This is a genomic window from Rhodobacter viridis (genome assembly GCF_003217355.1).
GTDB lineage: Bacteria > Pseudomonadota > Alphaproteobacteria > Rhodobacterales > Rhodobacteraceae > Rhodobacter > Rhodobacter viridis.
Genome location: NZ_QJTK01000001.1, coordinates 334,355 through 444,867 on the forward strand (window position 1 = coordinate 334,355; position 110,513 = coordinate 444,867).

Below are 110,513 nucleotides of genomic sequence, written 5' to 3' on the forward strand. Positions count from 1 at the left end.
GAGTTTCACATCACGGCCGCCTGTCCCCAAGGGCTTTGCCCGGAAAGCGCTTCCTGCGCCGCCATCCCCGGATGGCGGCGTTTTTTACATCCGGTAGGCGAGGCGCAGCCCGCCCCAATGCCGCCCGGAAACGAAGATCGGCGCCGAGAGATCCTTCATCAGCACGAAATTGCCGCCGCCCATGTCGCGGCGGTAGATCTGCAACAGGAAGGGCGCGGTCGATTGCCCGGCGCGCAGCCCGACGCGATCATTGAAAATGCGTCGGTTGCGGCAGTTGGCGGCGTTCCAGACCGGATCGGCGCCCTGTGGTTGCGAGAATTTTCGGTTGTGGGTCGGCAGATAGCCGTTGCGGTCGACGGCGGCGCAGAAGACGATCTCGGGCGAGAGGGTCAGCACCCGTTCCTGCACCGTGGGCAGGACGGTGTCGGTGAACCCTGTGAAAGGCGCCATCATCTGCTGCGGATTGCTGCCCGCGATCGGCGTATAGCGTTGATCGAAGAGGCTGCTCGCCGCGATCCTGCCCGCGGCGATGCCCGCTTCGAACAATTGGCCGACCTCTTCGGCGGCGGATTTCACCGCCTCGATAAAGGCGGTGTCGGCGAGCGCCCCCCCCAGTTCGACCGCCTCTTGGACGATGGTTTCGCCCGCGATGATCAGGGTCCGGGTCTTTTGCGTCGCCTCGTGCACCTCGGTCGAGGTTTCCTGCATTCCTTCTGCCATGCGGCGGAACGCGGGCCCGAAAGAGGCATTGGCGCTGTTCACCTCGGAGGCGCGCGTGGCGATTTCGGTCACGGCGGCGCGGGTCTGTGTCAGCCCGCCGAGCATTCGCCCCAGCGCCGCATCCGTGCCCGAGGCCCCGGTCAGCACCGCATCGGCATCGGTCGAGATCGCGCCCGCCTCGTCATGCAGCGCGCGGATCGAGCCGGTCAGCCCACCCACCGCGTTGCCGATCCCCTCGGAGGCGGAGGCGGTCTTGCGCGACAATTCGTTGATCGCTTCGGCAACGACCGCAAAACCGCGCCCGGCATCACCCGCCCGGGCGGCCTCGATTTTCGCGTTGATCGCCAGAATGTTGACCTGCATCGCCACGGATTTGATCCCGGCGTTTTCGGCCTGCACCCTGGTCAGCGTCTCGTTCAACTCTTCCATCCGCGCGATCGCCGAGCGCACCCAATTGGCAATCGTCTGGGCATGAACGGAAGTTTCGCGCAGTTGCGCCGCGGTCTCTTCGACCATCCCGAGCGTCGCATCGGCGCTTTGGCCGACGCGCTGTGCGCCGTCGAGCACGCGGGCATTGGCATCTTGCACCGTCTCGGCGGCGCTTTGGGCGCTGCGCAGCAGCGCGATCTGGGAATCGGCGAGCTTTTCGAGCGCCTCGAGCGCACCGGCCACTTCGGCGACATCCCGGCCAAGGTCGATGGCGTCGGTCGCGATGCGGGTGATGCGGCCTTCGGAGGTATTCGGCAAGGAAGGAGTGGGAGCGGGGTGAGTCATGCGAGGTCCAGATCGGTTATGGACCACCATCGCATGCTCCCCTTGCGCAAGGGTTAAGGGGCGTTCTCAAACTGCCGTCAGAGCCAACAAAGTCGCCTCTGGCGCGAGCAAAATCGAGGCATGGCGGTTCGGATAGTCGCGCGCGGCCGTCAGCACCTCGTAGTCGCCGAAAGGCGCGTCGGGCACCGGGCCGCCCTTGAGCATGGCAGCCAGCGTCTCGCACAGACCCTGCACCTCTGCTTGCGTCCGGCCGATCACCTGCGCCCCGAAAATCGCGGCCGAGGCTTGCCCCAGCGCGCAGGCATGGACGGTTTGCGAGAAGGCCGCGATGCGGTCACCTTCGAGCCGCAGCGCCACCGAGACGGTCGAGCCGCAGAGCGGCGCGCGTTTCGTCGCGCGCAGCGCCGGGTCGGGCAGGGGATCGGTGTGCGGGATCGCGGCCGCCAGCGCCAGCACGCGATCGGCATAGAGTTTGAAGAGATCGGCGTCGCTCATGACTTTTCCCCGCAGGCTGCGCAGGTTAGATAGACCGGGACACGCAGGGAGGGAAGCATGGGTTTCGATCCGCAGAGCCTGAAATACGATGCGAACGGGCTGATTCCGGCGATTGCGCAGGAGGCGGGCACCGGCGAGGTGCTGATGATGGCGTGGATGAATGCCGAAAGCCTGACGCGGACGCTGGCGACGGGGCAGGTGACCTATTGGAGCCGCTCGCGGCAGGCGTTCTGGGCCAAGGGCGAAAGCTCGGGCCATGTGCAGAAGCTGATTGAGCTCCGCGTCGACTGCGACCGGGATTGTCTCTTGATGCTGGTCGAGCAGGCGGGCCCGGCCTGTCACACCAACCGTCGGTCGTGTTTTTACACCGCCGTGCGCGGGGGCGACGAGGTCGAGATCCTGACGCCGATGGTGGAGTGACGCGGCCGGGGCTCCGCCCCGGACCCCGGCGTATTTCGGCCAAGAAGAAATCAAAGCCCGATCAGGCGGCGGATGTCGGCGGGGGTGGCGCCCTCGGCGCGGTATTTCGAGAGCGCGCGGGCGTCGTCGCGTTTTGCCAGCCGTTTGCCCGCCGCGTCGCGGATCAGGTCGTGGTGGTGGTAGCTGGGCACGGGCAGGCCGAGGAGGTTTTGCAGCGTGACATGGATGCAGGTCGCCTCGAACAGATCCTCGCCCCGGGTGACATGGGTCACACCCTGATGCGCGTCGTCGAGCACGACGGCGAGGTGGTAGGAGGTGCCCATCTCGCGCCGCGCAAGGACGACGTCGCCGACCTCGCGGATCATCTGGTCGGGCGTGATTTCGTGCCCGCCGCGATGAGCGGGGCCGGTTTCCTCGAAGCGGGTGTCTGTCGCGGCAAGGTCCATGCGCAGGCGCAGGGCGGTGTTGGGCAGCGGCTGGCCGGGCCGCGGCGCGCCCTTGTCGCGGCAGGTGCCGGGATAGACGATACCATCGGGGCCAAGGGGCGCGCCCTCCTGTGGCGCGGAGGCAGCCTGTTCGATGTCGCGCCTCGTGCAGGTGCAGCTGTAGAGCAGCCCGTTTTGCCACAGCTTTTCAAGGGTTTCGCGATAGGCTGGCAGGCGCTCGGATTGCCGCAGCACTGGCCCGTCCCAACTGAGGCCGAGCCAGCGCAGGTCATCGAAGAGCTGCGCCTCCCACTGCGGTTTCGAGCGCTCGCGGTCGATGTCCTCGATGCGCAGAAAGAACCGCCCGCCCGCCGCCCGCGCCATGTCATGCGCGACAAGCGCCGCATAGGCATGACCCAGATGCAGCGGGCCGGTGGGCGAGGGCGCGAAGCGGGTGATCACGCCTGATCGGCCAGCCAGGCGGTGAAGCTTTCCTTGGCGCGGTCGGTGTAGCCCTTGTAGCGGTCCTTGCGGCCGCGCCGCCCGCCGCGCGCGTCATCGAGCGGCGGGAAAAGCCCGAAGTTCACGTTCATCGGCTGGAAGGTCTTCGCCTCGGCGCCGCCGGTGATGTGGTTCACGAGCGAGCCCATCGCGGTCTCGTAACTCGGGGGCGGCAGGACCTGTCCCTTGATCTCGGCCGCGGCCATTCGCCCGGCCAGAAGACCCATCGCGGCGCTTTCGACATAGCCCTCGACCCCGGTCACCTGCCCGGCAAAGCGCAGATTGGGCCGCAGTTTCAGCCGCATCTGGGTGTCAAGGAGCGTCGGCGAATTCAGGAATGTGTTGCGATGAATGCCGCCCAGACGCGCGAAGGAGGCATTTTGAAGGCCGGGAATCATCTTGAAAACAGAGGTTTGTGCGCCGTACTTCATCTTGGTCTGGAAGCCGACGATGTTGTAGAGCGTGCCAAGCGCATTGTCGCGGCGCAGCTGCACCACCGCGTAAGCCTTGGTTGCGGGGTCATGCGCATTCGTCAGACCGACGGGCTTCATCGGTCCGTGGCGCAGGGTTTCGCGGCCCCGTTCCGCCATCACTTCGATCGGCAGGCAGCCGTCGAAATAGGGGGTGGGCTTGGGGGAGGATTCAGCTTCGCCTGCGTGAAACTCGGTCTTTTCCGCCGCCAGAAGCGCGTCGATGAAGGCCTCGTAGTCTTCCTTCGTCATCGGGCAGTTGATGTAAGCCGTGCGTTCTTCCTCGGTCTCGCCCTTGTCGTAGCGGCTTTGCCGCCAGGCCACCGACATGTCGATCGTCTCGGCATGGACGATCGGCGCGATGGCATCGAAAAACGCGAGGCTTTCCGCCCCGGTCACTTTGCGGATGCTCTCGGCCAGCGCGCCCGAGGTGAGCGGCCCGGTGGCGATGATCCAATGCCCCTCGCTCGGCAACTCGGTGATCTCTTCTTCCGAGACGGAAATCAGCGGATGCCCCCGCAGCGCCGCGGTGACGGCGCCCGAAAACGCCTCGCGATCCACCGCCAGCGCCCCGCCCGCGGGCAGGGAATGGCGGTCGGCCATGGCCATGATCAAGCCGCCCGCCGCCCGCATTTCCCAATGCAGCAAGCCCACCGCGTTGCGCTCGTCGTCATCCGAGCGGAACGAGTTCGAGCAGACCATTTCGGCGAAATCCCCCGAGCGATGCGCGAAGGTGCCAACCTGAGGGCGCATTTCATGCAGCACCACGGGAACGCCCGCCTGTGCCGCCTGCCATGCCGCTTCCGAGCCGGCCAGACCGGCGCCGATGATGTGAAGTGTATCCATGCCGCCTGATACCGCCCCAAGGCGCAGCGTGCAACGGGATCAGATCAGCGCAACGCGCTCGCGGCGTTCGGGATCGGGGAAAGGCCGATACAGGCCGACCGAATAGGAGGCGATCATCGCATGCATCAACTCGTAATGCCGCATCTCGCCTTCGGTGAATTGCGCGACAGAGCGGAAAGCCTTTTCCAGCGCCGCCATGTTCTCGAACTCGACCTCGAGAATGAAGCCGGTATGCGGACCGGAGGCCAAACCCATCTTGCGCCGCATCAAACGCCAGCCGCCGATCAGACCTTCCTCTTTCAGCTCATGCATCCATTGTTCAACCGAGGCGGCAAAGGCGATGGCCTTGGCGTCGCTCTTCAATTCGATCATGCAGTGGTAGAGATCCATGCTTTTCTCCCTCGGGTAGAGGCAGAAAAGCATGGAAATCTTGAAATTGGCCTAACGGCTCAGTTGCCGATGATCGCCTGCGCAAGCCCGCGCTTGCCGAAGGTGACGCCATTGCCGCCCATCTGCATCTTCACGCCCAGTCCGATCGTCATTTCCCGATCCGACTGGTTGCCATCGACCACACCCAGCGAGCCGTCGATCTGCACGCCCGAGGGCATGGCATAGCCGATGGTGGCATCGAGCGCCGTCGTGTCCGCGCTGGCGCGGGAATAGGCGTTGACGTTCTGGACCCGCGCGCCGACCGACAGCGCGTCGTTCATCGCATAGCTGCCATCAAGACCGAGGATCGTGGCATCGTCGCCGTCGTTCTTCAAAAGGCTCGCCGCGCCCTCGATCGTCACCTGACCGAAGTCATGCGTGGCCTCGAGCCCGTAATGTTCCATGTGGTTGCCGCCGATCCATTCGTGACCGAGGAAGCCGCCCACGGCGAAGCCGTCATTCACATGGCCGATCCCGTGCAGCGTGAAGGTGGTGCCTTCGTCGTTGCTGTTGGTGAAATGGTGCTGCGCGACGTCAAGCTGCGCCGAAAAGCCCGGAGTGAAGCCGTAGTCCACCGCGCCTTCCAGCGCGAGGTTGTTCTTGTGCTTTTGCTGGCCTTCGACCAGCCCGGACCAGGCAAACCCAAGTTCTGCGCCGCGCACCGAACCTTCGGCCATGGCGGTGACAGGAAGCAGCGCCGCGATCAGCGCCATCGGGATAATCTTCTGCATCTTCAACCTCATGGAGTTCGTTCTTGATCTTGTTCTTACGCGTCCGCGCCGTCCTCGTCGCCCGGATCGGCGACACGGGCAACCGAGACAACTTCTTCGTCGGCACCGGTGTTGAACACCTTCACCCCGCCTGCCGAGCGCGAGCGGAAGGAAATTCCCGCGACCGGGCAGCGGATCGATTGGCCGGTCGAGGTCGCCAGCATCACCTGATCCGTCGGCTCGACCGGGAACGAGGCCACGAGCGCCCCGCCACGCATCGACTTTTCAAAGGCGGTGACGCCTTGGCCGCCGCGGCCGCGCACCGGGTAGCTGTGGCTCGAGGAAATCTTGCCCAGACCCTTCGCGGTGATCGTCAGGATCAGATCCTGCGCTGCCAGCATCTCGGCATACCGCGCATCCGACAGCACGCCTTCGGCGCCTTCAGTCTCGTCTTCGGCATCGACCTCGGTTTCGACGTCGTCCTCGGTCTCGCTGCCAAGCTCGGCGCGGAAGCGCTTGACGAAGGCTTCGCGCTCCCAGGGCTCGGCCTCGAAATGCCGGATCACCGACATCGAGACGACCTTGTCGCCCTCGGCCAGCCGCACGCCGCGCACGCCGGTGGAGGAGCGGCCCTTGAAGATCCGCACCTCGGGCACCGGGAAGCGGATGGCGCGGCCCGAGGCCGTCACCAGCATGATGTCGTCGTCTTCGTGGCACATGCGCGTGTCGACCAGCGTCACGCCCTCGGGCAATTCCATCGCGCGCTTGCCGTTCTTCATCACCTTGGCGAAATCCGACAGCGCGTTGCGGCGCACGTCGCCATCCGAGGTGGAGAAGAACACCTGGAAATCGTCCCAGGTTTCCTCGGGCTCGTCGACCGGCATCAGAGAGGCGATGGAGACGCCCTGCGGGATCGGCAGGATGTTGATGATCGCCTTGCCCTTCGAGGTCCGGCCCGCCAGCGGCAGGCGCCAGCATTTCAGGCTGTAGACCATGCCGTCGGTGGTGAAGAACAGAAGCTGGGTGTGGGTATTGGCGACGAAGAGCGTCGTCACCACGTCGTCTTCCTTGGTCGCCATCGAGGCGAGCCCCTTGCCGCCGCGGCGCTGCGCGCGGAATTCGGCCAGAGGCGTGCGCTTGATGTAGCCGCCCGAGGTGATGGTCACCACCATATCCTCGCGCTCGATCAGGTCTTCGTCGTCGAGATCACCGGCCCAGTCGACAATCTCGGTGCGGCGCGGCACGGCATGGGCGGCGCGAACCTCGCGCAACTCGTTCGAGATGATCTCCATGATCCGTTCGCGGCTTGCCAGAATGGCGAGATAATCGCGGATCTTGCCCGCCAGTTCGGCGAGCTCGTCGGTGACTTCCTGCACGCCCATCGCGGTCAGGCGTTGCAGGCGCAGGTCCAGAATCGCGCGGGCCTGAAGTTCCGACAGGTTGTAGGTGCCGTCGTCGTTCACCGGATGCAGCGGATCATCGATCAGCCGCAGATATTCGACAATCTCATGCGCGGGCCAGCGCCGCTCCATCAGCCGGTCACGGGCCTCGGCCGGGTCTTTCGAGGACCGGATCGTGGCGACGACCTCATCGACGTTCGAGACGGCGACGGCCAGACCGCAAAGGATATGGCTGCGCTCGCGCGCCTTGCGCAACTCGTAAGCCGTGCGCCGCGCCACGACTTCCTCGCGGAAGGCAATGAAATGGCTCAGGAAATCACGCAAAGTCAGCTGTTCGGGGCGGCCGCCGTTCAGGGCCAGCATGTTGCAGCCGAAAGACGTTTGCAGCGCGGTGAAGCGGTAAAGCTGGTTCAGCACCACATCGGCCGTCGCGTCGCGCTTCAGTTCGATCACCACCCGCACGCCGACGCGGTCGGATTCGTCGGCGATCGAGGCGATGCCCTCGAGTTTCTTTTCCCGGACAAGATCGGCCATCTTCTCGATCATCGCCGCCTTGTTCACCTGATAGGGAATCTCGTCGACGATGATGGCGAAGCGATCCTTGCGGATTTCCTCGATCCGGGTTTTCGCGCGGATAATGACCGAGCCGCGGCCTTCCAGATAGGCCTTGCGAGCGCCGCCGCGGCCCATGATCTGCGCGCCGGTCGGGAAATCGGGGCCGGGCACATAGTCCATCAGCCCTTCCGAGGTCAGATCGGGGTTTTCGATCAAAGCGAGCGTCGCGTCGATCACTTCCCCAAGGTTATGTGGCGGGATGTTCGTCGCCATGCCGACGGCGATGCCGCCCGCACCATTGACGAGCATGTTCGGGAACCGCGCCGGAAGCACCGTCGGTTCCTTGTCCTTGCCGTCGTAGTTGTCCTGAAAATCGACCGTGTCTTTCTCGATATCGGCCAGCAGGAAGGCGGCGGGCTTGTCCATCCGCACTTCGGTGTAGCGCATCGCGGCGGCGCTGTCGCCGTCCATCGAGCCGAAGTTGCCCTGCCCATCCAGAAGCGGCAGCGACATCGAGAAGTCTTGCGCCATCCGCACCAGCGCGTCATAGATCGCGGCGTCGCCATGCGGGTGATATTTCCCCATGACGTCGCCGACAGGACGCGCCGACTTGCGATAGGCCTTGTCATGCGTGTTGCCGGTCTCGTGCATCGCGTACAGGATGCGCCGATGCACGGGCTTGAGCCCATCGCGCAGATCGGGAATGGCGCGGCTCACGATCACGCTCATCGCGTAATCGAGGTAGGCGGTCTTCATCTCCTCGGCGATGGAAACGACGGGGCCAGCATGGGCCGCACGTTTCGGGGTTTCGCCGGAGGGGTCCGAGGTGTCGATGATATCGGTCACGCGGGGCTTCTTCTGCCAGATTTTGTTGTGCCGCTTTATATCGCAACCCATGGCTTGGGTGCAACGGCGAATGGCAGCGCCAAGGGCAAAGGTCTGACTTTGCGTATTTGGACCAAGAAGAACCCCATGCTTCTTCTTGGCTCAAATACGCCCTTGATGCTCAGCCGCGGGTGCGGCGCGCGGTCAGGAAGGCCGCGATCCAGAGGCCCGCGAAGCAAAGCGAGAAGACCGCGTTCAGGTTCGGCATGGTCACGCCGAAGAGATCCCAGGCGATCTCGTCGCAGCGGATCAGCGGTGCCGAGGAGATCTGCGCCATCAGATCCTGCGCCGAAAGGCTGGCGATCGGGTTCGAGGTGCAGGTGTCGGGACCGGCGAAGATGTGGCGCTCGACGCCCGAATGATAGATGCCGAAAGCGCCCGTTGTCAGCGCGGCCAAGGCGCCAAAAGGGGCAAAGGCCATCGGCAGCCGGAAGAGCAGCATCAGCCCGCCCAGCACGGCGGCGACGAGATGCGGCCAGCGCTGCAGGATGCACAGCTCGCAGGGCGGGAAGCCGAGCGCCTGAAAGATCAGGGCCGCGACCAGAACCGCGGCTGATCCGGCGGCGGCAAGGGCAACCAGACGGCGGGGCGTCAGCACGGGGTCCATGTCAGGCTCCTTTCAGCACAAACCAGAGGGCGGCCAGCACGAGCAGAAGCCCGCCCGCAACCCAGGCCAGACGGCGCTCGACGAAGCTTGCGATCTGCGCGCCGAATCGCGACAACAGCCAGCCGAGCCCGTAGAACCGGGCCGACCGGGCGACGATCGCCGAGAGGATGAACAGCACCGGATCGAAGCTGAGCACGCCCGCAAGGATCGTGACCACCTTCATCGGCGGCATATGCGCCAGCCCCGAGGTGACCAGCATCACCAGGATCGCCCAGGTTCCCGCGCCGTCGCGCAGCGACTCGAAGGTCGCGATCTTGCCCGTCGCCTCAAGGAAGGGCCGCGCGATCAGGTCGAAGGCATAATGGCCGATGCACCAGCCGAAGATGCCCCCCAGCACCGAGGTGACCGAGGCGATCAGCGCATAGCGCCAGATCTTTTCCGGCCGCGCGAGCCCCATCGGCACGAACAGAACGTCGGCCGGGATCGGAAAGAACGAGCTTTCGACAAAGGAGATGATGCCAAGCGCCCATTCGGCGCGGGGATGTCCGGCCAAACCTTTGGTCCAGCGGTAAAGTCGATCGAACATGGCTCCCCGCGGCTCGCTCCGGTCTGAGGTCGTGCATCGCAAGGCAGGGGGGCGGCGTCAAGGCGGGCCGCGACGTTTTCCCCCTGTCCGGGGCGGCTTTGCGGGGGTAATTTCGAAACCGTGATCGGGAGGGACGCGATGAGGTGGCAAGGCCGTCGCGGCAGCGACAATATCGAGGACCGCCGGGGCGAAGGCCGTCGGCGCCTGTCGCTGGGCGGGGCAGGCGGGCTTGGTCTGGTGGCCGTGGTTCTGATCGGTTGGTTTTTCGGCATCGATCTGACCCCGCTTCTGAACAGCGACGGGCTGCAGCCCGCGCGCGCGCCGCAGGTCGAGGACAGCGGCGCCTTGAGCGAGCGTGACCGGGCGATGGGCGATTTCGTCTCGGTGACGCTGGCCGATACCGAAGAGATCTGGACCGAGATCTTCCGCGAGGATCTGGGCAAGGTCTATCACCCGGCGATTCTGGTGCTGTTTTCGCAGGCCACGCCCTCGCCCTGCGGCACGGCCTCGGGGGCGACGGGGCCGTTCTATTGCCCGGTCGATGGCAAGGTCTATCTCGACACCGCGTTTTTCGAGACACTGTCGCAGGAGCTTGGCGCGGGGGGCGATTTCGCGGCGGCCTATGTGGTCGCGCATGAGATCGGCCACCGGGTGCAGGACGAGCTTGGCCTTCTCGACAAGGTCGATGCGGCGCGGGCGAAGGCTGGTCCGGCGGTGTCGAATGCGCTTTCGGTGCGGCTCGAGTTGCAGGCGGATTGCTTCGCCGGGGTCTGGGCGCAGCACGCGGCCGAGGATTTCGGCACGATCGAGCGGGGCGACGTGGCCGAGGCGATGACTGCCGCGGCGCAGATCGGCGATGACACGCTGGCCCGCAATGCCGGGCGCCGTCCGATGCCCGACAGCTTCACCCATGGCACCTCGGATCAGCGCCAGTTCTGGTTCGCACAGGGCTTCGAGAGCGGCGCAATCGGGGCGTGCGATACCTTCGCGCGGAAGACGCCCTGACCTTTGCTCTTGTCAGACGCGGCGCGTGGGGCTAGATGCAACGTGCTGGCCCGAGTGGCGGAATGGTAGACGCAGGGGATTCAAAATCCTCCGCCGCAAGGTGTGCGAGTTCGAGTCTCGCCTCGGGCACCAGCTTGATCCCGAAAGAAAGAAACAGGGCACCCGCGAAAAGTGGGAGCGTGGTTGCGCCGGTTCCCACGGGCAGTGCCTACATCTCTTATTCTTCACGGTCGTTCTTTGCGCCCGTTTCGGCGCGCAAAAGCGGCGATTGATTCGGTTTCTCCCTGTCGGACGGGCGGCGAAAGGCCCGAGGCGAAGACTGCGCCGGGCCAGTCTGATGGCCCTCAGCCGCGCGTCGCGCGCCAGGCTTTCCAGCCGCCAAATGCGGTGATCTCGGGCGCGCCTGCAACCGCATGGGCTTCGCAGAGGAAGCCGCTCACCGCCGCGCCGGTTGCCAGCACGACCTTGCCGACGCCGAGCGGCGCCGGGATGCGGGCGACGAAGGCGCCAAAGGCGGCGGGCGGCAGCGCCCAGACCTCGACCGCGATCCCCGGGCCCTCGAAACCCGGATCGCGGATCAGGCCCGGTTTCGGCGGCACGGTGCCCGGCAGGAGGTAAAGCCGGTAGTCGGGGGCGGTGCGGGTCTCCTCCAGACAGATCCCGCCGACCGAGGTCAGTTCCGGGTTGAGCGGCATGCCCGTCAGATGCGCGCCGACGACCGCGATCGTCAGCCAGCCCTCGGGGCAGGTCACCGGCAGCGCGGCGACCATTGCGCCCCGGTCGCGTCCGTAGCCACAGCCCGCCGCCCGGTGCAGCGCCGCCGCGAAGGGCTCGAGCGCCGCATCCGAAAAGCCCGGACCGACGAGCGTCACCCCCGCAGGCAGGCCCGAGGGGCCAAACCCCGCCGGAACCGCAATCGCGGCATAGCCCATCAGGTTCGCGAAATTCGTGTAAAGCCCGAATTCTGAATTGCGCTTGATCGGCTCGGCCAGCATCTCGGCCACCGTGCAGGTGGTCGGAGCGGTGGGCAGAAGCAGCATGTCCACCGCCTCCCAGACCGGGGCGACCTGCTGGCGCAGGGCATTCAGCCGGTAAAGGCCGCGGAAGGCCTCGACCGCCGTGCGCCCCTTTGCGCCCTCGATGATCTTGCGCACCGTGGGGTCGAAATCCTCTGCGTTCGTGGTCAGGAAATCCTCCACCGCCGCCAGCCGCTCGGCCACCCAGGGACCGTCGTAAAGCAGCGCCGCCGCCTCGCGGAAGGGGGCGTAGTCAAAGGGGACGAGCGTCGCCCCCAAAGCCTCGGCCCGGGCGCAGGCGGCATCATAAAGCGCCTCGACCTCGGCATTGCCGAAGAAATTCCGCTCTGCGCCGGTCAGGATGCCGATGCGCGGACGGACGGGCAGGGCGACGGGACCCGCCCGGCGCGAGAAGGGATCGGCGGCGTCATAGCCCTCGATCACCCGGCGCACCTCGGACGCCTCGGCCACGGTCGCGGCAAAGACCGTCACCACATCGACCGAGCGACAGGCGGGCACGACCCCGGTATTGGGCACAAGCCCCGGCGTCGGCTTCAGCCCGACAAGGTTGTTGAAGGCCGCAGGCACCCGGCCCGAGCCCGCCGTATCGGTGCCAAGCGCAAAGGCGCAAAGCCCCGAGGCCACCGCCACCGCCGAGCCCGAGGACGAGCCGCCCGAGACATGCGCCGCCGAGAAGACCGAGCGCGGGGCGCCATGCGGCGAGCGGGTGCCATTGAGCCCGGTGGCGAATTGATCAAGGTTGGTCTTGCCGATCACCAGCGCCCCCGCGGCGCGCAGCCGGGCCACCACCGTCGCATCCGCCGCGGGCGCATAGGCATAGGCCGGGCAGGCGGCAGTCGTGGGCAGGCCCGCGACATCGATATTGTCCTTGATCGCACAGGGAATGCCCCAGAGCGGCCGCCCTTCGGCGCTGCTGTCCATCAAGGCGCGGGCCTCGGCGCGCAGCACCTCGGCGGGCGTTTCGGTGATGAAAACCGCCCGGTCCGCCAGCGCGTCGCGCCGCGCGATCACCGCTTCGACCACATCAAGCGGGGTTGCGCCTCGCGCATAGGCGGCGCGGATCGCCTCCATCGTCATCATCTCGGGCAGCATCAAAGGTCCTCCAGAACGGCCAGCACATCGCCCGCCCGCACGGTCCGGCCGGGCGCGGTGCGCAGCTCGGCCAGCTTTCCGGCGGTGGGGCTGGTGACGGTGATTTCCATCTTCATCGATTCAATGATCGCCACGGCCTCGCCCGCAGCCACCCGGGCGCCGGGGGCGACCAGATATTTCCAAAGATTGCCGGGCACCGGGCTCTCGACGCCGGTGCAGCCCGCGGGCACGGCCGCCGGTTCCTCGCGCAGGCCCTCGTCGGTGATGAACTGATCCAGCCCCTCGGCCTTCCAGCGCGCCCGTTCCGCCTCGAAAGCCGATTGCTGGCGGGTCTTGAAGGCGGTCGTGGCGGCCGGGTCAAGCGCGCGCTGCTCGGCCGCCCAGTCGAAGGTCGTCTGCTCGATGCGGATGTCGTAGCGCCCATGCGGAAAGGCCTCGCGCGCCTCGGCCAGTTCCTGCGCGTCGACCGGGAAGAAGCGGATCTGGTCGAAGTGATCCAGAAGCCACGGCCGGTCGCGGAAAGCCGCCGTGCGCCGCCAGCTGTTCCAGACCTGCACCGTGCGGCCGAAAAGTTGATAGCCGCCCGGCCCCTCCATCCCGTAGATGCACATATAGGCGCCGCCGATGCCGACGGCGTTTTCGGGTGTCCAGGTCCGGGCGGGGTTGTATTTCGTCGTCACCAGCCGGTGGCGCGGATCGATGGGCGTGGCGACGGGGGCGCCCAGATAGACATCGCCCAGCCCCAGCACCAGATAGCGGGCGTCGAAGATCGTCTTCTTTACATCAGCTTCGTCTTGCAAGCCGTTGATGCGCCGAATGAACTCGATGTTCGAGGGGCACCATGGCGCGTTCGGGCGCACCAGCTCCTGATACTTGCGCATCGCCAGTTCCGCCTGCGGATCGTTCCACGAGAGCGGCAGATGCACGATGCGCGAGGGCAGCCTCAACTGGTCGGTCGGCGGCAGATCCGCCTCGATCGTCGCCAGTTCGCGGATCAGATCGGGGCGGGAGATCGCGGCCGGATCGGTATGGATCTGCAACGAGCGGATGCCGGGCGTCAGATCGATCACCGGCAGGCCCGCGGCCTTCACCGCCTGCATCAGCGCCTGCACCCGCAGCCGCAGCCCGATGTCAAGCGTCATCGCCCCGTATTCGACCAGCAGGTTCGCATCGCCCTGCCGCCGCACGGTCACGTCGCCCGCCTCGTTCAGCGCGACGATGGGCGAGCCCATGCGCCCGATCGCCGGTCCCGCGATGGGATCGGCGGGACGCTCGGCGGCGCGGAACCGCACCCGGTCTCCGGGGCGCAGCTGGCCGAGCTTCCAGAGGTCGGCGTCGCTGACGACAGCCGGGCAGACGAAGCCGCCAAGGCTCGGCCCGTCGGGGCCAAGGATGATCGGCATGTCTCCGGTGAAGTCGAGCGCGCCGATCGCATAGGCGTTGTCGTGCAGGTTCGAGGGGTGCAGCCCGGCCTCGCCCCCGTCCGCGCGCGCCCAGGCGGGCGCCGGGCCGATCAGCCGCACGCCGGTGCGGTCGGAGTTGAAATGCACCTCGTAAGCGGTCGAAAACAGCGTCTCGATGTCGGCGGGGGTGAAGAAATCCGGGGCGCCATGCGGGCCGTAGATGACCTCGAGCTCCCAGTCATGGGTGAGCACCGCCGGTTCCTGCGCAGTCGCCGCGACGGGCGCCACACGGCCGAGATGCAGCAGATCGCCCGTCTTCAGCGTGCCCGTCGCATGGCCGCCAAACCGGCCCAGCGCAAAGGTCGCGCGCGAGCCAAGGATTTCGGGCACCTTGAAACCACCCGCAACCGCCAGCGTCGCGCGTTGCCCCGGCCCCTCGATCTTGCCGATGGCGAGCACCGCGCCTGCGGGCACCTCGAGCACCGGACCGCTGACCGGCACCCCGTCGAGCGTCAGCCGCATCGCCGCCCCGGCCATCGCCACCCGTGCCGCGGCGTGAAAGCGCAACGTCGGCCCCGCGACGGTCATTTCAAGCGCGGTCGTGTCGGGCGGGTTGCCGACGAGCCGGTTCGCGTTGCGATGCGCGACCGGGTCCATCGGCCCCGAAGGCGGCACGCCGACGCCCCACATCCCGAGCCGCCCGGGCAACTCCTGCACCGAGCTTTGCGGCCCGGGCGCGAGCACTTCGATCGCCTCGGGCGCAAAGGCAAAGGCGCCAAGCGCCGTCGTCGCGACGCGGGCCGAGGTGAACAGATCCGAGCCTGCGATGGCGCGCAGATAGTCGAGGTTGGTTTCGATGCCCGCCACATGGGTCTCGGCCAAGGCCTTGGAAAGCTTGGCGATCGCCTCGGCCCGGGTTGGACCGTGGACGATGATCTTGGCCAGCATCGGGTCGTAGAAGGGCGTCACCTCGGTGCCGGTGGCGATCCAGCCATCGATGCGTGCAGAGGCCGGAAAGGCGACTTCGGTCAAGAGCCCGGCCGAGGGGCGAAAGCCCGCATGCGGGGCCTCGGCATAAAGCCGGGCCTCGATCGCGGCGCCTTGCGGGGCGGGCAACACCGCCGGGATCGGGTCTTCGCCCGCCGCTTGGGCAATCATCCAGGCGACCAGATCGATGCCCAGCACCGCCTCGGTCACCGGATGTTCGACCTGCAGGCGGGTGTTCACCTCAAGGAAGTGGAACTCAGCCCGCGCGGGGTCGTAGATGAATTCGACCGTGCCCGCCGAGGCATAATCGACCGAGGCGCACAGGTCCGCGGCCGCCTTGTGCAGCGCGGCGCGGGTGGCGTCGGACAGCCCCGGGGCCGGGGTTTCCTCGATCACCTTCTGATGGCGGCGCTGAAGCGAACAGTCCCGCTCGCCCAGGGCGACGACCCGGCCCGCGCCGTTGCCGAAGACCTGCACCTCGACATGGCGGGCGTCGGACACGAAGCGTTCCAGATAGACCCGGGCATCGCCGAAACTTGCCGCGGCGGTGCGGCCGACGGCGGCGAAGGCGGCGCGCAGGGCGGCTTCGTCGGGGCACAGGCTCATGCCGATGCCGCCACCGCCCGCGGTGGATTTCAGCATCACCGGATAGCCGATCCGGGTGGCCTCGGCGCAGGCTTCTTCGACGCTCGTCAAGAGCCCCGAGCCGGGCAAAAGCGGCACGCCCGCCTTTTGCGCCAGTTCGCGGGCCGTGTGTTTCAGGCCAAAGGCGCGGATATGCTCGGGGCGCGGCCCGATGAAAGCCACCCCGGCCGCGGCCAGAGCGGCGGCAAACTCGGTGTTTTCCGAGAGAAACCCGTAGCCCGGATGCACCGCCTCGGCCCCGGTCGCGGCACAGGCCGCGAGCACCGCCGCGACGTTGAGATAGCTTTCCGCCGCGGGCGCGGGGCCAAGCCGGACGGCTTCATCGGCCAGCGTCACATGGGGCGCAAACCGGTCGGCATCGGAATAAACGGCGACCGAGGCGATCCCCATCTCGCGCAAGGTGCGCAGGATGCGCACCGCGATCTCGCCGCGGTTCGCCACAAGAACTTTGCGGAACATGGCTTACCCCGTGATGATGACGCGAATGGGCGTGGGATCGAACCCGTTGCAGGGGTTGTTGATCTGCGGGCAGTTCGAAATGACGCAAAGCACATCCATCTCGGCGCGCATCTCGACGTGATCGCCGGGCGAGGAGATGCCATCGGCAATCGTCATCGCGCCCGAGGGGCTGATCGGCACGTTCATGAAGAAGTTGATGTTCGGAACGATGTCGCGTTTCGTCATGCCATGCCGCGCCAGTTCCAGAATGAAATTCTCGCGGCAGGCGTGCAGGTAGCGGGTGTCATGGCCAAAGCGCACGGTGTTGCTTTCGCAAGAACAGCAACCGGCGTTGGTGTCATGCCGCCCGGAGGTGTCGGCGGTCACCGTCAGCATCACCCGGCCTTCGGAGGAGATGAGCTTCGTGCCGGTGGTGATATAGGCCGCGTTTTGCGCCCGCATCGTGTCCTGGCTCGAGTAGCGTTCGGAAACGTCCTGCGCGTTGTAAAAGATCGTGTCGATGGCCTGCTGGCCGTAGCTGTCAATGATGCGGATGGTCTGGCCCGCTTTCACCAGCCCGGACCAGGGACGGTTGGCGGGGATGTCGTGGATCTGTTCCATGGGGCCCCTCAGATGCGGGAGTTGTTTTCAAAGGCGCGACGGGCTTCGGCCGTGGCGGTGCGGCAGGGGTCGTCTGCCGCGACAGGGAGGGCCGCAAGGCGCTGCACCTGCGTCGCCGGAACCTCGGGGACGGGGCAGGGGTCGAGCGGGTGGCGGGTGGCGGAGAGCGCCACAGCCATGTCCACCTCGGCACGCAACTCGACCCAGTCGCCCGGCTGAGTCCGCTCGGCGTTCCACGTCAGTACGCCTTCCGCATCAACCGTGATCGGCGCGAAGAAGGTGATCAGCGCGGGCAGGTCGCGCTTGTCGAGACCGAGTTTCGCCACCGCCAGCACCATGTTTTCCCGCGTCGAGCGAAACGCAGGCGTGAAGGGCGCCGCCGCCCCGCTGCCGCCCGTCAGCACGTCATGCGCGCCGCCGGTGCTGTCTTCGGTGATGGAAAAGAGCACCCGCCCCATGTCGGTCAGCACGACCCGGCCCTTGCGCAACTCGGTCGTCCATTGCACCTTCACCGTGTCGGGCAGGTTCATCCGCTCGGACGGGTCCGCGGCGACCCAAGCCGCAATGCTGACCGACACGCCCAAAGCCTCGGGCGCCAGCCGCAGCCGCTCGCCCGCCGTCAGATGCAACACATCATACCAGCCGCCGGGGATCGTCAGGTGGCCAAGCACCTCGGTCGGCTCGGGCGCGGGCCGCGGGCTTGGTGCGGGCAGCGCCGAGGGGGCGGCCGTCAGGCCCTTTCGCTGGTGCTCTTCGTAACGGGCGCGGTCGGCGGCAATCGCTTCGGCCGTGCGCGGAATATGGGTCAGCATCTCACGCTCCCTGTGGCCGGGTCGTCCCGGTGGTGGGGCCCCAGAGGATCGGGTCGTCCCGATCGGGCAGGTAATCAGAGGTCCAGATCGTCGGCCCGCCCGCGCTGCGCGGCGGCCAGACGGCGATGTCGGAGCCGACCGAGGCGCCGTAGCGGTCGCGTTCCTCGGGACGATCGCGGCGGCGCTCGAAGGCGATGATGCGGGTGGCGAGCGTAAACGCCTCTTTCAGGTCATGCGTGACCATCACCACCGTCATCGGCGTCTCGTTCCAGAGCCGCTGCATCAGCCGGTGAATGTCCGAGCGGATGCCGGGATCCAGCGCGCCGAAAGGTTCATCCAGCAAAAGCACGCGCGGTTTCATCATCAAGGCCTGCGCCAGCGCAAGGCGTTGCTGCATGCCGCCCGAAAGCTGCGCCGGGTATTTGTCCTCGGCGCCCGCAAGCCCGACCTCGGCCAGCATCGCGCGGGCCTCTTCGGCAATCGCCCGGCGGGCAGCGCCGAAGCGACGGCCAAGGAACCGGGCGGTTTTCATCTCGGGGCCCGCCATCACGTTGCCGAGCACCGTCATATGCGGAAAGACCGAATAGCGTTGATAGACGACGCCACGGTCGGGGCCGGGTTCGCGGGGCAGGGGCTGACCGTCCAGCAAGATCTCGCCGCGCGTTGGCACCTCCTGCCCCAGAAGCAGGCGCAGGAAGGTGGTCTTGCCGCAGCCCGAGGGGCCGACAAGCGCCACGAAGGCGCGCGGCGCGATCGTCAGCGAGATGTTTTCCAGCACGATCTGCTGACCGTATTCCTTCCACAGATTGCGGATTTCGAGACGGCTCATGCGCGCAACTCCGACCAGGGGAAAAGCCGCCGCCTGAGCCCGGTCAGCCCGATGTCGAGCAGCACCGCCAGCAGGGTGATCCAGGCGACATAGGGAAAGATCACGTCCATCGCGAGGTAGCGCCGGACGAGGAAGATCCGGTAGCCAAGCCCCGCATCGGCCGAAATCGCCTCGGCCGCGATCAGGAACAGGAAGGCCGGGCCAAGCTGCAACCGCAGGCTGTCGATCAGCCGCGGAAGGATCTGCGGCAGCACCACCCGGATCGCGATGAGCCAGGTCGAGGCCGACAGCGTCTCGGCCTTGACGATCTGCTCGCGCGGCAGAGCATGGGCCGCCAGCGCCAGATCTCGGGTCATCACCGGCATCACGCCGATGACGATCAGCGCGACCTTGGACACCTCGCCAAGGCCGAGCAGGATGAAGAGGATCGGCAGAAGGGCGAGGGGCGGCACCATCGAGACGAAGGCGACGAGCGGCGACAGCGCCGCGCGGGCGAGCGGCAGCACCGCCACCGCAAGCCCGATCGCCAGCGCGCCCCCTGTGGCGAGGCCCAGCCCCCAGCCGAGCCGGGCAAGGCTCGCCAGCGTATCGGCCCAAAGCAGGATGTCGCCGGTGCGCGGATCGGGCAGGAAGGCCAGCCGCTCGATGCTCGCCGCCAGCGTCGTCAGCGCGGGCAGCAGCTTGTCGGCCGGGTTCGCTGCCAGCCGCACCGCCGAGCCGATGAGATAGGCCAGCATCAGCGCGCCAAAGGGCGCCAGCCCCAGCACGAGCCGCGTGCCCCGGTCGGGGTGAAGGTTGATCAGCCGCATCGCCTGTTCCGCCCGCCGTCGCTTACAGCTTGCCGTCGGCGGCGGCCTGCATCCAGTCCGGCGCAAAGCGCAGCTTCACATTCGCGCCGTCGCCCAGCACCGTGCCGTCGCCAAGTGCGATCCCGACCGCGTCGGGCGAGCTGGCCGAGGGGCCCAGCAATCCCTTGTCGAAGAGGAATTTGCGCACGTGATCCATCTTCGCGCCCAGTTCGGCCGAGGTGACGAAGGCGACGGCGTCAGAGGGTTTCGCGTAAAGTTTCGTCGCGGCCAGCTGTTCCTCGAAGCCCGCCTGATCGGTGCCCGAGGCCGCGCCCATCGCCGCGCGCGCCGCCGCGCCCTCGGCCGTGTCGGCGGCCATCAGGGTCACGGTGTCATACCAGATCCCGGCCATCGCCTTGGCGAAATCCGGGTTGTCCTTGACCGTCTCGGTATTCGCCACGGCCAGATCGAGGATCTCGCCCGGGATCTGGCTGGAATCAAACACCTTCGTCGCGCCGGGCAGCTTGACGATCGCTGAAACCATCGGGTTCCAGGTCACCATCGCGGTGACCTCGGGGGTCTGGAAAGCGCCGATCATGTCGGGATCGGCGGTGTTGATCACCTGCACGTCCTGCTCCGACATCCCCACGCTGTCGAGCGCGCGGGCGAGCAGGTAATGCGAGACCGAGAATTCCACCAGATTGACCGGGCGGCCCTTGATGTCGGCCAGCGTCGCCCCATCCTTCAGGATCACCGCATCATTGCCGTTCGAGAAATCGCCAACGATCACCGCCGTCGTGTCGACACCGCCCGCCGCCGGGATCGACAGCGCGTCCATGTTCGTCACCGTCACCGCGTCATAGGCCCCGGCGGTGTATTGGTTGATCGATTCCACATAGTCGTTGAACTGCGTGACCTCGATGGTGATGCCGTATTTCTCGGCCCATTTCTTCACGATGCCATGATCGGCCGCATAGCCCCAGGGCATCCAGCCAGCATAGATCGACCACGCGATCTTGAAGTCCTTCTTTTCCTCGGCCATCGCGGGCGAGAAGGTCAGCGCGCCAAGCGCGGCAAGGGCAGCCAGAAGGCCGGTGCGGCGAGTCATCATGCGTCAATCCCTTCGGGTCATGGGGGTATGACGGAAACGGACCATCGTTCCGCCAATCCCTTGGCTGGACGAGGTCTCCCGGGCTTTTGTCCCGCCGTGTGCCCGCGGGGATGTCTCCCCCCGCCGGTGGCAGCTCTCGGACCAGACGCGTTTCCGCCGGAACCCTAGCCGCCAAACTCAAGGTCACGCTTGCGCGATTCGAGGCAGGGCTCAATCCTTGGTGCGGGTTTTGCCGGGGCGAACGGTCTGGTTGGCATGGTTCGCCTGAAATACGAGCGCGCGAGGGCGGGTTTCGCCGAATGTTTGGGCGTCTCGCGGTCGGTGAAGCGTCGGGTTGGGCTGGATTGACACAACGGCGCCGGGTCCGTGATCCCCCCGGCCATGCGGGTTATTCCGGGGCGGGGTTTGGATCGCGGTCCAGGTGCTGCATCGTCGATTTCGGCATCTGCTTGCGCTTCGCCCGCTTGTGATATTGCGCGATCGTCGCTGGGGGCCGGATGGTGATCGCCTGACTCTCGGCGTCTGAACTTCCGGCCTCGGCCAGACGCACGACCGCCAATTTGTGCCGACCGTGCAGGGAGGAGGGCCTTGCCGCTTCGCCGAGGGTTCGCCGCCGCGCTCATGCCGACCGGCGCCGATCAGGCCTTCGACATCTTTCTTGGCCATGATCGATCCGCTGGATCGATCGCTTCACGCTCGAAGTCCATGATCAGCTGCAAAACGGCCTCGGCGAGGCTGCGCAGGAAATCACCCTGATCGTGCTTGGCCTTAAGCTTGGACAGGTCCATGCCTCGCCATGGCACGCGAACCAGTGGCGTTCCCATGGCTCGATCTTGGTCATCGGGGGCTCGGTAAGGTCCGGGGTCGAAGGCGGTGACATGGCGCGCGACATAGGCCTGACCGGCCTCGGGGCGCAGCTGCGGCGGGCCGGGTGCCGCAATCGGTGACGCCCAGGCCCCGCCGCGCGCGGACGCGGCTTGACGAAAGTCGTGCCAGGCAGGCATCTGGGCTGGCGTCCCGGAGCCGGGCCGCAGATGTCATCGCGGGAGAAAACATCATGATCCAAAGGCGCATCCTGATCACCGGAACCGCCGGGTTCATCGGCTTTCATCTGGCGCAGGCGCTGCTGGCCGAGGGCTTTCGCGTGCAGGGCTATGACGGCATGACCGATTACTATGATGTCGCGCTGAAGCGGCGTCGCCATGCGCTCTTGCTGCAAAACCCGAATTTCAGCGCGATGGAGGGGATGCTCGAAGATCACGCCCGCTTCGATGCGCTCGCCGACGACTTCCGCCCGGAGGTGATCGTGCATCTGGCCGCGCAGGCGGGGGTGCGCTACAGCTTGGAAAACCCGCGCGCCTATCTCGACAGCAATGTCATCGGCACCTTCACCGTGATGGAGGCGGCGCGGCGGCTTGAGGTCAAGCATCTGCTGATGGCCTCGACCTCGTCGGTCTATGGCGCCAATACCGAGATGCCCTTCGCCGAGACGGACAAGGCCGACACCCAGTTGACGATCTATGCGGCGACGAAAAAGGCCAATGAAAGCATGGCCCATGCCTATGCGCATCTGTGGTCGCTGCCGACGACGATGTTTCGTTTCTTCACCGTCTACGGGCCCTGGGGGCGGCCGGATCTGGCGCTTTACAAATTCGTCGATGCGATCCTCGATGACCGGCCGATCGACATCTACAATCACGGCGAGATGTATCGCGACTTCACCTATGTCGATGACCTCGTGCGCGGCATCCGGCTGTTGATCGACACGGTTCCGGTGCGCCCCGAGGATGGGGTGGTGCCCGAGGGCGACAGCCTGTCGCCGGTGGCGCCCTGGCGCGTGGTGAACATCGGCAATTCCGACAAGGTGCGGCTGCTCGATTTCGTCGATGCGATCGAGGCGAGCCTCGGCAAGACCGCGATCCGCAATTACATGCCGATGCAGAAGGGGGATGTGCCCGCCACCTGGGCGGATGCGGAGCTGTTGCAGCGGCTGACCGGATACCGTCCGCAGACCGATTTCCGCGACGGCATCGCCCGGTTCGTCGCCTGGTATCGCGACTATTACGGCAAGTGATCGGCGCCAGTGGTCCCGGTGATTTCGATCGCCTGCTGCACCTCGTAGGGCGGATGGGCGTTCGCCGAGACCAGATCGCAAGCGCGCGTTTTTTCGAGTGTCAGCACGGTCAGATCGCCGGTAGCAAGATGCGCATTCGCCTCCACCTGCTTGAGGGAGAGCTGGTCCGTGGCAAAGGGATCGATACCCCGGTCCGAACCGCCCGGGGGCATAGGCGATATTCCGGCTCGCATGTGTCGCATCGCAGCTTTCCACATGCAAAATGCTCGACAAAGCATTGAAAAAGGGCCGGGAATTCCCGGCCCTTGCAGTTTGGCAAAGATGTCGCGGTTCAGCCCGCGAGCGCCTTGTTCAGATATTCGTCGACCTTTTCGAGGTAGCCCATGGTGGTGAGCCACTTCTGATCCGGCCCGACGAGCAGCGACAGATCCTTGGTCATGAAGCCGTCCTCGACCGTCTGCACGCAGACCTTTTCCAGCGTCTGCGCGAAGTTCATCAGCGCCGCGTTGTCGTCGAGTTTCGCGCGATGCTTCAGACCGCCGGTCCAGGCGAAGATCGAGGCGATCGAGTTCGTCGAGGTCTCCTTGCCCGCCTGATGCTGGCGGTAGTGACGGGTGACGGTGCCATGCGCGGCCTCTGCTTCGACGATCTTGCCATCGGGCGTCATCAGCACCGAGGTCATCAGGCCGAGCGAGCCGAAGCCCTGCGCCACGGTGTCCGACTGCACGTCGCCATCGTAGTTCTTGCAAGCCCAGACATAGCCGCCCGACCATTTCAGCGCCGAGGCCACCATGTCGTCGATCAGACGGTGTTCGTAATGAATGCCCGCCGCCTTGAACTTGTCGGCGAATTCCTCGTCATAGACTTTCTGGAACAGATCCTTGAAGCGGCCGTCATAGGCCTTGAGGATGGTGTTCTTGGTCGAGAGATACACCGGCCAGCCCTTGAGCAGGCCATAGTTCATCGACGACCGGGCGAAGTCGATGATCGATTCATCAAGGTTGTACATCCCCATCGCCACGCCGGCGCCGGGGGCGTCGAAGACGGTCTTTTCGATCACCGTGCCATCTTCACCGACGAATTTCATCGTCAGCTGGCCCTTGCCGGGGAAGTGGAAATCGGTGGCGCGGTATTGGTCGCCAAAGGCGTGACGGCCGATTACGATCGGCTGGGTCCAGCCCGGCACCAGACGCGGCACGTTGCGGCAGATGATCGGCTCGCGGAAGATCACGCCGCCAAGGATGTTGCGGATCGTCCCGTTCGGCGACTTCCACATCTGCTTGAGGTTGAATTCCTGAACGCGCGCTTCGTCGGGGGTGATCGTGGCGCATTTCACCGCCACGCCGACTTCTTTCGTCTTCAGCGCGGAATCGATGGTGATCTGGTCATTGGTGCGGTCACGCTCTTCGATGCCCAGATCGTAGTAGAGCAGGTCGACATCAAGATAAGGCAGGATCAGTTTCTTCTTGATGAAATCCCAGATGATCCGGGTCATCTCGTCGCCGTCCATCTCGACGATGGGATTCGCTACCTTGATCTTCGACATTGGGCCCTCATGCCTTGGTGACTCGTTGAGGGCGTTTTAGCCGCTTTTGCGGGCTTTGGCTAGTCTTGTATGCGATTGCATACCGATTTCCGGATCAGAGCCCGCGCGCCGCAAACCAGGGGCGGATCTTTGCCTGAACCCAGTCCCAGACGCCGGGCAGGCCACGGGCGACCTTGGTGCCGACGCGGGTCTGCAGCTGGTCCCAGGTGACATCATAGTCAAGCCAAGAGCCGCCGCCCGAGAGCTGGTTCAGCAGCACCGGCTGCACCCGGTCGAGCGATTTCGCATAGATCGCAGCGGGGGTTTCGGCGGCTTCGAATTCTTCCCAAAGCGTCAGAAGTTCGTCGCACAAATCTTTGGGAAGAAGTCCAAAAATGCGCTTGGCGGCTTGCGCTTCGGCATTCTGGATCGCGGCGGAGTCATGCGCGGTGCCGCCTTGCGAATGGATCGGCACGTCGCCCACGTCAATCTCGACCAGATCGTGGATCAAGAGCATCTTCACCGCGCGCAGCGGATCGACGCCGGGGGCGGCTTCCTCGGCCAGCACCAGCGCATAAAGCGCCAGCGTCCAGCTGTGCTCGGCCGAGTTCTCGCGCCGCGATCCGTCGTGAATCGGCGTAGCGCGGGTCACCGATTTCAGCTTTTCCGCCTCCAGCAGGAAGGCGAAAAGCTGATCGCGCCGGGAACTCATTCGCCCCGGAGCGCCTTCAGCCGCGTCTCGAAGAAGTCACGACCGCGATCCGCCGCCATATAGGCGCGGCAGGCGGTCATGAAGGCTTCCTGCATCGAGGGCGAGGAGGTGCCGATGTAGTTGCCGACCTCCATGAACAGCCGCTCGGCCTTTTCGCCCAGCTCGCGCTGCGCCGCGATCACGTCGCGGGCCAGCGCTTCCGCCAGATCCTCGGTCAGAGCCATCTCAGCGCGAGCCCTCGGTCAGGCGGCGGCGCACATAGGCCTGCACGGTGTCGATCATCGGCTTCATATGGGCTTCGTCGTCCTTGAAGAAGTGATCGGCGCCTTCGACTTCCTCGTGTGTGATCACAATGCCCTTCTGCTCGCGCAGCTTGCCGACGAGCGAATGCGTGTCCTTCGGCGGGGCGACGCGGTCGGCGGTGCCGTTGATGATCAGACCCGAGGACGGGCAGGGCGCAAGGAAGGAGAAGTCGTAGATATTGGCGGGCGGCGCGACCGAAACGAAACCGGTGATTTCCGGGCGGCGCATCAGAAGCTGCATGCCGATCCAGGCGCCGAACGAGAAGCCCGCGACCCAGCAATGCTTCGAATTCGGGTTCATCGCCTGCAAATAATCCAGCGCCGAGGCGGCATCGGAGAGTTCGCCGATCCCCTGATCGTATTCGCCCTGCGAGCGCCCGACCCCGCGGAAGTTGAAGCGCAGCACGGTAAAGCCGAGTTTGTGGAACGCATAATGCAGATTATAGACAACACGGTTGTTCATCGTGCCGCCGTATTGCGGATCGGGGTGCAGGATGATCGCGATCGGCGCATCAGGGGCGGGTTGCGGATGGTAGCGGCCTTCAAGACGGCCCTCGGGGCCGGGGAAAATGACTTCGGGCATGCTCTCTCGCCTGTCTGCAGCGTTCTCGGAGGGGCTGCGGCCGTGCGCAATCTTGACGCTTTTGCTTGCAGACCCTAGGACGAAAACGTTCCGGCTCTGCGCCGGGATTTCGGATGCAATCGAGTTAAGCGGCCAAGGGCGCGTCGTCAATGCTTCGCCGCAGTTTCGGCGGGGTTTCCGATGCGTCCCGGGGCTTTGGCCTTGGGGGGAAGCATGAAACTGTCGACGAAGGGGCGCTATGCGATGGTGGCGCTGGTCGATCTGGCGACCGTCGGTCCGGGGCAGATGACCTCGCTGGCCGAAATCTCGCGGCGTCAGGATATTTCGCTGCCCTATCTCGAGCAGCTGTTCGTGCGGCTGCGGCGCGCGGGGCTTGTCGCCTCGGTGCGCGGCCCGGGCGGTGGCTACAAGCTGGCCAAGACCCCGGCCGAGATCCGGATTTCGGAAGTTTTCGAGGCGGTCGACGAGACGGTCTCGGCGCTGCATGTGGGCGCGGGGGCCTCGGGCGGGATTTCCGGCTCGCGGGCGCAGTCGCTGTCGAACCGGCTTTGGGAAAGCCTGTCGGCGCAGGTCTTCGTGTTTCTGCATCAGACGACGCTGGAAGACGTGGTGAAGAATGGCCTGAAGCCTTGCCCTGCGGTGCCAAGCCTGTTTTCAGTGGTGGATGACTGACCGTCGGCCCGGAGGCGGGCCGGGGTGAAGGGCGTATTTGGCCCAAGGAAATGCGGTATCGGCTTTTTCTTGGCGAAAATACGCCTCCTCCCCCGAAGACGGGCGCAACCACGGGGATTGGATGACACGGCTTTATCTCGACTGGAACGCGACGACGCCGCTGCGGCCTGAGGCCAAGGCGGCGATGGGCGCGGCGATGGAGGTCGTGGGTAACCCGTCCTCGGTTCATGCCGAGGGGCGGGCTGCGAAAGCCTTGATGGAAAAGGCCCGCGCGCAGGTGGCTGCGGCGCTCGGGGCCGAGGGGGCGGATATCGTCTTCACCTCGGGCGCGACGGAGGCGGCGGCGCTGGCGCTTTCCGGCCGAGGCTGCGCCTGTGCGGCCATCGAACATGATGCGGTGGCCGCCTGGTGTGCCGATGCGCTGCCGGTTGATGGATTCGGCCGGGTCGCCGTGGCCGATCCGGGCCGCGCAACGCTGCAGTTCGCCAATTCCGAGACCGGCGTGATTCAGGATCTGCCCGAAGGGCTCTGGGCGGCCGACCTGACTCAGGCTTTCGGCAAGCTGCCCATGGCTTTCAACTGGTTGGGGGTGACCTGCGGTTTCATTTCCGCCCATAAACTGGGCGGGCCGAAGGGCATCGGCGCACTGGTGCTGCGGCGTGGCACGGAGCTTGCATCGTTGCTGAAAGGCGGCGGGCAGGAGATGGGGCGCCGCGCGGGCACGGAAAACCTAATCGGCATTGCCGGTTTTGGCGCCGCGGCCGAGGCGGCGGCGGCCGACTTGGCACGGGGCGTGTGGGCGGAAGTTGCCGAAGTTAGAGATATTCTAAAAGAGGCACTGGAATTCCCGACGAAAGAAGTCTATTTTCCGGGATGGGAGACGCCGGAGGGCGAAACGGTGGGGCGACCGCAGGTCTTGCCCAACACGCTTTCGGTGATCGCCCCGGGTTGGAAAGGCGAGACCCAGGTGATGCGCATGGACCTTGCCGGCCATGCGGTGTCGGCGGGATCGGCCTGTTCCTCGGGCAAGGTCCGCGCGAGCAAGGTGCTGCGCGCGATGGGCTGGTCCGACGAGCAGGCGGGTTCGGCGATCCGGGTGTCGCTCGGTCCGGGGATTGGACGGGACGAGATCTTGCGCTTTGCCGGGACTTGGCGGGCCGCATATGAAAAGCACCGCGCAAGACACTGACGCGGAAGGGGAAAGACGATGACGCAGGAACAAGACATCCGCGAAGGCGTGGACCGCGAGACGGTCGAGACGGTGCAGAACATGGGCTCCTACAAATACGGGTGGGAGACCGAGATCGAGATGGAATATGCGCCGAAAGGGATCTCGGAAGAGATTGTCCGGCTGATTTCGGCGAAGAACAACGAGCCCGAATGGATGCTCGAATGGCGGCTTGAGGCCTATCGGCGCTGGGTCGAGATGGAGATGCCGGACTGGGCGCTTCTGAAGCTGCCCGAGATCGATTATCAGGACCTGTATTACTACGCCCGGCCGAAGAGCATGGCGACGAAGCCGAAGTCGCTCGAGGAGGTCGATCCGAAACTGCTCGCCACTTATGAAAAACTTGGCATTCCGCTGAAGGAGCAGATGATCCTTGCGGGCGTCGAGGGGGCGGAAAACATCGATCTGTCGAACCGTCAGGTGGCGGTGGATGCGGTCTTCGACTCGGTTTCGGTCGGCACGACGTTCAAGGAAAAACTGGCCGAGGCCGGGGTGATCTTCTGTTCGATCTCGGAAGCGATCAAGGAACATCCCGAGCTGGTGAAGCAATACCTCGGCACGGTCGTGCCGCAGACCGACAACTTCTTTGCGACGCTGAACTGCGCGGTCTTCTCGGACGGGTCGTTCGTCTATGTGCCGCCGGGGACGCGCTGCCCGATGGAACTCTCGACCTATTTCCGCATCAACGCGGAAAACACCGGGCAATTCGAGCGCACGCTGATCATCTGCGACAAGGGCGCCTATGTGAGCTACCTTGAGGGCTGCACCGCGCCGAAACGCGACACCGCGCAGTTGCATGCCGCCGTGGTCGAGATCGTGATCATGGAAGATGCCGAGGTGAAATACTCGACGGTGCAGAACTGGTTCCCCGGCGACGAGGACGGCAAGGGCGGCATCTACAACTTCGTCACCAAACGGGCGGATTGCCGCGGCGCGCGGGCGAAGGTGATGTGGACCCAGGTCGAGACCGGCTCGGCGATCACCTGGAAATACCCGTCCTGCATCCTGCGCGGCGACGAGAGCCAGGGCGAGTTCTATTCGATCGCCATCGCCAACAACTTCCAGCAGGCCGATACCGGCACGAAGATGGTGCATCTGGGCAAGAACACCCGCTCGCGCATCGTCTCGAAGGGGATTTCGGCGGGGCAGGCGCAGAACACCTATCGCGGGCTGGTTTCCATGCATCCGCGGGCGAAGAACAGCCGCAATTACACCCAATGCGACAGCCTGCTGATTGGCGACAAATGCGGCGCGCATACCGTGCCCTATATCGAGGTCAAGAACAACTCGAGCCGGGTCGAGCACGAGGCCACCACCTCGAAGGTCGATGACGATCAGCTGTTCTATTGTCGCGCCCGCGGCGTCGGCGAGGAAGAGGCGGTGGCGCTCGTCGTCAACGGCTTCTGCCGCGAGGTGCTGCAGGCGCTGCCGATGGAATTCGCGATGGAGGCGCAAAGCCTCGTTGCGATCAGCCTCGAAGGCTCGGTGGGGTGAGCGTGTTAAGATTTCATCAATCTTCCCTAACGACGTCGCAATTCCGGCCAGATCCTTTGGCGATCTGGGCGCCGGATGGCGTCTCTCGGGGCAAGATAAACGATGCAGGTCAATGCGAACTTCAACGCGCGGCTGGACCGGATTGCGCAGAACAAGGCGGCCGCGACCGGGCGCATCCGGCTGCATGTGGGCGATCAGGAAGTCTTCGTGCGCTCGCTCGAGAGCTTGAAGCCGCGCGAGACCATCGCGGTCGGCCTGCTGCGCAACCTGGCGCATCTGATAAGCTTCGTTCTGGCCTTCGGGCTGGGGATGCTGGCCTATGCCCTCTCGACGGCGGCGCGGATGCAGCTGACCGACCCGACGGCAAAGGACCCGATTTTGGCGGGCTTCGAATCGAACGAACTGCTGGGCGGGCTTCTTGCACTGGCAATCTCGCTCGGTCTGGCACAGGTGTTTCGGCTGAGCTCCAGGACGCTCGGCGCGGCGCAGACCGCGGGCGTTTTCGCTGCGATCGTCTCGTTGCACAATCTCGCCTTCTGGACGCCGGAGTTGGCCTCGATGGTGTTCACACCGAATTGGGTGGAAACGAAGCACGCCAGCGCCGTGCCCAATTCGTTGATCTATCGCAGCCTGGTGGTGCCCCTGCACGCCTGAACCGGGTCGGGGGGCGCGCATGAGCCCCAAGATCGAGCGGCCGAAACTGACTCTGCCGGAGGCCGAGGCCGCCGCGCTGACCGAGGCCTATGCGAGTGCCGAGGTGATCCTCGAATACGGCTCGGGCGGCTCGACAGCGATGGGGGCAGAGATGCCCGGCAAGCGGATCTTCTCGGTCGAGAGCGATGCCGACTGGCTGGCGATGATGCGCGGCTGGTTCGATGCCCATCCGCCGAAAGCGCAGCTGGTGCTGCATCACGGCGATATCGGTCCGACCAAGGAATGGGGCGCGCCGAAGGACACTGCCGCCTTTCGGCAATGGCCCTCCTATCCGATCGGGGTCTGGGATCGGCCCGATTTCGTGCAGCCCGATCTGGTGCTGATCGACGGACGGTTCCGCGCCGCCTGTTTCCTGACCACGCTGTTTCGGATCACCAAGCCCGTCCGGCTGCTTTGGGACGATTATACGCTGCGTCCCGGCTATCACCTGATGGAAAGCTTCTGCCCGCCGGTGCGCACGATCGGGCGCATGGCCGAATTCCATCTGACCCCCACCGCCATTCCGGCCGAGAAACTTGGCCTGATCCTCACCACCTATCTGCGCCCCAACTGACCGGCGCCGCTGATCGCAAGGACGAAAAAATGCTTGAAATCAAAAACCTGCACGTCAAACTTGAAGAGGGGGAAAAGGTCATTCTGAAGGGGATGAACCTGACGGTCGAAACGGGCAAGGTGCATGCGATCATGGGGCCGAACGGCTCCGGCAAATCGACGATGAGCTATGTGCTTGCGGGCCGCCCCGGCTATACGGTCACCGACGGCTCGGCTAAGTTGCAGGGGCAGGAGCTGCTCGAGATGGACCCCGAAGCGCGGGCGGCGGCGGGTCTGTTCCTCGCCTTCCAATATCCGGTCGAGATCCCGGGCGTCGGCAACATGACCTTCCTGCGCACCGCGCTGAACGCGCAGCGCAAGGCCCGTGGCGAGGAAGAGCTGTCGGCGGGCGAGTTCCTGAAGCTGGTGCGCGACAAGGCGAAGTCGCTGAAGATCGACGCCGAGATGCTGAAGCGTCCGGTCAACGTCGGCTTCTCGGGGGGCGAAAAGAAGCGCAACGAGATCCTGCAGATGGCGATGCTGGAACCGAAGATGTGCATCCTGGACGAGACCGACTCGGGTCTGGACGTCGATGCGATGCGGCTGGTGTCCGAGGGGGTGAACGCGCTGCGCTCGGAAGGGCGCAGCTTTCTTGTGATCACACACTATCAGCGGCTGCTCGACCACATTCAGCCCGATGTCGTGCATATCATGGCCGATGGCCGCATCCTGCAAACCGGCGGTCCCGATCTGGCGCTGGAAGTCGAGAAGAACGGCTATGCCGACATCCTCGCGGCGCATGGGCTGACGGAGGCGAAGTGATGGCGGCGAAAGAGGAAGCAGTTGCGGCGCGGCTTGCGGGTCTGACCGCAGGTCCGGGTCTTGCCGGGCCGCGGGCCGAGGCGCGGGCGCGTCTCGAGGTGATGGGTCTGCCCGGACGGCGCGACGAATACTGGCGCTGGACCGATCCGGCGGCGCTGAATGGGGCCACACCGGCGGCGGCGAAAGCGGCCGAAGACGACGAGGCTCCGCTCTTCGATGCGCTCGACCGTCTGAAGATCGTCTTCGTCGATGGCGTCTTCGATGCTGCGGCCTCGGATGACCTGACGCTGGCCGGGGTGGAAATCGCCCGGCTTGCCGATAAGATTCCGGCCTGGGCCGAAGCCCTTTACGGCACGCTGGAGGCTGCGGGCCAAAATCCGGTGAAGCGACCGTTCGCTGCGCTCAACACGGCGCAGGCGACGGATGGCGTGCTGATCCGGGTGACGGCCAAGGCAGAAAAGCCGATCAACCTGATTTACGTCCACAAATCAGAGACTTCCGATCCGATCTTGCATCATCTTGTGCACCTTGAACCGGGGGCGGAGCTGACCCTTCTGGAAACCGGCCCGGCCGGGGCGCGGTTCAACAAGGTGATGGAGGTCGATGTCGGTTCGGGCGCAAGCTTCCACCACATCCGTGCGCAGGGCCCTGACAGCGAATGCCGGGCCGTCACCCACATCTTCGCTCGGGTCGCCGAAAAGGCGTTGTTCAAGAGTTTCACCCTCACGGTGAATGGCGCGCTGACCCGCAACGAGGCGGTGATCGAGATTATTGGCAATGATGCCGTGGCCCATGTCGCCGGTGCGGCGCTTGGCGACGGCGCGACCGGGCCGTTCCTGCACGATGACACTGTCTTTGTCACCCATCAGGGCCTGCGCTGCGAAAGCCGTCAGGTGTTCAAGAAGGTGCTCAAGCACGGCGCGATCGGCACCTTTCAGGGCAAGATCCTGGTGAAACCCGGGGCGCAGAAAACCGATGGCTACCAGATCAGCCAGTCGCTTCTGCTCGACGACGACAGCCAGTTCCTTGCCAAGCCCGAGCTCGAGATTTATGCCGATGACGTGAAATGCTCGCATGGGTCCACGACCGGCGCGATCGACGAGACGGCGCTCTTTTATCTGCGTTCGCGCGGGGTGCCGGAGGAAGAGGCCAAGGGGCTCCTTGTGCTGTCTTTCCTCGCCGATGCGATCGACGAGATCGAGGATGCGGGGCTGAAGGAAGACATCGTCGCCCGGCTGGAAACCTGGCTCGCGCGGCACAGGGACTGAGGAGACAAGAATGGCCGCGGTCGAAGATATCCTGCGCAGCTACCGACGCCCCCGCGTGGTGATCCGGGAGCATCTTCGCCGGATGAGATCGGAATCGCGGCTGTTCAGCTTTCTCTTCGCCGCACTTCTGGTGATCTTCGTCGCGCAATGGCCGCGGCTCGCCCGGCAGCATTACGAGGTTCCCGACATTCCGATGCCGGGGCTTCTTCTGGGCACTGCGCTGGCGCTGGCGGCGACGGTGCCGTTCTTCTATGCGATCGCGCTGATCGTGTCGTGGATCACCCGGATCGTCGGCGGTCGCGGCGACGGCTATGGCGCGCGGCTGGCGCTGTTCTGGGCGTTGTTCACGGTGTCGCCACTGATGCTGCTGCATGGGCTTACGCTCGGGATCGTCGGCTTCGGCATTCAGGCGGATTCGCTTTCGGTCGTGGTCTTTGCGGCCTTCCTGCTGATCTGGGGCGCCGGTCTGCGCGTCACCCAGTTCGAGGGCCGGGCATGAGTCTGGCGCTTTATCTTGCGCTGGTGCGTCTGAGCTTTTCCGACCCGGTGGCCGCGATGCTGCAGGTCACGCGGGCGCTTGACACTTCCAAGGCGCGCTGGCTGGCCTTTGGCGCCGTGATCGCTTTGGGCGCGGCGCTGGGACTTTTGGGCGAGATCCTGTTTTCGCTTGTCACTGGCGTAGATCTTGGCCCGGCCGCCTCGCCTTTCCTGATGGCGGCGGTGCAGGGGGCGCTGCTGCTTTACTCCGCCTTTGCGATGGCGTTCTTTGGCCGACAGTTCGGCGGGCAGGGCCGCTTTGGCGGAGCTTTCGCGCTGATGATCTGGATTCAGGCGATCATGGTCGGCGCGCAACTCATGCAGGTTGCGGTGATGCTGATGTTCCCGATCATCGGCGTGCTGATGACGCTGGTGCTATTCGGGGTGATGCTCTGGCTGATCACGCTGTTCACCGCGGCGCTGCACGGATTCGAAAATCTGATGCTGACCGGGATCGGGGTGGTGGTGGTGTTCTTCGGATCGGCGATGCTGATCGGCTCTGGGCTTCTGGCCACGGGGCTGAGCCCGGTCCTTCTGACGGAAAGCTGAAAGGGATAGAATGTACGACGTTGCACGGATCCGCGCCGATTTTCCGATCCTGTCCCGGCAGGTGAACGGCAAGCCGCTCGTCTATCTCGACAATGGCGCCTCCGCGCAGAAGCCTGCCTGTGTGATCGAGGCGATGACGCAGATGTATATGCAGGATTATGCCAACGTCCACAGGGGCTTGCACACCCTTTCAAATATCTCGACCGAGCGCTACGAGGCGGTTCGCGGCATCGTTGCCCGCTTCCTTGGCGCGCCCTCGGAAGAGGAAATCGTCTTCACCACCGGCTCGACCGAGGGGATCAATCTGGTCTCCTATGCCTGGGCCGCGCCGCGGCTGCAGCCGGGCGACGAGATCGTGCTCTCGATCATGGAGCATCACGCGAATATCGTGCCGTGGCACTTCCTGCGCGAGCGGCAGGGGGTGGTGCTGAAATGGGTCGAGATCGACCCTGATGGCAGCCTGCCCGCCGAGAAGGTGCTCGAGGCGATCGGGCCGCGCACGAAGCTGGTGGCGATCACCCAGATGTCGAACGTGCTGGGCACGGCGGTCGATGTGAAGGCGATCTGCGCGGGCGCCCATGCGAAGGGCGTGCCGGTGCTGGTCGATGGCTCGCAGGGTTCGGTTCACGCGCCGGTCAATGTCGCCGACATCGACTGCGATTTCTACGCCATCACCGGGCACAAGCTTTACGGGCCGAGCGGTTCGGGTGCGATCTACATCAAGCGCGCGCGGATGGAAGAAATGCGGCCCTTCCTCGGCGGGGGCGACATGATCGCGACGGTCACGCGCGATGCCGTCACTTACAACGCGCCGCCGATGAAATTCGAGGCAGGCACGCCCGGGATCGTGCAGCAGATCGGTCTGGGCGTCGCGCTCGACTATCTGATGAGTCTCGGCATGGAGAACGTCGCCGCGCATGAGGCGCAGCTGCGCGCCTATGCCGAGGCGAAGTTCAAGGGGCTGAACTGGTTGCATATTCAGGGCAACGCGCCGCAAAAGGGGGCGATCTTCTCGATGACCCTCGACGGTCCGGCGCATGCGCATGACATTTCGACGATTCTCGACAAGCGCGGCGTTGCGGTGCGGGCGGGCACGCATTGCGCGATGCCGCTGATGACCCACCTTGGCTTGACGGCCACTGCGCGGGCCTCGTTCGCGCTTTACAACACCACCGAAGAGGTCGACGCGCTGGTTTCGGCGCTTGAGCTGTGTCACGAGCTGCTGGCCTGAGAAAAACCGGTCAAACCCGGTTGCAGCGTCAGCGGCTTTCAGTTATGAACCGCGCACGCTGCACCCGTAGCTCAGCTGGATAGAGTACTGCCCTCCGAAGGCAGGGGTCACAGGTTCGAATCCTGTCGGGTGCGCCAATTCCCATTGTAAGTCTCTAAAAATAAAAGAAAAATCGGGAAGCCGTTTTTCTTGCTAGCCATTGCTCTAGCCAAACTCGCAGCCACGAAATGCAACGCCGCGTTACTGAATGTTGCGGCGGCTCCAGATCAGTACGGCGCATTTGACGGGGCAGGGGTGCCCGATCCTTTTCGGCCCGGCCGTCGCGGATCGGGGCGCGACAAGCGCCCCGCCCTCGGGCATCCTGCGCAGGACGCAGCGGAGGTGGATTGCGGCCTTGCGCGTGGCCGCTTTTTGGGCAATTATTGTATTCAAGGCGGAGTCGCAGGAGCTACCGATGAAAGCGAATACAATCGTTCTCCCCAACGATGATGAACGTGGCGACATCCTTCGCTCTGTTGGGTTGAGCAGTGAGGAGCCGCTGCTCTTGGCTGTGGAAGCGATGATAGCTCAAGCAAGAACCGAGCGACCGGCGCACCCGACGTGGCACCCTCTGAGTGCCCGAAATGCGGAAGGTATCGCAACCGCTCGTGAGGCATTGGAGGCTCACGGTGGCTGGGGGCGGCACAAGACGAAAAGTAAGCTTGAAGGCGTCTTGCATTTGGAGTCTGGCCGTTTTCTCGCAGTTCACAATACCTGCGAACGCACAGGCATGAATAAGGATCTGCCCCGCTTTGCTTCTCCCCGATCGCGAGTCGCGACCAAGAGTCTCCGAGACGATTTGCAAGGCGATTTTTGCGAACTTTTCGAAGATTTCGGCCCGGTTGATGCAGATGAGGGTGAGGGCGGCAATCTCACCCTTCATCTTTGTGTCTTCATCATGATGGAAACGCTTGATACGGGCGAGGAAGCACTTGTTGCGCGCGCTGAGCTGATCGTGGGCGCCGAATGCTCTGATCAAGGGATCAAGAGTTGTGAGTTCCGCTTGCCCCTTGATCTTAGCGGGCTGACGGGGACGGGCGCCGCAGTGAAGAGCGGCACTCCGAATGATGGAGAGGCGGTTGAGGCGGAAGTCTCGATCCGAAGGAAGGGATGACAAGGGCGTTTTTCCCAAGCTCTCTTGAAATCGCGCGCCTACGTAGGAAACTGACTTCTGCGGAACTCTCCAAGCGATCCGGGGTGTCTACACGCGAATTGCGACGTATTTTTGCTGGCGAGGTCGAGCCTTCGCCCGAAAGCGTCGAGGCAATCGCCAGAGCGTTGGATTATCCGGTTGGGTTCTTCTATTCTGGCGACTTGGCGATGCCAGCGGCGGCAACATTCAGGGCTCTCGGCAGCATGACCAAGATGGAGGCCGGAGCCGGAAAGGCATCCGCCGCCTTGGGGGCGCGCTTGTCCGATTGGCTTGAGCGTGAGTTTGACGTTCCCGAGCCTTCAGTTCCCGACTTAACTGGAACGGAGCCTGAGCAGGCTGCACAGATGCTCCGTGAAATGTGGGGCCTAGGAGAACGGCCTATTGGCAACCTAGTTCGGTTGCTGGAGGCAAAGGGCGTGCGCGTTTTCTCGCTATCAGAGGAGACGCTCAGACTTGACGCATTCGCAACTTGGCTAGGCGCGCGTCCCTTTGTCTTCCTAAACGGCGTGAAAAGTGCGGAACGAAGTCGTTTCGATGCAGCACATGAATTGGGTCATCTCTGCCTTCATCGGGACGATCAGCAAGGTAAGCAGGTCGAGGATGAAGCGAACCGTTTTGCTGCGGCTTTTCTCTTGCCTCAAGGAGATGTAATTGCGCGCCGCGTATTCCCGACGCTTCCAAACCTGATCGCATCCAAGTCGCGATGGGGTGTTGCTCTGTCAGCGCTGGTTCACCGCTATCAGGATCTTGGCCTGCTTAACGCCGATCGTGCAAAGTGGCTGTACATCGAAATGTCTCGGAAGGGCTATCTCAAGAATGAGCCGCGCCCCATGGCGCGAGAGACAAGCGCGATTTGGACACAGGTGCTTCAATCACTGTGGACAGAGCGTCGAAATGTGCGGGCTCTGTCAGATAGCCTTGCGTTGCCCGCCGATGAGGTCGAGTCGCTGATCTTTGTAAGCTGGGATGCTCGTCAGTCCGAGACTTCCATCCAGCGGATTTCCGGCCGCGCAAACCTTAAGGTAATTGGAGAGTGATTTTAGGAGTTTGGAGCATATCCAGTGCTTCCTCTCCAATTTGACCAACCTTGCAACACCCCGTCGCGGTCTAGCGCCGCCTCACAGACCTTCGTCCCGCGCTCGGCGTCTCGGCGGACAGACCGCTCGGCTTGTCCGGTCTTTTCGGCCTGATCCTCGGAGAAGGTCTTCTGCTCGTGGCCAAGTTGGCCGCGAGCAACATGCTGGTTCCCCTTGAATGCCGCCGCCTGCGTCTCCGGGTGCAGCGCCTCATACGCGGCCTTGCGGCGGGCGGTAAAGACCGCCCGCTCGGATGCCGACAGGTTCGGCGCGCAGAGGTTCTCGTCGCACTCGGTCACGCCGGAAACGGAAGGGGCGGCCATGAAGCCGCCCCATGCGATGCCTGCCGTGGTGGTGGCGTTTCGGGGTGCCGGGCGGCATCGCACAGGCAGGACTATGGACAGCCGGGCGAGAGGCCCACAAGGTCAAGGGCGGTGCTGCGGAGCCCCGTCCCGGTCCAGCCCTTGGGAAATGATCGACAGGGCCTTGTCGCGCATCTGGAGTGCGGCGCCCCGGCTGATCGTGCCCCGGGCCTTGATCGCCGCATCGAAGGGCTTCTTCGTCACCTTGCAGCGCAGCCACAGGGCCAGGATGCGGGCGCTGCCTTCGTGGTCCTTGAGATAAATGCGGGGCCAATCGAGCGCGGCTTCGTGTCGGGCGACCTGTTCGGGCGAGGGCATGACGCGCAGGCGCCGGGGATCGGGGTCTTCGTCACCGGCCACCTCGGGCAGGCCCCAGCCCTCGGCCAGATGCTCGTCAAGGCTGGCGATGAAGGGCAGCGCCACCGTCTTGATGCCGCCCGGCCCGGTCCTGCCTGCCGACCATTGCGCCCATCGCAGGGCCGCGGTCATCGCCTCGCCCACCGCCTTGGGCGTCCATGTCTCGACAGGGGCATAGCGCGCCGCCAGCGCCGCATTCTGCCGCGCGCAGAACCGTTCGGAATACTCGGCCAGCATTGCAGCGATGGCGGGGTTGCGCGCGGTCGCGTTCATCGGCGGTTGCCTCCTATGTCGTGTGTTCCGACAAGATAGCACCCGCCCGCTGGCACGAAAAGGCTGCCAGCGCACGCACGCTGGCGCGTGGTGCGCATCTTGGGGCTTCCGCTACCTGACAGCCGTCAGCGCAAGAGGTGCGTCAGCGGACCGGAAATCGGCCTCTCCGTCGATCCGCCCATCTTTCAGGCTTTCAGGCCGGACACCTCGCGCAACGCCTTGTTCTTGCGCATCGCCTCGGCCAGCGCCGGGAACACCTCTCCGAAGGGCCGGGCCTGTGCAAGCTGCGCATCCGTCGCCCCGGGTGCGTCGGGCGCGTCGGGATCTGAGGCGATCAGGCGCTGAACCCGCGCCTCGTCATCCGCCCCGGGGCCGGTCGCCTTGCCGGTCATGCCTGATCCGCCGCCGCCTTGGCGATGGCGTCCCGGATCGCCGCATTCACGAAGGCTGACTTGTTGCTCACGGCATTCAGGCGGTCCGCAAGATCGGCGTCGATCATGACGTTCACCCGCACCTTGCGTTCCTCGGGCAGCATCGCAGGCCGCCCCCGCTTCGCCCGTGCAAAGAAACCGGCGCCGAGTTCCGTCACCTCGCCATCGTCCCCGATCAGTCGATCATGTTCCATCATCATATGCCTTCCTTTCCCGCGCGTTCGCCTTGCGCAAACTGATGACCCGCAAGGCCTCGCCCCGCCTGCACCACGCCACGACGCACAGCCGCCCGCCGATGGGAACAAGGCTCACGAAGCGCGCCTCGCCATAGTCCCCGCGCTTATCCTCAACCGTCAGGGCATCATCCCATTGCGCCGCCGCCACAGACGCGAAATCGAGGCCCCGCTCGCGCATCGTGGTTTCACGCTTTGTCTCGTCCCATTCCAGCTTCATGGGAATAATATACACACAAAAAATAAGATCGCCATAACGGCGTGGAAAAATTCCAAGGCCGGAAACGAAACGGGGCGGCACGATGCCGCCCCTGTGCCATCGGTTCCGCGCAGGTCAATCGGCGGCGGCAAGATCCGCCGCGATGGCCTCCTGAACCTTGCGCAGCGCATCTTCGATGGCCCGCCTGTCGCGCATGTCGCGGGTGCAGCGGGCGGGAAGGCCGCCGATCTGGTCCGCGATCACGCCGCAGAGGAAATCGGTCGCGGTTTCGGCCTCGCTGTCTTGGATCAGGTCACGCCGGGCGATGGCAAGGGCAAGTTCGCTTGCCTCTGCCCTGGCATCGCGGGCGCGTGCCATCGCCGCGCTGGCCGATGCGTTCCGGCTCGTCTCGCGCAGATGGGCCAAATAGGATTGAACCGCCGAAATCATCGGCACCCGGTCGCCGTCCGGCCGGTCGATCTGCCCGGCGCCGATCAGCGCCTCGATCTCACCCGGCTCGGCGCCGGTCAAACGGCGCAAGCCGGAAATGGTGATCGTTGCAGTCGGGCGGGCAGTCGTCATGCTTTCACCTCTTTCGGACCGAGGCCTTTGACGGCCCGGGTGTTGCGCTTGGCAAGCGCAGCGGCCAGAGCCTCGAATGCACCGGCCTGCCGGGCAATCCGGCGAGCATCCGCTGGGCCATCCGCGGCTTGGGCCGCAGCGACGGCGGCAAGGCGGCTCAGGCGCCGGTCTATCAATTCCACCATCGGGGCGGCGGCTTTGACGGCTTGAGTGCGAAGACGGCGCAGACGAAGGGGCGTGCCGCGAAGACCCGGCGGCGGCCCGCGGCGGGCCGGGCGCAGGGCCGCTTCGAGCGCCTTGGGGTCGATCTTCGCCGTGTAGAAATTGACGGCGGCGGCAACGGCATCGCCGTAGGTGATCCTGCCATCAGCATCAGAGGCTTCGCGGATGATCGACGGAGCGAGGCGCAATTCGCGCGCCGCCGTTTCATAGGGAAGCGACTGCGCCCAGAGCCGGGCGACGATGCGAGGAGGGGGGGCTTCGTCATTCATCCCGACCCCCGCTAATTTCCGAGAAGTCGCCCGTGTTGAGCGCGGCCAGCGCTCGGTCACGCGCCCGCTCAATGGCCTTGATCGCACCGGAGATCTCGCTTGTCATCGTCTTCCGGGTCGATGCGGAGAGGGCGCGGTCGATAGGGGTCTTTCGCAGCCGGGCGATGGCGGTGGAGGCGATGCGGGTGACGACATGTTCAGCCTCGGTCAAGTCAACAAGCTCGGCCCGGCGCCGGGCGGTGCTGGCCTCGATCAAAGATGCTTTCGCGTTGTGCGATCTGCTGGCCGCGGTGCTGGCGGGGCTCTTTCTGGCCTCGTCGCGAAGGAAGCGCACATATCCCGAAACCGCCGCCGTCGCGGTCGTTGTGCCGCGCCCGACCCGGGTGACATATCCAGCCTTGACCAACTGGCGCAGGCGTTCTTCGCCAAGCCCGAGCAGCTTCGCAGCGGCGGCCATCGGCAGGGCGTCCGGGGGCAAATCGGGGGCCGGGGTCGTCATTGTCAGCCCTTTGCCAGATCCGCCAGCGCCCCACCGGCCAGCCCACCGGCGCCGCGCAGGGCCGTGGCCTCGTCCTCGGTCATCGAGGGGTTCAACGGCACAGGGCGAGCCTCGGGGGCCGCCGGGACCGCGCCGATGGATGCGTTGGCGTCGTTCACTGCCTTCGACCAGATCGCGTCCACGCGCTGCGAGCGGGTCATGTGATCAGCCCCGCCAGCCAAGGGGCCGAACGATCCGGCGGCCGCGCTGCGTTCAGCGAGGGTTGGATATTTCCGCGCTTCGGACTTGGGTGCGGACGTCAGCGCGGCAAGTGCCTGCCCGAGGTCGAGCGCGGTTTCGACCGCCAGAGCCGCAGCGACAGGGAACCGGCCCTCGGCCTCGGCGTGGCCAAGGATCGAAGCGATGCGCCGCCGTTCGGTCACCGCCGCCTGGGTGCCGAATGTGCCGATGGCGGTGGGGACCACGAGCGCCTCGGGCGAGGCGGCGGCATCGGTCGGCAGGGTCATCAGCACGGCCGCCGCGCCTTCCGCACTGATAGGCGTAGAGAGCGCCAAGCGCGCAGCCTGACGCGGACGCCCGTTGCTGGAACCCGCCCTGATCACGGTGGCAATCCGGGCACGCTCGGCGGCAGTCTCGGCTTCCACCGCCGCCGCGGCCTTGGCCTTTTCGGCGGCATCTGCTGCTGCCCGCAAGGTTGTTTCAATCTCGCCAGCGAGCACCCGCCGTTCGGTCGGGCTGAGGTCGGTCCGCGTGTTGGCGCGGCGGGTGGCTTCGGCTTTGAAGTCGGTCATGGTCATTTCGTTGTCTCGCTATAGGGTTCGGCGGGCCGGATCTGCGCGGCGGCGCGGCTCAGCAGATCCGCTAGGCCGGGGCGTGGTTGAGATTGCCGATCTTGCAGCGCCGCACGAAGCGCGCGGGGGTCGAGACATTCCCCAATGGCTTTGTTTTGTTGGGATTTTTCGCTCATTTTGTCCTCGTTTTAGGGGGTTGAAATCCAACCAAAATGCAAATTTCAGATGTTGGAAATCGCAGAAGACCCGGGCCACCGAAGCGCCGCTCTGGACGGGGGGCTCCAAACGGTCCCTTTGGGGGGGTGCCCCCGCAGCGCCCCGCAGCCGCCCGTGGGCAGCCTTCTTGCCCTTCCCGCTAGGTGGGTTGCCTTCGCGCGAGTTGCGCGCCCACGGCCCGCCTGCGCGGCATGGTGGGGGTGATGCCCCCCGCGCAGGGGCGCAGGGGGCCGCGCCGTCGCCGCTTGCCGAAGGCGGCGAGACGACTTCAGAGTGCGAGAGGTAAGGGGAAAGGAAACCGAAAGCCCCATACTCCCGCACCCCGCAACCTATTGAACCGGAAGGGCTTGATCGGCGGCCAGCGCGACAACCGGCGACAGGTCGGCACGGCGGCCGATCTGGACGCCCAAGCGTTCCAGCGCGCGCAGTGCGGCTTCCTCGGCCATCTCGGTGCGCAGGATCTCGCCATCCAGTTCAGCGAGACGGGCCAGCCGGTCTTCGTCGGAAAGGCCGGGTCTGCTCTGCTCCAAGTCCGAAAGTTGATTGGCGATCAGGTCGCGAACGGCGGCGCGGTTCGTTGCGACGACAAGGCCGAGAAGGTTCGCGACCGCGATTTCCGCGTGCCCGCTTTGCGAAAGCTTAAGACCGAAAGTCCCGCGCCGGTCCCGAAGGTGGTGAAGTGACAGGCCGTCGATGGCCTCGGTCGCAAGGTGGTCAAGATGATCGTCGAGGTCGTCCAGCACGTCGGCCAGAGGGCGGGGGGCGGCTTCGATCTGGGTACGATCAGCGCGCAGGGCGCCAATCTGGTCGCGGAACGTATCGATGGACGACAGCAAGTCGTTGACGCTGGCCGGGGTGTTCGCCGCTTTTTTCATCGTGGGCATCCTCATTTCGACACCTCCCCGGCAAGCAGCAGCGGAATGGTCGCGCCATGGTCGAGGGCGAATTTGAGCGCAGCCCGAAGGACCGACTGCGCGGCGCCCGCGGCTTCGCTGGCCTCGGCGGCTTCATCGCTCGCCGTCTGCATGGCGGCCCGCAGTTGCGCGACCTCGGCCTCGATCACCGCGGCTTGCGCTTCTGCTTCGGCTTCGAAGCCGGGCGCGGCACGCTGCGCGAGAAGACGGATGCGCGTCTCGCGCTCCGAAATCATCTCCCGAAGTTGGTGCCCCCGGTCGGTCGCCATCCGGGCGCGCGCCCGGTGCCGGTCGCGGGTCGAGGCCAGGGCGGAAAGGCGGCTGGCAGGTGCCAAGGTGATGCCCTCGACGGTCATCGCCGTGGTGGGCTGGGCCGGTTTCGGCACGGGCGGGGGCGGAAGAGGCACTGTCCGGCGGGGTGCCTTGCCGTGGACGAAAGCGCCGAGGTCGGCATATCTTTCACGAAAATCTGTCATCGGGGGGGCCTTTCGGTTTGTCGTTGCCCCCAGATTGCCACCCTCTCCGCCGACCGAGCACCCACCCCCTCAGTTAAGACGCCCGCCGGATCGGCGGGCGCTTCGGGTCATGCGAGAGACGATGATCAGAAGGAAAAGCTGGCCTGCGGCTCTTGCCCTTTACGGTCCTGCCGGATGCGCTCGGCCAGGGTATCCGCGCCGGGCATCGGGTGATGAAGGCCGAGTTTCATAACTAGCCACCACGTCTCGGCCTCCCCGCCGGGGCGCGTCTTCCGATCCTTTCTGTCCTCGGGCCAGCGCGTGCTTTCGTATCGCGCGCAAGCCGCCCGCAGCGCCTTGGCGGCGGCGCTGGCAGTCATTTCGCGATAGGGCGCCTCGCGCGACAACGAAAGCACCAGGGCGTTCCGCTCGGCGATTTTTGCCTCGAAGGCCAGCGGCCTGCGGCCATCCCGAGGCCGCAAGCCGAGGTGGAAATCGAGGAAATCGTGCTGCCCCAGATCCTCCGTGAGCCATTCGCTGATCAAGGCGGCGACCTCGCGCACCTCGCGATCAGCGCTCAGGCCCCCCCACTCGACCAGCCGAGCCAGCGCCGATCCGACGGCGACCGGACCGGCGGCAAGCAAGGCCTCCGGGTCGTCAAGGTGCCAGTCTGCCGAGGTCTGCCACGCGGGCAAAGCCGGGCGCTGGATCCACGCCTCGGTCATCGTCGGAGGCACGTCTTCGTGGTCGATTTCGAGACCGCGCCGGGCGGGGCCGGTTTGACCGGCCCCCGCATCATCGTCATGCATCGTCGCCTCCTTGCACCCAACACACCCCGGCACCTTTGAGGCCGGAGGTCGCCAGCCGGTCGCCGATCCGCCAGAACAGAAGAAACGACGCGGCACCGTCCGATTTCCGGGTGATCGGTTCCACCCGCTCCAACCGCGCCAGCCGCTTCCCGATCCGTAGCTCTGTCCCGATCTCCGGGGGCGCGTCGAAGCAGATCGGATATTTTCCCTTCCGCGCATCCGATGCGCGGGCGCGATTGCGCGCCCGCACCTGCTCGAAGTGTTCGGCGAGGATTGCCTGCACGGTTTCGTCAGAAAGGCCGCGTTCCATGAAGGCCGTGCCGACGATCTCGACGTGATCGCGCCAGAATTTCGCCCGATCCGGTTTCTTCATCCCCGCCATGATCGTTTCAACGAGATCGTGGTCGAGTTGCGGCAATGCGGGGTGCGGGGAAACCGATGCGGGTTTGTCCCGCATCGGGCCGGGTTTCCGACCGATGGATTTGCGGGCCAGCACGCGCAATTCAGCGGTCATGACAAACCTCCATTTCGGGCTTGGCAACTGGCAAGGCACGCACCCCCATTAAATGGGGGTGCTGCGTGACTTGCCCTGGATTGCGGGGTGGCAAGGGACGGTGGCAAGTGACGCAAAAACACGTCCCTTGCCGTCCCTTGCGTCGGTTGCCGAGGTGGCAAGTGACGGTGGCAAGTGACCCCCCCTTTTCCGACAAAGCGTGACTTGCCAGTTTCGCCCGTTCACACATCCGCATTTCCGCCCCCTTCGATGATCTGAAACAGGCCGCCTGCCTCCTTCGAGACGCGGCCGAGTTCGGCGAGCAGGAGGAGCATCTGGCGCGCACGCTCGCGCCCCGACCGCGCGTCCTTGCAATTTATGGCGCCAGCATCGGCCAAAATTTTCCCAGCATCTGAAGCAGAGAAAGGGCCGGACGGCAGCAGGGATAGGGCCGCGATTGCGCGGCCCTCGGCCTCGGCCCGTTTCGCGTCGTTCGCTGCCAGCGCGCCCTTGGCCTTCGGCGCCGGGGTGATCTGTTCGCAGACGGCAGAAGTGACAGGATCGCCATCTTCGTCTCTCCCAATCTCAACGGCGCGCAAGCTGAAGTGGATCGGCGCCCCAAAGGCAAGATCTCGCTGTTTTGTGGTCGTCGCCTTCACCTCACCGCCGCTGGCGGTCAGTTCGATTTCGCTGTCAAGGGCGGCGTGCAGGCTTGAATGCCCCCTCAACCCTCGCGAGGTATCTTTGCCAGTGTGATGCACAAGCATGACGTGGGCGCCGGTCGCGGCCTGAATTTTGCCGCAGGATGCGACAAGCGCCGCGATGTCCTTGCCCTCGTTCTCGTTCCCCGACCCGAGGGACCGGGCCAGAGTGTCAATCACGACGAGCGACGGCCGCACGTCCAGCGCGTCTTCGATCATGCGAACGATCAGATCGGCATCTGTTCCCCCGCACATGTCAACAGGTAGGGGAAGGATCGCCATTCCGGCCTTCGTCGCCTTCGCCACCACCTCTGGCTTCGCGGTTCGGAGCGCGGCAACTCGGTTGCCGAACACCGCCGCGCCTTCGGCACAGACGTAGACCGCAGGCCCGGCGGCGGCCACACGGTGGCCGAACCATTCCGCACCGGCCGAGACATGCACCGCCAGATCTAGGGCGAAGAACGATTTGCCCACGTTCGAGGGGCCGAAAAGGCACGAAAAGGCGCCACGGTCGAGCCAGTTCTTGACCAAATACCGACCCGCGGTGACCGGGCGCACGCGTTCAAGCGGCGCCAAGGCGTTGATAAGGAGGGCAAGGCGGGCCTCCCCGCCGCTGCCCGTCATCGGGCGAGGCGCGGCGTTCATTTGACACCGCCTTCCTGGACTTCCCGGGCGGGCATGGTCGCGAGGTAGATGTTCGCGGGTCGTCCCCGCCCTTCGTGTTTTGCGTGCCCGACCACGCAAAGCAGACCTGCTTCCCGGAGGCGCTTGATCGCGCCCCGGGCGCCTTGCGGATGGACCCCGCAGGCCGCCGCCCATTCCCCCGAACCCGCCTTTGCGGTCATCGTGTCGTGGTCAAGGCGACCCGCCAGCCAAACGGCGAGATACAGATCCACGGGCCGAAGGCCGCTCTGCGTCAAGCGGCTGGCACCGTGGACTGCGGCCACGGTTTGCAGCCATGCCAAGGGGCTTGCGGCTTGTGCGGGAACGGGTTTCGCCGTATCCTCGCGCTTGATCTTCGTTTGAATGGCCTCGGGGCGCTGGCGGGCGCCTTCGGGGCCTTTTCGTTTTAGTGAAGGCATGATGCCCCCTTCCGTGATACCCGGCAAAGTGCCGGGCGACTGGTGACGCCCTATGTCTCCAATCAATCAATCACGGGCCGGGTGGGCTTTCGGCTTGAAGATATAATAGCCCGATCCGACTGCCGCGCAAGGTTGGAGATTGTGGGGTGCTGCTATAGGGGATCAAGCGGCGTTCGATGCGGCGGCCTTGGCCGTTTCCCAGGCCTCAAGATCTGAAAGCCGCCAGCGGACGCAGCCGGGGGAAAGGGTGACAGGCGCCGGGAAGGTCGCGTCCGCCTTGCGCCAGCGCCAGACGGTCACGCGTGAAACGCCGTAGCGTTCAGCGGTTTGCCGGTCAGAAAGGAACGTCATGTTGCACCTCGTTTGATGTGGTGCAAACCAATTTCACCACATTTCGAAGGTTCGCAAAACCTTTCGACAACTCCCCCAAGGCACCGGGAAGTTACGAAAATCACAGGCGGCGCAGATCGGCAAAAAGTGCGTTCCGACCGGGGATCGGGCCGCCGATTGCGAAGTCATGAGCCGTGTCAAGAAAGGCCGCGAACGCCTTGTCTCTGTTTGCATTTCCGCCGAGTGGGATGCCTGCGCGGCGAAACAGCGGAACGAGCGCAGCGCCGAAAACGGCGACGGGCCGGGGGCGCGTGTTGGCGGTGTAACCACCCCGGCCGCCTGCCTTGCCTGGCGCGGCCAGAAGTGCCTCGGCGGCAGTTTCGGCGGCGGCCAGTTCTTCGCGGTCGAACAGGTCGATCAGCGAAAACGCCATCGCCCCTGCGGGGCCGTCCAGCGGCCCGCCCGCGGCGGCCCTTCGCAGCGCGCGGGCGTCATCTACTAGCGTCGCCAGTTCCTCGCGCAGCGCCAACACCCGCTCGGCCAGCGCCTCCACCTCGGGGCGGGACCATTCCCGAACAAACGGGTTCACCTCTGCTTCATCGCGCAATCGTAGAAGCAGGGCCTCAATCTGGCCGCGCGCCTCGGGGTCATCGCGCAACCGCGCGAGCCGGTCATCTGCGGCAACGACGCGCAGCCAGAAGGGAGCAACGGCCTCGGCCCGCTCGCGCTCTGCGCGTTTTCCGGCCTCGATCAGCGCTGCGATCAGGGCGGGATCTTGGGGGGGCAGGCCGGTCATGTGCGCACCGACAGAGGGGCAGGGAATGGCACGACTGTTTGCGCCGCCCGCCCATGGAGAAAGTCGGCCCATTGCACCATTACCTGCCGCCGCCGTTCGAGAAGGTCGGTTCGCCGATAGGCCCGCTCGGTCTGATCGCCGACATCGTGGGCAAGCGCCAGTTCGGCGAGAGTGTGGTCGATGCCGTGATCTGCCGCCCAATCGCGGAAGCTACTCCGCAGCCCGTGCGGGACCGCCGGGCGCCCAGTGCGTGGATCGCGCCAGCCCGCCTTATCCACCGGCAGCCCAGCCTTTTGCGCGGTGCGCTCGGCGTCTGCTTGCATGTCCCGCATCACTTTCGAAAGCGTCATGTCGGACAAGGGGCCGCCGCGCGGCGCCCAGAAAACAAGTTCACTATCGGCCCGGGGCAGGTCTCGGAGCAGGGCTAGCGCATCGGGCGACAACGCCACACGATGTTCGCGCTTCATCTTCATGCGCTCGGGCGGAACGATCCATAGCCCGGCCCCAAGGTCTATTTCATCCCATCGCGCGCCCCGCACTTCACCCGAGCGGCTGGCGCATAGGCACGCGAAGCGCAGGGCCGCAGCCCCCATGCCGCCGCGCCTCCCGAGGGCGGCCCACCATGCCGCAAGATCGGCCTGCGCGATGGCAGGTTGATTGGCGCCCTTGGCCACCGCGTCGGGGCGGGGCAGCAGTTCGGCCAAGTTGCCATTCCAACGGGCCGGGTTCGGGGCGTCGTGCGGGCGATGGCCCGCGACGGCAGCCCAGTTCAGGATTGCCTCAAAGCGCATCCGCAGCTTTCGCGCGGTCTCTGTCTTGTCGAGCCAGATCGGTTGCAGCACCCGGAGAATGTCGCGCGTCTCTATTTCCGAGACGGCGATCCTGCCGATTTCGGCTGCGGCATACGTCTGAAAAGTGCTGCGCAAGTATTTGATGGCCTTTTCGTTTCCGATTTGCGCTCCCTTGGCCTCGATCCACATTTCGAGCGCATCGGCCATGGTCAATGTGCGCCGCTGCGCCGCCGCCAGAGCGGCGCGGGTGGCCTTGCGTTCCTCGATTGGGTCGATGCCGTCGCGGACCTTGGCTTTCGCCTGCCGCGCCCGGTCTCGCGCTTCGGCCAACGAAACCTCGGGATATGCGCCCAACCCAACGGCCCGCCGTTTGCCGCCGATCAGCGTGCGCAACAACCAAGATTTCCCGTCGCTCGGGCTGACCTGCAACAATAGGCCTGCTACGCCGCCCACTGCATGCCATTCGGATCGGTCCCGCGTTCCTGAGTGGCTGACGCGCTTTACGTCGAGCGGCCCCCACTCTCGCACCCTCTTGGGCATCCCGTTCTCCAATCATTCAACCTATGCGGGCGGAGTGAAAATCGGGAGTAGAACTTTTTCGCCGATTTATGTCTCTCCATCCTGCTAGCCAAAAATATTGCAACAAGATGCAAGGCGATGCAATCGGCTGTTTCTTGGAATTTGCCTAAGTTCTTGATAAGGAAAGAAAGATATTACAGATTGAAACGACGTGAAAAGCGCCTGCGGCGTTTGTCGGGTGCGCCATTTCTCCAAGACGTTGAAATGAAAAGACGCCCGAGGGGCGCCTTTGCTTTCCCGAATGTGCCGGAAGCGCTCAAGCCGCTGATTGCGGCACGGGCGAGCTGTTCCATTTCTGCAGATATTTCAGCCGGTTCAGATGCCAGCTTTCGGTTCCGAACTGGCCCCGGCTCTCGTGCATCAGGGCGATATCCCAGACCCCAAGCGTCAGACCCGCCTGACGGGCGGCAAGGCAGAAATCGACGTCATAGAAGTGGAAATCGAACCGCTCGTCGAAACGAAGGTTTCTCTCGATCAGCGCGCTCATCCGGCAGGCCACGAAGACACCATCAATCAGATCGACCGGGATGCGCGAGGGGCCCAGCCGGTTCACGCGCTTCGGCGGCCAGCTTGTTCCATGCGCGATGGAGCCCGCCATCTTCTCCTTGTCGACGCGCGTGCCATGCTCGTCCTCAAAGCACCAGGCGACTTGACCGGGAACGGGGCGCACAGATCCCGCGACGCCGATGATGTCGAAAGCCTGCATCCCGTCGTGGCAATGCCCAAGCCAGTGATGATCGACGAAGAACACGTCATCGTGGCAGAAGATCAGGGTGTCATATTCGTCCTTCGATCGCTCGATGGCGTCGTTGTAGACACGCGAGAGCCCGGCGGTGTTGGACGGATAAAGCAGGATGTCGCACTGATCGGACAGGCTGCGTTCGAAAGTCTGACCAGTCGGTTTCGTGGCGTAAAATTCGTCAAGCCCAACGGGCGTGGCCACGACAAGTCTGCTTCTCATTCCAAACCTCGATCCGGTCATTCTGATCCGGCGTCGAGATTAGGCGAGGAAGGCTGACAAAGCGTTAACTGTCGACGGTCTCTGGCAAAGCGCCCCGCGATCGAGATCATCTTGTCTCGCAAATCGGGGTCGGCGACGCATCTTTTACGCAGAGTTTTCCAGATGTCGCACTGTCGTGCAACCTGTTGGAAAATATTGGAAAAGCACCGGTTCCGGGCGTGGTTTCCCGAAAGTTTTCCTCAGGGGGAAGGATTAGCCCTGCCAACTGCGGATATCACCGCAATCCATGTGCACGAAGCCCGAGTGATTGTAGCGGCCGACACCGCCAGCGCGGCAGGACAGCGCGGCCGAATAGATCTGACCGACCGAGCGCGATCTCATCCGCAGATCGGCAGCCATGCCCTTCATGTGCAGAGAATTGCGCGCAACCCCGTGCGAGCGCGAGCGCAGCATCGCATTGGTCGCCGGCGAACGGTAGCCCGAGAGCAGCATGTAGGGCTCGGAGCTGTCTAGCAGGCGGTGCGAGGCAGCGGCGATGTCGACGGTCCGCGGGTCGATCGTCTTCACATCATTGGTGCGCCAGTCGCGCATGAAGCGGGTGATTTCATTCAGCGCTTCGGGAACATACTCGCCTTCGATCCAGTAGATCGTGTCGAGGCTTTCACCGGTCCGACCGGAATACATGTGGATCCGGCGGATATCGCCAGCCCCACGCAGGAACCCGAACGCGTTGGAGGCTTTCGGAGCTGCCACCACAAGCGTGGCAGCAAAGGCCGCAAGAAGCCCGCGACGAGAAGTCGTGATCGTGCTCATTTTGGTTCGCCTGTCCCTCGGTCTATGCCGTCTGAAGTATTGCGGCTTGATCCGAACGTATCCGGATTCCGTGGCGAAGTTATGGCACGAAGAGAATCGTGTTTCAAATTGTCATTTTTTACGGGGTAGGGAAAACCCCACCATTCGGCGATTTCTTGCCGTTAACGAGTCCTAACAGATTCTGTGGCGCGTTTGCATCTGTCGCGCGGCTGACGCGGCAAAAGGCCGTGTCAACCGCCTGCGGGGATGGACTTGCGCAAGGTTTTCCCACAGGTTGCGAGCTACTCTTCTGTAGTGGGAACAGAATGACTGCATATTGTAGTGGGATGGGGCGTGCCGCCCTCGTTGCGATGATGATGGCCGGGGGGGCGATGGCGCCCTTTGTTGCGGCAGATCCGGCACGGGCGCAGACGATTTCGGGTTTTGCGCAGGCCGTGGCCGAAAGCACGGCCGTCAGTCCCGACCTGTCCGCTTTTTATGCGACCCACGGCTATGCGCCGCTCTGGACGACGGCCGAGTCCGCGACCCGGCGCGCGGCCTTTTTCGCCGCCCTCGATCAGGCGGATGCCAATGGCCTGCCGTCGGCGCGCTATGGCGCCGATGATCTGCGGGCGCGGTTCGCCAGCATCGAGACCGAGCGCGAGCGGGGGCAGCTCGAGGCGGCCGTATCGCTGGCCTATCTGGCTTGGGCGCGCGACATCAACTCGGGCGCGCTCGAGCCGAAGAAGATCGATCCCGGCATCGTGCGCGAGATCCGTCGCCCCGATCCGCAGGCGCTGCTGAGCGGTCTGGCGGCGAGTCCGGCTCCGGCGCGGTTCCTGCGCGATCTGACGCCGAAATCGCCGCGCTACGCGGCGCTGGTGAAAGCGCGGCTCGATCTGCAGACGCAGATCGCGACGGGCGGTTGGGGGCCTCAGGTTTCGGCGAAGCGGCTCGGTCCGGGCGACACTGGCCCGGCGGTGGTGACGCTGCGCGATCGGCTGATCCGCATGGGCTATCTTGATCGCTCGGTGGCGGCGAGCTACGACGCCGCGCTGCAGACCGCGGTGCAGACCTATCAGCTCGATCAGGGCATCAAGGCCGATGGCATCGCGGGCGAGGGCACGCTGGCCGAGATCAACCGCGCTCCCGAAGAGCGGATGAAGTCGATCCTTGTCGCGATGGAGCGGCTGCGCTGGATGAACGGCCTGGATCTGGGCAAGCGCCACATCTGGGTGAACCTGCCCGATTTCACCGCGCGGGTCATCGACGACGGCAAGATGAGCTTCGAGACGGTCACCGTGGTCGGCATGAACCAGGGCGACCGGCGCACTCCCGAATTCTCCGATCAGATGGAGATGATGGTGATCAACCCGAGCTGGTCCGTGCCGCGCTCGATCACCGTCAAGGAATACCTGCCGATGATGCAGCGCAATCCGGGCGCAGCGGGGCACATCCAGCTGATCGACAGCCGGGGCCGGGCCGTCTCGCGGGGGTCGGTCAACTTTGCCGCCTATAATGCGCGCAACTTCCCCTTTGCGATGCGGCAGGCGCCCTCGAACGGCAATGCGCTCGGGCTGGTGAAGTTCCTGTTCCCGAACCCCTACAACATCTACCTGCATGACACGCCCTCGAAGTCGCTGTTCCAGAAGGATGTCCGCGCCTTCAGCCACGGCTGCATCCGCGTCGGTCGGCCCTTCGATCTGGCCTATGCGCTTCTGGCGGCTCAGGAATCGGACCCCGAAGGCTATTTCAAATCGGTGCTGAACACGGGTGCCGAGACGACGGTGAAGCTGCGCGAACCGGTGCCGGTGCATCTGGTCTATTTCACCGCTCTGCCCAATGCCCGTGGTCGGATCGAGTATCGCGACGATGTCTACGGGCGGGATGCCGCCCTCTTTGCCGCGCTCGACAAGGCGGGGGTGGAATTGGCTCCGCTGACGAATTAAATCGGGGACGAGGCGCGGGACGGCGCCGCTCAACGAGGGGCTTGATCCATGGCGCAGACGGTCGAAACCATTGCACGGGCACTTGCGGCGCGTGCCGAAGGAGACATTTCCCTGCCGATCGAAGGTGCCTCCGAGCCGCAATCGGCAGGGCCGAAGCAGATCGCCCTCGCGATGAGCGAAAAATACATTCCGGGGCTCGCGCAGGGCAAGGCGCTGGCGGCGATCCTGCCCGAGGGCACCGATTGGCAGGGGCTGGGGCTGAAGGCGGCGATCTTCGTGGCGCGGCCGCGGCTGGCAATGGCGGGGCTGTCGAAAGCCTTCGACCCGGGCCCGGAGATCGCGCCCGGCATCCACCCCACCGCGGTGATCGACCCCACGGCCGAGATCGGCGCGGGCGCGGCGATCGGCCCCTTCGTCGTCATCGGCCGCGGGGTTCGTATTGGCGAGGGCGCGCGGATCGCGGCCCATGCCTGCATTTCCGAAGATGTGAAGATCGGCGAGCAAGCCCTTGTCCTGCAAGGCGTAAAGATCGGCGCGCGGGTGGTGATCGGGGATCGTTTCATCGCCCAGCCCGGCGCGGTGATCGGCTCGGACGGGTTTTCCTTCGTCACGCCCGAAAAATCCGGTGTCGAGGAAATCCGCGAGACGCTCGGCCAGCGCGACACGATCAAGGAGCAAAGCTGGACCCGCATCCACTCGCTTGGCACGGTCGTCATCGGCGATGATGTGGAACTGGGCGCGAATGTCTGCATCGATCGCGGCACAGTGCGGGCGACGATGATCGGCTCGGGCACCAAGCTCGACAACCTTGTTCACGTCGGCCACAACGTGCAGGTGGGCCGCGACTGTCTGCTCTGCGGTCAGGTCGGCATCGCGGGCTCGTCGCGGATCGGGGATCGGGTGGTGATGGGTGGCCAATGCGGGGTGAACGACAACATCTTCGTCGGCGATGACGTGATCGCGGGCGGCGCCACCAAGATCTTCACCAATGCGCCCGCGGGCCGCGTTCTGCTTGGGTATCCGGCGGTGAAGATGGAAACCCATGTCGAAGCCTGGAAGAACATCCGCCGTCTGCCGCGACTCTTTGCGCAAATGGCCGAACTTCGGGAAACTGTTACAAATCTCACGCAGAAGAAGGGCACGGAGTAACAGCCAGATGAGGCCCGATATGCAAGAGAAGATTCTTTCGATCATCGCCCGCGAGGCTGCGATGGAACCCACCGAAGTGCGCCCGGACATGACGCTTGACGAACTTGGGCTCGACAGCCTTGGCCTCGTCGAGATGATCTTCGCGATCGAGGAAACCTTCGGGGTTTCCGTTCCCTTCAACGCCAACGAACCGACGCAGAGCGAGTTCGACATTTCCTCGGTCGGCTCGATCGTGCGGGCGGTCGAGCGGCTGATCTCGGGTCCGCAGGCGGCGCTGGCGTGACCCAAAGACGTGTTGTGATCACAGGGGCCGGAACGGTCAATGCTTTGGCCCCTGACGTGAAAGGCACCTTTGCCGCGATGGCGGAGGGGCGCTGCGGGATCGGCGCGCTTGACTTTGCCGATGTCGAGCGGCTGACGATCCGGATCGGGGCGCAGGTGCGCGACTTCGCGCCCGAGGTGCATTTCGACAAGGGCAAGCTGTCGTTCTTCGACCGTTTCACGCAGTTCGCGCTGGTTGCCGCACGGCAGGCGATGGCGCAGGCGGGGCTTGCGCGCGAGCCGGGCGATCCGACCCGCTGGGGCGCGATCATCGGCACGGCGGGCGGTGGCAATGCCACGGTGAACGAGGCCTATCGCGCCGTTTATGCCGAGGGCAAGAACCGCGTGCATCCTTTCACCGTGCCGCGGCTGATGGGCAATGCGGCCGCCTCGCATGTGTCGATGGAATTCGGGCTGATGGGGCCGAGTTTTGCGGTCGCGACGGCCTGCGCCAGTTCGAACCATGCGCTCGGGCTGGCGTTCCAGATGATCCGCTCCGGCATGGCCGACGGGATGCTGGCGGGCGGCGCGGAATCGATGCTGAATTTCGGCGGGTTGAAGGCCTGGGAAGGCCTGCGGGTGATGTCGCCCGATGGCTGCCGCCCCTTTGCAGCCGGTCGCAACGGCATGGTGCAGGGCGAGGGCGCGGGGATTTTCGTTCTGGAAAGCTTCGAGTCCGCACAGGCACGGGGCGCCGAAATTCTGGCCGAGATCAAGGGCTTCGCCATGACCTCGGACGCAAGCGACATCGTCATGCCCTCGCGCGAGGGGGCGGCGCGCGCGATGCGCGGGGCGCTTGCAGATGCAGGGATCACGCCCGAGGCGATCGGCTACGTGAACGCTCATGGCACCGGCACGGCGGCGAATGACAAGACCGAGGCTGCGGCGCTCGCGGATATCTTCGGAGACCGCCTGTCGCAGGTTCCGGTCAGCTCGACGAAGGCGATGCACGGCCATTGCATCGGCGCGACCGGGGCGATCGAGCTTCTGGCCTGTCTGATGGCGCTGAACGAGGGTGTCATCGCCCCCACGCTTGGCTATGACGCGCCCGATCCCGACTGTCCGCTGGACGTCGTTCCGGGCATCGCGCGGGCCGCGCGTGTGGAGACCGTCATGACCAATGCCTTTGCCTTTGGCGGTCTGAACGCGGTACTGATCCTCTCCAAACAATGACGCCGCCCCGAAAGGCGGCGTCTTTCAATGTCTTCGCAGATGATCCTGAGTTGCGGATCACTTCTGGACAGTTGCATCCCAGCCGGCGCTGAAGCCCTTGAGCGAGATCGCCAGTTCGACTTTCTTGTCGGGCGCGGCCATCGGAACGATGGTCATGGTGATCTTGTTGCCCTTCTTGAACAGATCAAGATCCTTGTCTTTCAGCGCCACATTCGAGAAGCAGGCGTCTTTCGAGCAGAAGGCATAGGGCAGGGTGACCGCTTTTTGCGTGTCGATCTGCAGCGTGACCCCCGCGGTCAGGGCCGACTCGATCGGGGTTGCGATCGTGGCCCCCGCGACGGCTTCCTTGCCCTTCGGCAGCGGCAGGATCGAAATCGAGGCAACCTTGTTGCCCGCGGTGTCTGCCATCAGCTGGAACATCTCGCAGGCTTCGGTGCCGTCCTGCGCCTTGATGCACTGCACTTTCCAGTCGCCTTCGGTCGTCTTGACATATGGCTCGGCGGCCGGCGCGGCGGGGGCTGCGGCGGCGGGTGCAGCGGGCGCCGGCGCTGCGGCGTCCTCGGCCAGAGCCATCGGCGCGGCAAGGCTGGCAGCGAGTATCAGGGCAATCGAGGTGGTGTTCTTGATCATCAAATGTCCTCCGGTGGGGATGAATCCGCCTTAGCATGGGACCTGCAGCCTGTCAGGGCCAAAAGCGCCCGACGCTCGGAACTGGCGGGCTCAGGCGGTGAAACTTGCGTGATGGGAACGTGACCTTTCAAGGGGTTTCAATGAGAAGGGCTCCGTTTCCGGAGCCCCGTTTTCCCCCTGTCGGACTGGCCGACTATGTCATTGGTCGGGACGCTAGTGCGGAAAACATCGCAGGTCAACACGCAATGATGATCCGCCGTGATCGGCGCGTCAGGAGGCGATCCGGGGGAAATAAAAAACCGCGCCCGAAGGCGCGGTCAGTCTGACAGGGAGGAAGTGTCCCGCGGCCAATGGGCCCGAACCGGGACAACTCCAGACTGGCACAAAAGGGTTAAACAAGTATTGTTCCTGGCATCGGTGATCAACGCTTTGCGGGGGAGCAAGGGGGGGCGAGATGCGTGCAGTTCTCAGCGAAACGGGCATTTTCGTGGGCGGCGGCGGGGAGGGGTACGCCACGGCGCAGGACTTTCTGCTGAAGGCTGGCAACCGTCACGGCCTGATCGCGGGGGCTACCGGCACCGGCAAGACGGTGACGCTGCAGGTTCTGGCCGAGGGGTTCTCGGCGGCAGGAGTTCCGGTCTTCATGGCCGATGTGAAGGGCGATCTGGCCGGGATCGCGGCGGCGGGGTCCGAGACGGCAAAGCTGCACGAGCCCTTCGTCAAACGTGCGGCCACGATCGGGTACGATCTCTCCTATCGCGCCTATCCGGTCACCTTCTGGGACATGTTCGGCACGCAGGGCCATCCGGTGCGCACGACGGTTTCCGAGATGGGGCCGCTGCTGCTGGCGCGGCTGCTTGAACTGAGTGAGGCGCAGGAGGGGGCGCTCAACATCGCCTTCCATCTTGCCGACGCCGAGGGGCTGGCGCTGCTTGATCTGGCCGATCTGCGCGCGATGCTCGTGCATGTGGGCGAGCGGGCCGATGAGGTGAAGCTGCGCTACGGCAATATCTCGTCCGAGTCGGTGGGGGCGATCCAGCGCCAGCTGCTGATCCTTGAAAATCAGGGCGCGACGGCGTTTTTCGGCGAACCCGCGCTTGCGCTGTCCGACATGATGACGGTGGCGCCGGACGGGCGGGGCCGGATCAACATTCTTGCGGCCGACAAGCTGATGGCGAGCCCGCGGCTTTACGCGACCTTCCTGCTGTGGCTCTTGTCCGAACTCTTCGAGGAGCTGCCCGAGGTGGGCGATCCCGACCGTCCGAAGTTCGTCTTCTTCTTCGACGAGGCGCATCTGCTGTTTGACGACGCGCCCAAGGCGCTGGTCGACAAGGTCGAGCAGGTGGCGCGGTTGATCCGCTCGAAAGGCGTCGGGATTTACTTCATCACGCAGAATCCCGCGGACGTTCCCGAGGAAATACTGGGGCAGCTCGGCAACCGCGTGCAACATGCGCTGCGCGCCTTCACCGCGAAGGATCAGAAGGATCTCAAGCGCGCGGCCGAGAATTACCGTCCGAACCCGCGCTTCGACACCGAAACCGCGATCAAGGAAGTCGGCACGGGTGAGGCGCTGACCTCGTTTCTCGACGCGAAAGGCGTCCCCGGCGTGGTCGAGCGCACGCTGGTGCGCCCGCCGCAGTCGCGTCTGGGGCCGATCACCGCAGAAGAACGCCGCGCGGTGATGGCGAGCTCTCCCTTCGGGACGAAATATGACACGCCGGTCGATCGGCAGTCCGCTTTCGAGCTGCTGACGGCGAAAGCCGAAAAAGCCGCCTCCGAAGCCGCGGCTGCCGAGGCCGCCCCGGCCACCGCTGGTCCGGCGACGCTCGAATTCAACCGGGCCCGTCGCTACGAGCCCTACAAGCCCAGCGCCGCAGAGCCCGAACGCCCGAAGCCTGCTCGCGCGTCGTCGGCGGCCTCGCGCAGTGACAGCATCGCCGAGGTCTTCGGCAAGTCGCTGGCCCGACAGCTTGGCAGCAAGGCCGGGCAGCAGATCGTGCGCGGGGTACTCGGGTCGCTGTTCAAGGCGCGCTGAACCCGACGCGCCGATCAGGCCACCCGGACCGTCGGCGCCGCCTGCAGCCGGGGCAGCAGGCGCGCCTCGGCCATCATCGCGATCAGCACCTCGATGTGGCGCAGGAAACTGTATCCGGCCGCCCCGTCGCGCCGCGCGGTCTCAAGCGCGTCTTCCTCGGCCAGAAGAGCGCGCAGCGCCTCCTCGGGTCTTGGCAAGTCGCGCGCGGCAAGAAGCCGTTTCAGGTCGCGGCCACGCTCGTAGTCCTTTTGTCCAAAACGCGCCGCCCGGATCAGCAGCTTCGGGCGGCGCAACTGCGCCATCTGGTCGATTTCTTCGCACATCGTGATCCCCGCACTCAGCTTGAACAAGGAAAGCACAACCTTGACGGGTGTTGCGCGAAAGCCATGACAATCGTGCGCTGCAGTTGGTAATCTTTAGATTTTTTAAAGAATTTTGAGGATCACCCCATTTCTTAACGAAGGGGTAACCAAAGCAACCCACGGTTGCAAGTGCCGTTTTCGCTTGTCTTTTGAAGAGCGTAACGAACTGGGAGACGGAAATGAAGACCATGCACGCTTCGCAGCAGCTGCCTGCCTGGTTGCCCGACTACGCGCGGCTTTACCTGCGTCACGTCGAGGAGGGCGTGCCGATCCGGCAACTGGCGAAGGCCGAGGGCTGCCATGCCTCGACCATCCTGCGCCGCGTCCGCCGGATCGAGCAGCGCCGCGATGATCCGCTTGTCGACGAAGCTTTGACCCGGCTTGGCCGATCCTCTCCCGCTGCACCTGCTGCCTCGACCAAAGAGGATGACACCGCGATGATCGCCCAGATCCGTGCCCCTGAGCCCGACCCCACCCCCGATATCGAGACGCTTTCGCGTGAGGGGCGACGGGTGCTCAGACGCTTGTCCGAACTCGGCGCGCTGCTGATCATCGCGGCGGATATGGAAAAGGCGGTGGTGCTGCGGGGCACGGTGCGCACGGCAGTGGTGGAGCGCGAGGTTGCCCAAAGCTTCGCGCTGAACGGCTGGATCACGGTCAAGCACGCCGGGCGGGTGACGAGCTACGAGCTTTCCGCCGCGGGGCGCGGGGCGCTGAAACGGCTTCTTGAAGCCGAGGCCGCCGCCGAGGGGCGCGATCCCGAGACCGACCCGCCGAACCCGCACGCCGACAGCCATCGCGAGTGGGGCGAGCGCACGGTGAACGAGGGGCAGGGACGACTGACGCGGATGCGGATGAACCTGGCCGAGAGCCCGCTTGGCGTGCTGGCGCGACGGCGCGATGCCGATGGACGCCCGTTCCTGCCGCCCGAGCTGGTCGCCGCGGGCGAGCGGCTTCGGGAAGATTTCGAGCTTGCGCAGATGGGGCCGCGCGTCGCGCAGAACTGGGAAAGGTTCATGACGGGCGGCGCAAGGGGGCAATATCGCCCCGACCTTGGGCAGGGCGGTCCGGGCGGCTCCGAGCGCGCCCGCGAGCGCGTGGCGGCGGCGCTCTCCGACCTTGGTCCGGGGCTGGGTGACATGGTGCTGCGCTGCTGCTGCTTTCTCGAAGGGCTGGAGTCGGCCGAGCGGCGCATGGGCTGGTCGGCGCGCTCGGGCAAGATCGTGCTGCGCATCGCGCTGATGCGGCTCAAGCGTCATTACGACGAGACTTACGGCGGGGCCTCGCCACTGATCGGTTGACCGGCGGCTTCGGGCCGGTCTTGACACCGGACCGGCCCAACTGTGCCAATGCATGTCTTGACTGTTGACGCTGCGATTGCGACGCTTGGCCTATTCGCGAGGCCTGTCGAAAAATGTCGAATAAATTGTATTTTCGTTTCTCGACCCTACCGGTCGTATTGCCTGCCAATCCCCCGAAGATATCGAACTTGTCAGGATTGTGCTATGTCATTTGGGCAGGGTTCACCTTGTGGGATGTTCTGCCAGATATAGCCCGGGTTGGGCTCACAGCGGTGCCGCCGAGTGATTGGTTCTTGCTGGGCGTGGTGATCGTAATAACGCTTGGCTGGGGGGGATTGAGTGTCGCAAGCGCATGCGGTCTGCCGCGCCTCGAGATTGACGAGGGCCGCATCATCCGCAGAGACTTGTTTGGTCGTCCGACCACGATAGAGCTTGGTGATTATGCCCAAGTCTTTCTGGACGGCCCGAATTTCGCGTATCGAGACCTGGTGTTCCTGCCGATGCAGCCCGGGCAGAAACGGCGCGGTGTGAACCTGATGTCCTTCGTCACGGAACCGGGGGATGATGAGGCCATCCTCGGGCTGATCCGGCGGGCTGCGGGTGATCGACCGGCCCCGACCGCAGAGCAGATGAAGCTCCTTGCTGGCCGTCGTCGGATCGAGCCATTCGTCCCGATACTCTCGACGATCTTTGTCTTCGGGCTTATCGCCGCGTTGGGATGGGCGGGTTTATTCGAGCGGTGAGCCATTTGCATCGGCCGGGCTTTCGTCCTATCTGAGAGGACGTTCGCTGCGAAAGGAAGCCCGATGCCCGACACTCAGGACCCGGCCCCGAAGGCGCCCAGCCTGCGCCACCCGGAAAAGGCGCATCGTCCCGACAATGCCCAGCCGAAGAAACCGGGCTGGATCAAGGTCAAGGCGCCGACCTCGCAGGGCTACAAGGAAACGCGCGATCTGCTGAAGTCGAACAAGCTCGTCACCGTCTGCGAGGAAGCGGGCTGTCCGAACGTCGGCGAGTGTTGGAGCCATGGTCACGCGACGATGATGATCATGGGCGAGACCTGCACGCGGGGGTGCAGTTTTTGCAACGTTGCGACCGGCAAGCCCGATGCGCTGGATGCCTTTGAACCGGGTCGGGTGGCTCATGCGGTGGCGACGCTCGGGCTCAAGCATGTTGTCATCACCTCGGTCGATCGCGACGATCTCGAAGACGGCGGGGCGGAGCACTTTGCCCAAACGATCCGCGCTGTCCGGCATCGCTCGCCCGAGACGACAATCGAGGTGCTGACCCCGGACTTCCTCAAATGCGGGCCGCAAGCGCTGGAAAAGGTTGTTGAAGCACGGCCGGATGTGTTCAACCACAACTTGGAGACCGTGCCCGGTCTTTATCCGACGGTTCGTCCCGGGGCGCGCTATTTCCACTCGCTGCGGCTGTTGCAACGGGTCAAGGAACTCGATCCGGCGATGTTCACGAAATCGGGGATCATGGTCGGGCTTGGTGAAGATCGGCAGGGCGTCAGTCAGGTGATGGATGACATGCGGGCCGCCGATATCGATTTCCTGACCATCGGCCAATATCTGCAGCCGACGCCGAAACACCATGCCGTTGCGCGCTTCGTGACACCCGAGGAGTTCGCCGATTACGAAAAGGCCGCCTATGGCAAGGGGTTCCTGATGGTCTCGGCGACGCCGCTGACCCGGTCGAGCTATCACGCGGGAGAGGATTTCGCGAAATTGCGCGCCGCGCGGAATGCGAAGCTGGGTCGTGACTGAGCTCTGAGCGCGCCGAGGTCTGGCGGTTCTGATCTCTGACGGAGAGGGAGCTTGGACAGGTTCAGAGGAAGATCAGATCGGGGTTCGGCAAAGGTGATCCGATCGGCGCTTAGGGCCTTGATAACAGGCTCGCCTTCGGTGTGGTCTAGGCCATATCGGCGCATGTGACGCCGGAACCGGTGCCCGCGGAGATCTGAGCCCGGTCGCCCGCTTTCAAATACATGGAAGAAGCGCGCCTTGGCGCAGTTCAAAGTGTCTGCGTCGCGCTTTGACAGACATCACTCATGCTTAGCAGCAGCGTCCTGCGCTGAGCGCAAAGGGGAGAGCCCGTTTCGTGATGGGCCTCAGAACCACTGAATCTCCCCCTGCTCCTCCTCCTGAACTTCATGGCGCTGGAGTTCCGGATCGAGGTTTGTCGCCAGCTCATGAAGGCGGAGCCGCGACAGGATCGGAACTGCGTGCAGTTTCACGTCTTGCGGCATCTCCGTCGAGACGGCGGCCATCAGGCGCCCGAGATCCTCGAGCGCCTGAGTGATCCGATCGATGCCTTGCAGGCCGCGAATGGCGGCTGCATCGGTGTGATCGGCAAAATGGCACAGCGAAATGGCGCGCTGAACCTCCGAGGAAAGACGGGCAAGGGTGTCGAGCTCGTCGCCGATCCGCGCAGCAAGCGCGTCGAGCGGAAGATCTCGTCTTTCAATGGGTATCGCGGCGATGGTGGACAGATCAATCATAGCCGGCCCACCACGGCTTCGATGCAGCTGCGCAGTTCTTGCGGGGTGAACGGCTTCTTGAGGAAGTTGTTCATCCCCAGCCGCTTGCCCGTGTCGATGATTTCGCGATCCGCACGCCCCGTGATCAGGATGAAGCCGAGCCCCTTGGTCTTCGGGTTCGTGCGCAGTGCGTGCAGAAGTTGCAGCCCATCCATCCCGGGCATGTTGTAGTCCGAGATCACCAGATGGACCGGTGTCTTGTCCAAGATCTGCAACGCCCCCGGACCGTCGGTGGCATACCCGACCTGACGGATTCCCATTGCATCGAGGGCTTGTGTGATCAGGCCGCGGCTGGTGGACATGTCGTCAACGACCATGACCCTCAATTGATCTCTCAGTGCCATTTCGGGCCTCCGATCGAGGCTTCCGGATTGGGAAGCTTGTAAGTTGTGATACCGGCCGTGGACAGCTGGCTGGGCGGTTCGAGCGGGATACGTTCGGAGTGACCGACGAAAAGCCATCCGCCCGGATTGAGCACAGATTCAAAGCGGCGCCAGAGGCGAAGCTGATCTTCCGGGCTGAAATAGATCACGACGTTGCGGCAAAAGACGATGTCGAACCGTCCCCGCATCGGCCAGGAGGTGTCATGCAGGTTCAGTTCACGGAACGACACCAGATTGCGCAGCGCCGGAACGATATGTACTCCGTCCTTCTCGACGGTCACGAAGCGTTGCAGCGGCTTCGGAATGGTCGAGAGCGTATTCTCTTCGTAAACCGCCGCACGGCCGCGCGCGATCATCTGCGGATCGATATCCGTTGCAAGCAACCGGATATCCAGCCGAGCCAGATCCTGTGCCATATCGGCAAGCACCATCGCGATCGAAAACACCTCTTGCCCGGTTGAGCAACCTGCCGACCAGATCCGGACTTTCTTGCCCGCGCGTGCCTGTTCGAGCAAAGGGGGCAGGGTCGTGGAACGCAAGGTCTCGAAATGGTGGTTCTCGCGGAAGAACTGCGTGACGTTCGTCGTCAGGGCCGAAACCATGGACCGACGTTCCTCATGGCCTTCATCCGAGGTGATCAGACGGATGTAGCTGCCATAATCCTTCAGGCCGAGCGCGCGCAGGCGTTTGCCAAGTCGCGACTGCACCATCGAGGTTTTCCCCGGTGCAAGGACGATCCCCGCCTGCTCGTAGAGAACGCGGGCAATCGCAGTCAGCTCGCTTTCGCTTGGAGCGGGGGGAACCGCCAGATGGGGATGATGCTGGGTCATGCTGCCTCGGCGTTTTCGTCGGGCAACACGGCGCCGAGGTCGAGCACACGGATCATGCGACCATCGACGATGGTCAGCGCTTCGATGAAGCTGTGGGCACAATCCGCGGCCAGTTCCGGTGGCGGTTGCAGTTCCGTGCGCGGCAGCGCCAGAATGTCGGAGACCGCATTGACCAGAAGCCCCGCAGTCTGCGAGCCGACCTGCACGACGATGATGACGTTGCGGGCATCACCCACGACGGGTTCCATGCCGAGACGCACCGACAGATCAACCACCGGCAGCACGGTGCCGCGCAGGTTGATCACGCCGCGCACATGCATCGGTGCGTGCGGCAGGGGGGTCGCGCGGGTCCAGCCACGGATTTCGCGGACGGACATGATGTCGACGCTGTATTCCTCGTCGGCGAGCCGGAATGACAGGAGTTCGACTTCGGAGGAGTTTTGCGAGCTTTTTTCCAGGGTCATGGCGGTCATCCTGCAAGTGCGAAGGCTGGGCTCCGGGTGCGTCCGGAAGCGTTTTGAACAAGATCGGGCGGGTCGAGGATCAGGGCGATCTGACCATCGCCAAGGATGGTGGCGGCGGCGACGCCGGGGATATGGCCGTAGCTGCGTTGCAGCCCCTTGATCACCACCTGCCGCTGCTCAAGGATCGAGTCGACGACAAGGGCGGAGCGGGTGCCGTTTTCCTGCGCGGTCAGCAAGACGATGCCACCGGCGTAACTCGACTTCGGCGCCCGATAGCCCAGCTCTGCGCCGAGGTCATAGAGCGGCACGAAGGCTCCGCGGACATGGATCACGTTCGTGTTCGGACCAAGCGCGCGGATGTCCTCGTCGGTGAGGGTCGCGGTTTCGAGGATCGCCGAGAGCGGCACCACGAGGGTTTCGCCCGCGACATTCACCACCATGCCGTCGAGCACGGCGAGCGTCAGTGGCAGCGAAATCGAGAAGCGCGTGCCCTTGCCGGGTTCCGAATGGATGGTGATGCGACCGCCGAGCGACTGGATCGCCTGCCGGACAACGTCCATGCCGACGCCGCGACCGGAGAGGGCCGACACTTGATCCGCCGTCGAGAAGCCGGGCAGGAAGAGAAGGTTGTCGATCTCGCTGTCGCTGAGTTGCGCATCCGGAGCCACGAGGCCTTTGGAGATTGCAATCTCGCGGACCTTTGGACGGTTGATGCCCGCGCCATCGTCGACCACCTCGATCACCACACGCCCGGAGCGGTGCTGCGCAGAGAGCGTGATCACCCCTTCGGAGGTCTTGCCCGCCGCGCGGCGTTTTTCCGGCGTTTCCAGGCCATGGTCGACGGCATTGCGGATCATGTGGGTGAGCGGGTCGGCGAGCCGCTCGATCACGGTCTTGTCGACTTCGGTCGCTTCGCCCTCGGTGCGCAGACGCACTTCCTTGCCGACGGCACTCGACGCCTCGCGGACAATCCGGGCCATGCGCTGGAACAGCGGCTTCACCGGCTGGGCGCGAATCATCATCACGCTGTCCTGGATGTCGCGCGTCAGCATCATGAAGGCTTCAAGCCCGGTCATCACCGCCGAATTCGGCGGCAGCCCGGCTTCGGCCACGCTTTGGGCCAGCATCGCCTGGTTGATCACCAGCTCGCCGACCAGGTTCACGAGACGGTCGATGCGGTCGAGATCGACGCGCACCGTGGCCGAAGGCTCGGAGGCCGCCTCGCGTTGAGCCGGACCGTTGCCCGACGCCGCGGGCATCTCAACTGCCACGAAAGGGGGCGGCGGCGGGGCCTCGACCCGCGGTTCGGATTTGGCAATCGCAATGACCTCGGCCTGCGGCGCAGGAGCCGCGGCGACCGGGACCGGATCTTCAGGATCGGGCGTCAGAGGCGGCAGATCGAGCGCGGCAGCCCCGGGCATTCCGAAATCGGGCATCGCGAAATCTGCTGCGCCCGACGGCAAGGTCGCTGCTGCGCCGCTGGTGATCTCGATCTCGCAGACGTCTTCGACGAAATCGAAGACTTCGCGGATGTCGAAATCGGTGACGTCGCCGGTGATCTCGACCACCCATTCCAGCCAGAAGCTTTCGGGATCGAGGGACTCAAGCGGCGGCAGGCGCGACAGATCGCAGGTCGTGCTGCTCGCCCCGAGCTTTCCGAGCGCACGCAGCAGGTGCAAAGGCTCGTTGCCCGAGCTGAACAGCGCGGCCGAGGGACGGAACCGGACGGTCCAGACCGGGGTTGCGGGCGCTTCGTCGACGGGGCCGAAGTCGAAAGCCAGGCCCATCGGTTGGAAATCGGTCACTTCTTCCTCGACGACCGGACCGGCGCCGCCGCCGATCAGGGCTTCGAGCGACACGAGGCAGTCTTCCGAGCCCTCGGGCGGCGGCGCCGCATCGCGGGCGGCGCGGACGTGGTCCTGCAGGAAATCCGCTGCCTGAAAGAACAGTTTCATCGCGTCGGGCGTGATCGTCATCCGGCCGGAGCGCAGTTCGTCCAGAACGGTTTCATAGCGGTGGGCAAAGGCGACCAGCGCATCAAGGCCAAAGGCCCCCGCGCCGCCCTTGATGGAATGGACCGCGCGGAAAACGATGTTGATCGTCTCGTTGTCATGGCTGCCCTCGTCCATGTCGGACAGGGCATCCTGCAGGCTTTCGAGCAGCTCTTCACATTCGATGAAGAAACTGGCCCGGATTTCTGCCATCGGGTCCGTTGCCATCTCGCTCTCCTCAGCCGGTAACCATTTGCAGCGCCTTGACCAGCTTCGGCGGGTCGAAAGGCTTCACGATCCAGCCGGTGGCACCTGCCGCGCGGGCGCGGGCCTTCAGCTCGGGGGCGGATTCGGTGGTCAGCACGAGGATCGGTGTCGCCCGGTGCTTGTCCTGCGCCCGCACGGCTTCGATGAAGCCGAAGCCGTCGAGGCGGGGCATGTTGATGTCCGAAATGATCGCGTCGGGCGCGATGCCGTCGAGCACCTCGAGCCCGTGAACCCCGTCTTCGGCGAGGTGCAGCGTGATCCCCGCATCTGTCAGGGCAAGTTTCAGCATGTCGCGGATGGTGCGGCTGTCATCGACCGCAAGGACAGTCAGGCTCATGCGGCCTCTCCGGTTTGAATGTCCGCGGGCGAAAGGCCAAAGACGGCAAGAGCGTCGTCAAAGGCGTCCGATCGCGGTGTGATGATGAGTGAGGTTCCAGCCTGCCGCGCGCTTTTTGCGGCGGAGGCCAGGACTTGCAAAGCAAGCCCGCCCAGATGGGTAACGGCCGAAGCATCGAGGACAAGATCGGCACCGGCCGCACCGCGCAAGGCTGTGGCGAGCGGTGTGACCTGCGACAGGTCGAGCCGTGAAGCAAGGGCGATCGTGGTCATTCCGACCTCGCCAAAAGATGGGTTTGGAAAACGGACACGTGTTCCCCTTTCATTCCTGCATGAAAGAGGATTACCGGCTGCGGGTTAAATAAGGTTTGACGGCACAGGGTTTTTTACCCTGCCATCTTGTTGCCTTTTATGGGCTTCGGCTCAGATCCGGGGGGCACAGGCGTGCAGATGCGCCGCACAACCGACGAGCGCGGCGTAGTCGTCCTCGATCACCTGCACCGGGAACGCGGCGAGGAAATCCGAGAACCGGCCCTTGGCGCGCATCGCGGCCTCGAAACCGAATTCGGAGAGAAGCGGCGTGAAGGCGCGGGCGACGCCGCCGCACAGATGGATGCCGCCGAAGGGCAGGTGGATCAGCGCCAGATCGCCGACGACGGCGCCAAGGTGGCGCACGAAGATGCGCGCGGTCGCAAGGCCAAGTGGGCTGCGGGCGGTGATTTCGGCCATCACCTCGGCGGCGGTCAGGCTGTGCGGTTGCCCGGCCTCGGCGGCGGCAAAGGCGAAGACACGCTCAAGCCCGCGGCCGGACAGCACATCTTCGACGGCGGCAAAGCCATGTGCGGCCTCGACAAAACGCATCAGGCGGATGTCTTCGTCGGTGACGGTGGGCAAGGTGATGTGGCCGCATTCCGAGGCGGTGACGATGCGTCCACCCGGGGCTTCATGCACGGGCGCGGCGTTGAAGCCGGTGCCGACGCCGATGACGAGCTGCGCCGAGCCGGGCCGGGCGGGTTGGCCGGGCAGAACGGTCGCGACCGCCTCGGGGGCGAGATGGCCCAGTGCGTGGCCCTGCGCCTGCAGATCGTTCAGAACCGCGACCGTCTCGGCCCCGGTGACTTTGGCAATCGACGTGCTTTCGATCACCCAGGAGAGATTGGTCATATGGGCGACACCATCGCGCACCGGACCGGCCGCGGCCACGCAGGCGCCCGCGAGATCGGTCACACCCTCGGTCTGCATGTAGGCGCTCAGGATCGGTTCCAGCGCGGGCTGACCGGCATTGGCATAGCGGCGGATCGATTCGGGCAGGAGCCGCCCATGATCCGACAGCGCCACCCGCGTGTTGGTGCCGCCGATATCGGCCAGAAGCGCGTAACGGTTCGGGGTGGCGGTGATCATGTTAGCGCTCCAAAGCCTTGCTCAAGGCGTGATAGGACGCCTTGGGGGTGCGCTGCAAGCTTTCGAAATCAACATGGACAAGACCGAAGCGGCCCTCATAGCCCTCGGCCCATTCGTAATTGTCGAGCAGCGACCACGCATAATAGCCGGAAAGCGGCACCCCCGCTGCGATGGCGTCGCGGCAGGCGTGCAGATGCGCGGCAAGATAGGCGATGCGGTCCTCGTCGATGCACAGGCCGTGGACCAGAGGATCCTCGGCCGCCATGCCGTTTTCGGTGACGTAAAGCGGCGTCGCGCCTGTGTAATCGTGGTGCAGCCGGGTCAGGATATGGCTCAGCCCCTCGGGGCAGATTTCCCACCCCAAAGCGGTCTTCGGCAGCGGCCCGGGCCGTTCGGCGGTGCCGGGCCAGGGGCCCGCGGCGGGGGCGATGCGCTTGGCGGTGTAATAGTTGACGCCGAACCAGTCGAGCGGCGCGGTGATGGTCGCGAAATCCTCCTCCCAGCCCCGCGGCAGATGCGGGGCGAAGCCGTCGAGGACCTCTTCCGGGTAGCGGCCAAGGAACATCGCCTCGACAAAGAAGCGATTAAAGATCGCATCGTAACGCTTTGCCGCAGTTTCGCATTCCGGGCTTTGCGAAGCGGGCAGGGCGTGTTCGAAATTGCACACGGCGCCAAGGTTCGTCAGCCCCTCGGCGCGCAGCACACCGATCGCGGTTCCATGCGCGAGGCAGAGGTGATGCATCGCCCGCGCGGTGGCCCGGATGTCGCGCAGGCCCGGCGCATGAAGCCCAAGGAAATGCGAGAGCCAGCCGACGCACCACGGCTCGTTGATCGGGGCGGTCGACCAGATCCGGTCGCCGAGCCGTCGCGCGATGATCCGGGTGAAATCACCAAACCACTGCGCCACGTCACGGTTGCGCCAGCCGCCCAGATCCGCCAGCGCCGCGGGCAGTTCCCAGTGATAGAGCGTGAGCGCCGGTTTCAACCCGCGTTCCAGCATGCCATCGACAAGGCGGTCGTAGAAATCGAGCCCCTCGGCATTCACCGTGCCGCGCCCCTCGGGCAGAACCCGCGCCCAGGAGGTGGAAAAACGATAGGACTCAAAGCCTGCCGCCGCCACAAGGTCGAGATCCTCGGCCCAGCGGTGATAGTGATCGCAGGCGCGCGCGCCGGTCTCGGCGCCTTTCACATTGCCGGGCGTTGCGGCGAACGTGTCCCAATGCGTCGGACCGGCGCCGCCAAAACCGTGCCCTTCGATCTGATAGGAGGAGGTGGCGGCGCCGAAGAGGAACCCGGGCGGAAAGGCGGAGCGTGGGGGCAGGGCGGTCATGTGGCACCTCCGGGGGCGGGGCCAGTGGAGCCGCCGACCACCAGAACTGCTTCGAGCAGTTCCGAGGCGGGCTCGGGCGGCGGGGATTCGATCATGCGCAGCAACATCGTGGCACAGCGCCGCCCGGCCTCGCGGACGGAAGAGCGGGTGGCGGTGAAGATCGGCTCCTCGGCGCCGTTCCTCAGATAGCCGAGTTCGTCGTCATGGGTGACGATCGAGACATCGCGGCCCATCACCAGACCGTCCTCCCAAAGCGCGCGGCGCACGCCCATCGCGGACAGCAGCGACGAGGTCAGGAAAGCCGTCGGCGGCGCGCTCAGGCGCAGCATCGCGCGGGCGGCATCATGGCCCTGCGCCTCGGTCATTTCGCCCGCCACCATCAGCCGCGGATCGGGCGAGAGATCGGCTGCCGCCAGCGCACGCTCGAACCCGCGCCGCCGCCGCAGGGCGAAATCCATCGCCTCGATCCCGTTCACCAGCGCGATGCGGCGATGCCCGAGGTCGAGCAGGAACCGCGTCGCGCGCTCGAAAGCGCGGGAATTGTTCACATCCACAAAGGCATAGGGGCGGGTGATGCCCGAAGCGCGGCCATGTACGACGAAGGGCAGGCCAAGATCCTCAAGCAGGGCAATGCGCGGATCGCCCGCCCGTGGGCCATGCACGATGATGCCGTCGACATTGCCCTTGGAGCGGATCTCGCGATAGGCGCGCTCCTGCTCCGCATCGGGCACGATGGTCAGAAGCATGTCGTAGCCCGCCCGCGCATAGACCTCGCCCGCGCCGGCGATGAAATCGGCGAAGACCGGGTTGACGATCTCGTGCTGGGTGGAAATCGGGATCACATGGCCGATCGCCATCGCGCGCCCGGTGGCAAGGCGCTTGGCCTGCGTGTTCGGCCTGTAGTTGTATTCGCGCGCGGCCGCCTCGACCCGGACCCGGGTGGCCTCAGCCACTTCGGGAAAACCGTTCAGGGCGCGGCTGACCGTGGTCGGCGAAAGCCCCAGATGCTGCGCGAGATCCTTGAGGTTCATGGTGGGGTCCGGTTTCTCCGCAATTCAAAGCGGTTTGAATGCGCTGAGCCTACCCCCGCCAGCCGCGCCGCGTCAATCGTTCCCGCAAGTTCTGAAAATTGCTGCGCAAGCAGCATTTGGGTCCTTATTTTCTGCGCCTGCACCTGCCGTTTCGATTGACTTTGAAAGGGGATTAAGGGACGCTTTTGGCATCCAAAGCGCTTTGGTGGCGAGTCGGATCCGCCTCGGGCCGCAGCGGCAAAGGGCCTTCGGCCCGGTCTCGGGAGGACGCAATGACGAAACATCTTTTGCTGAGCGCAGCGGTGCTTGCGCTCGCCACCTCGGCTGCTTTTGCGCACCAGATGAAGTTTGTTCCGGGGGAAGATTCCCGGTTCCATTGGGATAGTTTCGACAGCTTCAAGGCGAGTCACGCTCTGGACGGGCAGAAGCTGGTGATCGATGGCCCCTGGGGCGGTGTCGACAAGGAGCTGTTCGAATCGGTGCTGGCGACCTTCGAGGCCGCGACGGGGGCGAGCGTCGAATATAACGGCGGCGACGGCTTCGAGCAGCGGATCATGGTCAACGTCGAGGCCGGATCGCCGCCCGATATCGCGGTGGTGCCGCAGCCCGGTCTGGCGGCCGATCTGGCGAAGCGTGGCAAGCTGACCCCCTTGGGCGAGGCGACGCAGAAATGGCTGGCCGAGAATTATGCCGCGGGGCAATCCTGGGTCGATCTGGGCACCTATGCCGGGCCGGATGGCAAGAAGGCGCTTTACGGCCTGTTCTACAAGGTCGATCTGAAATCGCTCGTCTGGTACAGCCCGGAGAATTTCGAGGATGCGGGCTATGAGGTCCCGCAGACGATGGAAGAGTTGAAAGCGCTGACCGAGAAGATCGTCGCCGACGGTGGTACGCCCTGGTGCATCGGGCTGGGCTCCGGTCCCGCGACGGGCTGGCCCGCGACCGACTGGGTCGAGGACATGATGCTGCGCGACAACACGCCGGCGGATTACGACGCCTGGACGACGAATGCGCTCAAGTTTACCGATCCCAAGGTCCTGACGGCGATCGACGATTTTGGCTGGTTCGCGAAGAATGACAAATTCGTCGCGGGTGGCGCGGGCGCCGTCGGCTCGACCGATTTCCGCGACAGCCCGAAGGGCCTCTTCGTAAGTCCGCCGCAGTGCTACATGCACCGGCAGGCCTCCTTCATCCCGAGCTTCTTCCCCGAGGGGACGAAGATCGGCGAGGATGCCGATTTCTTCTACTTCCCGGCCTATGCGGGCAAGGATCTGGGCAAGCCGGTGCTGGGGGCGGGCACGGTCTTCGTGATGACGCATGAGACCGCCGCGGCAAAGGCCTTCTTCGAGTTCCTGCAAACGCCGATCGCGCATGAGGTCTGGATGGCGCGGACCGGATTTCTGACGCCGCTGAAGACGGTGAACCCCGAAGTCTATGGCGATGCGACGCTGAAAAAGATGGGGGACATTCTGCTCAACGCCTCGACTTTCCGGTTTGACGGGTCTGACCTGATGCCGGGCGCGGTGGGCGCGGGCACGTTCTGGACCGGCATGGTCGATTATGTGGGTGGCAAGGAGTCTGCCACGGTCGCGGCCGAGATCCAGAAATCCTGGGACGCGATCAAGTGAGCTGAAAAATCGGGGCATGTTCGGGAACATGCCCCGGCGCGGCGAGGTCGTTCCGGGGAGGGCGGATGGATCAGTCTTTGATGACGCAAGCCGTCTCGGCGCTGTCGACGATCGTCATCGGCGTTTTCGGCTGTGTGGGGTGGTTCTGGCTCTCGAACCTTGCGCTCGACGCCGCGCTGCCGCCACGGGGCGAGAAAATCGGTCGCAATCTGGCCTTGGCCGCAGCGATCCGGCCGTGGCTTTTTCTGGGTCCGGCGCTGATCGCGCTTGGGGTCTATCTCGTCTATCCGATCTTCGTGTCGATCTGGCTGTCCTTTCATGACACCCGCGGCGATGCCTTTGTGGGGCTCGCCAACTACCGCTGGCTCCTTGCCGACAGCAAGTTCCATGAATCCTTGCGCAACAATGCCTTGTGGCTCGTTGTTGTGCCAAGCTTCTCGACCTTGTGCGGGCTGATCGCCGCCGCCTTGACCGATCGCATCCGCTGGGGGAACCTCGCGAAATCGCTGATCTTCATGCCGATGGCGGTGTCCTTTGTCGGCGCGGCGGTGGTGTGGAAATTCGTCTATGACTACCGCGGCGAGGGGCAACCCGAGATCGGCCTTCTGTCCGCTCTGGTCACGCATCTGGGCGGCACGGCGCAAGCTTGGTTGACGGTGCCCGGGTGGAACTCGATCCTGCTGATGGTCGTGCTGATCTGGATCCAGACCGGCTTCGCGATGGTGATCCTTTCGGCGGCGCTGCGCGGCATCCCCGAGGAAACGGTCGAGGCAGCGACGATCGACGGCGCGACGCCGCTGCAGATCTTCTTCCGGATCAAGGTGCCGCAGATCTGGGGTACGATCGCCGTCGTCTGGACCACGATCACCATCACCGTGCTGAAGGTCTTCGACATCGTGCTGACGATGACGAACGGACAATGGGGCACGCAGGTGATGGCGAACCTGATGTTCGACTGGATGTTTCGGGCGAATGACTCGGGCCGGGCCTCGACCGTGGCGCTGGTGATCATGCTTCTGGTGACGCCGATCATGATCTGGAACATTCGCAACGCGAACCGGGAGATGCGCTGATGAATGACCGGGTCGAAGACGGCGCGGCGGGGCGGTCGGCAGCGCTCGTCTGGGCGGTGAATATCGCGGCGGCGGCGCTGGTGCTGCTGTGGACAATCCCAACCGTGGGTTTGCTCGTCTCGTCTTTTCGGGACCGCGACCAGATCATCACCTCGGGCTGGTGGCGGGCGGCCTTTTCGTCCACAGCCAACGATTTCGTGCGGGCGGGAACGGCTGCGGACCAAGTACAGGAGGGCGATGTTTTCGTCATATCCGGCAATGTGTTGCCGTCGAAAGCTGAGCTGAAATCCTGGGGTGTTTCGTCAAAGGCGCCCGCCGCCTATCAGCCCGGAGACATCGCCGAGCTTAAGGATGGCCAACGCTTGACGGTTTCGGACAAGGGCGATTATCGGCTGACCTCGCCCACGGCCTTCCCCGAGGGTCGGGGCATGCGGATCTTCGTCACGACCGTGGCCCCGCCGCGTCTGACGACCGGGAATTATGCTCGTGTGATCACAGCCGAGGGGATCGGGCGGGCATTTCTGAACACGATGACGGTGACGATCCCGGCCACGGTGATCCCGATTCTGATCGCGGCCTTCGCCGCTTATGCGCTGGCCTGGATGCGGTTTCCGGGCCGCGCGCTTCTGGTCGCGACCATCGTCGGCCTGTTGGTCGTGCCTTTGCAGCTGGCGCTGATCCCGCTTTTGAAACTCCACAACCAGATCGGCCTGAACCAGAGTTACCTCGGCATCTGGCTCGCCCATACCGGCTTCGGCCTGCCGCTCGCCATTTACCTTTTGCGCAACTACATGGTCGGTCTGCCGCGCGAGATCATCGAATCCGCCCGCGTCGACGGCGCGACGGAGTTCCAGATCTTCCGCCGCATCGTCTTGCCGCTCTCGTTCCCGGCGCTGGCTTCCTTTGCGATCTTCCAGTTCCTCTGGGTCTGGAACGATCTGCTGGTAGCCACCGTCTTCCTTGGCAATGCGACCGATACACAGGTGATGACCGGAGCCCTGCGCGCGCTTCTGGGCTCGCGCGGGGGCGACTGGGAAATTCTCGCGGCCTCGGCCTTCGTTTCGATCGCCGTGCCGCTTATCGTTTTCTTTGCGTTGCAGAAATATCTCGTGCGCGGTCTTCTGGCCGGCTCGGTGAAAGGTGGCTGAATGACCTTCCTTGAAAAATCCCCCGACTGGTGGCGCGGCGCGGTGATCTATCAGATCTACCCGCGCAGCTTTCAGGACACGAATGGCGACGGGGTCGGCGATCTGCCCGGGATCACCCGGCGGCTCGATCATGTGGCCGGGCTTGGCGTCGATGCGATCTGGATTTCGCCCTTCTTCACCTCGCCGATGAAGGATTTCGGCTATGACGTCAGCGACTATTGCGACGTTGATCCGCTGTTCGGCACGCTGACCGATTTCGATGCGCTGATCGCGCGGGCACATGACCTGGGGCTGAAGGTGCTGATCGACCTGGTGCTGTCGCACAGCTCCGACGCGCATCCGTGGTTCAAATCAAGCCGCCAGAGCCGGGTGAACCCGAAATCCGACTGGTATGTCTGGGCCGAGCCGAAACCCGATGGTACCGCGCCGAACAACTGGCTCTCGATCTTTGGCGGTCCGGCGTGGCAGTGGGATGCCCGGCGCGAGCAGTACTATCTGCACAACTTCCTGACCTCGCAGCCCGACCTGAATTTCCATTGCCCCGAGGTGCAGGAGGCGCTTCTGGGCGTGGCGAAGTTCTGGCTTGATCGGGGCGTCGATGGCTTCCGGCTCGATACGATCAACTTCTACATGCATGATTCCGAGTTGCGCAATAATCCGCCGCTGCCACCGGAGGAACGCAACGATCAGACCGCGCCCAAGGTCAATCCCTACAACCACCAACGTCACATCTACGACAAGAACCACCCACAGAACATTGTTTTCCTGCGGAAATTGCGCAAGTTGATGGATGGCTACAATGCCGCCGCCGTGGGCGAGATCGGCGACAGCCAGCGGGGCCTCGAGATCCTGGGCGAATACACCTCGGGCCCCGATGCGATGCAGATGTCCTATGCCTTCGAGTTGCTCTCGGGCCATGCCGCGCTCGGTGCCGATGACATCGCCGAGGTCTTCCGCAAGGTCGCGGAGGTCGCTCCTGAAGGCTGGGCCTGCTGGGCCTATTCGAACCATGATGTCGTGCGCCACATCACGCGTTGGAGTCTCACCGACCCGGCGGCGCGCTGCTACACGACGTTACTGATGTGCTTGCGCGGCTCGGTCTGCCTCTATCAGGGCGAGGAACTCGGTCTGCCCGAGGCCGAGATCGCCTACGAGGACCTGCAGGACCCCTATGGCAAGGAATTCTGGCCCGAGTTCAAGGGGCGAGACGGGTGCCGGACGCCGATGGTCTGGCAAGGCAACGACCCGCAGGGCGGGTTTTCAAGCGTGAAGCCGTGGTTGCCCGTTTCGGCGGCGCATTGCGCCTTGGCTCCCGATGTCGTCCAAGGAGATTCCGGGGCGCTCATCCATCATTACCGCAAGGCCATCGCTCTGCGTCATGCCCATCCGGCGCTGCAAAAAGGCGCGATGACAGCGATCGAAACCAAGGCTGGTGTTCTCTCATTCATCCGCTCCGAGGGCGAAACGGAATTGCTTTGCATTTTCAACCTGACCGATAATCCGTCCTCTGTCAGCTGTCCGGGCGATTGGGAGGCGGTCGATGGCTCCGCGCCAGAAGGGGGGAAACTCGACCTTGGCGCTTGGGACTTGGCGATCCTGAGGCGGCGCGGAGAGCACCATGGCTGATCTCAAACTCACGCGCGTCGGCAAATCCTATGGCGAAGTGGACGTGCTGCGGGACATCAACCTCGATATCAAAGCCGGGGAGTTGATCGTTTTCGTCGGCCCCTCGGGCTGCGGAAAGTCGACGCTGCTGCGGATGATCGCGGGGCTCGAGCGGATCAGCGCGGGCGAATTGCGGATCGATGGCGTGCGGGTGAACGACATGCCGCCCGCGCAGCGCGGCATTGCGATGGTGTTCCAATCCTATGCGCTTTACCCGCATATGACTGTGCGCCAGAACATGGAATTTGCCTTGAAGATTGCGAAGAAGACCCGGCAAGATATTGACAAGGCTGTTGAAAACGCCGCGCGCATCCTGCAGTTGACGCCCTATCTCGACCGGCTGCCGAAGGCGCTTTCGGGCGGGCAGCGCCAGCGCGTGGCCATTGGCCGGGCGATCGTGCGCGATCCCAAGGTCTATCTGTTCGACGAACCGCTCTCAAACCTTGATGCCGCGCTGCGGGTGGCGACGCGGATCGAGATCGCGCAGCTGAAAGAGGCGATGCCCGAGCGGACGATGATCTATGTCACCCATGATCAGGTCGAGGCGATGACGCTGGCCAGCCGCATTGTCGTGCTGGCGAACAAGGGAATCGCGCAAGTCGGCACCCCGCTCGAGCTTTACGAAAAACCCGAAACCGAGTTCGTCGCGCAGTTTATTGGTTCCCCGCAGATGAATCTGCTGCCCGGGGTGATCCGTGAAACCGGGGCGGTGACGGTGGTGGCGCTGGACGATGGCGGCACCGCGCGCTCGACCGTACCCACGAGCCCGGCCGACCTTGGGCTGCGGGTGAATATTGGCGTTCGACCCGAGGATCTGACTGTGATCACAGAAGGCGGACTGTTTACTGGCGTTGTCGAGATCGTCGAGGCGCTCGGCGAGGTGACGCTGCTTTACTTCGCGGCCAAGCCCGGGGAACCGCATATGGTTGCGAAACTGCCCGGGATCCATGCCGGTTTGCGTCACAGCACGGTCGGCCTGACCGCTGCGCCGGAAAAGGTGCATCTGTTCCACGCCGGACGGTCGCTTCTTTATCGCTGATGTCGCAAAACGCGCATGGATGTCGGCAAGCGTCGGGTAAAACCGGGACAGACCCAAGCGGAGGTGCGCGATGAGCGAAGAGATCGAACAGGCGGCAGGCGGGCGGCGGGCGCGCGGCGGCGGCGGGGCGGCCCGGCGGGCCGAACGCACCGCGGTGCGGGTCGAATTCGCCAAATATATCGAGCGCAACATCCCGAACCTCGAGATCCTGAACGAGGAAGCGCTCCAGATCATCGAAGCCAATGCCGAGACGGTGCTGGAACAGATCGGCGTCAATTTCGTCGAGAACCCGGCCGCGCTCGACCGCTGGCGTGCCGTGGGCGCCGATGTGCAGGGCGAGCGCGTGCGCTTCCCGAAAGGCCTTGCGCGCGAATTGTGCAAGACCGCGCCGTCGAGCTTCGTGCAGCATGCCCGCAACCCCGACCGCAATGTTACCATTGGCGGGAAAAACCTTGTGCTTGCACCGGTTTACGGGCCGCCCTTCGTGCGCGATCTGGAAGGTGGCCGCCGCTATGCGACGATTGCCGATTTCCGCAATTTCGTCAAACTCGGCCAGATGTCGAAATATCTGCATCACTCGGGCGGCACGGTTTGCGAACCGACCGACGTGGCGGTGAACAAGCGCCACCTCGACATGCTGCACGCGCACATGACGCTGTCGGACAAGCCCTACATGGGCTCGGTCACCGAACGCTCGCGCTGTGTCGACTCGATCGAGATGTCGAAGATCCTCTTCGGCGAGAAATTCGTCGACGAGAACACGGTGATGACCTCGCTCGTCAACATCAACTCGCCGCTGACCTTCGATCCGATCATGATGGACGCGCTGGAAGTCTATGCGGCGGCGAACCAGGCCTGCATCGTTTCGCCCTTCATCGTCGGTGGCGCGATGGCGCCGGTGACGGTCGCGGGCACGCTGACGCAGGTGCTGGCCGAGGTGATGGTCGCCGTGGCCTACAGCCAGATCATCCGCAAGGGCGCGCCGGTGATTTTCGGGGCTTTCGTGACCTCCATCGACATGAACTCGGGCGCGCCGACCTTCGGCACGCCGGAAGCGGCGCAGATCACGCTGGGCGCCGGGCAGCTGGCACGGCGGATGAACCTGCCGTTCCGTTCGGCGGGCTCGTTCTGCGGCTCGAAACTGCCCGATGCGCAGGCGGCCTATGAAACCGCGAACACGCTGAACATCGGTCTGCTCGCGGGCGTGAACTTCATGCTGCATGCCTGCGGCTGGCTCGAAGGCGGTCTGGTCTCGTCCTACGAGAAATATGTGATGGATGCCGATCAGCTCGGCGTGCTGCATCGCTTGGCGGCGGGCGTCGACATGAGCGCGAACGGGCAGGCGATGGATGCTTTGCGCGAGGTCGGCCCGGGCGGTCACTTCCTTGGCTGTGGTCACACCCAGTCGAACTTCAAGGAGGCCTTCTGGAAGACCGACCTGTTCGACTACAAGCCCTTCGAGACCTGGGACGAGGAAGGCGCGCGCGACACCGCGACGCTGGCGAGCGTTCGGGTGAAGAAGATGCTCGGCGACTATCAGGCACCGGCGATCGATCCGGGCGTCAACGAGGCGCTGGCTGAATATGTGGCGAAGAAAAAGGCGTCGGTTCCTGACGCGTTCCTCTGAGCCGCGGGCGGGGGCGCTGTCCCCGCACCCCCGGGATATTTGAGGCAGATAAAAGGCGCTCCGGTCGGGGCGCCTTTTGATTTGCGGCCCTGAAGGAGCTATTGCCCCGCGTCAAGCGGGCGGATGCGCAGTTGGCTGATCCGGTTGTCCTTGCGGGCGGCGACTTCAAAGCGGAAGCCGTGGAACGAGAAGACCTGCCCGACCTCGGGGATGGTCTGCGCCTCGTGGATCACGAGGCCCGCGACCGTGTTCGCCTCGTCATCGGGCAGCGCCCAGTCGGTTTCGCGGTTCAGGTCGCGGATCGTCATCGCGCCATCGACGATGTAATCGCCCGTCTCGGTCGGTTTCAGTTGCCGTTCGCCCTTGGGGTCGAATTCATCGGTGATCTCGCCGACGATTTCTTCAAGGATGTCTTCGAGGGTCAACAGCCCCTTGAGGTCGCCATATTCATCAACAACGAGCGCGAAGTGCGTGCGCCGCTTGAGAAATTCCCGCATCTGTTCGTCGAGCGGAGTTGTCTCGGGGATGAAATAGGGCTTCATCGCGACCTTCATCACGTCAAGGTCGGAGACGGAGTCGAGCTTGCCATCCCCCGTGCGCAGGAAACGCTCGACCGCGCGCAGAAGGTCCTTGGCATGCAGGATGCCGACGACATTTTCCCGCTCGCCCTTGTAGAGCGGAAGCCGAGTGTGGGGCGAGGCAAGAACCTGCGCCAGAACCTCGTTCGGGTCGTCCTCGGCGTCGATCATCTCGATCTGGCTGCGGTGGCGCATGATCTCTTCGACGGTGCGATTGCCGAGATCGAGCGCCCCCAGCAGGCGGTCGCGGTCGGCCTTGTCCACCGTCCCCTCGGAGGTGCCAAGCGCCAGCGCCCCGGCGATCTCTTCATGGATCGAGAACATGTTCTGGTTCGCATCGGTGCGATGGCCAAAGATCCAAAGGATGCCGCGCACGATGCCGCGCACGACCGACACGATCGGGCTGAGCACCACGATCAGGATGCGCACCAGTCGCGCCACCCGGGCCGCCACGGTCTCGGGATTGGCGATGGCCCAGGTTTTCGGCAGCACCTCGGCGAAGATCAGCACGAGGGCGGTCATCACCAGCGTCGCCAGCGCCACGCCGGAATGGCCGAAAATGCGGGTCAGCAGTGCGGTCGCCAGCGAGGCCGAGAGGATGTTGACGACGTTGTTGCCCAGAAGCAGCGAGCCGATCAGCCGCTCGCTGTCCTCGGTCACCCGCAGCGCGGCGGCCGCGCCCTGTTCGCCTTTGTCGGCCCGGGCACGCAATTTCGCCCGCGAGGCTGCGGTAAGCGCGGTTTCGGACCCGGAGCAGAAGGCCGAGATCATCAGCAGAACCGCGATGGCCGCGGCGTTGATCCAGAAGGTCGTGTCGAGAAAGGCGATGAAAGTGCTCATGATGCAGTGATGATGCGGCCTTGCCGCGATGGGATCAAGTCTTGCCGGCCAGGGGGTGATGGCCCAGCACCAGCTCTTTCAGCCGTTCGTCGAGGACATGGGTGTAGATCTCCGTCGTCGAGAGATCGGCATGGCCGAGCAGCGTCTGGATCACCCGAAGATCGGCGCCGCCTTGCAGCAGATGCGTCGCAAAGGCATGGCGCAGCACGTGCGGTGTTACTCGCGCCGGATCGAGGCCCGCCGCAAGGGCGATATCTTTCAACAGCGCATGGAAGGCCTGCCGGGTCAGGTGCCCCTCTTTCCCCGTGGACGGGAAAAGATAGCGCGAGGGCGGGGTCTTGCGGGCGATCCGCGCCTCTTCCTCGGCAGCATCCCGAGTGACGAGCCAGGCCGCCAGCGCCTCGCGCGCGGGATGCGACAGCGGCACCATCCGCTCCTTGTCGCCCTTGCCGCGCACCATCAGCATCGCGGGATTGCCGCGCGCCGCCGAGACCGGCAGGCCGACGAGTTCGCTGACCCGCATGCCGGTCGCATAGAGCAGTTCCATCAGGCAGCGGTTGCGGATCTGTTCGGCGGCGGTGCGGCCCTGATCGCGCCCGGCGTCCAGAAGCGCCTCGACCTCCTCGACACTCAGCGTCTTCGGCAGGCGCTTTGCCTTGCCGGGACCGGAAATCTGCAGCGTCGGATTGTCCTCGCGCCAGCCTTCGTCATAGGCGAAGCGGTAGAATTGCTTCACCGCCGACAGCCGCCGCGCCCGCGTCGACTTTGCCAACCCCTCGGCTTCAAGCCGAATGAGCCAGGTTTCGACCGCGTCGCGGCCGAGCGTCATCAGATCAAAGCCTTTTGCCGCCGCAAAATCGATGAAATCGACCAGATCGCGGCCATAGGCGTCGATCGTGTTGCGCGCGGCCCCGGCTTCGGCGGATTGCGCCTCCAGAAAGACAGCGATCCGTTCGCGCGGGGTGAGGCGGATCATCCGCGCCGCTCCAGAATGATCAGTTGCAGCGCGGTGCGACGGGCCAGGGTTTCGAGCCCGACCTTGCGCAGAAGGATCAGCCCGGCCTCGAGCCGCCGCGGATCGCCCTTGGCGCCTTCCGAAATGTCATCGACGGCCGAGAGCAGCGCCTCGCCCAGACGGTCGGGAACGAGGGTCGCATAGGCCTCTGGAACCGCTTTCGGCGGTGCATCGAAGACCCGCTTCACCGTCAGCGCCAGCAGATCCTGTGCCGGGATCTGCGAGGTATCGCCGCGCGCCACCGCGATCAGCAGCGGTTCGGCACTGGCCGCCTCGGGCCAAGTTTGCGCGACCTTGTCGAAATCGCTGGTGAGCAGCGCCATGCGCAGCGCAAGGGTCTTCGCCGCACCGGTCAGCGGCAGATTTTGCAGCCGAGGGGCGAACATCTCGGCAAAGGCGGTTTCGAGTTCCTGATCCTGCATCACCGCCCAAGCTTGCGGCAAAACCGTGTCGACACGGTCCACATCACTTGCAGAAAGGGCGCTATCCAATTGCGAAATAAGCGTAACGCGATCCCATACCCCGCCCGACGCAGAAGCGCGATCCTGCGTGTAAAGCCCCAGAAGCTGGTTCGGATCAAGCACCCCCATGCGGGTCAGGCGTTCGGCAGCTTCGAGTTGCGTCTTCCAGCCGGCATTGGCGCGCAGGTCGGAATGCGCGAAAGCGACGGGCAGGGTCGTCGTCGCCATCGGCTGGCCGACCGCCTCCATCAGCCGGAAGCTGAGCGGATTGGGCCGCGCGGGCGGCGGCAGATCGGGGGCGCCATCGGCCCCGGCATCGTCCAGAAACCGCTGCAGCAGCGTCGCCGTCTCGCTGTCGATCTGACCCAGCGCCTGTCCGGTGCCCAGCGTCAGCATCGCCGCATCCCAATTGCTGCGCCGTGCCAGACAATAGATCCGCGCCGGATACGAGGGCGCAACCGCGGGCGATTTCTCCATGATTTCACAGGCATGGTCTTCCTGACCGAGCAGCAGCGCAACATCGAAGCGGCGCCGGAAGATTTCGGGGTCGGAAGGTTCGGCCTGCTCGAGCAGCGCCATCGCCTGATCCAGCGCGCCAAGATCCAGCAGACGATCGATCCGGGCCAGGAACAGCACGTTCTTGCCCTCGGGCGCCGGGGTGATCGGCGGATCGAGTTCGGCGAGCATCAGCTCCAAAAGGAACCCCTGCACGGCGGGAAGCGTATCAAGACGCTCCTTGCGCAGGGCGGCGGCCAGATCGACCTCGGGCGTCGCCCCCCAAAGCCCGCGCGGCAGACCGATGCGGCTGGCGGAAAGCAGGCCCAGGCTGTCGGCGCTAAGCGGCGAATCGAGCGAGGCGACCCCGATATTCTCAAGCGTGCCGACACCCGACACCGGGGCCTCACCCGCAACGGGGGGCAAGACGGCGGCCGACCCGTTGCCCGGCCGCGCCACACTGACGGAGGTCGAAAGCCAGTCGATCGCCGACATTGGTGGTTCGGCGACAGCCACACCGGAGGAGAGAAGACCGAGCGTCAGGCTCAGCAGCAGGCGGTGCTCAATCGTCAAGCCCCGCCCCCGCGGCTGCGGGCGCGGCACCCGATTGCGGGGCGCTCGCATCGGCGGGCGCAGCGGGCGCCATCGCGGTCTCGGGGACCACAGGCGCAACCGAACCCGGCGCCGGGGCAAGATCGGGCAGGGCGACGGGAGTACGGATTTCAACCGGCTCGGCGCTCATGTCACCGAAATAGGCATAGCCCAGCGTTCCGAGCACCGCCGCCACGAGAAGAACGAGGATGGCCTTGAATATGCGCCCCATGTGTCTGCTTTCTTGTCTTTATGGTCGTCTTCGATCGTTTTCGCCGGAAACGGGAGCTGCCGCATTCGGGCGTCGCACCTGCGGGGATGCCGCCGAAACGTCGCGCTGGCAAGATTATATATGGCATTTCGGCAAAGTTCACGCCATTGAGGGGCGCAAAGATCACGAATGCGCAAGCGCCCGTCAGAGGCGGGACCGGGGAGGAAGCGTGGCCGGGGAAGAGGGAGTTCACCCGCGTCTGCAAAAGACGATCGTGCTGGTGGGGATGATGGGCGCGGGCAAGACCGCGGTCGGCACGGCTTTGGCGCGCGCCTTGAAGGTGCCGTTTCACGACAGCGACGAAGAGATCGTGAAGGCGGCGCAGCGCTCGGTGGCCGAAATCTTCGAGCGCGACGGCGAGCCGTTCTTTCGCGCCCGCGAATCGGAAGTGATCGAGCGGCTTCTGACCGGCACGCCCGGTGTCGTCTCGACCGGTGGCGGGGCCTTCATGGCCGAGGCGAACCGCGAGATGATCGCCCGGCTTGGGATCTCGGTCTGGCTCAAGGCGGAACTCGAGCTGCTCTGGAACCGGGTGAAGAACAAGACGACGCGACCGCTTTTGCGCACGGCAGATCCCAAGGCGACGCTCGCGGGATTGATCGACAAGCGTTACCCCGTCTATGCGCTGGCACAGGTGGCGGTCGAGGCCGAGCCGGGGCTGTCGATCGAGCAGATGGCGCAGAAGGTGATCGAGGCTTTGACGGCGGAACCCGGGGTTTTCGCGGAGGATTGAATGACCGAAGTGGTGAAGGTGGAACTTGGCGCGCGCGCCTACGAGGTGCGGATCGGCGCCGGGCTGCTGGCGCAGGCGGGGGCAGAGATCGCGCCCTTGCTGCGCAAGCCCAAGGTGGCGGTGGTGGCCGACGAAACCGTGGCCCGGTTGCATCTTGAGGCGCTACGGGCGGGGCTTGGCGATGTCGAGATGGTCTCGATGACGCTGCCTTCGGGCGAAGGCACGAAAAGCTGGCCGCATTTCGAGCGGGTCTGCGAATGGCTTCTGGCGCAAAAGGTCGAGCGCAAGGATATCGTCGTTGCCTTTGGCGGCGGGGTGATTGGCGATCTGGTGGGCTTCGCATCGGCGGTGTTGCGCCGCGGTGTGCGCTTCGTGCAGATCCCGACGACGCTGCTGGCGCAGGTCGACAGCTCGGTCGGGGGCAAGACCGGGATCAACGTCGCCGCGGGCAAAAACCTGATCGGCGCGTTTCACCAACCCTCGCTGGTGCTGGCCGATATCGGGCTTCTCGACACGCTCACGCCGCGCGATTTTCTCGCCGGCTATGGCGAGGTGGTGAAATACGGGCTTCTGGGCGATGCCGCCTTCTTTGACTGGCTCGAAAAGAACGGCCCCGCGATGGCGGCGGGCGACAGCGCTTTGCGGCAATATGCGGTGAAGCGCTCGGTCGAGATGAAGGCCGACATTGTCGCGCGCGACGAGACCGAGGAAGGCGATCGGGCGCTGTTGAACCTTGGCCACACCTTCTGCCACGCGCTCGAGGCGGCGACGGGCTATTCGGACCGACTGCTGCATGGCGAGGGCGTGGCGATCGGCTGCGCGCTGGCGTTTGAGCTGTCGCAGCGGCTGGGCCTGTGTTCGCAAGAGGCGCCCTCGCGCGTGCGGGCGCATCTGCGCGACATGCAGATGAAGGTGGAACTGACTGATATCCCAGGGGAATTGCCGGATGCCGATGGGCTGATCGCATTGATGGGGCAAGACAAGAAAGTGCTCGACGGCAAGCTGCGCTTCATTCTCGCGCGGGGGATTGGCGAGGCTTTCGTGACCTCTGACGTGCCGCGCGAGGTCCTGAAGGATCTGCTGACCGAAGCGCTGGCGCGCCGGGATCTTCGTTAAGACGTCAATCGGCGCGGCGCGTTTCAGCGAAAGCTCAGTCGCAGATCCGGTTGGTTCGGATCACCGGGGCAATCCAGCGGATGGGGCAGTTGCAACGCTGCCCCGTCTTCGGGCGCATCTTGCATCGCGGCGCTCGAAAAGGTCAGTTCGATCAAATCAGGAACGCCATCGCGCGTGACATGCGCGCCGTTCTGCGGATGCAGATGCACAAGCCGAAGCGGAAACTGCGCAACAAAATCAACAAGTTCACCGCAGCGCGCCCCGATGTCGTGGAACTCGACCGCCAGTCCGGACAGTTGGTCGGCATGATCGATCAAGGCCTGAAGGCAGTCATATTCGGCGCCCTCGATATCCATCTTCACGAAAACCTTGCGGCCAAGGCTGCGCGCTTCCGAGAGGATCTGTTCGGGAGACAGGTAGAGATCGGAGGGACCATGGCCGACAAATTTTCGGATATGGACCCGGTCGCCGACGAAGAACTGCTTGTAGTCCTTCCATATGCGGAGCCGCTTTGAAAACCGGCTCGGACGATGCACATGCAGGAGCGAGCGCAGCATCTTGTTGCGGAAGTGCCGCTCGCCCATGGAAGCATCATAGGCGCGAAGTGGCGTCGGGCGGATGCGCAGGAAATCCGCCTCAAAGCTCCAGTCGCTGGCTATGCCCATGGCAAGCAGCGCGTCAGATTGCGCCAGATCGCGCGCATCGACAAGATACCCGCCGTCGAAATCGCGCCCCAGCCGACGCAGATGTGCCGTCGGCCAGGGCCGAAGGGCCTCCGGCAAATGAACGTCGATCGCGCTTATTCCCATTCGATCGTGCCCGGTGGCTTCGAGGTGATGTCATAGGTCACCCGGTTGATGCCCTTGACTTCATTGATGATCCGCGTCGCGGTCTCGCCAAGGAAATCATGGCTGAACGGGTAGTAATCCGCCGTCATGCCATCGACCGAGGTCACCGCGCGCAGCGCGCAGGCGTAATCATAGGTGCGCCCGTCGCCCATCACGCCCACGGTCTTCACCGGCAGAATCGCGACGAAGGCTTGCCAGATCTCGTCGTAAAGCCCGTGCTTGCGGATCTGGTCGATATAGACCGCATCGGCCTTGCGCAGGATGTCGAGTTTTTCGCGGGTGATTTCGCCGGGGCAGCGGATCGCAAGACCCGGACCGGGGAAGGGGTGGCGGCCGATGAACTTCTCCGGCAGACCGAGTTCGCGGCCAAGGGCGCGGACCTCGTCCTTGAAGAGTTCGCGCAGCGGCTCGACGAGCTTGAGGCCCATCTTTTCCGGCAGCCCACCGACGTTGTGGTGCGACTTGATCGTGACCGACGGGCCGCCACTGAACGAGACCGATTCGATCACGTCGGGGTAAAGCGTGCCCTGGGCGAGGAAGACCGCGCCCTCGATCTTGTTCGCTTCACGCTGGAAGACGTCGATGAAGAGCTTGCCGATCGTCTTGCGCTTGACCTCGGGGTCCGAGACGCCCTCGAGCGCGCCGATGAACAGGTCGGCCTCGTCGGCGTGGATCAGCGGGATGTTGTAGTTGTCGCGGAACATCGAGACGACTTCGTCGGCCTCGTTGAGCCGCATCAGCCCGTGATCGACGAAGACGCAGGTCAGCTGATCGCCGATGGCTTCGTGGATCAGCACAGCCGCAACCGAGCTGTCAACACCGCCCGACAGGCCGCAGATCACCCGCTTGTCGCCGACTTGCGCCCGGATCTTGGCGATGGCGTCGTCCTTGTAGGAGGCCATCGTCCAGTCGCCGGTGAAACCCGCGAGACGGACGAAGTTCTCGTAGAGTTTCGCGCCTTTCGGCGTGTGATGCACTTCGGGGTGGAACTGCACGGCATAGAAATGGCGCGCGACATCGGCGGTGATGGCGAAAGGCGCGCCGGGCGAGGTGCCGTAGACCTCGAAGCCCGGGGCGATGCGCGAGACGTGATCGCCGTGGCTCATCCAGACCTGTTCTTGACCGGCGTCGAACCAGCCCTCGAGGATCGAAAGGCTCTTGTCCGTCGGCGTCACGAAGGCGCGGCCGAATTCGGCGGTGCCGTGACCGCTTTCGACCAGACCGCCCAGCTCCTGCATCATCACCTGCTGGCCGTAGCAGATCCCGAGGATCGGCACGCCAAGCGTGAAGGCGGATTTGGGCGGGCGGGGCGAGCCTTCGCGGGTGACCGAATCCGGGCCGCCCGAGAAGATGATGGCCTTGGGGGCGAAGTCCTGCAGGAAGGCGTCGGTCACCTTCTGATAGGGGTGGATTTCGCAGTAGATGGAAAGCTCGCGCAGGCGCCGGGCGATGAGCTGGGTCACCTGCGAGCCGAAGTCGATGATGAGGAGGCGCTGATGCTGGGTCATGGATGCGGAATAGGTTGGGATGGGCTGGAAAGCAAGAGGCCGGGGGCGCTGCCCCCGGACCCCCGAGATATTTGTCGCAAGATAAAGGGCAAAGCCTGCCCCGTCATCTTTCGGGCAGCAGGCCCCTTGGGCTGAAGCGCAGCACCGCGAGCAGGATCACCCCCATGATGACAAGGCGCATGTGCGGGGCCGAGTCGACGAGATGCGATTTCAGCGTGCCATCGGCGAGATGGTCGGCGAGCATCCCCATCAGCGTCGGGCCCCATTCGCCCGCCTTGATCCAGACGAACCAGATCAGGAGGCCGCCCAGAACCGAGCCCCAGTTGTTGCCCGAGCCGCCGACGATCACCATCACCCAGATCAGGAAGGTGTAGCGCAGCGGGTTGTAGCCCGAGGGTGTCATCTGTCCGTCGAGCGAGATCAGCATGGCGCCCGCAAGCCCCAGCACGGCCGAGCCGATGATGAAGATCTGCAGGTGGCGCCCGGTGACGTTCTTGCCCATCGCCGCCGCGGCGACCTCGTTGTCGCGGATGGCGCGCATCATCCGGCCCCAGGGCGAATTCAGCGCAAGCTGCGCAGCCCAGATCAGCAGGCCGAGCACCGCGATGAAGAGCAGGCAATAGAGCAGTTTCACCAGCAGCGTCGAGCCGGTCATCGGGTCGAGGCCGAAGCTCGCAGCGCGTGCGAGGAAGCCCGGGTCCTGCTGCAGGTTCGTCTCGTAAGGCACGGGCCAAGGCCGCGGAATCCCGTTCACGTTGAGAACGCCACGATCCAGCCATTCCTCGTTGCGCAGGACGGCGACGATGATTTCCCCGATCCCGAGCGTGGCGATGGCAAGATAGTCCGAGCGCAGGCCGAGCGCGGTTTTGCCCACGACCCAGGCGGCGGCAGCGGCAAGCGCGGCCCCGATCGGCCAGGAGAGCAGCACCGGCAGGCCGATGCCGCCCAGATAGCCCTGCGCCGAGGGGTTGATCGCCTGCACGGCCTCGACAGCCGGGTCAAAGACGGCGCGATAGGCGAAGAAGCCAAGCACGAGCGTCGCGGCAACGGCCCAGCCGCGCAGGCGAACGGGCAGGCGGCCCCACAGGAAGACGGCGGCAACCAAGGTGGCCATTGCGACGCAGAGCGCGATCAGAATGCCCCAGCCGCCCGCGGCAAAGGCGCCCGGCGTCGCTGGCATCGAGACGAGCACCGGTGCAAGACCACCAAGGGCCAGAAATCCGACGACGCCGGTGTTGAAGAGACCTGCATAGCCCCATTGGATGTTCACGCCCAAAGCGAGGATGGCCGAAATCAGCCCGACGCGCAGGATGCCGAGCGCGTTGTCCCAGTGCCCCGAGAAGAAGGTGTTCGAGACCGTCCCCTCGAGGATGAAGAGGACCGCCAGAGCCCCGAACATCGCAGGGGCGCGCCATTTGCCGCCTTTCGCGGCTTTCGGTTGATGCGTGCTCATACCGATTTTCCTTTGAAAAGCCCGGTGGGCTTGAACAGCAGCACGATGATCAGGATCGCGAAGCTGACCGCGAATTTGTATTCGGTGGAGAGAAGTTGCAGCAGACCCTCGGGCTCGTAGCCGGGGATCAGATACATCGCCACTTTCTTCCAGGCATAGGTGACCGACACTTCAGAGAAGGCGATCACGAACCCCCCGGCGATGGCGCCAAGCGGGTTGCCAAGGCCACCAACGATCGCCGCGGCGAAGATCGGCAAGAGCAGCTGGAAGTAGTTGAAGGCCTTGAACGACTTGTCGAGGCCGTAGAGCGTGCCTGCAATGGTGGCGAGCGCCGCGGCGATCACCCAGGTGACGGCGACGACGCGGTTCGGGTCGATGCCGGAGAGCAGCGCCAGATCTTCGTTGTCGGCATAGGCGCGCATCGATTTGCCGGTGCGGGTCCTGGCGAGAAACCAGAACAGCGCCCAGACGACGAGCGCGGCTGTGATCACAGTGATCGCCGTCGTCGCGCGGATCGCCAGAGGCTCGGTCAGGCCGGTCATCGCCTTGAAGTCGGGCGCCGAGATCAGGAAACGGGCGCCATCGGCGAATTTGATCTCGTCAACGCCGATCAGCACGCGGGTCAGGCCGTTCATCACGAACATCACGCCGACAGAGACCATCGTGATGTAGATCGGTGCCGCGCGGACCTTCCGATAATAGCTGTAGACCACCTTGTCGGTCGCAAGGACGAGCGCCGCGGTGAGGGCGATGCCGATCGGCAGGGCGAGCAGCGCGGTCGGCAGCGGCCCGAAGGACAGGCCCGCCGATTGCATCGCCCAGGTGACGAGGATCGTCAGCCCGGTGCCAAAGGCCATGGTGTCGCCATGCGCAAAGTTCGAGAAGCGCAGGATGCCGTAAATCAGCGTCACGCCAAGCGCGCCAAGCGCGAGTTGCGCCCCGTAGGCGGTGGCGGGCACGATGATGTAGTTCAGGATTGCCACGAAGGCGTTGAGGATATCCATCACTGCACCTCCTCGCAGCGGCCGTCGAAGGCGATCACGATAGGCCGTCCCTCGGATTGGGTGTGGATGCTGAGAACGGCCCCGGCATTGCCGAAGTCCGTGACGAAATAGGAAGACCCATCAGAGGGTTCCGAGGTAAAGCTCATTTGTCCGCTCGCGGGGTCGTAGCCGCCGGTCATGTTCAGGGTCACCTGATGGTCGCGAAATCTGGCCTGCGCCCCTTCGACTTCGAGCGTCACCTTGTAGTCTTCTTCACCGCAGCCATCCGAGATGCAGGACCGACCGAAGTCGCAGTTGAGCACGAAAGCGCGGTCGGGGTGGATCTCCTCGGACAGCGCCGGAGAGGCCGCAAGACAGGCTGCGGCAAGCACGGAACGTCTCATCTCAACCCCCGAGGAAGGTGCGGCGGACCTCGGGATCGGCCATCAGCGCCGCCCCGGTGTCGGTATATTTGTTCGCACCCTGCACAAGCACATAGCCCTGATCGGCGATCTCGAGGGCCTGACGGGCGTTCTGCTCGACCATCAGGATGGAAATCCCGGTCCGGGCCACTTCGATGATGCGGTCGAAGAGTTCGTCCATGACGATCGGCGAGACGCCCGCGGTCGGTTCGTCGAGCATCAATAATTTGGGTTTTGTCATCAGCGCGCGCCCGACGGCGACCTGCTGGCGCTGCCCGCCCGAAAGCTCGCCCGCGTTCTGGTAACGCTTCTCGCGCAGGATCGGGAACAGCTCGTAGACCTGCTCGATCGTGTCGCGGAAATCGTCGGTGCGGATGAAGGCGCCCATTTCGAGGTTTTCCTCGACCGACATCGTCGGGAAGACGTTGTTCACCTGCGGCACGAAGCCCATGCCTTTCTTCACCCGCTCTTGCGGGGAAAGGCCGGTGATGTCTTCGCCATCAAGTTTCACATGCCCACCGCGCAGGCGCAGCATGCCGAAGACCGCTTTCATCGCGGTCGATTTGCCCGCGCCGTTCGGGCCGACGATCACCGCGATCTGGCCCTTTTCGACCTTCAGCGTGCAGCCGTGCAGGATGTCTGCGGCGCCGTACCCACCGATCATTTCGGAGGCGTCAAGAAAGCTCATGCCTGTGTCTCCGCCTTGATCTTGTTCTTCAAGCCGCGACCCAGATAGGCCTCGATCACCGCTTCGTTCTGCATGATGGTGGAGGGGTTGCCCTGAGCCAGAACCTTGCCCTCTGCCATGACGATCACCGGATCGCAGAGGCGGCCGATGAAATCCATGTCATGCTCGATCACGCAGAAGGTGTAGCCGCGCTCCTTGTTCAGCCGAACGATCGCATCGCCGATCGTGTTGAGAAGCGTGCGGTTCACCCCGGCGCCGACCTCGTCGAGGAAGACGATCTTGGCCTCGACCATCATCGTGCGGCCAAGCTCCAGAAGCTTTTTTTGTCCCCCGGAAAGGTTTCCGGCGCGCTCGTCCTTCAGGTGGGAAATCGTCAGGAAGTCAAGAACTTCATCGGCCTTCTTCAGAAGTGCCGCTTCCTCCTCGGCGATCCGGCCGCGACCGAACCAGGCATTCCAGAGCGTCTCGCCCGATTGGCCCGCGGGCACCATCATCAGGTTTTCGCGCACCGTCATCGTGGGGAATTCATGCGCGATCTGGAAGGTGCGCAGCAGGCCCTTGTGAAACAGCTCATGCGGCTTCAGGCCGGTGATGTCCTCGCCCGCCATCGTCACGCGCCCGGAGGTTGGCTCGTGCACCCCGGCTATGACGTTGAAAAGCGTCGACTTGCCCGCGCCGTTCGGACCGATCAACCCGGTGATCGACCCCTTGGCGATTTCGAGCGAAGCGCCATCGACGGCGTGAAAGCCGCCAAAGTGCTTGTGCAGGTTCTCGACCCGGATCATGCAGTCCCCTTGGTGGCCCCGAAGGGCCGGTATCTGTGCCGTTTTCGGCCTTGTTTTCAAAGCAAACAGCCCGGATTGCTCCGGGCTGCTTCGATCTCTTGCGAAACCTCAGCGGTATTTGACGGTTTCGATCTTGTCGTTCTTGATTTCGATCTCGCGGAAGGTACCCGCAGATTCGCCCGCACCGATCAGCTCGACCGAGGACGCGCCTTGATAGTCGATGTCCTTGCCTTCGGCGATCAGCTCGAGCGCCTTGCCGAGTTCGCCGGGGAGGATCTTTTCGCCCGGAGCGTTGGCAACATCCATGACCTTGGCCTTGTAGACGGCCGGATCGGTCGAGTTGGCAGCCGCCATCGCCAGCATGATCAGCGCAGCCGCGTCATAGGCTTCGCCCGAATAGACGCCGGTGCCATCGAAGCCGGCAGCCTTGGCGGCGGCAAGGAACTTGTCTTTGCCTTCGCCTTCCGACGACGGCATCTGGCCGAACGATCCGTTGATTTCCTTGCCGAAATCGGCTTCGAGCTTGCCGCCGACCATACCGTCGGGGAAGACGAAGGTCGAGAAGGCGCCGGTGTCGAGCGCGCCGCGCAGGATGCCCGAACCGCCTTGGTCGACATAGCCCGCGATCACGAGGGCTTCGCCACCGGCCGAGGCCAGCGCGGCGACTTCGGCCGAATAATCCGGCTTGCCGTCGTCATGCGCCGCGTTGATCGTGACCTTGCCGCCCTTGGCTTCGAAAGCCGCGGCGAAGCTGTCGGCGAGACCCTTGCCGTAGTCGTTGTTGGTGTAGGTCAGAGCGACCGACTTGATGCCGTGCTCCATGATCTCGTCGGTCATGACTTCGCCCTGACGGGCGTCCGACGGCGAGGTGCGGAAGAACAGGCCGTTGTCTTCGAGCGTCGACAGCGCCGGCGAGGTCGCCGAGGGCGAAATCATCACGACGCCCTTCGGCATGGCGACGTTTTGCAGCGAGGCGGTGGTTTCGCCCGAGCACATGCCGCCGACGATGCCTTTGACGCCGTCCGCAGTGATCAGTTTTTCAACGGTGGCGGCGGCGGCGGCCGAATCGACGCAGGTCGAGTCCCCGCGCACGCCCACGACGGTCGAGCCGCTCATGAACTTGCCCGAGTCCGAAACTTCCTTCATCGCCAGCTCGGCACCCTGCGCCATCGCGGGCGACATCGATTCAAGCGGACCGGTGAAGCCGAGCGAGATGCCCAGTTTCACTTCGTCGGCAAAAGCACCACCGGCGGTCAGCGCCAGCGAGGCGGTTGCCAGGAGAAGCTTCTTCATGTGTTCACTCCCATGTTGGAACAATGTCCTGGCCGCGCAGGTTAGAACCGGAAACTGGAAAAGAAAATAGGCCACTTGGTCAAGTTTTGGTCGGAAGCGGGCTCATTTGCGCAACATTCTGCCGCATCAGTCCAAAAGATCGTCGTCAAGATCGTCATCGGCGAGCGCGGCTTCGATCGCAGCCTCTTCTTCCTCGCTGCTGCCAGAGGTCCCGCGTTCGCGGTAAGGCGTGGTCTGATAATGCGCGCGGTAGCATTTCGAGAAATGCGACGGGCTCGCAAAACCGCAGGCAAGGGCGACGTTGATCACGCTCATTTCCGTTTGCATCAACAGGTTACGCGCCTTTTGCAGGCGGATCTCCATGTAGTAGCGCTTTGGTGACCGGTTCAGGTAGCGGCGGAACAGCCGTTCGAGCTGGCGGGTGGACATGCCCACTTCCTCGGCCAGCTTTGCCGGGCTGATCGGCTCTTCGATATTCGCCTCCATCCGGCCGATCACCTGCGCAAGCTTCGGATGTCGCACCCCGATCCGGGTCGGAATCGACAACCTTTGCGTGTCCTGATCGGTGCGGATCGAGTTGTAGATCAACTGATCGGCGACCGTATTGGCCAGCCCCTCGCCGTGATCACGCGCGATCTGTTTCAGCATCAGGTCGATCGAGGCGGTGCCGCCGGCCGAGGTCAGACGGTTCCCATCGATCACGAAGACCGATTTCGTCAGTTTTACCCCCTCGAAATCCTCGAGGAAGCTGTCCTGATTCTCCCAGTGGATCGTCGCCCGCTTGCCGTCGAGCAGACCGGCCTTGGCCACCGCCCAGGCGCCGGTGCAGACGCCCCCCACCGCCGCGCCGCGACGGGCCTCGCGCCGCAGCCAGTTCAGGATCGGTTTCGTCGTCGCCTCGGCCACATCGATGCCGCCGCAGACCAGAACCGTGTCGTCGCGCGAAATCTCGTCCAGCCCCATGTCGACGCGCAGCACCGTGCCGTTCGAACAGGTCACATCCTGCCCGTCGTCCGAGGCCAGCTTCCAGTCGTAGAGCTTCAACCCCGAGACCTGATTGGCCAATCGCAGCGGCTCGATCGCGCTGGCGAAGGCCATCATGGTGAAACGGTCAAGCAGCAGGAACACATAGCGCCTGGACCGCTCGGGCGCGGTCAGGCGAACCGTCCCTTGCGAGGGGGCGGGACGGGTATGGGTGCGGGGGGCGGTCGAGGGCAGACGCATTTTGCGACTTCTTTCATGTCGTTTCATGCACACAATCAGGCTTTGCGTCGCAGCGCAAGAGGGCCTTTGGGGCAGGGCAAGTTGGCGGCCATTCTGCACGCAAGGTGTGAAAAACGGGTTTGTTCTATTTTGCGCACCGCTTTATAAGGCCCAGCGACGAAAAGCCCCGAAGGGAGTGGAAAATGGCCAAGGCATGGATGAAATCGGACTGGCGCGCGAAGCCGCGGGTGCAGATGCCCGATTATCCCGACGCCGCGGCCCTTGCCGCGGTCGAGGCGCAGCTGGGCAAGATGCCGCCGCTGGTGTTTGCGGGCGAAGCGCGGCGGCTGAAGGCCGATCTGGCGAAGGCCGCCAAGGGCGAGGCCTTCCTGCTGCAAGGCGGTGACTGCGCCGAGAGCTTCACCGAATTTCATGCCGACAATCTGCGCGACACCTTCAAGGTGCTGCTGCAGATGGCGATCGTGCTGACCTGGGGTGCGAAAGTGCCGGTGATCAAGGTCGGTCGGATGGCTGGCCAATTCGCCAAGCCGCGCTCGGCGCCCACCGAAATGATCGGCGGTGTCGAATACCCGAGCTACCGCGGTGACATCGTGAATGGCTTCGAGGCGACGCAGGAAGCGCGGATCCCCGATCCGAAGCGCATGCTGCAGGCCTACACCCAGGCGGCTGCCTCGCTGAATCTGCTGCGGGCCTTCTCGACGGGCGGCTATGCCGACATCCATCGCGTGCAAAGCTGGATCGCCGGGTTCACCGACGAAGAGGATGCGGCGCGCTACCGGAAAGTGGCTGATCAGATCGCCGAGGCAATGGAGTTCATGGCGGCGGCCGGGGTGACCTCGGAAACCGCGCATGAGCTGGCAACGGTCGATTTCTACACTAGCCACGAAGCGCTGCTGCTGGAATATGAAGAGGCGCTGTGCCGGATCGACAGCACCACCGGCCTGCCGATCGCGGGCTCTGGGCATATGCTGTGGATCGGCGACCGCACCCGCCAGATCGACGGCGCGCATGTCGAATTCTGCCGCGGCGTGCAGAATCCGATCGGCTTGAAATGCGGCCCCTCGACCACCGAAGAAGACCTCAAGGTGTTGATGGCGACGCTCAATCCGGAGAACGAACCGGGGCGTCTGACGTTGATCGCGCGCTTTGGTGCGGGCAAGACCGGCGATCACCTGCCGCGGCTCATCCGCACCGTTCAGGCCGAGGGCGCGCAGGTGCTTTGGACCTGCGACCCGATGCACGGCAACACGATCAAATCGGCTTCCGGCTTCAAGACCCGGCCGTTTGAATCGGTGCTGCGTGAAGTGCGCGAGTTCTTCTCGATCCACAAGGCCGAGGGCACGATCCCGGGCGGCGTGCATTTCGAAATGACCGGCAAGGATGTGACGGAATGCACCGGCGGCGTGCGCGCGGTCTCGGACGAGGATCTGTCGAGCCGGTATCACACCGCCTGCGACCCGCGTCTGAATGCGAGCCAATCGCTGGAACTCGCCTTCCTCGTCGCCGAGGAACTGCAAAACCTGCGCGTGCAGAAAAAGAAGGCGGCGGGACTTTAAGAACGCCCTGCAAACCGTTGGTTCATAATAATAAGGCCCGGGGTGACCCGGGCCTTTCTTCATTCAATGGTTTCAAAAATGACGTGTTGCCCTGCGTTTTACTTCACGACGCGGAACATCGCGCGGCGTTCCTCCGGCGTCAGATCGCCAGCCTGCGGACGCGGGGCTTCCGGCGCCGGAGTGACGGTCGCGACCGGAGCTTTCGGCGCCGAGAAATTCGGCAGACGCTTGCCCAGACCGAACGCCTCGGGCGTGACGGGTTTCGGCAGCGACGCGGCAGCATGGCCACAGGGCGTGACAGGCTGCACATGCGCGGCATCGACGATGAAGCGGCGCGGCGTGCGGCCGATGCCCTGACCTTCGGCAACGAGGCAGCCGAGGATGCGGGTCACGTCGCCCATGTCCGATTTCATCGGCAGGAGCAGCAGGCGGGCGGTCATCGGCGGCTTGCCGATTCCGGCTTCGGCGGTCAGCACGAGCTCCGCGATCGCCGGACCCTGAAAGACGGCCTCGGTGGCATCGGCAACGCGCTTGCGGCCTTCGGGGGTGAACATGGCGGTCAGCGGCATGCCGCGGATTTCCATGCCCATCAGATCGTTCAGATGCATGCCTGCCAGACGGAAGCGGCCCATGCCGGGGGCGACGCGCTCAAGGATGAAGGCATATTCGAGCGCATTTTCCAGACCGCGCGGATCGATGTCGGAGCGGGCGGGAACATCGCGGCCAGCGCGGAGCCCTTCCCAATAGGCGCGCATCTGCGCCACGATACGCCGACCGACGCCAGCCTGTCCAAGCCGAGCCACTTTTTCAACGGTGTCGAATTCGCGGTCCATCGTCGTTTTTCCCGTGTTTGCGGCCTCGGCCGCGCTATCCCCAAGCAGCTCGCGCTGCCACTGTCCCCTGCACCCCCGGCCTTCGGCGTTTCGGGTCTTTCTGTTGACCCCGGGAGCGAAATCCTTACTGAAGTCTTAATACGCCTTTTTTCGGCCACAGGGGGAACTAAAGTCTTAAATGGTTAAGCCCGCCACACCTTCCCGCACGCTCCAGGGCCCGCTCTCGATGACGGGCTTCGCTTCGGTCTCCGGGTCCGGCCATGGTTATGACTGGCTCTGGGAGATCCGATCGGTCAATGGCAAGGGGCTCGATCTGCGGCTGCGCCTGCCCGAAATCGAGGGGCTGGAAGCGGCGGCAAGAGCGGCTTTGTCGCAGCGGGTTTCGCGCGGGAATATTCAACTTTCTCTGAAGCTTGCGCGGACGTCCGGGGTAGAGCGTCTGCGCCTTTCCGGGGCCGGTCTTGCGGCCGCCCTGAGTGCCCTGCGGGAGGTCGAGGAAGCGGCCCGCCTGCACGGTGTCAGCCTTGCGCCGTCGCGGGCAACGGACCTCTTGTCGCTGCGCGGAGTGCTCGACCAAGGGGGGGCAGAAGATGAGGAACAGGCGCCGTTGCGGGGGGCTTTGTTAACGGATTTGGACCGGTTGCTGGTTGACTTCGTCGCAATGCGTGCAGCGGAAGGCGAGCAACTTGGTGGCATAATTGTGGCGCAGATCGACAGAATCGCTGATCTGGCCGCGCGTGCCGCCGACGTGGCGGAGGCGCGGCGACCCGAAGTTGCCGCTGCGTTGCAGATTTCCCTGGCCCGCGTGCTGGAAAACGGCGTTGACGCGCAAAGGGTGGCGCAGGAACTTGCGCTGCTCGCGGTCAAGGCGGATGTGACCGAGGAAATCGATCGGCTGCGCGCCCATGTGGCGGCCGCGCGGGCGCTTTTGGCGGAAACCGGTCCGATCGGGCGCAAGTTCGACTTTCTGACGCAGGAATTCGTGCGCGAATCGAATACGCTGTGCTCCAAATCGGGCTCGACGGCATTAACGGCGATCGGGCTTGACCTGAAGCATGTCATCGACCAGATGCGCGAGCAGATTCAGAACGTGGAGTAAGTCATGCCCGAACTGCGCCGCCGGGGGCTGTTGATCATTCTGTCCTCGCCCTCTGGGGCGGGGAAGTCGACGCTTGCGCGCAGGCTGATGGCTTGGGACCCGACGCTGTCGTTTTCGGTTTCGGCCACGACGCGCAACCCGCGCCCGGGCGAGGAAGATGGGCGCGAATATTACTTCCGCACCCGCGCCGAGTTCGAGGCGATGGTCGCGGCGGGTGACATGCTCGAACATGCCGAAGTTTTCGGCAATTTCTATGGTACGCCCTCGGCCCCGGTCGAGGCGCGGCTGGCCGAAGGCCGGGATGTGATTCTCGACATCGACTGGCAGGGCGGGCAGCAGGTCCGTCGCTCGCGCCTCGCGCAGGATGTGGTCTCGATCTTCATCCTGCCGCCCTCGATCGCCGATCTGGAGCGGCGGCTGCGGATGCGGGCGCAAGACAGCGACGAGGTGATTGCCGGGCGGATGGCGAAGAGCCGCGACGAGATCAGCCATTGGGGCGAATACGATTACGTGGTGATCAACCGGGATGTGGCCGCGGCCGAGACGGAGCTGGTGACGATTCTGCAAGCCGAACGGGCGCGCGCCGAGCGTCAGCCGGGGCTGACCGAATTCGTGCGCGGCCTGAACAAGGAGTTCGAAGCGCGATGATCTATGAACTCGACGGTGTGGCGCCGGTGCTGGGGCAGGGTGCCTGGGTGGCCCCGGACGCCAATCTGATCGGCAAGGTGGTGCTGGAGGAGTGCGCCTCGGTCTGGTTTGGGTGCACTTTGCGCGGCGACAACGAGGAAATCCGGGTCGGCGCGGGCACGAATGTGCAGGAGGCGGTGATCTGCCATACCGACATGGGCTTTCCGCTGGTCATCGGCGCGAATTGCACCATCGGCCATCGGGCGATGCTGCATGGCTGCACCATCGGCGAGGGCTCGCTGATCGGGATGGGCGCGACCGTGCTGAATGGTGCGAAGATCGGGCGCGGCTGTCTGATCGGCGCGGGGGCGCTGATCACCGAAGGCAAGGAAATCCCGGACGGCGCGCTTGTGATGGGGGCGCCCGGCAAGGTGGTGCGAGAGCTTGATGCCGCGGCGCAAGCCCGGCTTCTGAAATCAGCCGCGCATTACCGCGCCAATGCGGCGCGGTTTGCCAAGGGCCTTCGGCCACTCTGATCAGTTCCAGGCTGGCGGCACCTCGAGAATGTCGAAGTCCCGCGGCCCCCAGATCTGGCGCACTTCGGCGCAGACGATCGAGGTGTTGGGCAGCGGCGGAGAATACGCGCGCAGCGGGCCTTTATATCCAAGCCGGTCGAGCAGACGGGCAAAGTCGAGGATGTCATGGCCCGGGCTGAAGAGCGGTGACAGCACCACATCTGGCGCAATGCGCGCCATCAATTCGGCGTCGATCATCGACAACCGCGCAATGGTCACGTTCGCCCCCTGCACACCACGCAAGGCGCGCGGCAGAGATTGCGACGGATCAACCACGAGAATACGGCGACCGGTCAGGGACAGCCCTGCGGTTTCAAGACGTTTACTGCCTTTGGGGGCATCGATCGGCGGGGGCATTGCTCCATCCATTTTTTCGATGGATTTCCATCGCTTATGACAATTTTTTCCGCGAAATTCGCAAAAGCTAGCCCCCTTCGCTTTTGCATGCGGCCTTGATATTGGGTATCGTTTCCCCGAAGCGTTCTCGGGTCAAGTATTCGAAGTCTCAAGGTGGCCGAAAAATGGCAGATTCGTCAACAATCTCATTGGCAGACTCGCTACCGTTTCCGCTACTTCTCGTGTCTCCCGCGCAACGTGTCCTTCATGCCAACCCCGGGGCCGAGGCCTTGCTGGGGCGCGGACTGGCGGGGCGCACGCTGGTGACCGTGCTGCGCCAACCCGGGCTGGTGGAGGCGGTGGAAGCTGTCCTTGCCGGACAGGGGCGGCAGCAGGTTCGGTTGCGGCTCGGCGGTCCGGGGCAGGAATCACAGGTTCTGGTCACGGTTGCGGCCTTGGCAGAGGGGACGTTGGCGTTGACCTTCGAGGATCTGACAGCGGTCGAGACGGCCGAGGCGATGCGGCGGGATTTCGTCGCAAACGTCAGTCATGAATTGCGGACGCCCTTGACCGCGCTGATGGGGTTCGTCGAGACGCTGCGCGGTGCGGCAAAAGACGATCCGGTGGCGCGGGACCGATTTCTGGCGATCATGGAGCGCGAGGCCGGGCGGATGAACCGGCTGGTGGGGGATCTGCTGTCGCTCAGCCGGGTCGAAGCCGAGGAGCGTCGTCGCCCGACGACCGGCACCGATCTGGGAGCGGTCTTGCGTGGGGCCATTCAGGCTTTGGCCCCCTTGGCGGAAGCGCGTCAGGTGCAACTGATCCGCGAAGGTCTGACCGAGGGGCTGAAGATCCCTGCCGATCCGGACCAGTTGACACAGGTCTTCACCAACCTGATCGAAAATGCGATCAAATATGGTGGCAGCGGCGGAGAGGTGCGGGTTTCCGTCGATAAGATCGAGTATGAGCCGGTTTTGAGGGGGGCAGCCTTGAGGGTTGTGGTGGCGGATCGGGGCGAAGGCATCGACCCGATCCATATCCCGCGGTTGACCGAGCGCTTCTATCGGATCGACACCCATCGATCCCGGGAGCAGGGAGGAACGGGCCTGGGTCTTGCGATCGTCAAGCACATCGTCTTGCGCCATCGCGGCCGGATGAAGATCGAAAGTGACAAGGGTCAGGGCAGTCGGTTCCTGATCATTCTGCCGGTGTCCTGATCAAGCTCGCGTTTCCGGGGCGCGGCCCCGGATCCCGAGATATTTGGTGCAAGATAAAAGGGATAGTGCTCGCCCTTTATCTTGCTTGTGCGTTTCAGCGGAGCCAGACGGCGCCATTTGGGCCAAGTTTGACCACACCGTTCTCGACCGTGGCCGCGATGGCGGGACCCGTTTGTTTGCCGATAATGCCGGTCAGGGTCACGGGCTCTGATCCCAGATTGAAGAGGCAGGTGAGCGTTTCCGATGCAGCTTCGCGGACGAAACCGAGCACCGGATCGGGCAGATCGAGGAAGCGACTCTGCCCTTCCTTCAGTGCCGCGGAGGCCCGGCGGAAGGCGAGCATGGCACGATAGTGATGCAGGACCGATTCGGGATCCGCGTCCTGCGCCGCAACATGGCGGGCAAGCTGGGGAGCCTTCACGGGCAACCAAGGTTTGACCACACTGAAACCACCCTGCGGCGATCCATCCCAAACCATCGGGGTCCGACAGCCATCGCGCCCCTTGTTCTCGGGCCAGAAGCGCAGGCCGGGCGGGTCGGTGAGCTCTTCATAGGCGAGCTCCGTTTCGGTCTGACCCAGTTCCTCGCCCTGATAGAGACCGATTGTACCCTCGAACGAGGCAAGCATCGAGATGGCGAGCTTCGCAATCGCATCCTGCGCCCCGTGGCGAGCCCAACGTGTCACATGGCGGTTCACGTCGTGGTTCGAGAATGACCATGATGGCCAGCCATCCGGCGCGCCGTTGAAGAAGCCTTCAAGGACCTTGCGGAAGTGCGCGGGCGTGAACTTCGGACCCAGCATGTCAAAGCTGTAGGCCATGTGCAGATGAGCATCGCCAGCCGTATATTCTTCCATCAGACGCAACGCGCGATGCGGAACTTCCCCAACTTCGCCGACCATGCAGCGATTGTCGTACTCGTTGAGGAGAGAGCGCATTCTTGAAATAAAAACAAGGTTTTCTGGCCTGTTCTTATCATAGGCGTGATCTTGCATGTCATAGGTGGAAAGCGGCGGCCAGCGTTCCGGATCGGGCGGCATCGGCGGGTTGTCGCGGAGCGCGCCATCGTGAATGTAGTAGTTCACCGTGTCGAGGCGAAAGCCGTCGACGCCACGATCCAGCCAGAACCGCAAGACGTCGAGCATCTCGTCCTGAACTTCAGGGTTGCGCAGGTTCAGGTCTGGCTGCGAGATCAGGAAATTGTGCAGATAATACTGACCGCGCTCTGGCGCCCATTCCCAGGACGAGCCGCCAAAGACCGATTGCCAGTTGTTCGGGGGCGCCCCATCGGGCTTCGGGTCAGCCCAGACGTACCAATCCGCCTTTGTGCCGCGCTTTTTCGAATCGGCAAACCAGGGATGGCGGTCGGACGAATGGCTGAGTACCTGATCTATGATCACTTTCAGGCCAAGCTCATGCGCGCGCGCCACAAGCGCATCAAAATCAGCCAAGGTGCCGAAAACGGGATCGATGTCGCGATAATCCGATACGTCATACCCCATGTCGTCCATGGGGGAGCGAAAAATCGGGCTCAACCAGATCGAATCGACGCCGAGACTTGCAACATGCGGCAACCGATCGGTGATGCCTTTGAGGTCTCCGATCCCGTCAGAGTTCGAATCCTGAAAGCTGCGCGGATAAATCTGGTATATGACCGCACCGCGCCACCAATCTCTGCCCATCGTCATCTCCGTGCCAATATATCGAGCAAGCATAGGCTCATTCCATGCCGCGGCAATGACATAGCGCGCAAAGGGGCGGGTTCGGCTTGACGGCGGCGGGGCGGCATCCCATCAAGGGGGCGGGAGAACGAAGAAGGGTTTGACAGTGAGAGATGTAAGCGCGCCCAGCGTCGAGGCTTTCCGGACGGAAATCCTGCGGCATCTGACCTACTCGATGGGCAAGGATGCAGGCCATGCCTCGCTTTACGACTGGCGCATGGCCCTGAGCCTTGCGCTGCGTGATCACATTGTCGAGCCATGGTTTGACGCCACCCGGCAAACCTACGAAGAGGGACGCAAGCGGGTTTATTATCTCTCCATGGAATTCCTGATCGGGCGCATGCTTGAGGATGCCGCGATCAACCTTGGCATGCGCGCGATTGCGCGCGAGGCGATTGAGGGGCTGGGGCAGGAATGGCACCGCGTCGTCGAAGACGAGCCGGACGCGGCGCTTGGCAATGGCGGTCTCGGGCGCTTGGCTGCTTGCTACATGGAGAGCATGGCGACGCTGGGTTGCGCCGGTTATGGGTACGGTATTCGCTACGAACATGGGCTTTTCCGGCAGTGGTTCGAAGGCGGGCGCCAGGTCGAGACTCCGGAAGACTGGCTGAAACAGCGCCATCCTTGGGAATTTGAACGCCCCGAGGTGTGTTATGAGATCGGCTTCAAGGGAACGGTCGAGACCATCAACGGCAAATCTGTCTGGGTTCCGGCGGAAACGGTGATCGCCGAAGCCTTTGACATGCCTGTTATTGGTTGGCACGGACGCTGGGCGAACACTTTGCGGCTTTGGGCAGCAAAACCGACGACCCTGTTTGATCTGGCGCGGTTCAATCACGGTGATTTCGCGGCGGCTGCGGAGCCGGAGGCGCTGGCGCGCACGCTCAGCAGGGTGCTTTATCCGGATGATACGACATTCCAAGGCAAGGAACTGCGGCTGAAACAGGAGTATTTCCTGACCTCTGCCGCGCTTCAGGACATTCTGCGCCGTCATCTTACGGCGGGTCTTTCGCTGACCGATCTGCCCGATCACGTCGCGATTCAGATGAACGATACCCATCCGGCGATCGCCGGGCCGGAGCTGATCCGGCTGCTCAGCGACGTGCATGGGATGAGTTTTGACGAGGCGCTCGAAATCGGCGTGAAGTGTCTGGGTTATACGAACCATACGCTTTTGCCCGAGGCACTCGAACGCTGGGCGACGTATCTGATGGGTTCTGTTCTGCCGCGGCACATGCAGATCATCGAAGCGATCGATGCCTGGCACCTGCGGTTGAATCCGACGCGGCCGCACTACGTCGGGATCGTGAAGCACCATGAGGTGCGGATGGGCGAGTTGGCCTTCATCACCTCGCACAAGGTGAACGGGGTGTCCGCCCTGCACACCGAACTGGTGAAGAAAAACCTTTTCCCCGAACTTGACAGGCTGCATCCCGGGCGGATCATCAACCAGACGAACGGGGTGACACCCCGACGCTGGCTGCGCATGGCCAATCCTGCGCTGTCCCGGCTGATCTCCGGGGCGATCGGGCACGGCTGGGAAGCTGACCTTGATCGGCTGCGCGAACTCGATAAATTGAGCGAAGACAGTGCGTTCCGAGACGACTTTTCTACAGCGAAGCGCGAGAACAAGGTTGCTTTGGTAAAGTGGATTGCAGAGTCGCAGGGGGTTGTGGTCAACCCCGATGCGCTTTTCGATATTCAGGTCAAGCGCATCCACGAATACAAGCGTCAGCTTCTGAACATCCTTCAGACCATCGCCGAATGGCATGCGATCCGTTCAAACCCGACGGCCGATGTCGTGCCGCGGGTGAAGATTTTCGGCGGCAAGGCCGCGCCCGGCTACCAGGCGGCGAAAGAGATCATCCGGCTCATCAATGACGTCGCGCGCGTTGTGAACAACGATCCCTATGTTGGCGATCGTCTGAAAATCATCTACCCGCCGAACTACAACGTTTCGATGGCCGAGCGTCTGATCCCGGCTGCGGATCTGTCCGAACAGATTTCGACCGCGGGCAAGGAAGCCTCGGGAACCGGGAACATGAAGTTCGCCCTGAACGGTGCATTGACGATTGGCACACTCGATGGGGCCAATGTGGAAATTCGTGAGCAAGTCGGGGCAGAGAATTTCTTCCTGTTTGGCCTGACTGCGGAAGACGTTATGGAGCGCCGCAGGGACCCCGAGCATGCACGTCATGCGATCTTGAAAAGCCAGCCGCTGCAGGATGTGCTGCAGATGATCGCGGAGGGGCGCTTCTCGCCCGATGAACCTAGTCGCTATCATGGGTTGGTGCATAACATGTGGCATAGCGATTATTTCCTGGTTGCGTCCGATTTCGAAGCTTATCGTGATGCACAAATGGAGGTTGACCAGACGTTTGCCGAGCCGGAGCGCTGGTGGAAAATGGCGATTTTGAACACGGCGCGGATGGGGTTTTTCTCCTCCGATCGCGCCATTCGTGGTTACATGACGGATATCTGGGGGACCGAATCCGCCCTGTGAGGTGAAGGAATGTCGATGATCTTGTCTGCCGAGGCACTGGCGCTGGCCGAGGGCCGGCATGACGATCCTTTTTCACTACTGGGGTGGCACCAGGCGGAGGGCGGTGGTCGCATCGTTGCTCTGGTTCCTGGGGCAGAGCAGCTATGGGCATTTTCCTCGGATACCGGGAATGAAGTTGAACTTCACTCGGTAACATCCGGGCTTTTCGAAGGAAAGTGGGAAGGCGGCAAATACCGCCTGCGGGCAAGAAATGCGTACTCGACTTGGGATTTCGAGGATGCCTATGCCTTCGGTCCCGTGCTGGGCGAGATTGACGAGTACCTGATCGGCGAGGGAACACACCGTCGACTTTGGCAAGTTCTGGGCGCCCACGTGATTTGGCACGAGGGCGTCCGGGGTGTTCATTTCGCTGTCTGGGCGCCTTCCGCACGGCGGGTTTCGGTCGTTGGCAATTTCAATATCTGGGACGGGCGCCGGCATCAGATGCGTCGGCGCGGCTCGACCGGGGTTTGGGAAATCTTCATCCCCGGCTTGATGGCGGGTGAGGTCTACAAATATGAAATCCTTTCGAATGATGGTGTCGTTCAACCTCTGAAGGCGGATCCGGTTGGCTTTGGGGCCGAACATCCGCCGCAGACAGCCTCTCAGGTACGAGAGTTGGGCTTGCATCTTTGGGGAGACGCAACTTGGGTTGACGGGCGGCAAAAGGTTCACGACATCCATGCACCGATCTCGATTTATGAAGTGCATCTGGGGTCGTGGCGTCGCGCATGGGATCAAGGCGGGCGCCCTCTTAGTTACCACGAACTGGCAGGTCAGTTGATCGATTATGTCGTCGATATGGGCTTCACGCATATCGAACTCTTGCCGATAACCGAATTTCCGTTCGATGGATCCTGGGGGTATCAGCCTGTCGGGCTTTACGCACCGACGATCCGTCACGGCCGCCCCGAGGAGTTTGCAGCTTTTGTTGACGCCGCCCACCGTCGCGGTGTCGGTGTCATCCTCGACTGGGTCCCGGGACACTTCCCGACAGATGAACACGGGCTGAGGTGTTTTGATGGAACCGCGCTTTATGAGCACGCTGACCCCAGAGAGGGCTTCCACCAAGATTGGAACACCCTGATCTACAATTACGGTCGGCGCGAAGTTAAGAATTTCCTGCTTGCGAACGCGCTCTTCTGGCTTGAGGAATACCACCTTGACGGGCTGCGCGTGGATGCCGTTGCTTCGATGTTGTATCGAGACTATTCACGCCGTGATGGTGAATGGGTTCCGAATATTCACGGTGGCCGCGAAAACCTTGAGGCGATCGATTTCCTGAAATCGGTCAATGCAGAGGCCTATGGGGGGGCTCCCGGAATCATGACCGTGGCTGAGGAGAGCACCGCTTTTCCTGGTGTTACTCGGCCGGTCCACATGGGCGGGCTGGGCTTCGGTTTCAAATGGAACATGGGCTGGATGAACGACAGTCTGCGCTACTTTGCGCGCGACCCGATTCATCGGCGCTGGCATCACAATGAGCTTACGTTTGCAAGTTCATACACTTATAGTGAAAACTTCATATTGCCGATCAGCCATGATGAGGTTGTGCATGGCAAGGGGTCGATGCTTGGCAAGATGCCCGGAGATGGCTTGCAGAAGTTTGCAAACCTGCGCGCGTTTTATGCGTTCCAATGGGCGCATCCGGGCAAGAAGCTCCTGTTCATGGGGCAGGAGTTCGCCCAAGGGCGGGAGTGGGCGCATCAGGGAGCGCTGGAATGGCAGCTTCTCGATGATCCGCTGCATCGGGGTATGCAGGCGCTCGTGCGGGATCTGAACAAGCTTTACCGTGAGACCCCAGCGCTGCATTGGGGGGACTGCGACCCCTCGGGCTTCGACTGGATCGAGGCGGATGATGCCGAGAATTCGGTTTATGTCTTCGAGCGCCGGGCACCAGACGCAGATCCCGTGATCGTCGCGGCAAACCTGACCCCGATCGACCGGACGTATCGCATCGGTTTGCCACACGCAGGAACCTGGTGCGAAATCTTCAATTCCGACAGCGGTTATTATGGGGGCGCAAACTGGGGCAATCTTGGCGCGATCGGAGCCGATGAAATAGCTACAGCACGCCGTCCGTTCAGTGCCGAGGTTTATCTGCCGCCACTCTCCGTGGTGATGTTCACGCCCGCCTGAGGCGTAAGGGAGGAAGAGAATGAAACCGCAACCGAACCAGAGGCTTTCGTCACAAGCCATGGCTTTCGTTCTGGCGGGCGGTCGGGGGAGTCGCCTGAAGGAACTGACCGATCGGCGTGCGAAACCTGCGGTCTATTTCGGCGGCAAGACTCGGATCATCGATTTTGCACTGTCGAATGCGCTCAACTCGGGCGTTCGGAAAATGGCGATCGCAACGCAATACAAGGCGCATAGTCTCATTCGCCACATGCAGCGCGGATGGAACTTCTTTCGGGCAGAACGCAATGAATATCTTGATATTCTTCCGGCAAGCCAGCGGATCGACGAAAGCAAATGGTATCTCGGCACCGCGGATGCGGTAGCTCAGAATATCGACATCATCGAAGATTATAACGTCAAGTATGTAATCGTCCTGGCGGGCGATCACATTTACAAGATGGATTATGAGGTGATGTTGCTGCAGCATGTGTTGAGCAAGGCCGATGTGACGATCGGGTGCCTCACCGTACCGCGCGCCGAGGCTTCGGCCTTTGGCTGTATGGCGGTGGATAAAACCGGGCGCATTACCGACTTCATCGAAAAACCTGCCAACCCACCGAGCCTTCCGGAAGATCCGACACATTCGCTGGTTTCGATGGGGATTTATGTTTTCGACTGGGTGTTTCTGCGGGAGTTGCTGATCCGCGACGCCGAAGATCCGCACTCGAGCCACGATTTCGGACACGATCTGATCCCGCAGATCGTCAAATACGGCAAGGCGATGGCGCATCGGTTCTCGGAAAGCTGCGTCACATCCGGTCTGGAGCACGAACCCTATTGGCGCGACGTCGGGACGATCGATGCGTTTTGGCAGGCCAACATCGACCTCACCGAATTCACGCCGAAGCTTGATCTTTACGACAACGCCTGGCCGATCTGGACCTACGCCGAGATCGTTCCTCCCGCGAAATTCATTCATGACGAGGATGGGCGCCGCGGCAGTGCTGTTTCATCGCTTGTTTCGGGGGATTGCATTGTCTCGGGTTCCGAGGTGCGTAACTCGCTGCTCTTCACCGGATGTCGCGCGCACAGTTGGTCGATGCTCCAACATGTCGTGGCTTTGCCCTATGTCGATATCGGAGAACGCGCGCAACTGACGAATTGCGTCCTTGACCGCGGCGTTAAGGTTCCGCCTGGTCTCGTCGTCGGCGAGGACCCGGAAGAAGACGCAAAGTGGTTCCGCCGTACCGAAGGCGGGATTGTCCTGATCACGCAAAGCATGATTGATGCCCGCGCCGCGATCCTGGATTGAGACTGCTCTAACGTAGCTTCGAGCTGAAATTGATAGGCTGTATGAAGGAGACGGGGATGAGGCGCGTTCTTTCCGTTGCTTCCGAAGCAGTTCCGCTGGTCAAAACGGGCGGACTGGCTGACGTTGTGGGGGCTTTGCCCGAAGCGCTGTCGGGGCAGGGCTGGGACATGAGGGTGATGATCCCCGCCTATCGCGGCGTGATTGATCGGTTGGGAAGGACGACCGTGGTCTGGAGTGATCCGGACATCTACGGTGCTTCGGCGGAACTCCATCTCGGCAAGATCGGCGCCATGCATGTGATGGCTCTCGATGCCCCGCATCTGTACGACCGTGCAGGCGGGCCTTATTCCGACATCCATGGCGATTTCGGGGACAATGCCGAGCGCTTCGCCGCGCTGTGCTGGGCCGCTGCTGCCGTCGCGCGCGACGGCGCAGGTGATTGGAAGCCTGACATTTTGCATGCGCATGACTGGCAGGGCGCCCTTGCCCCTGCCTATCTTCGTTATTCAGGGTCGTCGCTGCCAAGCCTGGTGACGATTCACAACATCGCTTTCCAAGGTCGCGTGGGTGCGGAAAAGATGGGGGCCTTGCGTCTGCCGCGAGAAGCTTTTCATCGCGACGGATACGAGTTCTGGGGCGACATCTCGACCCTCAAGGCCGGGCTGACAAGCGCGGACGCGATCACGACAGTCAGCCCTCGTTACGCGGATGAATTGATGCGTGGCGAATATGGGCAAGGCCTCGAGGGCGTCATCGCTGCACGCGCGGGCGTGGTTATTGGTATCCTGAATGGCATCGACGCGGGGGTCTGGAATCCGGAAAAGGATACCGATTGCATTCCCTTCTCCGCGAACTCTCTGGCGGCGAAATCAAAGAATCGCAAGACGTTGCAGGCTGAGTTTCAACTTGAGAAAAAGATCGATGGGCCTCTCGTGATCTTGGTCTCCCGGCTGACTGCGCAAAAGGGAATCGACCTTCTCCCGGCGGCTGTCGAAGAGCTTGTTGCCCGAGGCGGGGCGCTTGCAGTGCTCGGCTCCGGAGATGCCTGGGCAGAGGATCTGGTGCTCGGATTGGCAGCCCGGTTCCCCGGCCGTGTCGGGGTTCGTATTGGGTATGATGAAGCGCTGAGCCATCGAATGTTCGCCGGCGGAGATGCCGTGCTCGTTCCGTCTCGCTTCGAACCCTGCGGGCTGACACAGCTTTATGGGTTACGGTACGGATGCCTTCCTTTGGTCGCAGCGGTCGGAGGTCTGGCCGATACGGTGATCGGAGCGACACCCGCAACCCTCGCAGCGCAAGCCGCGACGGGTTTCGTATTCCACCCTGTCGATGCGCTGGCCCTGCGGCAAGCGACGCGGCGGCTGTGCGAGTTGTATGCCGACCGCAAGACCTGGACAGCGATGATGAAGCGCGCAATGAAATCCGAGCTTGGCTGGGAGAGCTCGGCAGCCCGCTACGCTGCGCTCTACGAGCGGCTTCTCGCGCAATGAGGATCGGTCCGGGCAGGGCAGAGATCCTTGGGGCAGTTCCTGTCGGTGACGGTGTGAACTTCGCGCTTTTTTCGGCCCATGCCGAAAAGGTGGAACTTTGCCTTTTTGAAGGTGAGCGGGAAACTCGCTTGACCCTACCGGAGCGCGCTGGAGACGTCTGGCATGGCTTTGTGCCGGGTGTGAGACCCGGGGCAGAGTACGGATACCGCGTTCATGGCCCATGGGCACCAGAGATCGGGCATCGTTTCAATCCTTCGAAGCTTCTCGTCGATCCCTACGCGCGGGCACTTTCCCGGCCGCTGGTCTGGAACCAACAGATGCAGGGCGGCGTTGGCTCAACCCGCCCAGACCGGCGTGACTCCGCTTCTGCAACGGCGCGCGGTATCGTCTGCGAGATCGTCAAGCCACTTTGGGAACGGCCGTCAAATTCCTGGTCGCAAACGGTAATTTATGAAAGTCACGTCCGTGGACTGACAATGCAGCACCCGGAAGTTCCCGTGGCGCTGCGCGGTACTTTTGATGCCATAGCGGCGCCACCGATTATCGCACATCTCAAACGTCTTGGTGTCACCGCGCTCGAGTTGTTGCCCGTGTTCGCCTTCATTGATGATCGCTTCCTCGTTGAGAAGGGCTTGCGTAACTATTGGGGGTATCAGCCGATCGGTTTCATGGCGCCAGATCCGCGCTATGGGCGTCGTGAGAGTTTTCGCACCATGGTGCGGGCGCTGCATGCTGCCGGGATCGAAGTGATCCTCGACGTCGTTTTCAACCATGCGGGCGAGGGGGATGGTGCAGGGCCGACTGTCAGCTTGCGTGGCATTGACAACGCCTCCTATTACCGGCTGTGCGAGGGCGGCCGTTCCTATGTGAACGACACGGGCACGGGCAACACGCTCAACCTCGCACATCCGATGGTGCTGCGTTTGGTGACGGATTCCCTGCGCCACTGGGTCGAAGAGATGGGGGTCGATGGCTTCCGCTTCGATCTGGCGACGACGCTTGGCCGTGCGTCAACGGGCGAGTTCAAGGAACTGGCCTCACTGATTTCCGCAATTCGACAAGACCCAGTTCTGGCTGCGGTTAAACTAATCGCCGAGCCGTGGGACATCGGTCCGGGGGGCTATCGTCTTGGCGCTTTTCCCTATCCCTTTACCGAATGGAACGACCGGTTTCGCGATGGTGTTCGGCAATTCTGGCGCGGCGATGCGGGGCAGATTCCGGAACTTGCTCGCCGTGTTGCGGGCTCTGCCGAGATCTTCGATAACCGCGGTAGACCGGCAACAACCTCCGTCAACTTTCTCACCGCGCATGATGGCTTCACCCTGCACGATCTTGTTTCGTTTGATGAAAAACGAAACGAGGCGAACGGCGAAAACAATCGCGACGGTCACAATGCGAATTTTTCGCAGGCGCTGCCGGACGATGCTGCAAAAACTGCGCGCAAGCGTGCAATGCTTGCAACCCTGATGATTTCGCAAGGGGTTCCCATGCTCCTGGCGGGGGACGAGCTGGGTAATTCTCAAGGCGGCAACAACAACGCTTATGCGCAGGATAATCCGATCGGCTGGATCGATTGGCCGAACGCAGACGACGAACTTGTCGCTTTCGTTGCGCGCCTCGTCCGGCTGCGTCGCGATCATCCAGTGCTGCGGCAGACGCGTTTCCTGCATGCGAAAGTCCGCATTCAGGACGGGATCCGCGACCTGATCTGGCGGTTGCCCTCCGGGACGGAGCTCTCCTCGCAAGATTGGCATGATGCGCACTCGCGTTGCCTTTGCGCTGAAGTCCGAGGCGCTGCGGAAGGCCCCCCGGGTCTTGCTGCTCAGGAAGCGATGTTTGCCGTCTTCAATGCGGGCGGGTCGATCGAG

112 protein-coding genes, 2 tRNA genes, 1 pseudogene and 1 riboswitch (1 of these 116 cut by a window edge) are annotated in these 110,513 nt (G+C 64.0%); of the genes and pseudogenes, 43 read left to right on the forward strand and 72 right to left on the reverse strand.

The window, feature by feature from the left end; all coding sequences use genetic code 11:
- Positions 1–84: 84 nt before the first annotated feature.
- Both C8J30_RS01580 and C8J30_RS01585 read right to left on the reverse strand, forming a co-directional pair.
- A complete protein-coding gene (locus tag C8J30_RS01580) occupies positions 85–1,467 on the reverse strand; it encodes a methyl-accepting chemotaxis protein (protein ID WP_245909681.1) in 1,383 nt (460 codons plus the stop codon).
- A 93-nt stretch (positions 1,468–1,560) separates the two neighbouring features.
- Positions 1,561–1,989 carry an iron-sulfur cluster assembly scaffold protein gene (locus tag C8J30_RS01585; protein ID WP_110803967.1) on the reverse strand — a complete coding sequence of 143 codons (429 nt, stop codon included), beginning with the start codon at positions 1,987–1,989 and terminating at the stop codon, positions 1,561–1,563.
- A 57-nt stretch (positions 1,990–2,046) separates the two neighbouring features.
- On the opposite strand from C8J30_RS01585, the gene hisI reads away from it, so the two are divergent.
- Positions 2,047–2,409 (forward strand): phosphoribosyl-AMP cyclohydrolase, encoded by a 363-nt coding sequence (gene hisI, locus C8J30_RS01590; RefSeq protein WP_110803968.1) that lies wholly within the window; start codon positions 2,047–2,049, stop codon positions 2,407–2,409.
- 50 nt (positions 2,410–2,459) lie between these two features.
- On the opposite strand, the gene gluQRS is transcribed toward hisI, so the two are convergent.
- The 7 genes from gluQRS to C8J30_RS01625 form a co-directional block, all read right to left on the reverse strand.
- Positions 2,460–3,296: a tRNA glutamyl-Q(34) synthetase GluQRS gene (gene gluQRS, locus C8J30_RS01595; RefSeq protein ID WP_110803969.1), complete on the reverse strand. Its 837-nt coding sequence runs from the start codon at positions 3,294–3,296 to the stop codon at positions 2,460–2,462.
- A complete protein-coding gene (gene trmFO, locus C8J30_RS01600; RefSeq protein WP_110803970.1) occupies positions 3,293–4,651 on the reverse strand; it encodes a methylenetetrahydrofolate--tRNA-(uracil(54)-C(5))-methyltransferase (FADH(2)-oxidizing) TrmFO in 1,359 nt (452 codons plus the stop codon). The genes gluQRS and trmFO overlap by 4 nt, the downstream gene beginning before the upstream one ends.
- A 39-nt stretch (positions 4,652–4,690) precedes the next feature.
- Positions 4,691–5,041, reverse strand: a complete 351-nt coding sequence (locus C8J30_RS01605) for a DUF6614 family protein (protein ID WP_110803971.1) — start codon at positions 5,039–5,041, stop codon at positions 4,691–4,693.
- 59 nt (positions 5,042–5,100) lie between these two features.
- Entirely contained in the window at positions 5,101–5,811 is a 711-nt protein-coding gene (locus C8J30_RS01610) for a porin (RefSeq protein ID WP_110803972.1), read from the reverse strand.
- 35 nt (positions 5,812–5,846) lie between these two features.
- The gene (gene gyrA / locus C8J30_RS01615; RefSeq protein WP_245909692.1) at positions 5,847–8,501 is read right to left on the reverse strand and encodes a DNA gyrase subunit A; all 2,655 of its coding nucleotides are present in this window, start codon (positions 8,499–8,501) and stop codon (positions 5,847–5,849) included.
- Positions 8,502–8,751: 250 nt separating this feature from the next.
- Positions 8,752–9,237, reverse strand: coding sequence for a disulfide bond formation protein B (locus tag C8J30_RS01620; RefSeq protein WP_110803973.1), 486 nt, complete (start codon positions 9,235–9,237; stop codon positions 8,752–8,754).
- A 1-nt stretch (position 9,238) separates the two neighbouring features.
- Positions 9,239–9,823 carry a YqaA family protein gene (locus C8J30_RS01625; RefSeq protein WP_110803974.1) on the reverse strand — a complete coding sequence of 195 codons (585 nt, stop codon included), beginning with the start codon at positions 9,821–9,823 and terminating at the stop codon, positions 9,239–9,241.
- Positions 9,824–9,961: 138 nt separating this feature from the next.
- On the opposite strand from C8J30_RS01625, the gene ypfJ reads away from it, so the two are divergent.
- Together ypfJ and C8J30_RS01635 are read left to right on the forward strand one after the other, a co-directional pair.
- The gene (gene ypfJ, locus C8J30_RS01630; protein WP_110803975.1) at positions 9,962–10,828 is read left to right on the forward strand and encodes a KPN_02809 family neutral zinc metallopeptidase; all 867 of its coding nucleotides are present in this window, start codon (positions 9,962–9,964) and stop codon (positions 10,826–10,828) included.
- 48 nt (positions 10,829–10,876) lie between these two features.
- Positions 10,877–10,960 (forward strand) — tRNA-Leu (locus C8J30_RS01635).
- 212 nt (positions 10,961–11,172) lie between these two features.
- On the opposite strand, the gene atzF is transcribed toward C8J30_RS01635, so the two are convergent.
- The 9 genes and pseudogenes from atzF to C8J30_RS19465 form a co-directional block, all read right to left on the reverse strand.
- Complete coding sequence (gene atzF / locus C8J30_RS01640; protein WP_110803976.1) at positions 11,173–12,957, reverse strand: allophanate hydrolase; 1,785 nt, start codon at positions 12,955–12,957, stop codon at positions 11,173–11,175.
- On the reverse strand, positions 12,957–16,451 hold the full coding sequence (locus C8J30_RS01645) for a 5-oxoprolinase/urea amidolyase family protein (RefSeq protein ID WP_110803977.1): 3,495 nt from the start codon (positions 16,449–16,451) through the stop codon (positions 12,957–12,959). The genes atzF and C8J30_RS01645 overlap by 1 nt, the downstream gene beginning before the upstream one ends.
- A gap of 3 nt (positions 16,452–16,454) precedes the next feature.
- Positions 16,455–17,051, reverse strand: coding sequence for an urea amidolyase associated protein UAAP2 (locus C8J30_RS01650; RefSeq protein WP_110803978.1), 597 nt, complete (start codon positions 17,049–17,051; stop codon positions 16,455–16,457).
- An 8-nt stretch (positions 17,052–17,059) separates the two neighbouring features.
- The gene (locus C8J30_RS01655) at positions 17,060–17,863 is read right to left on the reverse strand and encodes an urea amidolyase associated protein UAAP1 (RefSeq protein ID WP_181420733.1); all 804 of its coding nucleotides are present in this window, start codon (positions 17,861–17,863) and stop codon (positions 17,060–17,062) included.
- A 1-nt stretch (position 17,864) separates the two neighbouring features.
- The gene (locus C8J30_RS01660) at positions 17,865–18,692 is read right to left on the reverse strand and encodes an ABC transporter ATP-binding protein (protein WP_110803979.1); all 828 of its coding nucleotides are present in this window, start codon (positions 18,690–18,692) and stop codon (positions 17,865–17,867) included.
- Positions 18,689–19,501 (reverse strand): ABC transporter permease, encoded by an 813-nt coding sequence (locus C8J30_RS01665; RefSeq protein WP_110803980.1) that lies wholly within the window; start codon positions 19,499–19,501, stop codon positions 18,689–18,691. The genes C8J30_RS01660 and C8J30_RS01665 overlap by 4 nt, the downstream gene beginning before the upstream one ends.
- A gap of 22 nt (positions 19,502–19,523) precedes the next feature.
- Positions 19,524–20,591, reverse strand: coding sequence for a putative urea ABC transporter substrate-binding protein (locus tag C8J30_RS01670; RefSeq protein ID WP_110803981.1), 1,068 nt, complete (start codon positions 20,589–20,591; stop codon positions 19,524–19,526).
- 73 nt (positions 20,592–20,664) lie between these two features.
- Positions 20,665–20,770: riboswitch (guanidine-I (ykkC/yxkD leader) on the reverse strand.
- 209 nt (positions 20,771–20,979) lie between these two features.
- Positions 20,980–21,150, reverse strand: a complete 171-nt coding sequence (locus tag C8J30_RS18825; RefSeq protein ID WP_220033684.1) for a hypothetical protein — start codon at positions 21,148–21,150, stop codon at positions 20,980–20,982.
- Between the two features lie 26 nt (positions 21,151–21,176).
- A pseudogene (locus C8J30_RS19465) lies at positions 21,177–21,379 on the reverse strand (hypothetical protein); the annotation flags it as partial.
- 269 nt (positions 21,380–21,648) lie between these two features.
- Between C8J30_RS19465 and C8J30_RS01680 the strand changes: the two are divergent.
- Complete coding sequence (locus tag C8J30_RS01680; RefSeq protein ID WP_110803982.1) at positions 21,649–22,665, forward strand: NAD-dependent epimerase/dehydratase family protein; 1,017 nt, start codon at positions 21,649–21,651, stop codon at positions 22,663–22,665.
- On the opposite strand, the gene C8J30_RS01685 is transcribed toward C8J30_RS01680, so the two are convergent.
- The 5 genes from C8J30_RS01685 to C8J30_RS01705 form a co-directional block, all read right to left on the reverse strand.
- Entirely contained in the window at positions 22,653–22,877 is a 225-nt protein-coding gene (locus C8J30_RS01685) for a hypothetical protein (RefSeq protein ID WP_110803983.1), read from the reverse strand. The genes C8J30_RS01680 and C8J30_RS01685 overlap by 13 nt on opposite strands.
- 119 nt (positions 22,878–22,996) lie before the next feature.
- Positions 22,997–24,211 (reverse strand): NADP-dependent isocitrate dehydrogenase, encoded by a 1,215-nt coding sequence (locus tag C8J30_RS01690; RefSeq protein WP_110803984.1) that lies wholly within the window; start codon positions 24,209–24,211, stop codon positions 22,997–22,999.
- Positions 24,212–24,305: 94 nt separating this feature from the next.
- Positions 24,306–24,902 (reverse strand): HD domain-containing protein, encoded by a 597-nt coding sequence (locus C8J30_RS01695; RefSeq protein ID WP_110803985.1) that lies wholly within the window; start codon positions 24,900–24,902, stop codon positions 24,306–24,308.
- Entirely contained in the window at positions 24,899–25,126 is a 228-nt protein-coding gene (locus C8J30_RS01700) for a hypothetical protein (RefSeq protein ID WP_110803986.1), read from the reverse strand. The genes C8J30_RS01695 and C8J30_RS01700 overlap by 4 nt, the downstream gene beginning before the upstream one ends.
- 1 nt (position 25,127) lies before the next feature.
- Entirely contained in the window at positions 25,128–25,787 is a 660-nt protein-coding gene (locus tag C8J30_RS01705) for an alpha/beta hydrolase (RefSeq protein WP_110803987.1), read from the reverse strand.
- 213 nt (positions 25,788–26,000) lie between these two features.
- On the opposite strand from C8J30_RS01705, the gene C8J30_RS01710 reads away from it, so the two are divergent.
- The 13 genes from C8J30_RS01710 to C8J30_RS01770 all read left to right on the forward strand — a co-directional run bounded on the left by C8J30_RS01710 (position 26,001) and on the right by C8J30_RS01770 (position 37,062).
- Positions 26,001–26,459 (forward strand): Fe-S cluster assembly transcriptional regulator IscR, encoded by a 459-nt coding sequence (locus C8J30_RS01710; RefSeq protein WP_110803988.1) that lies wholly within the window; start codon positions 26,001–26,003, stop codon positions 26,457–26,459.
- Between the two features lie 121 nt (positions 26,460–26,580).
- Complete coding sequence (locus C8J30_RS01715) at positions 26,581–27,648, forward strand: cysteine desulfurase family protein (RefSeq protein ID WP_110803989.1); 1,068 nt, start codon at positions 26,581–26,583, stop codon at positions 27,646–27,648.
- A gap of 18 nt (positions 27,649–27,666) precedes the next feature.
- Entirely contained in the window at positions 27,667–29,181 is a 1,515-nt protein-coding gene (sufB, locus tag C8J30_RS01720) for a Fe-S cluster assembly protein SufB (protein ID WP_110803990.1), read from the forward strand.
- Positions 29,182–29,283: 102 nt separating this feature from the next.
- On the forward strand, positions 29,284–29,835 hold the full coding sequence (locus tag C8J30_RS01725; protein ID WP_110803991.1) for a hypothetical protein: 552 nt from the start codon (positions 29,284–29,286) through the stop codon (positions 29,833–29,835).
- A gap of 19 nt (positions 29,836–29,854) precedes the next feature.
- Positions 29,855–30,448 (forward strand): hypothetical protein, encoded by a 594-nt coding sequence (locus C8J30_RS01730; protein WP_110803992.1) that lies wholly within the window; start codon positions 29,855–29,857, stop codon positions 30,446–30,448.
- Positions 30,449–30,477: 29 nt separating this feature from the next.
- A complete protein-coding gene (gene sufC / locus C8J30_RS01735) occupies positions 30,478–31,248 on the forward strand; it encodes a Fe-S cluster assembly ATPase SufC (protein ID WP_110803993.1) in 771 nt (256 codons plus the stop codon).
- Complete coding sequence (locus C8J30_RS01740; RefSeq protein WP_110803994.1) at positions 31,248–32,516, forward strand: SufB/SufD family protein; 1,269 nt, start codon at positions 31,248–31,250, stop codon at positions 32,514–32,516. Before sufC ends, C8J30_RS01740 begins: the two co-directional genes overlap by 1 nt.
- A 10-nt stretch (positions 32,517–32,526) precedes the next feature.
- The gene (locus C8J30_RS01745) at positions 32,527–33,015 is read left to right on the forward strand and encodes a YIP1 family protein (protein ID WP_110803995.1); all 489 of its coding nucleotides are present in this window, start codon (positions 32,527–32,529) and stop codon (positions 33,013–33,015) included.
- The gene (locus C8J30_RS01750) at positions 33,012–33,602 is read left to right on the forward strand and encodes a YIP1 family protein (RefSeq protein ID WP_110803996.1); all 591 of its coding nucleotides are present in this window, start codon (positions 33,012–33,014) and stop codon (positions 33,600–33,602) included. Before C8J30_RS01745 ends, C8J30_RS01750 begins: the two co-directional genes overlap by 4 nt.
- A gap of 10 nt (positions 33,603–33,612) precedes the next feature.
- Positions 33,613–34,833: a cysteine desulfurase gene (locus tag C8J30_RS01755; RefSeq protein WP_110803997.1), complete on the forward strand. Its 1,221-nt coding sequence runs from the start codon at positions 33,613–33,615 to the stop codon at positions 34,831–34,833.
- A 60-nt stretch (positions 34,834–34,893) separates the two neighbouring features.
- A tRNA-Arg gene (locus C8J30_RS01760) sits at positions 34,894–34,970 on the forward strand.
- Between the two features lie 317 nt (positions 34,971–35,287).
- Complete coding sequence (locus C8J30_RS01765) at positions 35,288–35,986, forward strand: hypothetical protein (protein WP_146227844.1); 699 nt, start codon at positions 35,288–35,290, stop codon at positions 35,984–35,986.
- A complete protein-coding gene (locus C8J30_RS01770; protein WP_110803999.1) occupies positions 35,983–37,062 on the forward strand; it encodes an XRE family transcriptional regulator in 1,080 nt (359 codons plus the stop codon). Before C8J30_RS01765 ends, C8J30_RS01770 begins: the two co-directional genes overlap by 4 nt.
- Before the next feature lie 2 nt (positions 37,063–37,064).
- On the opposite strand, the gene C8J30_RS01775 is transcribed toward C8J30_RS01770, so the two are convergent.
- The 21 genes from C8J30_RS01775 to C8J30_RS01865 all read right to left on the reverse strand — a co-directional run bounded on the left by C8J30_RS01775 (position 37,065) and on the right by C8J30_RS01865 (position 50,259).
- Entirely contained in the window at positions 37,065–37,424 is a 360-nt protein-coding gene (locus C8J30_RS01775) for a hypothetical protein (RefSeq protein ID WP_110804000.1), read from the reverse strand.
- A 102-nt stretch (positions 37,425–37,526) separates the two neighbouring features.
- Complete coding sequence (locus tag C8J30_RS01780; RefSeq protein WP_110804001.1) at positions 37,527–38,093, reverse strand: hypothetical protein; 567 nt, start codon at positions 38,091–38,093, stop codon at positions 37,527–37,529.
- Positions 38,094–38,278: 185 nt separating this feature from the next.
- Entirely contained in the window at positions 38,279–38,485 is a 207-nt protein-coding gene (locus tag C8J30_RS01785) for a hypothetical protein (RefSeq protein ID WP_110804002.1), read from the reverse strand.
- The gene (locus C8J30_RS01790; RefSeq protein ID WP_110804281.1) at positions 38,482–38,721 is read right to left on the reverse strand and encodes a hypothetical protein; all 240 of its coding nucleotides are present in this window, start codon (positions 38,719–38,721) and stop codon (positions 38,482–38,484) included. The genes C8J30_RS01785 and C8J30_RS01790 overlap by 4 nt, the downstream gene beginning before the upstream one ends.
- Positions 38,708–38,977, reverse strand: a complete 270-nt coding sequence (locus C8J30_RS01795; RefSeq protein WP_110804003.1) for a BrnT family toxin — start codon at positions 38,975–38,977, stop codon at positions 38,708–38,710. The genes C8J30_RS01790 and C8J30_RS01795 overlap by 14 nt, the downstream gene beginning before the upstream one ends.
- Positions 38,978–39,091: 114 nt before the next feature.
- Positions 39,092–39,538, reverse strand: a complete 447-nt coding sequence (locus tag C8J30_RS01800; protein ID WP_146227845.1) for a hypothetical protein — start codon at positions 39,536–39,538, stop codon at positions 39,092–39,094.
- Complete coding sequence (locus C8J30_RS01805) at positions 39,535–40,029, reverse strand: hypothetical protein (protein ID WP_110804005.1); 495 nt, start codon at positions 40,027–40,029, stop codon at positions 39,535–39,537. The genes C8J30_RS01800 and C8J30_RS01805 overlap by 4 nt, the downstream gene beginning before the upstream one ends.
- Complete coding sequence (locus C8J30_RS01810; protein ID WP_110804006.1) at positions 40,022–40,528, reverse strand: hypothetical protein; 507 nt, start codon at positions 40,526–40,528, stop codon at positions 40,022–40,024. The genes C8J30_RS01805 and C8J30_RS01810 overlap by 8 nt, the downstream gene beginning before the upstream one ends.
- A gap of 2 nt (positions 40,529–40,530) precedes the next feature.
- On the reverse strand, positions 40,531–41,319 hold the full coding sequence (locus C8J30_RS01815) for a hypothetical protein (RefSeq protein ID WP_220033685.1): 789 nt from the start codon (positions 41,317–41,319) through the stop codon (positions 40,531–40,533).
- A 2-nt stretch (positions 41,320–41,321) separates the two neighbouring features.
- Positions 41,322–41,495 (reverse strand): hypothetical protein, encoded by a 174-nt coding sequence (locus tag C8J30_RS18495; protein WP_181420735.1) that lies wholly within the window; start codon positions 41,493–41,495, stop codon positions 41,322–41,324.
- A 369-nt stretch (positions 41,496–41,864) separates the two neighbouring features.
- The gene (locus C8J30_RS01820) at positions 41,865–42,419 is read right to left on the reverse strand and encodes a hypothetical protein (RefSeq protein WP_110804008.1); all 555 of its coding nucleotides are present in this window, start codon (positions 42,417–42,419) and stop codon (positions 41,865–41,867) included.
- A gap of 2 nt (positions 42,420–42,421) precedes the next feature.
- Positions 42,422–42,805: a hypothetical protein gene (locus C8J30_RS01825; protein ID WP_146227847.1), complete on the reverse strand. Its 384-nt coding sequence runs from the start codon at positions 42,803–42,805 to the stop codon at positions 42,422–42,424.
- Between the two features lie 245 nt (positions 42,806–43,050).
- A complete protein-coding gene (locus C8J30_RS01830) occupies positions 43,051–43,713 on the reverse strand; it encodes a hypothetical protein (RefSeq protein WP_110804010.1) in 663 nt (220 codons plus the stop codon).
- Positions 43,706–44,227, reverse strand: a complete 522-nt coding sequence (locus tag C8J30_RS01835) for a hypothetical protein (protein WP_110804011.1) — start codon at positions 44,225–44,227, stop codon at positions 43,706–43,708. The genes C8J30_RS01830 and C8J30_RS01835 overlap by 8 nt, the downstream gene beginning before the upstream one ends.
- Before the next feature lie 221 nt (positions 44,228–44,448).
- Positions 44,449–45,552, reverse strand: coding sequence for an AAA family ATPase (locus C8J30_RS01840; RefSeq protein ID WP_181420736.1), 1,104 nt, complete (start codon positions 45,550–45,552; stop codon positions 44,449–44,451).
- On the reverse strand, positions 45,549–45,989 hold the full coding sequence (locus C8J30_RS18500; RefSeq protein WP_181420737.1) for a helix-turn-helix domain-containing protein: 441 nt from the start codon (positions 45,987–45,989) through the stop codon (positions 45,549–45,551). Before C8J30_RS18500 ends, C8J30_RS01840 begins: the two co-directional genes overlap by 4 nt.
- A gap of 162 nt (positions 45,990–46,151) precedes the next feature.
- Positions 46,152–46,340 carry a helix-turn-helix transcriptional regulator gene (locus C8J30_RS01845; RefSeq protein ID WP_110804013.1) on the reverse strand — a complete coding sequence of 63 codons (189 nt, stop codon included), beginning with the start codon at positions 46,338–46,340 and terminating at the stop codon, positions 46,152–46,154.
- Between the two features lie 100 nt (positions 46,341–46,440).
- Positions 46,441–47,115, reverse strand: a complete 675-nt coding sequence (locus C8J30_RS01850) for a hypothetical protein (protein WP_110804014.1) — start codon at positions 47,113–47,115, stop codon at positions 46,441–46,443.
- Complete coding sequence (locus C8J30_RS01855) at positions 47,112–48,446, reverse strand: tyrosine-type recombinase/integrase (RefSeq protein ID WP_110804282.1); 1,335 nt, start codon at positions 48,444–48,446, stop codon at positions 47,112–47,114. The genes C8J30_RS01850 and C8J30_RS01855 overlap by 4 nt, the downstream gene beginning before the upstream one ends.
- 295 nt (positions 48,447–48,741) lie before the next feature.
- A complete protein-coding gene (locus C8J30_RS01860) occupies positions 48,742–49,446 on the reverse strand; it encodes a glycosyltransferase (protein WP_220033686.1) in 705 nt (234 codons plus the stop codon).
- A 252-nt stretch (positions 49,447–49,698) separates the two neighbouring features.
- Entirely contained in the window at positions 49,699–50,259 is a 561-nt protein-coding gene (locus C8J30_RS01865) for a YcbK family protein (protein WP_110804016.1), read from the reverse strand.
- A gap of 326 nt (positions 50,260–50,585) precedes the next feature.
- Here C8J30_RS01865 and C8J30_RS01870 point away from each other — a divergent pair, with 326 nt between their 5' ends.
- From C8J30_RS01870 to C8J30_RS01885, 4 genes are read left to right on the forward strand one after another with little or no spacing between them, the layout of a single operon-like run.
- Entirely contained in the window at positions 50,586–52,187 is a 1,602-nt protein-coding gene (locus C8J30_RS01870; protein ID WP_245909683.1) for a L,D-transpeptidase family protein, read from the forward strand.
- Positions 52,188–52,235: 48 nt separating this feature from the next.
- Positions 52,236–53,336 (forward strand): UDP-3-O-(3-hydroxymyristoyl)glucosamine N-acyltransferase, encoded by a 1,101-nt coding sequence (locus tag C8J30_RS01875; protein ID WP_110804017.1) that lies wholly within the window; start codon positions 52,236–52,238, stop codon positions 53,334–53,336.
- A 7-nt stretch (positions 53,337–53,343) separates the two neighbouring features.
- Positions 53,344–53,619 (forward strand): acyl carrier protein, encoded by a 276-nt coding sequence (locus C8J30_RS01880; RefSeq protein WP_110804018.1) that lies wholly within the window; start codon positions 53,344–53,346, stop codon positions 53,617–53,619.
- Positions 53,616–54,830, forward strand: coding sequence for a beta-ketoacyl-[acyl-carrier-protein] synthase family protein (locus C8J30_RS01885; protein WP_110804019.1), 1,215 nt, complete (start codon positions 53,616–53,618; stop codon positions 54,828–54,830). Before C8J30_RS01880 ends, C8J30_RS01885 begins: the two co-directional genes overlap by 4 nt.
- A gap of 57 nt (positions 54,831–54,887) precedes the next feature.
- On the opposite strand, the gene C8J30_RS01890 is transcribed toward C8J30_RS01885, so the two are convergent.
- Entirely contained in the window at positions 54,888–55,460 is a 573-nt protein-coding gene (locus C8J30_RS01890) for an invasion associated locus B family protein (RefSeq protein ID WP_110804020.1), read from the reverse strand.
- Positions 55,461–55,914: 454 nt separating this feature from the next.
- Here C8J30_RS01890 and C8J30_RS01895 point away from each other — a divergent pair, with 454 nt between their 5' ends.
- A complete protein-coding gene (locus C8J30_RS01895; RefSeq protein ID WP_110804021.1) occupies positions 55,915–57,495 on the forward strand; it encodes a helicase HerA-like domain-containing protein in 1,581 nt (526 codons plus the stop codon).
- Between the two features lie 14 nt (positions 57,496–57,509).
- Here the strand turns inward: C8J30_RS01895 and C8J30_RS01900 are convergent, their stop codons facing one another.
- Complete coding sequence (locus tag C8J30_RS01900) at positions 57,510–57,845, reverse strand: DUF6477 family protein (protein ID WP_342767499.1); 336 nt, start codon at positions 57,843–57,845, stop codon at positions 57,510–57,512.
- A gap of 191 nt (positions 57,846–58,036) precedes the next feature.
- Between C8J30_RS01900 and C8J30_RS01905 the strand changes: the two genes are divergently transcribed.
- The 3 genes from C8J30_RS01905 (at position 58,037) to lipA (ending at position 60,930) form a co-directional block, all read left to right on the forward strand.
- A complete protein-coding gene (locus C8J30_RS01905; protein ID WP_110804022.1) occupies positions 58,037–59,158 on the forward strand; it encodes a DUF6456 domain-containing protein in 1,122 nt (373 codons plus the stop codon).
- 125 nt (positions 59,159–59,283) lie between these two features.
- Positions 59,284–59,901 (forward strand): hypothetical protein, encoded by a 618-nt coding sequence (locus C8J30_RS01910; RefSeq protein ID WP_220033687.1) that lies wholly within the window; start codon positions 59,284–59,286, stop codon positions 59,899–59,901.
- Positions 59,902–59,964: 63 nt separating this feature from the next.
- A complete protein-coding gene (lipA, locus tag C8J30_RS01915) occupies positions 59,965–60,930 on the forward strand; it encodes a lipoyl synthase (RefSeq protein WP_110804024.1) in 966 nt (321 codons plus the stop codon).
- Positions 60,931–61,274: 344 nt separating this feature from the next.
- Here lipA and C8J30_RS01920 read toward each other — a convergent pair whose 3' ends face one another.
- The 10 genes from C8J30_RS01920 to C8J30_RS01965 all read right to left on the reverse strand — a co-directional run bounded on the left by C8J30_RS01920 (position 61,275) and on the right by C8J30_RS01965 (position 69,736).
- A complete protein-coding gene (locus tag C8J30_RS01920) occupies positions 61,275–61,664 on the reverse strand; it encodes a hypothetical protein (protein ID WP_110804025.1) in 390 nt (129 codons plus the stop codon).
- On the reverse strand, positions 61,661–62,047 hold the full coding sequence (locus C8J30_RS01925) for a response regulator (protein WP_110804026.1): 387 nt from the start codon (positions 62,045–62,047) through the stop codon (positions 61,661–61,663). The genes C8J30_RS01920 and C8J30_RS01925 overlap by 4 nt, the downstream gene beginning before the upstream one ends.
- A complete protein-coding gene (locus C8J30_RS01930; RefSeq protein ID WP_110804027.1) occupies positions 62,038–62,916 on the reverse strand; it encodes a CheR family methyltransferase in 879 nt (292 codons plus the stop codon). The genes C8J30_RS01925 and C8J30_RS01930 overlap by 10 nt, the downstream gene beginning before the upstream one ends.
- Entirely contained in the window at positions 62,913–63,380 is a 468-nt protein-coding gene (locus C8J30_RS01935; RefSeq protein ID WP_110804285.1) for a chemotaxis protein CheW, read from the reverse strand. The genes C8J30_RS01930 and C8J30_RS01935 overlap by 4 nt, the downstream gene beginning before the upstream one ends.
- Positions 63,381–63,385: 5 nt before the next feature.
- Positions 63,386–65,599: a chemotaxis protein CheA gene (locus C8J30_RS01940; protein WP_110804028.1), complete on the reverse strand. Its 2,214-nt coding sequence runs from the start codon at positions 65,597–65,599 to the stop codon at positions 63,386–63,388.
- A gap of 10 nt (positions 65,600–65,609) precedes the next feature.
- Positions 65,610–65,975, reverse strand: coding sequence for a response regulator (locus C8J30_RS01945; protein ID WP_013067490.1), 366 nt, complete (start codon positions 65,973–65,975; stop codon positions 65,610–65,612).
- Positions 65,972–66,247 (reverse strand): STAS domain-containing protein, encoded by a 276-nt coding sequence (locus C8J30_RS01950; RefSeq protein ID WP_110804029.1) that lies wholly within the window; start codon positions 66,245–66,247, stop codon positions 65,972–65,974. Before C8J30_RS01950 ends, C8J30_RS01945 begins: the two co-directional genes overlap by 4 nt.
- Positions 66,248–66,397: 150 nt before the next feature.
- On the reverse strand, positions 66,398–67,375 hold the full coding sequence (locus tag C8J30_RS01955) for a glucokinase (protein WP_110804030.1): 978 nt from the start codon (positions 67,373–67,375) through the stop codon (positions 66,398–66,400).
- Between the two features lies 1 nt (position 67,376).
- Positions 67,377–68,705: a GH1 family beta-glucosidase gene (locus C8J30_RS01960; RefSeq protein ID WP_110804031.1), complete on the reverse strand. Its 1,329-nt coding sequence runs from the start codon at positions 68,703–68,705 to the stop codon at positions 67,377–67,379.
- On the reverse strand, positions 68,702–69,736 hold the full coding sequence (locus C8J30_RS01965) for a LacI family DNA-binding transcriptional regulator (protein WP_110804032.1): 1,035 nt from the start codon (positions 69,734–69,736) through the stop codon (positions 68,702–68,704). Before C8J30_RS01965 ends, C8J30_RS01960 begins: the two co-directional genes overlap by 4 nt.
- Before the next feature lie 272 nt (positions 69,737–70,008).
- Here C8J30_RS01965 and C8J30_RS01970 point away from each other — a divergent pair, with 272 nt between their 5' ends.
- The 6 genes from C8J30_RS01970 (at position 70,009) to C8J30_RS01995 (ending at position 77,916) form a co-directional block, all read left to right on the forward strand.
- Positions 70,009–71,364, forward strand: a complete 1,356-nt coding sequence (locus C8J30_RS01970) for an ABC transporter substrate-binding protein (RefSeq protein WP_110804033.1) — start codon at positions 70,009–70,011, stop codon at positions 71,362–71,364.
- 80 nt (positions 71,365–71,444) lie between these two features.
- The gene (locus C8J30_RS01975) at positions 71,445–72,437 is read left to right on the forward strand and encodes a carbohydrate ABC transporter permease (RefSeq protein ID WP_110804286.1); all 993 of its coding nucleotides are present in this window, start codon (positions 71,445–71,447) and stop codon (positions 72,435–72,437) included.
- On the forward strand, positions 72,437–73,585 hold the full coding sequence (locus C8J30_RS01980; RefSeq protein WP_110804034.1) for a carbohydrate ABC transporter permease: 1,149 nt from the start codon (positions 72,437–72,439) through the stop codon (positions 73,583–73,585). The genes C8J30_RS01975 and C8J30_RS01980 overlap by 1 nt, the downstream gene beginning before the upstream one ends.
- A complete protein-coding gene (locus C8J30_RS01985; RefSeq protein WP_110804035.1) occupies positions 73,586–75,211 on the forward strand; it encodes an alpha-amylase family glycosyl hydrolase in 1,626 nt (541 codons plus the stop codon).
- Positions 75,204–76,289: an ABC transporter ATP-binding protein gene (locus tag C8J30_RS01990; RefSeq protein WP_110804036.1), complete on the forward strand. Its 1,086-nt coding sequence runs from the start codon at positions 75,204–75,206 to the stop codon at positions 76,287–76,289. The genes C8J30_RS01985 and C8J30_RS01990 overlap by 8 nt, the downstream gene beginning before the upstream one ends.
- Before the next feature lie 70 nt (positions 76,290–76,359).
- Positions 76,360–77,916: a trimethylamine methyltransferase family protein gene (locus tag C8J30_RS01995; protein WP_110804037.1), complete on the forward strand. Its 1,557-nt coding sequence runs from the start codon at positions 76,360–76,362 to the stop codon at positions 77,914–77,916.
- Between the two features lie 98 nt (positions 77,917–78,014).
- Here C8J30_RS01995 and C8J30_RS02000 read toward each other — a convergent pair whose 3' ends face one another.
- Genes C8J30_RS02000 through C8J30_RS02015 form a run of 4 tightly spaced genes read right to left on the reverse strand, consistent with a single transcriptional unit; the run spans position 78,015 to position 82,128 of the window.
- Positions 78,015–79,334, reverse strand: coding sequence for an HlyC/CorC family transporter (locus C8J30_RS02000; RefSeq protein ID WP_110804038.1), 1,320 nt, complete (start codon positions 79,332–79,334; stop codon positions 78,015–78,017).
- Positions 79,335–79,368: 34 nt separating this feature from the next.
- Positions 79,369–80,310: a site-specific tyrosine recombinase XerD gene (locus C8J30_RS02005; RefSeq protein ID WP_110804039.1), complete on the reverse strand. Its 942-nt coding sequence runs from the start codon at positions 80,308–80,310 to the stop codon at positions 79,369–79,371.
- A complete protein-coding gene (locus C8J30_RS02010) occupies positions 80,307–81,878 on the reverse strand; it encodes a hypothetical protein (protein WP_146227849.1) in 1,572 nt (523 codons plus the stop codon). The genes C8J30_RS02005 and C8J30_RS02010 overlap by 4 nt, the downstream gene beginning before the upstream one ends.
- Complete coding sequence (locus C8J30_RS02015; RefSeq protein ID WP_110804041.1) at positions 81,868–82,128, reverse strand: hypothetical protein; 261 nt, start codon at positions 82,126–82,128, stop codon at positions 81,868–81,870. The genes C8J30_RS02010 and C8J30_RS02015 overlap by 11 nt, the downstream gene beginning before the upstream one ends.
- A 208-nt stretch (positions 82,129–82,336) precedes the next feature.
- On the opposite strand from C8J30_RS02015, the gene C8J30_RS02020 reads away from it, so the two are divergent.
- On the forward strand, positions 82,337–82,900 hold the full coding sequence (locus tag C8J30_RS02020; RefSeq protein ID WP_110804042.1) for a shikimate kinase: 564 nt from the start codon (positions 82,337–82,339) through the stop codon (positions 82,898–82,900).
- Positions 82,901–84,016, forward strand: a complete 1,116-nt coding sequence (aroB, locus tag C8J30_RS02025) for a 3-dehydroquinate synthase (protein ID WP_110804043.1) — start codon at positions 82,901–82,903, stop codon at positions 84,014–84,016.
- A 23-nt stretch (positions 84,017–84,039) separates the two neighbouring features.
- Here aroB and C8J30_RS02030 read toward each other — a convergent pair whose 3' ends face one another.
- The 9 genes from C8J30_RS02030 to C8J30_RS02070 form a co-directional block, all read right to left on the reverse strand.
- Entirely contained in the window at positions 84,040–84,798 is a 759-nt protein-coding gene (locus C8J30_RS02030; protein ID WP_181420740.1) for a class I SAM-dependent methyltransferase, read from the reverse strand.
- A gap of 17 nt (positions 84,799–84,815) precedes the next feature.
- Positions 84,816–86,372, reverse strand: coding sequence for a glutamine-hydrolyzing GMP synthase (guaA, locus tag C8J30_RS02035; protein ID WP_110804045.1), 1,557 nt, complete (start codon positions 86,370–86,372; stop codon positions 84,816–84,818).
- A 103-nt stretch (positions 86,373–86,475) separates the two neighbouring features.
- Positions 86,476–87,825, reverse strand: coding sequence for a branched-chain amino acid ABC transporter permease (locus C8J30_RS02040; protein WP_110804046.1), 1,350 nt, complete (start codon positions 87,823–87,825; stop codon positions 86,476–86,478).
- Positions 87,822–88,829, reverse strand: a complete 1,008-nt coding sequence (locus C8J30_RS02045; protein WP_110804047.1) for a branched-chain amino acid ABC transporter permease — start codon at positions 88,827–88,829, stop codon at positions 87,822–87,824. Before C8J30_RS02045 ends, C8J30_RS02040 begins: the two co-directional genes overlap by 4 nt.
- Entirely contained in the window at positions 88,829–89,212 is a 384-nt protein-coding gene (locus tag C8J30_RS02050) for a hypothetical protein (protein WP_110804048.1), read from the reverse strand. The genes C8J30_RS02045 and C8J30_RS02050 overlap by 1 nt, the downstream gene beginning before the upstream one ends.
- A gap of 1 nt (position 89,213) precedes the next feature.
- A complete protein-coding gene (locus tag C8J30_RS02055) occupies positions 89,214–89,918 on the reverse strand; it encodes an ABC transporter ATP-binding protein (protein WP_110804049.1) in 705 nt (234 codons plus the stop codon).
- Positions 89,915–90,703 (reverse strand): ABC transporter ATP-binding protein, encoded by a 789-nt coding sequence (locus C8J30_RS02060; protein WP_110804050.1) that lies wholly within the window; start codon positions 90,701–90,703, stop codon positions 89,915–89,917. The genes C8J30_RS02055 and C8J30_RS02060 overlap by 4 nt, the downstream gene beginning before the upstream one ends.
- 108 nt (positions 90,704–90,811) lie before the next feature.
- Positions 90,812–91,996 (reverse strand): ABC transporter substrate-binding protein, encoded by a 1,185-nt coding sequence (locus C8J30_RS02065; RefSeq protein WP_110804051.1) that lies wholly within the window; start codon positions 91,994–91,996, stop codon positions 90,812–90,814.
- A gap of 126 nt (positions 91,997–92,122) precedes the next feature.
- Positions 92,123–93,220 (reverse strand): GlxA family transcriptional regulator, encoded by a 1,098-nt coding sequence (locus C8J30_RS02070; protein WP_245909684.1) that lies wholly within the window; start codon positions 93,218–93,220, stop codon positions 92,123–92,125.
- A gap of 182 nt (positions 93,221–93,402) precedes the next feature.
- Here C8J30_RS02070 and C8J30_RS02075 point away from each other — a divergent pair, with 182 nt between their 5' ends.
- The gene (locus C8J30_RS02075; RefSeq protein ID WP_110804052.1) at positions 93,403–94,776 is read left to right on the forward strand and encodes a class II 3-deoxy-7-phosphoheptulonate synthase; all 1,374 of its coding nucleotides are present in this window, start codon (positions 93,403–93,405) and stop codon (positions 94,774–94,776) included.
- A gap of 98 nt (positions 94,777–94,874) precedes the next feature.
- Here C8J30_RS02075 and C8J30_RS02080 read toward each other — a convergent pair whose 3' ends face one another.
- Positions 94,875–95,609 carry a PAS domain-containing protein gene (locus C8J30_RS02080; RefSeq protein WP_110804053.1) on the reverse strand — a complete coding sequence of 245 codons (735 nt, stop codon included), beginning with the start codon at positions 95,607–95,609 and terminating at the stop codon, positions 94,875–94,877.
- Positions 95,610–95,835: 226 nt separating this feature from the next.
- Between C8J30_RS02080 and C8J30_RS02085 the strand changes: the two genes are divergently transcribed.
- Genes C8J30_RS02085 through C8J30_RS02095 form a run of 3 tightly spaced genes read left to right on the forward strand, consistent with a single transcriptional unit; the run spans position 95,836 to position 97,871 of the window.
- Positions 95,836–96,708 (forward strand): YicC/YloC family endoribonuclease, encoded by an 873-nt coding sequence (locus C8J30_RS02085; protein WP_110804054.1) that lies wholly within the window; start codon positions 95,836–95,838, stop codon positions 96,706–96,708.
- Positions 96,709–96,720: 12 nt separating this feature from the next.
- Positions 96,721–97,356: a guanylate kinase gene (gene gmk / locus C8J30_RS02090; protein ID WP_181420755.1), complete on the forward strand. Its 636-nt coding sequence runs from the start codon at positions 96,721–96,723 to the stop codon at positions 97,354–97,356.
- Entirely contained in the window at positions 97,353–97,871 is a 519-nt protein-coding gene (locus tag C8J30_RS02095; protein WP_110804056.1) for a gamma carbonic anhydrase family protein, read from the forward strand. Before gmk ends, C8J30_RS02095 begins: the two co-directional genes overlap by 4 nt.
- Here the strand turns inward: C8J30_RS02095 and C8J30_RS02100 are convergent, their stop codons facing one another.
- The gene (locus C8J30_RS02100; protein WP_110804057.1) at positions 97,872–98,267 is read right to left on the reverse strand and encodes an ANTAR domain-containing protein; all 396 of its coding nucleotides are present in this window, start codon (positions 98,265–98,267) and stop codon (positions 97,872–97,874) included.
- A 164-nt stretch (positions 98,268–98,431) separates the two neighbouring features.
- Between C8J30_RS02100 and C8J30_RS02105 the strand changes: the two genes are divergently transcribed.
- Positions 98,432–99,463, forward strand: coding sequence for a sensor histidine kinase (locus C8J30_RS02105; RefSeq protein ID WP_110804058.1), 1,032 nt, complete (start codon positions 98,432–98,434; stop codon positions 99,461–99,463).
- 94 nt (positions 99,464–99,557) lie between these two features.
- Here C8J30_RS02105 and C8J30_RS02110 read toward each other — a convergent pair whose 3' ends face one another.
- On the reverse strand, positions 99,558–101,144 hold the full coding sequence (locus C8J30_RS02110) for an alpha-glucosidase (RefSeq protein WP_110804288.1): 1,587 nt from the start codon (positions 101,142–101,144) through the stop codon (positions 99,558–99,560).
- Between the two features lie 139 nt (positions 101,145–101,283).
- On the opposite strand from C8J30_RS02110, the gene C8J30_RS02115 reads away from it, so the two are divergent.
- The 5 genes in view from C8J30_RS02115 to glgX are tightly spaced (at most 56 nt apart) and all read left to right on the forward strand, a layout consistent with a single transcriptional unit that may run on beyond the window.
- Positions 101,284–103,686, forward strand: coding sequence for a glycogen/starch/alpha-glucan phosphorylase (locus tag C8J30_RS02115; protein ID WP_181420741.1), 2,403 nt, complete (start codon positions 101,284–101,286; stop codon positions 103,684–103,686).
- Positions 103,687–103,695: 9 nt separating this feature from the next.
- A complete protein-coding gene (gene glgB / locus C8J30_RS02120; RefSeq protein WP_110804060.1) occupies positions 103,696–105,864 on the forward strand; it encodes a 1,4-alpha-glucan branching protein GlgB in 2,169 nt (722 codons plus the stop codon).
- Between the two features lie 19 nt (positions 105,865–105,883).
- Positions 105,884–107,155, forward strand: coding sequence for a glucose-1-phosphate adenylyltransferase (gene glgC, locus C8J30_RS02125; RefSeq protein ID WP_110804061.1), 1,272 nt, complete (start codon positions 105,884–105,886; stop codon positions 107,153–107,155).
- A gap of 56 nt (positions 107,156–107,211) precedes the next feature.
- Positions 107,212–108,645, forward strand: coding sequence for a glycogen synthase GlgA (glgA, locus tag C8J30_RS02130; protein ID WP_110804289.1), 1,434 nt, complete (start codon positions 107,212–107,214; stop codon positions 108,643–108,645).
- Positions 108,642–110,513, forward strand: partial view of a glycogen debranching protein GlgX gene (glgX, locus tag C8J30_RS02135; protein ID WP_110804062.1) — the 5' portion only. 153 nt of this gene lie beyond the right edge of the window; 1,872 of the gene's 2,025 nt are visible here — the first part of the coding sequence; its start codon is at positions 108,642–108,644; its stop codon lies off the right edge, out of view. Before glgA ends, glgX begins: the two co-directional genes overlap by 4 nt.

What these genes read in the sequence shown, in the direction of transcription:
- C8J30_RS01895 (WP_110804021.1), top strand. Translation starts at nt 55,915, where the DNA reads ATGCGTGCAGTTCTCAGCGAAACGGGCATTTTCGTGGGCGGCGGCGGG.
- trmFO (WP_110803970.1), bottom strand. Translation starts at nt 4,651, where the DNA reads ATGGATACACTTCACATCATCGGCGCCGGTCTGGCCGGCTCGGAAGCG.
- C8J30_RS01805 (WP_110804005.1), bottom strand. Translation starts at nt 40,029, where the DNA reads ATGAATGACGAAGCCCCCCCTCCTCGCATCGTCGCCCGGCTCTGGGCG.
- C8J30_RS02015 (WP_110804041.1), bottom strand. Translation starts at nt 82,128, where the DNA reads ATGGGGCGCATATTCAAGGCCATCCTCGTTCTTCTCGTGGCGGCGGTG.
- C8J30_RS01830 (WP_110804010.1), bottom strand. Translation starts at nt 43,713, where the DNA reads ATGCATGACGATGATGCGGGGGCCGGTCAAACCGGCCCCGCCCGGCGC.
- gyrA (WP_245909692.1), bottom strand. Translation starts at nt 8,501, where the DNA reads ATGAAGACCGCCTACCTCGATTACGCGATGAGCGTGATCGTGAGCCGC.
- C8J30_RS01945 (WP_013067490.1), bottom strand. Translation starts at nt 65,975, where the DNA reads ATGAGCCTGACTGTCCTTGCGGTCGATGACAGCCGCACCATCCGCGAC.
- C8J30_RS02065 (WP_110804051.1), bottom strand. Translation starts at nt 91,996, where the DNA reads ATGAAGAAGCTTCTCCTGGCAACCGCCTCGCTGGCGCTGACCGCCGGT.
- C8J30_RS01860 (WP_220033686.1), bottom strand. Translation starts at nt 49,446, where the DNA reads ATGAGAAGCAGACTTGTCGTGGCCACGCCCGTTGGGCTTGACGAATTT.
- C8J30_RS01920 (WP_110804025.1), bottom strand. Translation starts at nt 61,664, where the DNA reads ATGATTGATCTGTCCACCATCGCCGCGATACCCATTGAAAGACGAGAT.
- C8J30_RS18500 (WP_181420737.1), bottom strand. Translation starts at nt 45,989, where the DNA reads ATGCCTTCACTAAAACGAAAAGGCCCCGAAGGCGCCCGCCAGCGCCCC.
- C8J30_RS02105 (WP_110804058.1), top strand. Translation starts at nt 98,432, where the DNA reads ATGGCAGATTCGTCAACAATCTCATTGGCAGACTCGCTACCGTTTCCG.
- C8J30_RS01985 (WP_110804035.1), top strand. Translation starts at nt 73,586, where the DNA reads ATGACCTTCCTTGAAAAATCCCCCGACTGGTGGCGCGGCGCGGTGATC.
- C8J30_RS01740 (WP_110803994.1), top strand. Translation starts at nt 31,248, where the DNA reads ATGGCGGCGAAAGAGGAAGCAGTTGCGGCGCGGCTTGCGGGTCTGACC.
- ypfJ (WP_110803975.1), top strand. Translation starts at nt 9,962, where the DNA reads ATGAGGTGGCAAGGCCGTCGCGGCAGCGACAATATCGAGGACCGCCGG.
- C8J30_RS01755 (WP_110803997.1), top strand. Translation starts at nt 33,613, where the DNA reads ATGTACGACGTTGCACGGATCCGCGCCGATTTTCCGATCCTGTCCCGG.
- C8J30_RS01965 (WP_110804032.1), bottom strand. Translation starts at nt 69,736, where the DNA reads ATGAACCTCAAGGATCTCGCGCAGCATCTGGGGCTTTCGCCGACCACG.
- C8J30_RS01650 (WP_110803978.1), bottom strand. Translation starts at nt 17,051, where the DNA reads ATGGAACAGATCCACGACATCCCCGCCAACCGTCCCTGGTCCGGGCTG.
- C8J30_RS01970 (WP_110804033.1), top strand. Translation starts at nt 70,009, where the DNA reads ATGACGAAACATCTTTTGCTGAGCGCAGCGGTGCTTGCGCTCGCCACC.
- C8J30_RS01680 (WP_110803982.1), top strand. Translation starts at nt 21,649, where the DNA reads ATGATCCAAAGGCGCATCCTGATCACCGGAACCGCCGGGTTCATCGGC.
- C8J30_RS01820 (WP_110804008.1), bottom strand. Translation starts at nt 42,419, where the DNA reads ATGCCCACGATGAAAAAAGCGGCGAACACCCCGGCCAGCGTCAACGAC.
- sufB (WP_110803990.1), top strand. Translation starts at nt 27,667, where the DNA reads ATGACGCAGGAACAAGACATCCGCGAAGGCGTGGACCGCGAGACGGTC.
- glgA (WP_110804289.1), top strand. Translation starts at nt 107,212, where the DNA reads ATGAGGCGCGTTCTTTCCGTTGCTTCCGAAGCAGTTCCGCTGGTCAAA.
- C8J30_RS01585 (WP_110803967.1), bottom strand. Translation starts at nt 1,989, where the DNA reads ATGAGCGACGCCGATCTCTTCAAACTCTATGCCGATCGCGTGCTGGCG.
- C8J30_RS01925 (WP_110804026.1), bottom strand. Translation starts at nt 62,047, where the DNA reads ATGGCACTGAGAGATCAATTGAGGGTCATGGTCGTTGACGACATGTCC.
- C8J30_RS02085 (WP_110804054.1), top strand. Translation starts at nt 95,836, where the DNA reads ATGACGGGCTTCGCTTCGGTCTCCGGGTCCGGCCATGGTTATGACTGG.
- C8J30_RS01960 (WP_110804031.1), bottom strand. Translation starts at nt 68,705, where the DNA reads ATGACCGCCCTGCCCCCACGCTCCGCCTTTCCGCCCGGGTTCCTCTTC.
- glgC (WP_110804061.1), top strand. Translation starts at nt 105,884, where the DNA reads ATGAAACCGCAACCGAACCAGAGGCTTTCGTCACAAGCCATGGCTTTC.
- C8J30_RS01620 (WP_110803973.1), bottom strand. Translation starts at nt 9,237, where the DNA reads ATGGACCCCGTGCTGACGCCCCGCCGTCTGGTTGCCCTTGCCGCCGCC.
- C8J30_RS01850 (WP_110804014.1), bottom strand. Translation starts at nt 47,115, where the DNA reads ATGACCGGCCTGCCCCCCCAAGATCCCGCCCTGATCGCAGCGCTGATC.
- C8J30_RS01810 (WP_110804006.1), bottom strand. Translation starts at nt 40,528, where the DNA reads ATGACGACCCCGGCCCCCGATTTGCCCCCGGACGCCCTGCCGATGGCC.
- C8J30_RS01625 (WP_110803974.1), bottom strand. Translation starts at nt 9,823, where the DNA reads ATGTTCGATCGACTTTACCGCTGGACCAAAGGTTTGGCCGGACATCCC.
- C8J30_RS01785 (WP_110804002.1), bottom strand. Translation starts at nt 38,485, where the DNA reads ATGACCGGCAAGGCGACCGGCCCCGGGGCGGATGACGAGGCGCGGGTT.
- C8J30_RS01655 (WP_181420733.1), bottom strand. Translation starts at nt 17,863, where the DNA reads ATGCTGACCCATATTCCGCGCACGGCCGAAGCGATTGCCGCCGACCGC.
- C8J30_RS01890 (WP_110804020.1), bottom strand. Translation starts at nt 55,460, where the DNA reads ATGATCAAGAACACCACCTCGATTGCCCTGATACTCGCTGCCAGCCTT.
- C8J30_RS01875 (WP_110804017.1), top strand. Translation starts at nt 52,236, where the DNA reads ATGGCGCAGACGGTCGAAACCATTGCACGGGCACTTGCGGCGCGTGCC.
- C8J30_RS01715 (WP_110803989.1), top strand. Translation starts at nt 26,581, where the DNA reads ATGACACGGCTTTATCTCGACTGGAACGCGACGACGCCGCTGCGGCCT.
- C8J30_RS01730 (WP_110803992.1), top strand. Translation starts at nt 29,855, where the DNA reads ATGAGCCCCAAGATCGAGCGGCCGAAACTGACTCTGCCGGAGGCCGAG.
- C8J30_RS01610 (WP_110803972.1), bottom strand. Translation starts at nt 5,811, where the DNA reads ATGCAGAAGATTATCCCGATGGCGCTGATCGCGGCGCTGCTTCCTGTC.
- C8J30_RS01835 (WP_110804011.1), bottom strand. Translation starts at nt 44,227, where the DNA reads ATGACCGCTGAATTGCGCGTGCTGGCCCGCAAATCCATCGGTCGGAAA.
- C8J30_RS01695 (WP_110803985.1), bottom strand. Translation starts at nt 24,902, where the DNA reads ATGAGTTCCCGGCGCGATCAGCTTTTCGCCTTCCTGCTGGAGGCGGAA.
- C8J30_RS02060 (WP_110804050.1), bottom strand. Translation starts at nt 90,703, where the DNA reads ATGATCCGGGTCGAGAACCTGCACAAGCACTTTGGCGGCTTTCACGCC.
- C8J30_RS02040 (WP_110804046.1), bottom strand. Translation starts at nt 87,825, where the DNA reads ATGAGCACGCATCAACCGAAAGCCGCGAAAGGCGGCAAATGGCGCGCC.
- sufC (WP_110803993.1), top strand. Translation starts at nt 30,478, where the DNA reads ATGCTTGAAATCAAAAACCTGCACGTCAAACTTGAAGAGGGGGAAAAG.
- C8J30_RS01840 (WP_181420736.1), bottom strand. Translation starts at nt 45,552, where the DNA reads ATGAACGCCGCGCCTCGCCCGATGACGGGCAGCGGCGGGGAGGCCCGC.
- lipA (WP_110804024.1), top strand. Translation starts at nt 59,965, where the DNA reads ATGCCCGACACTCAGGACCCGGCCCCGAAGGCGCCCAGCCTGCGCCAC.
- C8J30_RS01770 (WP_110803999.1), top strand. Translation starts at nt 35,983, where the DNA reads ATGACAAGGGCGTTTTTCCCAAGCTCTCTTGAAATCGCGCGCCTACGT.
- C8J30_RS01865 (WP_110804016.1), bottom strand. Translation starts at nt 50,259, where the DNA reads ATGAGCACGATCACGACTTCTCGTCGCGGGCTTCTTGCGGCCTTTGCT.
- C8J30_RS01995 (WP_110804037.1), top strand. Translation starts at nt 76,360, where the DNA reads ATGAGCGAAGAGATCGAACAGGCGGCAGGCGGGCGGCGGGCGCGCGGC.
- C8J30_RS02080 (WP_110804053.1), bottom strand. Translation starts at nt 95,609, where the DNA reads ATGGACCGCGAATTCGACACCGTTGAAAAAGTGGCTCGGCTTGGACAG.
- C8J30_RS02075 (WP_110804052.1), top strand. Translation starts at nt 93,403, where the DNA reads ATGGCCAAGGCATGGATGAAATCGGACTGGCGCGCGAAGCCGCGGGTG.
- C8J30_RS01935 (WP_110804285.1), bottom strand. Translation starts at nt 63,380, where the DNA reads ATGACCCTGGAAAAAAGCTCGCAAAACTCCTCCGAAGTCGAACTCCTG.
- C8J30_RS01700 (WP_110803986.1), bottom strand. Translation starts at nt 25,126, where the DNA reads ATGGCTCTGACCGAGGATCTGGCGGAAGCGCTGGCCCGCGACGTGATC.
- C8J30_RS01870 (WP_245909683.1), top strand. Translation starts at nt 50,586, where the DNA reads ATGGGGCGTGCCGCCCTCGTTGCGATGATGATGGCCGGGGGGGCGATG.
- C8J30_RS01905 (WP_110804022.1), top strand. Translation starts at nt 58,037, where the DNA reads ATGAAGACCATGCACGCTTCGCAGCAGCTGCCTGCCTGGTTGCCCGAC.
- C8J30_RS01745 (WP_110803995.1), top strand. Translation starts at nt 32,527, where the DNA reads ATGGCCGCGGTCGAAGATATCCTGCGCAGCTACCGACGCCCCCGCGTG.
- C8J30_RS01930 (WP_110804027.1), bottom strand. Translation starts at nt 62,916, where the DNA reads ATGACCCAGCATCATCCCCATCTGGCGGTTCCCCCCGCTCCAAGCGAA.
- C8J30_RS01645 (WP_110803977.1), bottom strand. Translation starts at nt 16,451, where the DNA reads ATGTTCCGCAAAGTTCTTGTGGCGAACCGCGGCGAGATCGCGGTGCGC.
- C8J30_RS01780 (WP_110804001.1), bottom strand. Translation starts at nt 38,093, where the DNA reads ATGAACGCGACCGCGCGCAACCCCGCCATCGCTGCAATGCTGGCCGAG.
- C8J30_RS01940 (WP_110804028.1), bottom strand. Translation starts at nt 65,599, where the DNA reads ATGGCAACGGACCCGATGGCAGAAATCCGGGCCAGTTTCTTCATCGAA.
- C8J30_RS01990 (WP_110804036.1), top strand. Translation starts at nt 75,204, where the DNA reads ATGGCTGATCTCAAACTCACGCGCGTCGGCAAATCCTATGGCGAAGTG.
- C8J30_RS02110 (WP_110804288.1), bottom strand. Translation starts at nt 101,144, where the DNA reads ATGGGCAGAGATTGGTGGCGCGGTGCGGTCATATACCAGATTTATCCG.
- C8J30_RS01790 (WP_110804281.1), bottom strand. Translation starts at nt 38,721, where the DNA reads ATGATGGAACATGATCGACTGATCGGGGACGATGGCGAGGTGACGGAA.
- glgB (WP_110804060.1), top strand. Translation starts at nt 103,696, where the DNA reads ATGTCGATGATCTTGTCTGCCGAGGCACTGGCGCTGGCCGAGGGCCGG.
- C8J30_RS02100 (WP_110804057.1), bottom strand. Translation starts at nt 98,267, where the DNA reads ATGCCCCCGCCGATCGATGCCCCCAAAGGCAGTAAACGTCTTGAAACC.
- C8J30_RS02050 (WP_110804048.1), bottom strand. Translation starts at nt 89,212, where the DNA reads ATGAGACGTTCCGTGCTTGCCGCAGCCTGTCTTGCGGCCTCTCCGGCG.
- C8J30_RS01605 (WP_110803971.1), bottom strand. Translation starts at nt 5,041, where the DNA reads ATGGATCTCTACCACTGCATGATCGAATTGAAGAGCGACGCCAAGGCC.
- C8J30_RS01775 (WP_110804000.1), bottom strand. Translation starts at nt 37,424, where the DNA reads ATGGCCGCCCCTTCCGTTTCCGGCGTGACCGAGTGCGACGAGAACCTC.
- C8J30_RS01670 (WP_110803981.1), bottom strand. Translation starts at nt 20,591, where the DNA reads ATGATGACTCGCCGCACCGGCCTTCTGGCTGCCCTTGCCGCGCTTGGC.
- C8J30_RS01800 (WP_146227845.1), bottom strand. Translation starts at nt 39,538, where the DNA reads ATGACGACTGCCCGCCCGACTGCAACGATCACCATTTCCGGCTTGCGC.
- C8J30_RS01955 (WP_110804030.1), bottom strand. Translation starts at nt 67,375, where the DNA reads ATGATCACCGCCACCCCGAACCGTTACGCGCTTCTGGCCGATATCGGC.
- C8J30_RS02055 (WP_110804049.1), bottom strand. Translation starts at nt 89,918, where the DNA reads ATGAGCTTTCTTGACGCCTCCGAAATGATCGGTGGGTACGGCGCCGCA.
- C8J30_RS01710 (WP_110803988.1), top strand. Translation starts at nt 26,001, where the DNA reads ATGAAACTGTCGACGAAGGGGCGCTATGCGATGGTGGCGCTGGTCGAT.
- C8J30_RS02000 (WP_110804038.1), bottom strand. Translation starts at nt 79,334, where the DNA reads ATGAGCACTTTCATCGCCTTTCTCGACACGACCTTCTGGATCAACGCC.
- C8J30_RS01665 (WP_110803980.1), bottom strand. Translation starts at nt 19,501, where the DNA reads ATGCGGCTGATCAACCTTCACCCCGACCGGGGCACGCGGCTCGTGCTG.
- C8J30_RS01660 (WP_110803979.1), bottom strand. Translation starts at nt 18,692, where the DNA reads ATGAGCCGTCTCGAAATCCGCAATCTGTGGAAGGAATACGGTCAGCAG.
- C8J30_RS01975 (WP_110804286.1), top strand. Translation starts at nt 71,445, where the DNA reads ATGACGCAAGCCGTCTCGGCGCTGTCGACGATCGTCATCGGCGTTTTC.
- C8J30_RS02045 (WP_110804047.1), bottom strand. Translation starts at nt 88,829, where the DNA reads ATGGATATCCTCAACGCCTTCGTGGCAATCCTGAACTACATCATCGTG.
- C8J30_RS01855 (WP_110804282.1), bottom strand. Translation starts at nt 48,446, where the DNA reads ATGCCCAAGAGGGTGCGAGAGTGGGGGCCGCTCGACGTAAAGCGCGTC.
- C8J30_RS01845 (WP_110804013.1), bottom strand. Translation starts at nt 46,340, where the DNA reads ATGACGTTCCTTTCTGACCGGCAAACCGCTGAACGCTACGGCGTTTCA.
- C8J30_RS01880 (WP_110804018.1), top strand. Translation starts at nt 53,344, where the DNA reads ATGAGGCCCGATATGCAAGAGAAGATTCTTTCGATCATCGCCCGCGAG.
- C8J30_RS02095 (WP_110804056.1), top strand. Translation starts at nt 97,353, where the DNA reads ATGATCTATGAACTCGACGGTGTGGCGCCGGTGCTGGGGCAGGGTGCC.
- C8J30_RS01765 (WP_146227844.1), top strand. Translation starts at nt 35,288, where the DNA reads ATGAAAGCGAATACAATCGTTCTCCCCAACGATGATGAACGTGGCGAC.
- C8J30_RS01705 (WP_110803987.1), bottom strand. Translation starts at nt 25,787, where the DNA reads ATGCCCGAAGTCATTTTCCCCGGCCCCGAGGGCCGTCTTGAAGGCCGC.
- C8J30_RS01795 (WP_110804003.1), bottom strand. Translation starts at nt 38,977, where the DNA reads ATGAAGCTGGAATGGGACGAGACAAAGCGTGAAACCACGATGCGCGAG.
- C8J30_RS01685 (WP_110803983.1), bottom strand. Translation starts at nt 22,877, where the DNA reads ATGCCCCCGGGCGGTTCGGACCGGGGTATCGATCCCTTTGCCACGGAC.
- C8J30_RS01825 (WP_146227847.1), bottom strand. Translation starts at nt 42,805, where the DNA reads ATGACCGTCGAGGGCATCACCTTGGCACCTGCCAGCCGCCTTTCCGCC.
- C8J30_RS01815 (WP_220033685.1), bottom strand. Translation starts at nt 41,319, where the DNA reads ATGACCGACTTCAAAGCCGAAGCCACCCGCCGCGCCAACACGCGGACC.
- C8J30_RS02005 (WP_110804039.1), bottom strand. Translation starts at nt 80,310, where the DNA reads ATGATCCGCCTCACCCCGCGCGAACGGATCGCTGTCTTTCTGGAGGCG.
- aroB (WP_110804043.1), top strand. Translation starts at nt 82,901, where the DNA reads ATGACCGAAGTGGTGAAGGTGGAACTTGGCGCGCGCGCCTACGAGGTG.
- C8J30_RS01980 (WP_110804034.1), top strand. Translation starts at nt 72,437, where the DNA reads ATGAATGACCGGGTCGAAGACGGCGCGGCGGGGCGGTCGGCAGCGCTC.
- C8J30_RS02070 (WP_245909684.1), bottom strand. Translation starts at nt 93,220, where the DNA reads ATGCGTCTGCCCTCGACCGCCCCCCGCACCCATACCCGTCCCGCCCCC.
- atzF (WP_110803976.1), bottom strand. Translation starts at nt 12,957, where the DNA reads ATGCTGCCCGAGATGATGACGATGGAGGCGATCCGCGCCGCCTATGCG.
- C8J30_RS01750 (WP_110803996.1), top strand. Translation starts at nt 33,012, where the DNA reads ATGAGTCTGGCGCTTTATCTTGCGCTGGTGCGTCTGAGCTTTTCCGAC.
- C8J30_RS01725 (WP_110803991.1), top strand. Translation starts at nt 29,284, where the DNA reads ATGCAGGTCAATGCGAACTTCAACGCGCGGCTGGACCGGATTGCGCAG.
- hisI (WP_110803968.1), top strand. Translation starts at nt 2,047, where the DNA reads ATGGGTTTCGATCCGCAGAGCCTGAAATACGATGCGAACGGGCTGATT.
- C8J30_RS01690 (WP_110803984.1), bottom strand. Translation starts at nt 24,211, where the DNA reads ATGTCGAAGATCAAGGTAGCGAATCCCATCGTCGAGATGGACGGCGAC.
- guaA (WP_110804045.1), bottom strand. Translation starts at nt 86,372, where the DNA reads ATGACCCAGCATCAGCGCCTCCTCATCATCGACTTCGGCTCGCAGGTG.
- C8J30_RS01950 (WP_110804029.1), bottom strand. Translation starts at nt 66,247, where the DNA reads ATGACCACGATCGCCCTTGCTTCACGGCTCGACCTGTCGCAGGTCACA.
- C8J30_RS18495 (WP_181420735.1), bottom strand. Translation starts at nt 41,495, where the DNA reads ATGAGCGAAAAATCCCAACAAAACAAAGCCATTGGGGAATGTCTCGAC.